The 115,343-nt window shown below is 47.8% G+C and carries 104 protein-coding genes and 2 tRNA genes (2 of these 106 cut by a window edge); 69 read left to right on the plus strand and 37 right to left on the minus strand.

From position 1 onward, the window contains the following. The 8 genes from ccoP to ttcA all read left to right on the plus strand — a co-directional run. Positions 1-456, plus strand: the 3' end of a protein-coding gene (ccoP, locus tag VPR01S_RS00225; RefSeq protein WP_021703266.1) for a cytochrome-c oxidase, cbb3-type subunit III. It extends 522 nt beyond the left edge of the window; the window shows 456 of its 978 coding nt (coding positions 523-978); the start codon falls outside the window, past its left edge; its stop codon occupies positions 454-456. A gap of 86 nt (positions 457-542) precedes the next feature. Then, a complete protein-coding gene (locus tag VPR01S_RS00230) occupies positions 543-1,019 on the plus strand; it encodes a FixH family protein (protein WP_021703267.1) in 477 nt (158 codons plus the stop codon). 4 nt (positions 1,020-1,023) lie between these two features. Then, entirely contained in the window at positions 1,024-3,396 is a 2,373-nt protein-coding gene (locus tag VPR01S_RS00235; protein WP_021703268.1) for a heavy metal translocating P-type ATPase, read from the plus strand. A gap of 1 nt (position 3,397) precedes the next feature. Then, on the plus strand, positions 3,398-3,565 hold the full coding sequence (gene ccoS, locus VPR01S_RS00240; protein ID WP_021703269.1) for a cbb3-type cytochrome oxidase assembly protein CcoS: 168 nt from the start codon (positions 3,398-3,400) through the stop codon (positions 3,563-3,565). Next, complete coding sequence (locus VPR01S_RS00245; RefSeq protein WP_021703270.1) at positions 3,562-4,242, plus strand: sulfite exporter TauE/SafE family protein; 681 nt, start codon at positions 3,562-3,564, stop codon at positions 4,240-4,242. The genes ccoS and VPR01S_RS00245 overlap by 4 nt, the downstream gene beginning before the upstream one ends. An 88-nt stretch (positions 4,243-4,330) precedes the next feature. Beyond that, positions 4,331-5,077: a fumarate/nitrate reduction transcriptional regulator Fnr gene (gene fnr, locus VPR01S_RS00250; protein ID WP_021703271.1), complete on the plus strand. Its 747-nt coding sequence runs from the start codon at positions 4,331-4,333 to the stop codon at positions 5,075-5,077. 134 nt (positions 5,078-5,211) lie between these two features. Continuing rightward, a complete protein-coding gene (gene uspE / locus VPR01S_RS00255; RefSeq protein ID WP_021703272.1) occupies positions 5,212-6,159 on the plus strand; it encodes a universal stress protein UspE in 948 nt (315 codons plus the stop codon). A 143-nt stretch (positions 6,160-6,302) separates the two neighbouring features. After that, positions 6,303-7,238: a tRNA 2-thiocytidine(32) synthetase TtcA gene (ttcA, locus tag VPR01S_RS00260; protein ID WP_021703273.1), complete on the plus strand. Its 936-nt coding sequence runs from the start codon at positions 6,303-6,305 to the stop codon at positions 7,236-7,238. A gap of 36 nt (positions 7,239-7,274) precedes the next feature. On the opposite strand, the gene VPR01S_RS00265 is transcribed toward ttcA, so the two are convergent. From VPR01S_RS00265 to VPR01S_RS00275, 3 genes are read right to left on the minus strand one after another with little or no spacing between them, the layout of a single operon-like run. Beyond that, the gene (locus VPR01S_RS00265; protein ID WP_021703274.1) at positions 7,275-7,931 is read right to left on the minus strand and encodes a DUF2987 domain-containing protein; all 657 of its coding nucleotides are present in this window, start codon (positions 7,929-7,931) and stop codon (positions 7,275-7,277) included. Positions 7,932-7,940: 9 nt separating this feature from the next. Then, the gene (locus VPR01S_RS00270; RefSeq protein WP_021703275.1) at positions 7,941-8,729 is read right to left on the minus strand and encodes a glucosaminidase domain-containing protein; all 789 of its coding nucleotides are present in this window, start codon (positions 8,727-8,729) and stop codon (positions 7,941-7,943) included. Next, on the minus strand, positions 8,722-9,522 hold the full coding sequence (locus tag VPR01S_RS00275; protein WP_021703276.1) for a DUF2189 domain-containing protein: 801 nt from the start codon (positions 9,520-9,522) through the stop codon (positions 8,722-8,724). Before VPR01S_RS00275 ends, VPR01S_RS00270 begins: the two co-directional genes overlap by 8 nt. Positions 9,523-9,817: 295 nt before the next feature. Here VPR01S_RS00275 and potA point away from each other — a divergent pair, with 295 nt between their 5' ends. The 6 genes from potA to VPR01S_RS00305 all read left to right on the plus strand — a co-directional run bounded on the left by potA (position 9,818) and on the right by VPR01S_RS00305 (position 15,895). Next, a complete protein-coding gene (gene potA, locus VPR01S_RS00280) occupies positions 9,818-10,978 on the plus strand; it encodes a spermidine/putrescine ABC transporter ATP-binding protein PotA (RefSeq protein WP_052035716.1) in 1,161 nt (386 codons plus the stop codon). After that, positions 10,962-11,819, plus strand: a complete 858-nt coding sequence (potB, locus tag VPR01S_RS00285) for a spermidine/putrescine ABC transporter permease PotB (RefSeq protein ID WP_021703278.1) — start codon at positions 10,962-10,964, stop codon at positions 11,817-11,819. The genes potA and potB overlap by 17 nt, the downstream gene beginning before the upstream one ends. Continuing rightward, the gene (potC, locus tag VPR01S_RS00290) at positions 11,819-12,589 is read left to right on the plus strand and encodes a spermidine/putrescine ABC transporter permease PotC (RefSeq protein ID WP_021703279.1); all 771 of its coding nucleotides are present in this window, start codon (positions 11,819-11,821) and stop codon (positions 12,587-12,589) included. Before potB ends, potC begins: the two co-directional genes overlap by 1 nt. 119 nt (positions 12,590-12,708) lie before the next feature. Further along, a complete protein-coding gene (locus tag VPR01S_RS00295) occupies positions 12,709-13,743 on the plus strand; it encodes an extracellular solute-binding protein (RefSeq protein ID WP_021703280.1) in 1,035 nt (344 codons plus the stop codon). Positions 13,744-13,960: 217 nt separating this feature from the next. Then, positions 13,961-14,998: an extracellular solute-binding protein gene (locus VPR01S_RS00300; RefSeq protein ID WP_021703281.1), complete on the plus strand. Its 1,038-nt coding sequence runs from the start codon at positions 13,961-13,963 to the stop codon at positions 14,996-14,998. 111 nt (positions 14,999-15,109) lie between these two features. Beyond that, a complete protein-coding gene (locus VPR01S_RS00305; RefSeq protein ID WP_021703282.1) occupies positions 15,110-15,895 on the plus strand; it encodes a GGDEF domain-containing protein in 786 nt (261 codons plus the stop codon). Here VPR01S_RS00305 and cobB read toward each other — a convergent pair. The 11 genes from cobB to VPR01S_RS00360 all read right to left on the minus strand — a co-directional run bounded on the left by cobB (position 15,892) and on the right by VPR01S_RS00360 (position 27,027). Continuing rightward, on the minus strand, positions 15,892-16,629 hold the full coding sequence (cobB, locus tag VPR01S_RS00310) for a Sir2 family NAD+-dependent deacetylase (protein ID WP_021703283.1): 738 nt from the start codon (positions 16,627-16,629) through the stop codon (positions 15,892-15,894). The two genes, VPR01S_RS00305 and cobB, sit on opposite strands and share 4 nt — an antisense overlap. Positions 16,630-16,787: 158 nt before the next feature. Continuing rightward, positions 16,788-18,005 carry an ammonium transporter gene (locus tag VPR01S_RS00315; RefSeq protein ID WP_021703284.1) on the minus strand — a complete coding sequence of 406 codons (1,218 nt, stop codon included), beginning with the start codon at positions 18,003-18,005 and terminating at the stop codon, positions 16,788-16,790. 330 nt (positions 18,006-18,335) lie between these two features. Then, complete coding sequence (locus VPR01S_RS00320) at positions 18,336-18,752, minus strand: hypothetical protein (protein ID WP_021703285.1); 417 nt, start codon at positions 18,750-18,752, stop codon at positions 18,336-18,338. Further along, positions 18,736-19,794, minus strand: a complete 1,059-nt coding sequence (locus VPR01S_RS00325; protein WP_021703286.1) for a formate dehydrogenase subunit gamma — start codon at positions 19,792-19,794, stop codon at positions 18,736-18,738. Before VPR01S_RS00325 ends, VPR01S_RS00320 begins: the two co-directional genes overlap by 17 nt. Before the next feature lie 14 nt (positions 19,795-19,808). After that, positions 19,809-20,417 (minus strand): formate dehydrogenase FDH3 subunit beta, encoded by a 609-nt coding sequence (gene fdh3B / locus VPR01S_RS00330; RefSeq protein ID WP_021703287.1) that lies wholly within the window; start codon positions 20,415-20,417, stop codon positions 19,809-19,811. Between the two features lie 11 nt (positions 20,418-20,428). Next, positions 20,429-23,284: a formate dehydrogenase subunit alpha gene (locus VPR01S_RS00335; protein ID WP_021703288.1), complete on the minus strand. Its 2,856-nt coding sequence runs from the start codon at positions 23,282-23,284 to the stop codon at positions 20,429-20,431. A gap of 11 nt (positions 23,285-23,295) precedes the next feature. Then, positions 23,296-23,493: a twin-arginine translocation signal domain-containing protein gene (locus tag VPR01S_RS00340; RefSeq protein WP_021703289.1), complete on the minus strand. Its 198-nt coding sequence runs from the start codon at positions 23,491-23,493 to the stop codon at positions 23,296-23,298. A 57-nt stretch (positions 23,494-23,550) separates the two neighbouring features. Continuing rightward, entirely contained in the window at positions 23,551-24,186 is a 636-nt protein-coding gene (locus VPR01S_RS00345; RefSeq protein WP_021703290.1) for a TorD/DmsD family molecular chaperone, read from the minus strand. 10 nt (positions 24,187-24,196) lie between these two features. Beyond that, positions 24,197-25,858, minus strand: a complete 1,662-nt coding sequence (locus tag VPR01S_RS00350) for a 4Fe-4S binding protein (RefSeq protein WP_021703291.1) — start codon at positions 25,856-25,858, stop codon at positions 24,197-24,199. Positions 25,859-26,039: 181 nt separating this feature from the next. Continuing rightward, the gene (locus tag VPR01S_RS00355) at positions 26,040-26,573 is read right to left on the minus strand and encodes a DUF3306 domain-containing protein (RefSeq protein WP_021703292.1); all 534 of its coding nucleotides are present in this window, start codon (positions 26,571-26,573) and stop codon (positions 26,040-26,042) included. After that, positions 26,563-27,027: a DUF3305 domain-containing protein gene (locus VPR01S_RS00360; RefSeq protein ID WP_021703293.1), complete on the minus strand. Its 465-nt coding sequence runs from the start codon at positions 27,025-27,027 to the stop codon at positions 26,563-26,565. Before VPR01S_RS00360 ends, VPR01S_RS00355 begins: the two co-directional genes overlap by 11 nt. A gap of 196 nt (positions 27,028-27,223) precedes the next feature. Here VPR01S_RS00360 and fdhD point away from each other — a divergent pair, with 196 nt between their 5' ends. Then, a complete protein-coding gene (gene fdhD, locus VPR01S_RS00365; protein ID WP_021703294.1) occupies positions 27,224-28,054 on the plus strand; it encodes a formate dehydrogenase accessory sulfurtransferase FdhD in 831 nt (276 codons plus the stop codon). Positions 28,055-28,105: 51 nt separating this feature from the next. On the opposite strand, the gene VPR01S_RS00370 is transcribed toward fdhD, so the two are convergent. Next, a complete protein-coding gene (locus VPR01S_RS00370; protein WP_021703295.1) occupies positions 28,106-29,698 on the minus strand; it encodes an ABC-F family ATPase in 1,593 nt (530 codons plus the stop codon). A 309-nt stretch (positions 29,699-30,007) separates the two neighbouring features. Here VPR01S_RS00370 and VPR01S_RS00375 point away from each other — a divergent pair, with 309 nt between their 5' ends. The 4 genes from VPR01S_RS00375 to VPR01S_RS00390 all read left to right on the plus strand — a co-directional run bounded on the left by VPR01S_RS00375 (position 30,008) and on the right by VPR01S_RS00390 (position 34,270). Next, positions 30,008-32,353 carry an ATP-binding protein gene (locus VPR01S_RS00375; RefSeq protein ID WP_021703296.1) on the plus strand — a complete coding sequence of 782 codons (2,346 nt, stop codon included), beginning with the start codon at positions 30,008-30,010 and terminating at the stop codon, positions 32,351-32,353. 2 nt (positions 32,354-32,355) lie between these two features. Next, complete coding sequence (locus VPR01S_RS00380; RefSeq protein ID WP_021703297.1) at positions 32,356-33,234, plus strand: mechanosensitive ion channel family protein; 879 nt, start codon at positions 32,356-32,358, stop codon at positions 33,232-33,234. A gap of 113 nt (positions 33,235-33,347) precedes the next feature. After that, positions 33,348-33,800: an Xre family toxin-antitoxin system antitoxin gene (locus tag VPR01S_RS00385; RefSeq protein ID WP_021703298.1), complete on the plus strand. Its 453-nt coding sequence runs from the start codon at positions 33,348-33,350 to the stop codon at positions 33,798-33,800. Further along, positions 33,800-34,270, plus strand: coding sequence for an RES family NAD+ phosphorylase (locus tag VPR01S_RS00390; protein WP_021703299.1), 471 nt, complete (start codon positions 33,800-33,802; stop codon positions 34,268-34,270). Before VPR01S_RS00385 ends, VPR01S_RS00390 begins: the two co-directional genes overlap by 1 nt. Before the next feature lie 4 nt (positions 34,271-34,274). Here the strand turns inward: VPR01S_RS00390 and yegS are convergent, their stop codons facing one another. Beyond that, positions 34,275-35,171, minus strand: a complete 897-nt coding sequence (gene yegS / locus VPR01S_RS00395; protein WP_021703300.1) for a lipid kinase YegS — start codon at positions 35,169-35,171, stop codon at positions 34,275-34,277. Between the two features lie 226 nt (positions 35,172-35,397). Here yegS and VPR01S_RS00400 point away from each other — a divergent pair, with 226 nt between their 5' ends. Continuing rightward, positions 35,398-35,592 carry a hypothetical protein gene (locus VPR01S_RS00400; RefSeq protein ID WP_021703301.1) on the plus strand — a complete coding sequence of 65 codons (195 nt, stop codon included), beginning with the start codon at positions 35,398-35,400 and terminating at the stop codon, positions 35,590-35,592. A gap of 55 nt (positions 35,593-35,647) precedes the next feature. Here the strand turns inward: VPR01S_RS00400 and VPR01S_RS00405 are convergent, their stop codons facing one another. From VPR01S_RS00405 to VPR01S_RS00415, 3 genes are all read right to left on the minus strand, one after another. Further along, positions 35,648-36,127 carry a GNAT family N-acetyltransferase gene (locus tag VPR01S_RS00405; protein WP_021703302.1) on the minus strand — a complete coding sequence of 160 codons (480 nt, stop codon included), beginning with the start codon at positions 36,125-36,127 and terminating at the stop codon, positions 35,648-35,650. A 76-nt stretch (positions 36,128-36,203) separates the two neighbouring features. Further along, entirely contained in the window at positions 36,204-38,231 is a 2,028-nt protein-coding gene (locus tag VPR01S_RS00410; protein WP_021703303.1) for a sensor histidine kinase, read from the minus strand. Beyond that, positions 38,221-39,657 carry a sigma-54-dependent transcriptional regulator gene (locus VPR01S_RS00415; protein ID WP_156008604.1) on the minus strand — a complete coding sequence of 479 codons (1,437 nt, stop codon included), beginning with the start codon at positions 39,655-39,657 and terminating at the stop codon, positions 38,221-38,223. The genes VPR01S_RS00410 and VPR01S_RS00415 overlap by 11 nt, the downstream gene beginning before the upstream one ends. Before the next feature lie 223 nt (positions 39,658-39,880). Here VPR01S_RS00415 and VPR01S_RS00420 point away from each other — a divergent pair, with 223 nt between their 5' ends. From VPR01S_RS00420 to VPR01S_RS00445, 6 genes are read left to right on the plus strand one after another with little or no spacing between them, the layout of a single operon-like run. Then, positions 39,881-40,696, plus strand: a complete 816-nt coding sequence (locus VPR01S_RS00420; protein WP_021703305.1) for an ABC transporter substrate-binding protein — start codon at positions 39,881-39,883, stop codon at positions 40,694-40,696. A gap of 6 nt (positions 40,697-40,702) precedes the next feature. Beyond that, entirely contained in the window at positions 40,703-41,401 is a 699-nt protein-coding gene (locus tag VPR01S_RS00425; protein ID WP_021703306.1) for an ABC transporter permease, read from the plus strand. An 8-nt stretch (positions 41,402-41,409) separates the two neighbouring features. After that, positions 41,410-42,126: an energy-coupling factor ABC transporter ATP-binding protein gene (locus tag VPR01S_RS00430; protein WP_021703307.1), complete on the plus strand. Its 717-nt coding sequence runs from the start codon at positions 41,410-41,412 to the stop codon at positions 42,124-42,126. After that, positions 42,104-42,691, plus strand: a complete 588-nt coding sequence (gene mobA / locus VPR01S_RS00435) for a molybdenum cofactor guanylyltransferase MobA (protein WP_021703308.1) — start codon at positions 42,104-42,106, stop codon at positions 42,689-42,691. Before VPR01S_RS00430 ends, mobA begins: the two co-directional genes overlap by 23 nt. Then, entirely contained in the window at positions 42,688-44,460 is a 1,773-nt protein-coding gene (locus tag VPR01S_RS00440) for a bifunctional molybdopterin-guanine dinucleotide biosynthesis adaptor protein MobB/molybdopterin molybdotransferase MoeA (RefSeq protein ID WP_021703309.1), read from the plus strand. Before mobA ends, VPR01S_RS00440 begins: the two co-directional genes overlap by 4 nt. Before the next feature lie 55 nt (positions 44,461-44,515). After that, on the plus strand, positions 44,516-44,785 hold the full coding sequence (locus VPR01S_RS00445; protein ID WP_021703310.1) for a DUF2960 family protein: 270 nt from the start codon (positions 44,516-44,518) through the stop codon (positions 44,783-44,785). A 62-nt stretch (positions 44,786-44,847) separates the two neighbouring features. Here VPR01S_RS00445 and nagK read toward each other — a convergent pair whose 3' ends face one another. Together nagK and VPR01S_RS00455 are read right to left on the minus strand one after the other, a co-directional pair. Next, positions 44,848-45,756, minus strand: coding sequence for an N-acetylglucosamine kinase (nagK, locus tag VPR01S_RS00450; protein ID WP_021703311.1), 909 nt, complete (start codon positions 45,754-45,756; stop codon positions 44,848-44,850). A 178-nt stretch (positions 45,757-45,934) separates the two neighbouring features. Then, positions 45,935-46,657 carry a tRNA-uridine aminocarboxypropyltransferase gene (locus tag VPR01S_RS00455; protein ID WP_021703312.1) on the minus strand — a complete coding sequence of 241 codons (723 nt, stop codon included), beginning with the start codon at positions 46,655-46,657 and terminating at the stop codon, positions 45,935-45,937. A 73-nt stretch (positions 46,658-46,730) separates the two neighbouring features. Between VPR01S_RS00455 and VPR01S_RS00460 the strand changes: the two genes are divergently transcribed. Then, positions 46,731-47,522, plus strand: a complete 792-nt coding sequence (locus tag VPR01S_RS00460) for a sterol desaturase family protein (RefSeq protein ID WP_021703313.1) — start codon at positions 46,731-46,733, stop codon at positions 47,520-47,522. 10 nt (positions 47,523-47,532) lie between these two features. On the opposite strand, the gene VPR01S_RS00465 is transcribed toward VPR01S_RS00460, so the two are convergent. Further along, the gene (locus tag VPR01S_RS00465) at positions 47,533-49,563 is read right to left on the minus strand and encodes a methyl-accepting chemotaxis protein (protein WP_021703314.1); all 2,031 of its coding nucleotides are present in this window, start codon (positions 49,561-49,563) and stop codon (positions 47,533-47,535) included. A 111-nt stretch (positions 49,564-49,674) separates the two neighbouring features. On the opposite strand from VPR01S_RS00465, the gene VPR01S_RS00470 reads away from it, so the two are divergent. After that, positions 49,675-50,211 carry an NlpC/P60 family protein gene (locus VPR01S_RS00470; protein ID WP_021703315.1) on the plus strand — a complete coding sequence of 179 codons (537 nt, stop codon included), beginning with the start codon at positions 49,675-49,677 and terminating at the stop codon, positions 50,209-50,211. Here VPR01S_RS00470 and VPR01S_RS00475 read toward each other — a convergent pair. Then, positions 50,208-50,552 carry a DUF3802 family protein gene (locus VPR01S_RS00475; RefSeq protein WP_021703316.1) on the minus strand — a complete coding sequence of 115 codons (345 nt, stop codon included), beginning with the start codon at positions 50,550-50,552 and terminating at the stop codon, positions 50,208-50,210. The two genes, VPR01S_RS00470 and VPR01S_RS00475, sit on opposite strands and share 4 nt — an antisense overlap. A 317-nt stretch (positions 50,553-50,869) precedes the next feature. On the opposite strand from VPR01S_RS00475, the gene VPR01S_RS00480 reads away from it, so the two are divergent. Continuing rightward, a complete protein-coding gene (locus VPR01S_RS00480) occupies positions 50,870-51,739 on the plus strand; it encodes a fructosamine kinase family protein (protein ID WP_021703317.1) in 870 nt (289 codons plus the stop codon). 160 nt (positions 51,740-51,899) lie between these two features. After that, positions 51,900-52,103 carry a CPXCG motif-containing cysteine-rich protein gene (locus VPR01S_RS00485; protein ID WP_021703318.1) on the plus strand — a complete coding sequence of 68 codons (204 nt, stop codon included), beginning with the start codon at positions 51,900-51,902 and terminating at the stop codon, positions 52,101-52,103. A gap of 56 nt (positions 52,104-52,159) precedes the next feature. Here VPR01S_RS00485 and VPR01S_RS00490 read toward each other — a convergent pair whose 3' ends face one another. Next, entirely contained in the window at positions 52,160-52,771 is a 612-nt protein-coding gene (locus VPR01S_RS00490; protein WP_021703319.1) for a riboflavin synthase, read from the minus strand. 180 nt (positions 52,772-52,951) lie between these two features. On the opposite strand from VPR01S_RS00490, the gene VPR01S_RS00495 reads away from it, so the two are divergent. After that, on the plus strand, positions 52,952-54,322 hold the full coding sequence (locus VPR01S_RS00495; protein ID WP_021703320.1) for an MATE family efflux transporter: 1,371 nt from the start codon (positions 52,952-52,954) through the stop codon (positions 54,320-54,322). 81 nt (positions 54,323-54,403) lie between these two features. Continuing rightward, entirely contained in the window at positions 54,404-55,396 is a 993-nt protein-coding gene (locus VPR01S_RS00500) for a DUF3080 domain-containing protein (protein ID WP_021703321.1), read from the plus strand. On the opposite strand, the gene VPR01S_RS00505 is transcribed toward VPR01S_RS00500, so the two are convergent. Then, positions 55,390-56,241, minus strand: coding sequence for a DNA ligase (locus tag VPR01S_RS00505; protein ID WP_021703322.1), 852 nt, complete (start codon positions 56,239-56,241; stop codon positions 55,390-55,392). The two genes, VPR01S_RS00500 and VPR01S_RS00505, sit on opposite strands and share 7 nt — an antisense overlap. 295 nt (positions 56,242-56,536) lie before the next feature. On the opposite strand from VPR01S_RS00505, the gene VPR01S_RS00510 reads away from it, so the two are divergent. The 19 genes from VPR01S_RS00510 to VPR01S_RS23130 all read left to right on the plus strand — a co-directional run bounded on the left by VPR01S_RS00510 (position 56,537) and on the right by VPR01S_RS23130 (position 79,508). Beyond that, entirely contained in the window at positions 56,537-56,860 is a 324-nt protein-coding gene (locus VPR01S_RS00510; RefSeq protein WP_021703323.1) for an STAS domain-containing protein, read from the plus strand. 19 nt (positions 56,861-56,879) lie between these two features. Beyond that, the gene (locus VPR01S_RS00515; RefSeq protein ID WP_021703324.1) at positions 56,880-57,719 is read left to right on the plus strand and encodes an OmpA family protein; all 840 of its coding nucleotides are present in this window, start codon (positions 56,880-56,882) and stop codon (positions 57,717-57,719) included. Further along, a complete protein-coding gene (locus VPR01S_RS00520; RefSeq protein WP_021703325.1) occupies positions 57,706-59,796 on the plus strand; it encodes an SLBB domain-containing protein in 2,091 nt (696 codons plus the stop codon). Before VPR01S_RS00515 ends, VPR01S_RS00520 begins: the two co-directional genes overlap by 14 nt. Continuing rightward, on the plus strand, positions 59,796-60,479 hold the full coding sequence (locus VPR01S_RS00525; RefSeq protein ID WP_021703326.1) for a P-loop NTPase family protein: 684 nt from the start codon (positions 59,796-59,798) through the stop codon (positions 60,477-60,479). The genes VPR01S_RS00520 and VPR01S_RS00525 overlap by 1 nt, the downstream gene beginning before the upstream one ends. Before the next feature lie 11 nt (positions 60,480-60,490). Further along, positions 60,491-61,300, plus strand: coding sequence for a phosphate/phosphite/phosphonate ABC transporter substrate-binding protein (locus VPR01S_RS00530; protein WP_021703327.1), 810 nt, complete (start codon positions 60,491-60,493; stop codon positions 61,298-61,300). A gap of 5 nt (positions 61,301-61,305) precedes the next feature. Beyond that, the gene (locus VPR01S_RS00535; protein WP_021703328.1) at positions 61,306-63,597 is read left to right on the plus strand and encodes a response regulator; all 2,292 of its coding nucleotides are present in this window, start codon (positions 61,306-61,308) and stop codon (positions 63,595-63,597) included. A gap of 46 nt (positions 63,598-63,643) precedes the next feature. Next, positions 63,644-65,107, plus strand: a complete 1,464-nt coding sequence (locus VPR01S_RS00540; protein WP_021703329.1) for a sigma-54-dependent transcriptional regulator — start codon at positions 63,644-63,646, stop codon at positions 65,105-65,107. After that, positions 65,088-66,122 carry a glycosyltransferase family 4 protein gene (locus tag VPR01S_RS00545; RefSeq protein ID WP_021703330.1) on the plus strand — a complete coding sequence of 345 codons (1,035 nt, stop codon included), beginning with the start codon at positions 65,088-65,090 and terminating at the stop codon, positions 66,120-66,122. The genes VPR01S_RS00540 and VPR01S_RS00545 overlap by 20 nt, the downstream gene beginning before the upstream one ends. A 157-nt stretch (positions 66,123-66,279) precedes the next feature. Continuing rightward, on the plus strand, positions 66,280-67,470 hold the full coding sequence (locus tag VPR01S_RS00550) for a glycosyltransferase (protein WP_021703331.1): 1,191 nt from the start codon (positions 66,280-66,282) through the stop codon (positions 67,468-67,470). 8 nt (positions 67,471-67,478) lie between these two features. Then, the gene (locus VPR01S_RS00555) at positions 67,479-68,642 is read left to right on the plus strand and encodes a glycosyltransferase family 4 protein (RefSeq protein WP_021703332.1); all 1,164 of its coding nucleotides are present in this window, start codon (positions 67,479-67,481) and stop codon (positions 68,640-68,642) included. Beyond that, complete coding sequence (locus tag VPR01S_RS00560) at positions 68,636-70,069, plus strand: lipopolysaccharide biosynthesis protein (RefSeq protein ID WP_021703333.1); 1,434 nt, start codon at positions 68,636-68,638, stop codon at positions 70,067-70,069. Before VPR01S_RS00555 ends, VPR01S_RS00560 begins: the two co-directional genes overlap by 7 nt. A 39-nt stretch (positions 70,070-70,108) precedes the next feature. Beyond that, positions 70,109-71,476: an O-antigen ligase family protein gene (locus VPR01S_RS00565; protein ID WP_021703334.1), complete on the plus strand. Its 1,368-nt coding sequence runs from the start codon at positions 70,109-70,111 to the stop codon at positions 71,474-71,476. A 71-nt stretch (positions 71,477-71,547) separates the two neighbouring features. Further along, on the plus strand, positions 71,548-72,285 hold the full coding sequence (locus VPR01S_RS00570) for an acyltransferase (RefSeq protein ID WP_021703335.1): 738 nt from the start codon (positions 71,548-71,550) through the stop codon (positions 72,283-72,285). Further along, complete coding sequence (locus VPR01S_RS00575; protein ID WP_021703336.1) at positions 72,278-73,393, plus strand: glycosyltransferase family protein; 1,116 nt, start codon at positions 72,278-72,280, stop codon at positions 73,391-73,393. The genes VPR01S_RS00570 and VPR01S_RS00575 overlap by 8 nt, the downstream gene beginning before the upstream one ends. Then, entirely contained in the window at positions 73,390-74,829 is a 1,440-nt protein-coding gene (locus VPR01S_RS00580) for a GumC family protein (RefSeq protein ID WP_021703337.1), read from the plus strand. The genes VPR01S_RS00575 and VPR01S_RS00580 overlap by 4 nt, the downstream gene beginning before the upstream one ends. A gap of 115 nt (positions 74,830-74,944) precedes the next feature. Beyond that, positions 74,945-76,039 carry a glycosyltransferase gene (locus VPR01S_RS00585; protein ID WP_021703338.1) on the plus strand — a complete coding sequence of 365 codons (1,095 nt, stop codon included), beginning with the start codon at positions 74,945-74,947 and terminating at the stop codon, positions 76,037-76,039. Next, positions 76,036-77,223, plus strand: coding sequence for a glycosyltransferase family 2 protein (locus VPR01S_RS00590; RefSeq protein ID WP_021703339.1), 1,188 nt, complete (start codon positions 76,036-76,038; stop codon positions 77,221-77,223). The genes VPR01S_RS00585 and VPR01S_RS00590 overlap by 4 nt, the downstream gene beginning before the upstream one ends. Positions 77,224-77,233: 10 nt before the next feature. Next, complete coding sequence (locus tag VPR01S_RS00595) at positions 77,234-77,875, plus strand: sugar transferase (protein WP_021703340.1); 642 nt, start codon at positions 77,234-77,236, stop codon at positions 77,873-77,875. Between the two features lie 307 nt (positions 77,876-78,182). Beyond that, positions 78,183-79,508: a methyl-accepting chemotaxis protein gene (locus tag VPR01S_RS23130; RefSeq protein WP_021703341.1), complete on the plus strand. Its 1,326-nt coding sequence runs from the start codon at positions 78,183-78,185 to the stop codon at positions 79,506-79,508. A 187-nt stretch (positions 79,509-79,695) separates the two neighbouring features. On the opposite strand, the gene VPR01S_RS00605 is transcribed toward VPR01S_RS23130, so the two are convergent. Then, positions 79,696-80,697: a phosphotransferase gene (locus VPR01S_RS00605; protein WP_052035710.1), complete on the minus strand. Its 1,002-nt coding sequence runs from the start codon at positions 80,695-80,697 to the stop codon at positions 79,696-79,698. Between the two features lie 185 nt (positions 80,698-80,882). Between VPR01S_RS00605 and VPR01S_RS00610 the strand changes: the two genes are divergently transcribed. Together VPR01S_RS00610 and VPR01S_RS00615 are read left to right on the plus strand one after the other, a co-directional pair. Then, complete coding sequence (locus tag VPR01S_RS00610; protein WP_021703343.1) at positions 80,883-83,615, plus strand: hybrid sensor histidine kinase/response regulator; 2,733 nt, start codon at positions 80,883-80,885, stop codon at positions 83,613-83,615. Positions 83,616-84,174: 559 nt separating this feature from the next. Next, positions 84,175-84,552, plus strand: a complete 378-nt coding sequence (locus VPR01S_RS00615) for a hypothetical protein (RefSeq protein ID WP_021703344.1) — start codon at positions 84,175-84,177, stop codon at positions 84,550-84,552. Positions 84,553-84,591: 39 nt separating this feature from the next. Here the strand turns inward: VPR01S_RS00615 and VPR01S_RS00620 are convergent, their stop codons facing one another. Further along, on the minus strand, positions 84,592-85,488 hold the full coding sequence (locus tag VPR01S_RS00620) for a sigma-70 family RNA polymerase sigma factor (protein WP_021703345.1): 897 nt from the start codon (positions 85,486-85,488) through the stop codon (positions 84,592-84,594). Between the two features lie 357 nt (positions 85,489-85,845). After that, the gene (locus VPR01S_RS00625) at positions 85,846-87,834 is read right to left on the minus strand and encodes a sensor domain-containing phosphodiesterase (protein ID WP_021703346.1); all 1,989 of its coding nucleotides are present in this window, start codon (positions 87,832-87,834) and stop codon (positions 85,846-85,848) included. Between the two features lie 293 nt (positions 87,835-88,127). Here VPR01S_RS00625 and VPR01S_RS00630 point away from each other — a divergent pair, with 293 nt between their 5' ends. The 12 genes from VPR01S_RS00630 to VPR01S_RS00685 are packed head-to-tail and all read left to right on the plus strand — an operon-like array spanning position 88,128 to position 99,470. Beyond that, on the plus strand, positions 88,128-88,391 hold the full coding sequence (locus VPR01S_RS00630) for an STAS domain-containing protein (protein ID WP_021703348.1): 264 nt from the start codon (positions 88,128-88,130) through the stop codon (positions 88,389-88,391). 35 nt (positions 88,392-88,426) lie between these two features. Beyond that, positions 88,427-88,783 (plus strand): response regulator, encoded by a 357-nt coding sequence (locus tag VPR01S_RS00635; protein ID WP_021703349.1) that lies wholly within the window; start codon positions 88,427-88,429, stop codon positions 88,781-88,783. A 13-nt stretch (positions 88,784-88,796) separates the two neighbouring features. Beyond that, positions 88,797-90,845 (plus strand): chemotaxis protein CheA, encoded by a 2,049-nt coding sequence (locus tag VPR01S_RS00640; RefSeq protein WP_021703350.1) that lies wholly within the window; start codon positions 88,797-88,799, stop codon positions 90,843-90,845. Continuing rightward, positions 90,833-91,357, plus strand: coding sequence for a chemotaxis protein CheW (locus tag VPR01S_RS00645; RefSeq protein ID WP_021703351.1), 525 nt, complete (start codon positions 90,833-90,835; stop codon positions 91,355-91,357). Before VPR01S_RS00640 ends, VPR01S_RS00645 begins: the two co-directional genes overlap by 13 nt. Continuing rightward, the gene (locus VPR01S_RS00650; RefSeq protein WP_021703352.1) at positions 91,347-91,811 is read left to right on the plus strand and encodes a chemotaxis protein CheW; all 465 of its coding nucleotides are present in this window, start codon (positions 91,347-91,349) and stop codon (positions 91,809-91,811) included. The genes VPR01S_RS00645 and VPR01S_RS00650 overlap by 11 nt, the downstream gene beginning before the upstream one ends. Positions 91,812-91,822: 11 nt before the next feature. After that, entirely contained in the window at positions 91,823-94,192 is a 2,370-nt protein-coding gene (gene aer2, locus VPR01S_RS00655; RefSeq protein WP_021703353.1) for an aerotaxis transducer Aer2, read from the plus strand. After that, entirely contained in the window at positions 94,192-95,100 is a 909-nt protein-coding gene (locus VPR01S_RS00660) for a CheR family methyltransferase (RefSeq protein ID WP_021703354.1), read from the plus strand. The genes aer2 and VPR01S_RS00660 overlap by 1 nt, the downstream gene beginning before the upstream one ends. Beyond that, positions 95,100-95,756, plus strand: a complete 657-nt coding sequence (locus VPR01S_RS00665; protein WP_021703355.1) for a chemoreceptor glutamine deamidase CheD — start codon at positions 95,100-95,102, stop codon at positions 95,754-95,756. The genes VPR01S_RS00660 and VPR01S_RS00665 overlap by 1 nt, the downstream gene beginning before the upstream one ends. Further along, positions 95,756-96,790 carry a protein-glutamate methylesterase/protein-glutamine glutaminase gene (locus VPR01S_RS00670; protein WP_021703356.1) on the plus strand — a complete coding sequence of 345 codons (1,035 nt, stop codon included), beginning with the start codon at positions 95,756-95,758 and terminating at the stop codon, positions 96,788-96,790. Before VPR01S_RS00665 ends, VPR01S_RS00670 begins: the two co-directional genes overlap by 1 nt. Then, positions 96,783-97,934, plus strand: coding sequence for a methyl-accepting chemotaxis protein (locus tag VPR01S_RS00675; RefSeq protein WP_021703357.1), 1,152 nt, complete (start codon positions 96,783-96,785; stop codon positions 97,932-97,934). Before VPR01S_RS00670 ends, VPR01S_RS00675 begins: the two co-directional genes overlap by 8 nt. A gap of 23 nt (positions 97,935-97,957) precedes the next feature. Next, entirely contained in the window at positions 97,958-98,401 is a 444-nt protein-coding gene (locus VPR01S_RS22765) for a hypothetical protein (RefSeq protein WP_162147554.1), read from the plus strand. A gap of 4 nt (positions 98,402-98,405) precedes the next feature. Continuing rightward, positions 98,406-99,470, plus strand: coding sequence for a putative outer membrane beta-barrel protein (locus tag VPR01S_RS00685; protein WP_021703359.1), 1,065 nt, complete (start codon positions 98,406-98,408; stop codon positions 99,468-99,470). On the opposite strand, the gene VPR01S_RS00690 is transcribed toward VPR01S_RS00685, so the two are convergent. From VPR01S_RS00690 to VPR01S_RS00705, 4 genes are all read right to left on the minus strand, one after another. Next, entirely contained in the window at positions 99,467-99,835 is a 369-nt protein-coding gene (locus tag VPR01S_RS00690; RefSeq protein ID WP_021703360.1) for a hypothetical protein, read from the minus strand. The two genes, VPR01S_RS00685 and VPR01S_RS00690, sit on opposite strands and share 4 nt — an antisense overlap. Positions 99,836-100,385: 550 nt before the next feature. Next, the gene (locus VPR01S_RS00695; protein WP_021703361.1) at positions 100,386-100,748 is read right to left on the minus strand and encodes a DUF1304 domain-containing protein; all 363 of its coding nucleotides are present in this window, start codon (positions 100,746-100,748) and stop codon (positions 100,386-100,388) included. 17 nt (positions 100,749-100,765) lie between these two features. After that, entirely contained in the window at positions 100,766-101,281 is a 516-nt protein-coding gene (locus tag VPR01S_RS00700) for a GNAT family N-acetyltransferase (RefSeq protein WP_081693103.1), read from the minus strand. Positions 101,282-101,292: 11 nt separating this feature from the next. Continuing rightward, positions 101,293-102,372, minus strand: coding sequence for a threonine aldolase family protein (locus VPR01S_RS00705; protein WP_021703363.1), 1,080 nt, complete (start codon positions 102,370-102,372; stop codon positions 101,293-101,295). Between the two features lie 280 nt (positions 102,373-102,652). On the opposite strand from VPR01S_RS00705, the gene VPR01S_RS00710 reads away from it, so the two are divergent. Together VPR01S_RS00710 and VPR01S_RS00715 are read left to right on the plus strand one after the other, a co-directional pair. Continuing rightward, on the plus strand, positions 102,653-103,129 hold the full coding sequence (locus tag VPR01S_RS00710) for a hypothetical protein (RefSeq protein WP_040902079.1): 477 nt from the start codon (positions 102,653-102,655) through the stop codon (positions 103,127-103,129). Positions 103,130-103,287: 158 nt separating this feature from the next. After that, positions 103,288-104,379, plus strand: a complete 1,092-nt coding sequence (locus tag VPR01S_RS00715; RefSeq protein ID WP_021703364.1) for a calcium:cation antiporter — start codon at positions 103,288-103,290, stop codon at positions 104,377-104,379. Between the two features lie 30 nt (positions 104,380-104,409). Here VPR01S_RS00715 and VPR01S_RS00720 read toward each other — a convergent pair whose 3' ends face one another. Beyond that, the gene (locus VPR01S_RS00720; protein WP_021703365.1) at positions 104,410-105,267 is read right to left on the minus strand and encodes a LysR family transcriptional regulator; all 858 of its coding nucleotides are present in this window, start codon (positions 105,265-105,267) and stop codon (positions 104,410-104,412) included. A gap of 111 nt (positions 105,268-105,378) precedes the next feature. On the opposite strand from VPR01S_RS00720, the gene VPR01S_RS00725 reads away from it, so the two are divergent. Beyond that, entirely contained in the window at positions 105,379-106,635 is a 1,257-nt protein-coding gene (locus VPR01S_RS00725) for an adenylosuccinate synthase (RefSeq protein ID WP_021703366.1), read from the plus strand. Positions 106,636-106,806: 171 nt separating this feature from the next. Here the strand turns inward: VPR01S_RS00725 and VPR01S_RS00730 are convergent. Together VPR01S_RS00730 and VPR01S_RS00735 are read right to left on the minus strand one after the other, a co-directional pair. After that, a tRNA-Val gene (locus VPR01S_RS00730) sits at positions 106,807-106,883 on the minus strand. Positions 106,884-106,908: 25 nt separating this feature from the next. Further along, positions 106,909-106,985: transfer RNA gene (locus VPR01S_RS00735), tRNA-Val, on the minus strand. Between the two features lie 299 nt (positions 106,986-107,284). On the opposite strand from VPR01S_RS00735, the gene VPR01S_RS00740 reads away from it, so the two are divergent. After that, entirely contained in the window at positions 107,285-108,340 is a 1,056-nt protein-coding gene (locus VPR01S_RS00740; RefSeq protein ID WP_021703367.1) for a GGDEF domain-containing protein, read from the plus strand. Between the two features lie 57 nt (positions 108,341-108,397). Here VPR01S_RS00740 and pulA read toward each other — a convergent pair whose 3' ends face one another. Together pulA and VPR01S_RS00750 are read right to left on the minus strand one after the other, a co-directional pair. After that, complete coding sequence (gene pulA, locus VPR01S_RS00745; RefSeq protein ID WP_021703368.1) at positions 108,398-114,439, minus strand: pullulanase-type alpha-1,6-glucosidase; 6,042 nt, start codon at positions 114,437-114,439, stop codon at positions 108,398-108,400. A gap of 385 nt (positions 114,440-114,824) precedes the next feature. Further along, positions 114,825-115,343, minus strand: partial view of a DUF2726 domain-containing protein gene (locus VPR01S_RS00750; RefSeq protein ID WP_021703369.1) — the 3' portion only. The gene runs 147 nt beyond the window's last position; only the last 519 of its 666 coding nucleotides appear in the window; its start codon lies beyond the right edge, outside the window — the gene reads right to left on this strand; the stop codon is at positions 114,825-114,827.

Consider the following 115,343-nt stretch of genomic DNA (forward strand, 5'->3'; position numbering starts at 1 on the left):
GCACGCGGTCAGAAAGGGTTTCCTAACCTAACAGATAATGCGTGGCTGTACGGCGGTGAACCAGAAGCGATTGTAACCACCATTATGCATGGTCGTATCGGCCAGATGCCTTCTTGGATCGATGCTCTCGGTGAGCAGGGTGTTCAGGAAGTGGTTAGCTACACCTTGAGCCTGTCTGGACGTTCGGTAAATGCACGTGAAGCGGAAGCGGGTAAATCGCGTTTTGTTGTCTGTGCTGCGTGTCATGGTACTGACGGCAAAGGTAACCCGGCTGTTGGTGCGCCGGATCTTACCGATCAAGATTGGTTATTCGGCGGTACTCGCGCTGACGTAACTGAAACCGTTACACATGGACGTTCTGGCGTGATGCCTGCCTGGAAGGACATTCTTGGCGAAGATAAAGTTCAATTGGTTGCTTCCTATGTCTGGAGTTTGAGTAACTCTGACAATAAGTAACATTTCAATAACAGCCCCTTTCTAAGGGGCTGTCTTTCCTATAAATTTGTGGCCCTTTCTTTCATTTTGTCGTTGAGAACTTTTTTATGGTAAAGCCTTGGTATAAACAATTCTGGCCGTGGTTTCTAATTATTCTTCCTCTTACCGTGGTCGTTTGGACAATTCTTACAGTGATCGTTTTTTCACAAAATTCAGTGTCTCTGGTGACCGAGGATTACTATAAAAAAGGCAAGGGAATCAATATTGATCTATCGAAAATCAATGTTGCCAAAGAGCTGGGTTTGAGTGCTCAGGTCGAGTCTGATGGTCACGATATCGTGATCCGTTTTAATAAAGGCGAGCTGGACCACTATCCTGCCATTTCTGCACTGTTTGCCCATCGAACCCTGGCGGACCGAGATTTTACCCAGTTGGTCACTGCGGATGCCAAAGGTCAGTACCGCATCAAGCTGTCGGAAGAGCTTCAAGGCCCTTGGTTTATCGAACTCACCCCACATGATGACTCATGGCTAATACAAGGTCGTGTCACCTTCCCTACCACTGAAATCCTACTGATGAACTGACGCTATGTGCAAAACGTGTTATCACTGCGGTGAAGAGGTACCAGTCAACACGGACTTCAATGTTGAGATTCTTGGTGAAGTTAGAGGCATGTGTTGTCCGGGTTGCCAAACCGTCGCTCAGACTATTGTTGATAGTGGTTTGGTCTCCTACTACCAATATCGCACCGCGCCAGCGGATAAAGTGGATCTGGTTCCGGAGCAGCTTCAGACCCTGATTCACTATGACAATGATGACGTACAGGCTGAATTTGTTCGTCATAATGACGATCTCTCAGAGGTGACCTTGTCACTTGAGGGGGTCTCATGTGCTGCATGTGCCTGGTTGATAGAAAAACAGGTCTCCTCTCATACCGGTGTGGTCGCGATCCGAGTCAATACAACGACCAACCGAGCGTTGCTCAAATGGAACAAAACTCAGACTCGTTTAAGTGAACTGCTTTCCGTTATTCATCAACTGGGTTACAAAGCCGCGCCATTCGAAGCCGATAAGCAGGAAGCCTCTTACCATCGATCGATGAAGCAATACCTGTATCGGTTGGGGATTGCGGGTTTGGCGACCATGCAGGTAATGATGCTGGCTGTCGCGCTGTATCTGGAAGTGTTTGGTGATTTAGATACGGAGTTTAAGAACTACTTCCGTTGGGTCAGTTTGATTTTTGCTACACCTGTGCTGCTCTACTCCGCGCTGCCGTTCTATCTCAATGCGTGGCGCAGTATTCGAGGCAGAACGCTCGGAATGGATGTTCCGGTTTCCATTGCACTCATTTTTGCCTACGTAGCCAGTTTGGTGGCGACAGTAACAGAAAAAGGCGAAGTGTTCTTCGAGTCTATCTCGATGTTCACGTTCTTCTTGTTGGTCGGACGTTTTCTCGAAATGCGTGCCCGGCGTAAAGCCGCAGCCGCAAGTGGGAATTTACTGAAACTGATACCAGCGATTGCGACCAAGCTGGACGGGACACAAATACCGGTCAAAACACTAAAGCCGGGTGACCACATTCGGGTGCTGCCGGGTGAGCACGTTCCGGCGGACGGAGTTGTGTTGTCCGGACGTGTGCACATCGACGAATCCATGCTGACGGGGGAATCCGTACCAGTGGTGAAAAACACGGGCGATGCGGTATATGCCGGTACACTTAATGGCGAGGAAGCGTTTGACCTCAATGTCGCGGCTACCAAGGCTGAGTCTGTGATTTCAAACATCGTTCGTCTTCAGGACGAAGCTCAGATGTCTAAGCCGAAAATCGCCGAGATAGCGGATGTAGTTGCACGCTATTTTGTGGCCGTGATTCTGATCATTGCGGCTTTTACCTGGTGGTATTGGCATGAAACCAAACCGGAAGACGCATTTTGGATCATGTTGTCTGTGCTGGTCGCAACCTGTCCGTGTGCCCTTTCGTTGGCGACGCCGACGGCTCTGACTTGTGCGACATCGCGCATGAGCAACTTTGGTATATTGTTGCGTAAGAGTCACGTGTTTGAGACGTTGTGTAAGGTCAACCATCTGGTCGTTGATAAAACCGGCACACTCACCCACGGTGACATTGTTTTGAAAGACACCCTGGTGCATGGTAAATACAGTGCTGAGCAAGTGCTGGCCATAGCGGCGGCGTTGGAAGCCCACGCTAACCATCCGATCGCTCGTGCTTTTAAGCCCTACTTTGATCATGCCATTGAAGTGACACAGGTCGAGAACATTATCGGCTCGGGTATCGAAGGCCATTATCTTGGAAGTACGGTCCGAATTGGCAGTCCAGATTTTGTATTGCGCGATACTACGCAGTCTGTCTCGAATGGTATTTATCTCTCTTTGGATGGTGAACTTATCGCGACCTTCACCTATCAAGATCCTATTCGCAAAGAAAGTGCTCTGCTGATCGAGAAGTTTCAGCAAGCAGGTATTCAAACCACCTTGCTGACTGGCGACACTCAGCAAAACGCTGATGTGGTCGCGAATCAGATCGGTATAGACACCGTCGTGGCCGGAGCGAAACCAGAAGATAAACTGGCGTACCTGAAGTCGCAGGATAGTGGCCACATTTCGATGATGATCGGCGACGGAATCAATGATGCGCCAACTCTGGCTGGGGCCCATCTATCCGTCGCGATGGGTGGCGGTACCGATGTCGCCAAAGCGTCTGCAGACATGGTATTACTCGGTGATAAGTTGGATAAGCTACTTGAAGCGCGTAACCTGGCGCTAAAAACCCGCCGCATTATCCGCGAAAACCTTGCGTGGTCTCTGGGATACAATCTATTGATTTTGCCGTTAGCTGTGGCCGGCTTAGTTGCGCCTTATGTGGCTGTGGTCGGTATGTCTGCAAGCTCAATTATAGTAGTATCGAACTCTCTGCGTTTGCTTAAAGAAAAGGGGCGATAAAATGGAAAGCCTGTATATTCTGATTCCGATTGCGATTGTACTGGTCGCAGTCGCGGCCGCTATCTTCCTATGGGCAGTGAAGAGCGAGCAGTTTGAAGATCTAGAGCGTCAGGGACACAACATTTTGTTTGACGAAGATGAGCACCCTCAGGAGAAAGATCGGCAATGAGCCCGGATTTTCTTGGGGCCTTTGTGATTGGTGTTGTCGGCGCTGGCCATTGTATGGGTATGTGTGGTGGCTTAGCTTCCCTGCTCTCCCTTGGTCAGCAATCCCATAGTAAACAACGAGTTATTCCCCTGCTTTATAATACTGGCCGCCTCATCAGTTATGCTCTGGTTGGCGCGCTTGTCGGCGGTTCTGTGTCCACATTGGCTGAAGTCAGCGAACTTAATTCCGCCTTGATTTGGCTCCGTTTAATAGCCGCTATTTTTATGATTTTGCTGGCGTGCTATTTAGGCCGATGGTGGAATGGCTTGCTGCAAGTAGAGAAATTGGGTCAATCTGTCTGGCGCTATATCTCTCCTGTGGGCAAATCACTTCTGCCATTAAAATCTTCATTGCATGCCTTGCCATTCGGTGTGATCTGGGGCTGGTTGCCTTGCGGTTTAGTTTATTCGACACTGACCTGGTCTGCGGTTTCCGGTAGTGCGGTTAACGGCGCGCTAATCATGCTGGCATTCGGAGCAGGTACCCTTCCCGCCATGCTGTTCGTAGGCTATGGCGCCAACTATTTTCAGAAAATCCAACAGTCCGGCCTGTTTCGCAATATCAGCGCATTTTTAATCTTGGGTTATGGTGTGTATACTGCCTTCGGCGCATTAACCATTTTGTCATCTGCGGCTTAGCCAGCTGTTTTTAAGACGCTTTTTTAACTATCCTTTGTGGTTAATGGGTGCTAAAATATTGATGTAAATCAAATAGTGAAAGGTTGTTATGATTTCTGAAAAACCTGCTACAAAACGCATTCAATCTGGTGGTTGTGCCATTCACTGTCAAGATTGTAGTATCAGTCAACTCTGCATTCCGTTTACGCTCAACGAAGCTGAGCTGGATCAGCTTGATCAAATTATCGAGCGCAAAAAGCCGATTCAAAAAGGTCAGGAACTGTTTAAAGCAGGTGACGATCTGAAATCGCTTTACGCCATCCGCTCAGGTACGATCAAAAGCTATACCATCACAGAACAGGGTGACGAGCAGATCACTGCGTTCCACTTAGCCGGTGACTTGGTTGGTTTTGATGCGATTACTGGAGACAGCCACCCAAGCTTTGCTCAGGCTCTTGAAACATCGATGGTGTGTGAGATTCCGTACGAAATTCTGGATGACCTGTCAGGCAAAATGCCAAAGCTTCGTCAGCAAATCATGCGCCTGATGAGTAACGAAATTAAAGGCGACCAGGAAATGATCCTGTTGCTTTCAAAGAAAAACGCAGAAGAGCGTCTGGCGGCTTTCCTTTACAACCTCTCTACTCGCTTCTCCCAACGTGGCTTTAGTCCTCGTGAGTTCCGTTTAACCATGACACGTGGTGATATCGGCAACTATCTGGGTTTAACCGTAGAAACGATTTCTCGCCTTCTGGGCCGTTTCCAGAAATCAGAAATTTTGAGTGTGAAAGGCAAATACATCACTATTTTGAATCATGATGCCCTGATGGAATTAGCTGGCGTAACGTCAGAATAGTCAGTAATCTCAATGATGTAGCTCAAAGCTGAGCTACATCATAAATCTCCTCGCTTCTTCCCTTTTTTTCTAAACGTTCTCAACGATTTGCGCTACAGTAATCTTATGGTTCTCCTCCACGTTAAGGAGCTGGTATGAGTATCTATAGCAAAATTCTTGTTGTTGCTGACATCAATCATGATGAACAACCGGCGTTAGCCCGCGCAGTGCAACTGGCCGAGAAAAGCCGGTCTCGCAGCAGTGTGACTTTTTTCCTTTCCATTTATGATTTCTCCTACGACATGACCTCCATGCTTTCTGCAGAAGAGCGTGATGCAATGCGACGTGGTGTGATTCATCAGCGTGAGCAGTGGATGAGAAAAGTCGCAGAGCCATACATCAACAATTCGTTTGACTTCAATGTTGTCGTGGTCTGGCATAATCGCCCTTACGAGGCCATTATTGCCGAGGTCTTTTCAAACAGTCATGACATTCTGATCAAAGGCACCCGCAAACACGACGTGCTTGAATCGGTTATTTTCACCCCGACAGACTGGCATTTGTTGCGTAAATGCCCTTGCCCGGTCTTGCTGGTTAAAAATGCATATTGGCCTGAAGATGCCAATGTGATTGCGTCTGTTCATGTGGGATCTGAAAACGACACCCACCTGGACCTCAACGATCGTATGGTGGAACAGTTGCAAAACATAGCAGATCGGTTTGGCGCGACGCCTTATTTGGTCAATGCTTATCCGGTTACGCCAGCCAATATTACGATTGAGCTCCCCGAGTTTGATCCGGCAACCTATACGGATGCCGTACGTGGCCATCATTTAACGTCCATGAAAGCACTACGCCAAAAACACGGTATTGCAGAAGAGCAAACCATCGTGGAGCAAGGCTTGCCTGAAGACGTGATACCAGAAGCGGCGGAGAAACTCAGTGCCGCCATGGTGATTCTCGGCACCACAGGACGTACAGGGCTGTCCGCTGTCTTTATTGGTAACACTGCTGAGCATGTTATCGATAAAATTAATTGTGATGTTCTGGCACTGAAACCCGCAGGTTACATCAGCCCGCTCGACCCGAACGAAGCCATCTGATGTGAATCCGAATCCGACAGTGAAAATCCCCGTTTGATACCGGGGATTTTTTTGTTCTAAGTACCGATTAGATCTGGTATCTCGCCTATATATCCGTATCATACGCACTTCATTTTTAATCACTGAATCAAGACTGCAAGCTGATGACTGAGCAAACTCAAGAGCGCACCAAAGCTCAACAATACAACTTCAATAAACTTCAGAAGCGTCTGCGCCGCAATACTGGCCAGGCTATCGCTGATTTTAATATGATTGAAGATGGCGACCGCATTATGGTGTGTCTGTCCGGTGGTAAAGACAGCTTTACCATGCTGGAGATCTTGATGAGTCTGCAAAAGAGCGCGCCAGTCTCGTTTGAACTGATAGCGGTAAACCTGGATCAGAAACAACCAGGGTTTCCTGAGCACATTCTACCTGAGTATCTCGATAGCTTAGGTGTAGAGTACAAGATCGTTGAAGAAGATACTTACTCCATCGTTCAGGATAAAATCCCGGAAGGTAAAACCACCTGCTCTCTTTGTTCACGTTTGCGCCGCGGTATTTTATACCGCACGGCGAAAGAACTGGGCGCTACAAAAATCGCATTGGGCCACCATCGTGACGACATCATTGAAACGCTGTTCCTGAACATGTTCTACGGCGGTAAAATGAAAGGCATGCCACCAAAACTGGTATCAGACAATGGTGAACACGTGGTGATTCGTCCACTGGCATATTGCCGTGAAAAAGACATTATTAAGTACTCTGAAATGCGTGCGTATCCGATCATCCCATGTAACCTGTGTGGCTCTCAACCAAACATGCAACGTCAGAACATCAAACAGATGTTGAATACCTGGGACAAGCAATTTCCAGGGCGTATTGAAACGATGTTCCGCGCGATGCAGAATGTGGTACCGAGCCATCTGGCGGATTTCGAGCTGTTTGACTTTAAATCGATCAATCGTGACTCTGGTGTAATCAACGGTGGCGATATCGGCTTTGATAAAGAAGAGATGCCGGCTCAGGTGATGGACGATGAAGAGCGCGTTCAGGAGTTCGATCCGAGCCTGAAGTTAGATGTGACAACGATTTCTTGATGCTAAAAAAGGTGACCCAAGAGGTCACCTTTTTTATTACTTCTTTGCCTTGGGTAAATACGGAAGCACCCTGACGGTGTTTTCCGGTAAGATCATGTACCCGCCTTCGCCAATATCCGCCAACGCCACCTGAGCTTTGCCATTTTCAATGGCAATCGTGCGACCATCAGAAAGCTGGATCTCGCTGGTTAACTTGCTCGCAAACTCCAGTGTGACTCCCTCAACATCGGGCGTAAACCAGCTGGCAAACATGCCTCCCAAATCTTCTAGAATGGTCTGCATTTGCGGCAACAGCTTTTTGACCTCTTCGTAAGTCACTTTACCGTTCAGTGGTTCTTTGGTCATAACCACCATAGAAAAATCACACCGCTGATCCATTGGAGTGTGTACGAAGACCAAAGGATTGGCTTTACGCAAATTGTTGTCCAGCGGCACGATTAACTCTTTGTGAGGAGAGATGGTTAACTCTTCGTAATGTTCTTCTTTTTCCATCCAGGCTTTTTCAATGTTGCACAGCTGCTTGGAGTCGGCGTTGACAAAGAAGAAGCCCACTTTGACGTCATCGTGCCCTTCTTTGCTGTTGGCTTTCATCTGAGAAAACAACTTGGAGTACGTGAACATGTATTCTTGAGCCTGACTTGGGAAGCCCATCAGCATGGTTGTTGCCAGTAAAGCGAGAGGTAGTTTTTTCATATCCTGTTCTTATTCTTCTATCCAGTATGGTTCATTGTGTCGCATCATAGCCCGCAGATCGTTCACGTACTGCTGACCACGCTCTGAGTATTTCGTCAGCCCTTCACTCATCGCCATTGCGGCGTCCAGGCTCAACAAGTCATCACCTCGTTTATGCAGTTGATAGCGTATTTCCCGCAGATCATGATACGCCTGATTACGGTTCACATTCATGAAGTAGCCATGAATGGACTGTTGGGCGGAGCGGAATTTCTTTACTTCGTGGGTCATACCGTCCGGACGTTGGGACGGAACCAGCCCACAGCCTGCGGTATAGCACCACTGACCAAAATAATTGTTGGCTTCCCGGGCAAAACGAGAGGTTCCCCACGCCGATTCATTGGCAGCCTGAGTTAAGACTAACGCTTCTGGAATCACATCAACCCGGTGCAACATGTCAGCCAGCCAGTTTTCATCCACTCCTTGGGCCGGAAGCTCGGTGTCGTACAACTTACCCAGGCGTTTAGCATATTCGGTATCTTCGTCGGTCAGTTGAGACGACCGATACTTCTTGTCAATTGACTCAAGTCTTATACGCTCTTTGAGGATGCGCTGATTCTCAAGCGCAATCCCGGGTTTGAGGTAGCTGAAAAACTGGTGCTTTCGTGTTGTGACATCTTGAATCGAGGCAAAGTCAGGTGCTTCGCCGACTTTGTGTCCTTCGAGACTAACCGATTCTTGCGGCGCTTGCGCGTAATACAAACTGCAGCTGGCGATAAGGCCAGCTGCTGTAAGACTAATGAGGAGTTTTTTATGCATCAAAGAATGGAGAGCCTTTGTTCTGGTCGTTATTGCTTGAGTTATCCGTCGCGACAATTTTCAGGCGAATGCCGAACATGTTACGGTAAATAATACCTTTAACATGGAAAAAGAACGGAAGCACGAAAATCAGTCCAATTCCGTAAAACATTGCTGCTGCGATGAACATCAGCATTAATAGCAGGTAAATGCCCGCCAAGACAAAAATCTTTTTGTTAACGGCACGCAGTGACAACAGCAATGCCTGCATTGGCGGAATACGTTTTTCACAGATTAACAAAATCGTATTGCTGAAAGCCAGTGACAGATACATCGATAAAAACGGCAGAATCATTCCGGCTAGCCACTGCAACAATAAACTGAACAATGTAGCGAGAATGACCGGAACGGTAAACTGAAGTCCTTTCGTTATGTGGCGTGATTTGGTGTTGAGACCGGCTGCATGGCTCATAGCCATCATACAAATGCCTGCGTAGATAGGCGCACTGATGACTTCGTAACTGAAGTTGGCGATGAAAATTGCCTGAAATACACCGGGATCCATGTTTTCCGGATCCACCACGATATTGAAAATTACCGACGGATCACCCAGTTGCAATTTCAATGCGACGTAGAAAATCGCGATCTGCACGACCAGTAGCATCACAATCGCCGGGGAGAAGGAAAGAAAATGCTTAATCGTATGGTTCCAGGCTTCTTTGAATACATCCGCTGCTTTCAAGTCATACTGGCCTGAAATCGCCGTTTCGATGTTACCGCCTAAGTTAATGTCTTTCTCGAAGTCACTGTTCATATAAATTCCAAGGTGCTCGCCACGATCGCATTCACCTGATGTGTTGGTAATAGATTGATGTAATTATACTGAAATGTTCGCGACTCTAAAATTGAGATCACGGACCTGTGCTTGCTTTCTCATCCGGATGGTCGATAATTAAACACTTGTTTATCTTGTATAAAGCATAAAGTCAGTATGGTAAAAAAAGTTTACTTTCACCTGCAAAATATTTTGTGTTTCAAGATGAGAAAAGACTATGAATTCACACTTATGGTGATTATGATGCGCGCCTCAAGTGTATAACGACAGGTCAATTACCCCCGGAAAAGCCGGAGACCAAGGTGGAGAAAAACAGACGTTGAAAGCTAAACAACCAGCAGGACAACCAGTTATCCGCTTAACTGGAATCAGCAAGAGCTTCGATGGCAAGGAAATCATCGGCAACTTAAATCTAGACGTAAACCATGGCGAATTTCTAACCATTCTCGGGCCTTCAGGCTGTGGTAAAACGACAGTATTAAGGATGATTGCGGGGTTTGAAACCGCAGACAATGGCAACATTATCCTTGATAATCAAGATGTGACTGACTTACCTGCTGAGCAGCGACACGTAAATACTGTTTTTCAAAGTTATGCCCTATTCCCGCACATGACGGTGTTTGAGAACGTCGCGTTTGGCCTGCGCATGCAGAAAGTCGCTTCCTCAGACATCGAACCACGCGTGATGGAAGCTCTGCGTATGGTGCGTCTGGAAAAGATGGCCCAGCGCAAACCTCATCAACTTTCTGGTGGTCAGCAGCAACGTATTGCGATCGCTCGCGCGGTGGTGAATAAGCCCAAAGTTCTGCTACTCGATGAATCCCTCTCGGCTCTGGATTACAAATTACGTAAACAGATGCAAATTGAGCTTAAACAACTTCAGCGTCAACTGGGTATCACGTTTATTTTCGTCACGCACGATCAGGAAGAAGCCCTGTCGATGTCTGACCGTATCATTGTGATGCGTGAGGGCGTGATTGAACAGGACGGCTCTCCGCGCGAGATCTACGAAGAGCCGAAAAATCTGTTTGTGGCTCGCTTTATCGGCGAGATCAACGTATTTCATGCCGACATGGTAGAACGCCTGGACGAACAACGTATCCGCGCAGACATTGAAGGTGTCGAATCAGTCGTCTACTACGATAAACCGGCACAAGCGGGTGACAAACTTCAGGTGTTGTTGCGCCCGGAAGATTTACGTATTGAAGAAATCAAAGAGTCTGAAGAGCGCGGTATCGTTGGACACGTCACTGAGCGTACCTACAAAGGTATGACGCTGGATTCTGTGATTGAGCTTGAATCTGGTATGCGCGTTATGGTCAGCGAGTTCTTTAATGAAGACGATCCCGATGTGGATCACTCTTTGGGGCAGAAAGTCGCCATCACTTGGGTTGAAAGCTGGGAAGTGGTATTGAACGATGAGCATAAAGCTTAATTTGCAAAATGCGATTATCGCATTGATTGTAGGTTGGTTGGGTCTGTTCGTTCTGATCCCCAACCTCATGATTATCGGCACGAGTTTTCTGACGCGTGATGAGGCAAATCTGATCGAGATTACCTTCACGCTGGACAACTACGTGCGTTTGGCGGATCCCTTGTACGCAAAAGTGCTGATGCACTCATTCTACATGGCGATCATCGCAACCTTGATCTGTTTAGTGATTGGTTATCCATTTGCCTACATCGTCGCAAAAATGCCGCCAAAGTGGCGCCCTTTCATGTTGTTTCTGGTGATTGTGCCGTTTTGGACGAACTCTCTTATCCGTACCTACGGCCTTAAAATCGTACTTGGAACTCAAGGGATCCTGAATAAAAGCCTGATGTACCTGGATATCATCGATAAACCACTGCGTTTGATGTATACCGAAACAGCGGTCATGATCGGTCTTGTTTATATCCTGCTGCCATTTATGATTCTGCCGCTCTACTCTGCTATCGAAAAGTTGGACGGCACTTACATTGAAGCGGCTCGCGATCTGGGTGCCAACAAGATACAGACTCTGACAAAAGTGATTCTGCCGTTAACCATGCCTGGCATCATCGGTGGGTGTTTGTTAGTTCTGCTGCCAGCTCTGGGGATGTTCTACATCTCTGACCTGTTGGGCGGCGCTAAGAACCTGCTCATTGGTAATGTGATTAAAAGTCAGGTGCTTAACGCGCGTGATTGGCCGTTTGGTGCGGCAACCAGTATTGCACTTACCGTGGCGATGGCCATCATGCTTTACGCTTACTATCGCGCCGGGAAACTGTTGAATAAGAAAGTGGAGCTGGACTAATGGGACGTACAGTTAGATTTAGCTTTATGACTCTGGTATATGCATTTTTGTATCTGCCAATCATCGTGTTGATTGTAAACTCGTTTAATGCCAATAAGTTCGGTATGAAATGGGGCGGATTTACCACTAAATGGTATGAGACCCTGGTCAACAACGACAGCCTGATGCAAGCGGCTTGGCACTCTCTTAATGTTGCTGTCTTTTCTGCAACGGCTGCAACCATTATTGGTAGCCTTACTGCTGTTGCCCTATTCCGCTACCAGTTTAAGGGAAAAGCAGCGGTCAACGGTATGCTGTTTGTGGTTATGATGTCCCCGGATATTGTGATGGCAATTTCATTGTTGGCACTGTTCTTGGTTATAGGGGCGCAACTGGGCTTCTTCACCCTGTTAGTTGCACACATCACATTCTGTCTGCCTTTTGTGGTTGTTACCGTCTACAGTCGTTTGAACGGTTTTGATGTCAAAATGCTGGAAGCGGCAAAAGATTTGGGAGCCAGTGAATGGACCATTCTGAATAAGATCATCCTTCCACTGGCAAAACCGGCTGTTGCTGCCGGTTGGTTATTGAGCTTTACCCTGTCTCTGGATGACGTGATCATCAGTTCATTCGTGACCGGACCAACTTATGAAATTCTGCCGCTTAAAATTTATTCAATGGTGAAAGTGGGGATCTCTCCAGAGGTGAATGCCCTTGCTACCATTATGTTGGTTGTTTCTTTAGCTTTGGTGATCATTTCTCAGTTGTTAGCCAGAGAAAAAGTGAAGTAAAATTCACGAGTGATTGAAAGAATCAACACTACGAACAGAATGGCATTTTTGTCATTCTGTTTTTCTATCTAACGCCTATAGTTATGCAATGGGCAACGTTTGGTTTGGAGCTAACGTAAATGAAAAAATGGGCTACTTTATTAGCTGGTAGTGCATGTGCGCTGTCTTTGTTCTCAGGAACAGTTCAGGCGGACGAAAACAAGGAACTGGTATTTATGAACTGGGGGCCGTACATCAACAGCAGCCTTCTGGAACAATTTACCAAAGAAACAGGTATCAAAGTCATCTACTCGACTTACGAGTCGAACGAGACTTTGTATGCCAAGCTAAAGACGCATAATCAGGGTTACGATTTGGTTGTGCCGTCCACCTACTTCGTATCGAAGATGCGTGATGAAGGCATGCTACAGAAGATCGACAAATCGAAGCTGTCGAACTTCAAAAACCTGGATCCTAACTATCTGGATAAACCTTACGATCCAAACAACGACTACTCTATTCCACACGTCGTCGCTATTACGGGATTGGCGGTCAATACTGATATGTACGATCCAGAAGATTTCCAAAGCTGGGCGGACTTGTGGAAGCCGGAACTTGAAGGCCAACTGATGCTGATGGATGACACGCGTGAAGTGTTCCATATTGCACTGCGTAAACTGGGTTACTCTGGTAATACCACAGACGACAAGCAGATCGACGAAGCCTATGAAGAACTCAAGAAGCTGATGCCTAACGTTCTGGTGTTTAACTCTGACAACCCTGCTGCGCCATACCTGTCTGGTGAAGTCGGTTTAGGTATGCTGTGGAACGGCAGCGCGGCAGCGGCTCAAAAAGAAGGCTTGCCACTGAAGTTAGTTTTCCCGAAAGAAGGCGGTATCGGCTGGGTTGATAACTTTGCGATTACATCAACAGCGAAGAACGTTGAGGCGGCGCACAAGATGATCGATTTTTTGTTGCGTCCTGAAATTGCGGAACAGATCTCTCGTGACACGGGCTACCTGACCGCGGTGAAGGCGTCAAACGACAAATTCAGTGACATTCCGGCACTGTTCCCTTCCCAGGAAGACCTGGATCGCGTGGAATGGCAAGCGGCTGTGGGGGATAAGACAGTTAAGTATGAAGACTACTTCATGAAACTCAAAGCCGGCCAGTAATGCGTGTTTGCGTTATTGAGTCAGTTTGACGAAATTTAACGCTAACTCATTAAAAATAGGCAGCATTTGCTGCCTATTTTCGTTTGTGACTGATATACTTATGCGTTGCGGCATTTATCTGAATACAGGTAAATGGGTTTCTTGCCTACGGCCAGACTCAAAGAGTTCCAAATTGGATGAGTGTGCTCGGGCTTTGCAAAGCAAAAACGGAAAAGTAATGAAAAGTAAACTGTATGCAAGCGCACTTTGCGCGGCGACAATGTTCGCTTCACCTGCAATGGCGGCTGACCAAGAGTTGTACTTCTATAACTGGTCTGAATACATCCCGAATGAAGTGCTGGAAGACTTCACAAAGGAAACCGGTATTAAGGTGATCTATTCGACGTATGAGTCCAACGAAAGCATGTACGCTAAGTTGAAGACTCAAGGGTCTGGTTACGATCTGGTTGTCCCTTCTACCTACTTCGTATCTAAGATGCGTAAAGAAGGCATGCTACAGAAAATCGACAAGAGCAAGCTTTCTCACTTTGCTGATTTGGATACCAATTTCCTGAATAAACCATTTGATCCAAACAACAACTTCTCGATTCCCTACATTTGGGGCGCGACGGGCATCGGCATCAACTCTGACATGCTGGACAAATCGTCTGTCTCTAAATGGGATGATCTGTGGGACCCTAAATGGGAAGGTCAGTTGATGCTAATGGATGACTCACGTGAAGTCTTCCACATTGCGTTGACAAAGCTTGGCTATTCTCCGAACACCACGAACCCAGATGAAATCAAAGCAGCTTATGAAGAGTTGAAGAAACTGATGCCAAACGTGTTGGTTTTCAACTCAGACTTCCCTGCTAACCCATACCTGGCTGGTGAAGTATCACTGGGTATGCTGTGGAATGGCTCGGCTTACATGGCCCGTCAGGAAGGAGCGTCTATCGACATTATCTGGCCGGAAAAAGGCACGATTTTCTGGATGGATAGCCTGTCTATTCCTGCTGGTGCGAAGAACATCGATGCAGCGCATAAGATGATCGACTTCCTGCTACGTCCAGAAAACGCAGCCAAAATTGCACTGGAAATCGGCTACCCTACACCAGTGAAAACAGCACATGCTCTGCTGCCAAAAGAATTTGCGAATGATCCAATGATCTTCCCTCCGCAATCAGTAATGGACAGCGGTGAATGGCAGGATGAAGTTGGTGAAGCAAGCGTCATCTACGACGAATACTTCCAGAAACTTAAAGTAGATAACTAGTTTTTATCCAAACTATCATTAAAAATGATATAAAGCGGCCTCGGCCGCTTTATTTTTTACCTCAAAATGGCTTAACTTATGTTGAGTTAATTAATAATAAGCGTAACCATTTTGAGATTTCACTCTGCCGCTTTCAACATTATTGTTATTCTCCTCTTCTCTGCAGCCGTTTCGCTGTTGGTTTCTCAGGCTATTGAAGTGGACTCCATCTACGACTTGTTCTTTGAGAGCGGGTCTTTACTGCTGATCGTATACATCTACTTTATTTCGCGAAAAATCATCGGTAGCAACCTGATGTTCGAATCGGGATTCATGCTATTGATTTTCAATAAATGCTACGACCTGGTAACGGAAATTCGCGTCATTGACCGAATTGTCGATCAGCATGAGTTACTCGACTCGCTGCTGGAAGACGGATTATTGCAATTGTCGGTGATCCTGATTGCCGCAGGTGCGACAGAAATCTTCCGCAAAGCGCGCATTGATGCAACGTCAGATGAGCTTACCGGGCTGAAAAATCGCAAGTTACTGACGTCGATACCACTTCGCCAATATGATCTGGTTTATATGGACTTAGACAGCCTCAAGCTCATTAACGACACCTCTGGGCATGCTGAAGGTGATCGGGCTTTGATTCATTTCTCACAAACACTTAAAGAAAACCTAGGCTCTGATGAACAAGCTTTTCGTTTGGGGGGTGATGAATTTATTGTGGTGGTGGCTCGCGGCCGTGGGCAGGCATTCGTCGGCCAGATTGAACAAACGCTCAGGTGCGGGCATCTGGCGTTCAGCTATGGCATTGCAGCCGGAGAAAAACATAACCTGCATCAGGCGATCAAACGCGCTGATGAGGCCATGTATCAAATGAAGCATGCTCGCCGTATGACATCGGTTTAGGCATGTTGTTGTATTGGGTCTTGCAGTGACAGGATTTCCTCAACCAGTTTAGGAACTTCGATGCTGGCCTTGCCATAACGCTTTTCTTCGAACTCACTTTCTACAGCACTCGGCTCAAGGTTGATTTCTATCGTGTGGGCGCCATGCATTCGCGCGTCATGAACAAATCCAGCCGCGGGATACACTACGCCGGACGTGCCTATAGAAATAAACAAATCCGCTTCTTCCAACGATGAGTATATCTCCCCCATTCTAAGCGGCATTTCACCAAACCAAACAACATGAGGTCTCATCTGTGCTGGCATCTGACAACAATGGCATAAATCTCCGGTATGAATGTCATCGTTGTGCTCGACCACTTGATTGGATTCACTGCAACGGGCTTTAAGTAATTCACCATGCATGTGAATCACGTGTGTGCTGCCGCCTCGCTCGTGTAGATTGTCGATGTTCTGGGTGATGACGGTGACTTTACCCTGTAACTCTTTTTCCAGTTTACCCAGAGCAATATGCGCCGCGTTTGGGTGGATGGTGTCACTTTGTAAGTTACGTCGGCGCTGATTATAAAAATCCTGAACCAAATCGGGGTTCCGTTCAAACCCCTCGGGTGTCGCGACGTCTTCGATTCGGTGGTTTTCCCACAGACCATCCTGAGCGCGGAAAGTTTGTATCCCCGACTCTGCTGAAATGCCGGCGCCAGTCAACACGACAATGTTTCGATATGGGAATTTCATGCTACTTCCTTCAACCGTAATAATACATCTAGACTAACACTGTTCGAATAACATCAGAAGTGATACGGATTAGACCATGGTCTAACGCACGGCATGTTTTAAACACCATCCCAGATGGTGGAAATGTTAGGAGCAGCGAGCGCTGCTCCTAATTAATGTTAGTCTTCGTTGACTGAGGAGATTTTATGGATTGCCAGATCGGCGCCATTAAATTCGTCCTCTTCTGAAAGCCTCAGTCCGCACAACTTGTTGAGTAATCCGTACACTAAATAAGCGCCTGATACAGCGATCACAATGCCTGCCACTGTACCCAGCACTTGTACCGTGAGACTTACGCCTCCGAGACCGCCTAAAGCTTGCTGACCGAAGACTCCAGCCGCAATTCCTCCCCACGCTCCGCAAACACCGTGCAGAGGCCACACACCGAGTACGTCATCGATTTTTGTTTTTTGCAAATAAGTGAACAGGTAAACAAACAGCGCGCCCGCCATGGATCCGGTGAGCAATGCGCCGAGCGGATGCATCAGGTCCGATCCAGCACAGACCGCGACCAGTCCAGCCAAAGGACCATTATGAATAAAGCCCGGGTCGTTCTTGCCAGCGATCAATGAAGCGATGATGCCGCCCACCATAGCCATCAAGGAGTTCATTGCCACCAAGCCACTGATCCCATTCAGTGTTTGTGCGGACATAACGTTAAAACCAAACCAACCCACACATAGAATCCAGGCACCAAGTGCCAGAAACGGAATATTCGACGGGGCGAAGTTGGTGTGTTTACCTGCCCGAATGCGTCCTTTACGCATACCGAGGAAACTGACCGCAACGAGGGCAATCCAGCCTCCGACTCCGTGCACTACTACTGAGCCGGCGAAATCGTGAAACCCAGCGCCAAACGTTGATTCGAACCATGTCTGTAGGCCAAAGTTACCGTTCCAGATGATGCCTTCAAACAATGGATAAACCAATCCGACCGTAAAAAACGTAGCAATCACAATGGGATAGAATCGCGCTCGCTCAGCGATACCTCCCGAGACAATCGCCGGGATCGCTGCGGCAAATGTGAGTAGGAAGAAGAACTTCACCAACTGATAGCCGTTATCCTGAGATAAGGTCTGTGCATCAGCAAAAAAATCTGCCCCATAAGCCACCCAATAACCGATAAAAAAATAAGCGATTGCAGAGACGCCAAAATCCGCCAGAATTTTTACCAGCGCGTTTACCTGATTTTTTCGTCGGACGGTCCCTACTTCCAAAAAAGCAAAACCAGCGTGCATCAGAAACACCATAATGGCTCCAAGCAGCAAAAATAAGGTATCTGAACTTTGGGTCAGGGTTTGAACGGCGCCCTGTACCGGACTGACAGTCTCGTTCATTGATTCAATTCTCCATGTCGTGTAGCGCACTTTACCTGTGCGACATTGTTTTTATTTTCACCAAATTGGTGAGTTTATTTATAAAAGTGCCAACACAGCAAAATGCGTTCCAGTTTATTTTAAATAAGGAAAACAAGAAGATCTTGAAAATAAAACTATAAAAATCATGAAGATAAAAATAAGTTCGCATGCGCATGTTTCAAGTTGATAGTGACTTCAACAAGCGAAATGCGCACTATTTAGGTGAGGCTGCACCATATCGATGCGCATAATCATGGTTCAAAAAAGCCCCGAATCGTGCCGGGGCTAAGTGTCATGCGCCGATTTGGTTCAAAGATTCGGGCCGGTTGAGGGGGTGTGAGCAATGTTGGCTCTGAGTTGTTGCATCCCCTGCACCATGCGGACGATCCACAACAATATGGCTCCTGCAGCGATCACCATGCCAACATAAGGAATAAAACGCGCGACGGAATCGATCAGTGAGTTTCTGTACCAGTAATCGTGAACGCCAACCAGCAATCCGTTCGATGTCGCCACCGTGACCAGAAGGACAACGAAAAAGGTCAAGTTAAGAAAAAAACTGCGAATCAGACCGTAATAGTGCGAGTTCACTACTTCGGAGTCTTCCCCTTTATCCAGTCGGTAGCCAGCGTACACGATGGCGATCACGCCGGAAATAAGACAAGTAAATGGCGTCAGAAGACTCAAGATGTACGCAACCCAGATACCGCTATGATGTTTGTTCATTGCCGCGAACCCCTCCCTTAGCGTTTTTGCTGGCCACGTCGGAATTGGCCGTAGGCTCCCCGTTTTTGACCTCTTCATACCACAAATCGTGATGCTCTTTAGCCCAGGTTTCGTCAACGTCACCAGTGACCATCCCTTCTAAAGCGCCTTCCATACCAAACAAACCAATGTAAATGTGGAAGATAAAACCACAGATCAGAATCAATGCCGAGACCATATGGACCAGATTAGAAAACTCCATATCTCGCCGGGTTTGGCCAAAAATTGGGAAATCGAGGATCAGTCCACTGGCTGCAGCGACCGCTCCAAAGATGATCAATAGCCAGTAAATGGCTTTTTCACCACCATTCGAGAAGCCCGCAGATGGGTGGGTACCTTTATGCTTGCCAGCCATTCCGCCCAACTTCTTAAACCACTGTACATCGGTTTTGTTGAACAGTGACTTTCGCCACCATTTAAGCAGAACGCACATTAACAAGATAAAAAACAGCGGGCCAATGTAGTTATGGTATTGCTTGGCTGAATATACGATATAGCCCCAGAGCTCAGTGGGAATGTAAGGTTTCAAGAAATGTTTTCCGTAAACCAGCATGAGGCCACTGAAGGCTAATGTCAGGAAGGTAAAGGCCATACTCCAGTGCAGCGCCCTGTCGAGGCGTGACCAGCGTGTAATCTTTTTCCCGGTACGCGGTTTGCTCAGCATCAATGGGCCGACAACAACGTACGCCAGCACCACCAGAGCAATGCTGCCAAAAATGGCAACAGCGCCCGCCGGAGACATCCATTTTTCCTTGAGAATGTACCAAGTCTCACTTGGCTTGCTGATCAAAACGCCATGCTCAGGAGAGGTTGAGGTTGTGTATCCCTCTTGCCCTTCACGCACCTGCCGCCAATAATCGGCTCCCGCAAGTTGAGTTATCTCGCGTTGAGCGACGTCCGAAGAAGCAGGTTCTTCGGCAGAGGCTGGCGTGACAAAGGCGAGCAACAGCGCTGTCATTATCGACAGCACTGTCAGAGATACGCGTTTGAAACGTTGCAACATATCTCTTTCCACCATTAGCTCTTGGTTGCGTCATAAGACAGATCTTCACCGTCGGTCCATCCGGCATTTTTCGCTCCACGTTCAACAACGCGCTGACGGAAAATATCGGATACTTTTTCGGCATCGCCGGCGAGCAGTGCTTTGGTCGAACACAGCGAAGCGCACATAGGCAGTTTTCCCTCTGCAATCCGGTTAGCACCGTACTTCAGGCGCTCTTCTTCAGAACCAGGTTCAGTTTCAGGGCCGCCTGCACAGAAGGTACATTTGTCCATTTTGCCCCGTTCACCGAATGCGGTTTGTTTCGGGAACTGCGGTGCACCAAATGGACAGGCAAACAGACAATAACCGCAACCAATACACAAATCCTTGTTGTGCAACACAATGCCGTCTTCTGTGTGCTCGAAACAATCGGCCGGACACACCGCCATGCATGGCGCATCGGTGCAATGCATACACGCGACCGAGATAGAGTTTTCTCCCGGTTCACCGTCGTTTAAGGTGACAACGCGGCGACGCTGAATGCCCCATTCAAGTGCATCGTCGTTTTCATTTTTACATGCCGTGACACAGCCATTACATTCGATACAGCGTTTGGTGTCACATAGAAATTTCATTCGTGCCATGTGGAGGCTCCTTACGCTTTACGAATGTTACACAGGGTGACTTTGGTTTCCTGCATCTGCGTTGTTGGGTCATAACCATAAGTGGTCGCAATGTTAGCTGAGTCACCAATCACATAGGGATCGCTGCCCTCCGGGTATTTATGACGCAGATCTTCGCCTTCAAACTTACCGCCAAAGTGGAATGGGATGAACGCCATCCCCGGTTTGACGCGGCGGGTGACCATAGCTTTCACATGAATTCGGCCTTTCTCTGCCCCTTCAACCCACACCATCTCACCATCTTTAAAGCCGAGATCGTTGGCATCCTTTGGATTCACTTCAACAAACATCTCTTGTTGAAGTTCTGCCAGCCAAGGGTTGGAGCGCGTTTCATCACCACCACCTTCGTATTCCACCAAACGACCAGAAGTCAGAATAATCGGATACTCTTTTGATTTGTCCTGATCCTGAATCGACTTATAAAGCGTTGGCAGACGATAGATCGATTCCGCATCATCCCAGGTTGGGTAATCCGCGACCAAGTCACGTCGGGGCGTATACAAAGGCTCTCTGTGCAGTGGCACTCGATCTGGGAAGGTCCAGACAATTGCCCGTGCTTTGGCGTTACCAAATGGAATGCAGCCATGCTTGATCGCAACACGTTGGATACCACCGGACAGATCCGTTTTCCAGTTTTTGCCTTCTGCCGCTTGCTTCTCTTCTGCAGTCAGATCATCCCACCATCCCAAGTGTTTTAGCATCTTGTCGCTAAATTCAGGATAGCCGTCCTGGATTTCACAACCGTCCGAGTAACTGTCTTCCGCCAGTAGGTTTTTGCCTTCAAACTCGACCCCGAAGCGGGCCCGGAAGTTGCCGCCACCCTGAGCTACCGTTTTCGATGTGTCGTACAAGATATGCGTGCCCGGGTGCTTCATTTCGGGTGTGCCCCAACAAGGCCATGGCAGACCGTAGGTGTCTCCGTTGACAGGCCCACCTTCAGCTTCCAGAGAAGTTTTATGGAAGGTATGCCAGTTTTGTTGGTGTGCTTTGAGACGCTCCGGGCTTTGACCAGTGTAGCCAATGGTCCACATGCCACGGTTGAATTCACGGGTGATGTCTTCGATGACTGGCTGGTTGTTCTTCACTTCAATGTGCTTGAACAATTGTTCGGCAAAACCCAGTTTTTTACTCAGCAGATACATGATTTCGTGGTCCGGCTTAGAATCAAACAGAGGTTCGATGACCTGATCACGCCACTGCAGCGAGCGGTTGGATGCTGTAACACTGCCGTAGGTTTCAAACTGAGTCGTTGCAGGTAACAAGTAGACCCCATCGGTGCGGTCGTTCATGACCGCCGCAACCGTAGGATAAGGGTCGACAATCACCATCATATCCAGCTTCTGCATCGCTTTTTTCATCTCAACGCCACGGGTCTGCGAGTTAACCGCATGGCCCCAGTAGAACATGGCGCGGATATTGTCGTTCTGCTCGATATTGCCTTTGTCTTCAAGAACACCATCAATCCAGCGTGAGACCGGAATACCCATATTGTTCATTGGCTTAGTGCCACGGTACTCTTTTTGATCAAAACGGTCTTTGATCCAATCGAAGTCGATATCCCACACGCCTGCCCAGTGTTTCCAGGAGCCGTCAGCCAGCCCGTAATAACCCGGTAAGGTATGTGACAGTACGCCAAGATCTGTTGCCCCTTGTACGTTGTCGTGCCCGCGGAAGATGTTGGCACCACCGCCGGATTTGCCAAGGTTCCCCAGGGCCAGCTCTAGTACGCAGTATGCCCGGGTATTGTTGTTCCCTGTGGTATGCTGAGTTCCGCCCATACACCAGACCACACAACCTGGACGATTCTCTGACAGGATTTTCGCGGTTTGGTAAACATCCTGCTCACTGATGCCGGTAACACGCTCGACTTCTGCGGGTGTCCATTTCGCGACTTCAGCACGAATTTCATCCATACCAAATACACGCTGGCGGATGAACTCTTTGTCCTCCCACTGATTTTTAAAGACGTGCCACAAAATGCCCCAGATAAAAGCGACATCTGTACCAGGGCGCAGAGACACATAAAAGTCTGATTTTGCAGCCGTACGGGTTCGGCGAGGATCTGCCACCACGATCTTACAACGACTTTTCTCTTTGGCGATCAGAATATGCTGCATCGCCACTGGGTGCGCTTCCGCCGGATTTGAACCGATAAAAAGAATCGATTTACAGTTATGCATATCATTGAACGAGTTGGTCATCGCACCGTATCCCCAGGTATTGGCAACCCCGGCTACAGTGGTCGAGTGACAAATACGTGCTTGATGGTCAACGTTATTGGTGCCCCACAGCGAAGCCATTTTACGAAACAGATAAGCTTGCTCATTACTGTGTTTGGCGCTGCCTAGCCAATACACGGAATCCGGTCCGGACTCTTTGCGGATATCCAGCACTTTATCGCCGATTTCGTTGATTGCCTCTTCCCACGACAACTGTTTCCATTTGCCGTTTTCAAGCTTCATCGGGTACTTGAGGCGACGTTCACCATGACCATGTTCACGCAAAGCCGCCCCTTTGGCGCAGTGGCCACCAGCATTAAACGGATGATCAAATGCCGGCTCTTGCCCTGTCCAAACACCGTTCTGCACTTCGGCGTATATGCCGCACCCTACCGAACAGTGTGAGCAGATTGTGCGCTTCACTTCCGTTTTGGCATCAGGATCCACCGTTTTCGCCTGGGCTTTTTTGATCATGCCCGGGGTAAATAAACTGGCGCCAACCACAGCTCCGCCAGCCGCAATCGACGAGTTTCTCATAAATGTGCGGCGGCTGATCCCGAGTTGATTTTGCTCTTTCGACACATTGTCGGAGCGTTTAATCAGTTTCATCTGTTCACTCCTTACAACGAGTCGTAGTAGTCACGAATGTGTTGAGTTTCGTGATAACCGGTTTTTTTTACTTCCGTTTTCGGCGCTTCAACTTCTGACGCTGTAGCTACTTTGGCTGTTCCAGCGACAACTGCACCAGCGACCACGGCAGTCGTGAAGCCCTTGAGAAGATCTCGGCGGCTTTCGTTGATTTCACTTTTCTTTTTCATGGATTGCTTCCTTACCCAAAGGTAGTTCCGGATGCTGGTGCATCTCTTATCGACGTCCTATTGCAGTGAGTCAGTCACATTTTTTACGTCAATTTTTGATTTGTTTCTTGAGCTGGCGATGTTTTCACTAAAACGCACGGCGTCCAGGTTAAAAAACGCGTCAGCCAACTCAGCGACGGCCCGATAAAAATCAGCGCTTTGCGCCTCTTTCATCTGTCCGGTCAGTTTGTGAGTCCAAGGCGAAAGATGCTTATTAAAAAACGCCTGTTGCAGAGTCGCATCGTGGTCATCGGTCATCAAAGCCATGACTTCACACAATGCGGCGATATGATCTTCGGGCTCTTTCACATCAGCTTCACGCTCAAAGCCTAGCTGCACCAAATCATGTCGTATTTCTGCCAGCGGCTTCTCCATCAGTGAGCCCGTCAGATGCCATGAGGCAAAAGGCACAACCTCTCCACGGCCTATACCGATAAACAATGACTGGTACTCATCTTCTAATGCTTGTTGAGAGGTGTTACTCGCGGCGTGTTTCAGTGTTAACCAGGCTTTTTGCATGTTGCTTTGCTCGGCTTCGATATCAAGAGTGGCCAGAAAATCAATCACGGCCTCGTTTGGAGCCTGGCGGAAAAGCGAAGCCAGCATCAGATAAATTTCCCGATGTAGCGTCTGGTTATCTGTTGGTATATCCACGAAACGCTCCTTAGTATTTCAATTGCTTGGCAGGGTCTTCTGCCATGGCTTCAAACACATCGATAACACGGCAGTCTTCGCACATCGCGATACGATTCAAAGACGCTTCATCAGCGAAATGAGAGTGACCGCGTAACTTGTCCTGAAGCATGGCAATCATCGACTGCGGCGCAAATGGTTTTTGGCAACGCAGGCACAGTGCGGGCTTCTCTTCGTGTAATGTACGCACCTGTTGTCGCGAGCTTTGATCCCAGTTCATTTGTGGTTCCAGAGTCAGCGCATTCTCCGGACAGGCCTGACTGCATAATCCACACTGAACACAATCCTGTTCAACAAACTTGAGGCCTGGGATGTCACCGTCATGATGCAGCGCTCGAGTCGGGCACACCGCAACACAGCCCATACACAAAGTGCAGTCATCAGTGCGGCACGTCACTTTACCGTAAGGCGCACTCGAAGGCAGTGTGACAACAGACGCTTGAGGAGGATACTGACTGGCGAGTGCGTCCAGAGCCGCGAATAGCCGCTGACGTTTATTGCCGTGCAACTCACCGACAGACAGGCACAACGGCTCTTCACACAGAGACGGCCTGGTTTCGCAAAGCGATTCGAGATATAGAATGTCAACGCGCTCTTTTTCCAGCCCGATTTGAGTTAACAAAGCCTGAGCTGTCCCTACTTCACTATTGAGGACTCGGAGGATGGTTTCTGGCATAAAACGACTGGCGGCAAACAGCACTTGTGTTGCACCATTGACCAGAGCCGAAAACCAGGAATCGATACCCACAGATGGCAACTCTTCAACGACAACCGGAATGACGTTATCGGGAAGCGCATTGAGCGCCATGACGTTATAACTCTCATGGCGAGAGCTGCAGATAAGAACAATCGGACTTTCGCCGCCGGCTTGATGGTAATTGGCCAAAGTGCGCTCAATGAATTTCTGGGTATCTTGCGGATTCGGTAAGGCGTAACTGATCGCTTCTGTCGGACATGAAGTGGCACAAGTCCCCACGCCTTGGCAAAGATAAGGGTTGATGGCGATGCGATGTCCGATTTTATCGTTGCCTTCACTACTTAGCGCGCCAGCTGGGCATGCATCCACACAACGTTCACAGCCTTTTACACCACGTGAACTGTGCGCACACAGGTCGGTATCGAGACGAAAGAATTTAGGCTTATCAAATGTCCCCATCAATGTGGGGATCTCTTCTAATGCTTCCGCCAGTTTCGGATACCCTCGCCCCACCGGATAATAGCCCGGTACGGGAACTTCTTCGCTCATACACCCGCTGAGTGTCATATCCAAAACAATATCGAAACAATCGTGATCCAGTGCGACTTTGGCCAGGTTGTACGTCTGTCCCTGATTTTCTATCAGAACTTCAAAGGTGCCCAAAAATCCTGAGATCTGAACGGAACTGGCAAAATAGAGGTTTGGATGTGAGGCCCTTTCACCATCGGTCGACAGCAAGGTCAGGGAATGCATTTGTGTGAGTTGGTGCGCGGCGCTTTCAATGATCGCGGTCGGACCAACAATCAGCGTATTCCCACCGCTCTCGTAGCTTACGGTGGGAGGAATAAGATTGGTCAACTCAACCGTGTTCTCAAAAGCAAATAAGCGTGCTTTTCCGTTGGCAGATCTGGTGCGTTTTAGTTGTTGTTTCAGCATTGCTCTGTTCCATCTTTAGAACGTTTGCGTTCGGTTTCAGATGCTACAGCAAATACCATTCCAACTTTTATTAGCTTTAATATCAGCTAATTACTACCAAAATCGTGAGATTAAGTTTCAGGTTTTTGTTATTGAGACAATTTGTCTCTATTGAGATAACCATTTATTGGTCAAAATGTACCTAACTTTTATGTGGTATATTTTGTCCCACTTCTTCATCTGACACATCCTGGTTGTGCTGAGTTTGAATGGACGACAAATCACTGTGCAACTCGGCAGCCTCTTCCTTCTCAACTTTAGTTGAGATTCGCTCTTCTGCCACTTTGTGCGGCGGTTCCTCCTCGTGTTCATTCAACCACTCTCTGAGTTTTTCCGCGACGTCAGTGGACAACGGTTTCACCGCGGAATAGTCATGATCGTAGTCATTGAGCCGGTCGACTTCACTGAATTCCCCACTTAAAAATAGCTTTCTTAGTGCTGCCTTTTTGGTGGTAGCCGTCGCACCACTGACAAGCAGCTCAGCGACACTAAGGTCACGAGTTTCTTGTGGGTCTTTATCTGGTGAATCGTCAGGTGTTTGTTCCATAATCGGAACGTCTGACGCGTTCTCAGTGACCTCAGTTTGGTTCACACCATGTTCGTCGGCCGCTTGAGATTGAGGATCAAGCTTACGCCTGGACCAGCGTGAGAAGAATGGATTGTTGTCAGTTGCCACTAGAACGCCCCGCGCCTTTTCGTTTCTTACGACGAGCTTCGAGTAACTCGCCATGACGACCAATAAACGCTTCCATCCAGGCCTGAACCGGTAGCGGCATATTGGTCGAAAGCACCAGATAATCGCCATCCATGAATTGACCAGCGACGCTTTGGGAAGCCGTCAGCTTCACTATGACCGGATTGTGCTCATCGTCCATCGTGTCGAGGACGAGAAACAGTTTGGGCTGGGTTGAACTGAGGTTAAATCGATAGTCCGTTCGTTCATCCCGAAAAAGTTCCAAGCTTGCGGTAAAGCGGCTTTGTGGATCTGGGTGAAGCCCAAAACCTGTCAGTTGCCATTGCGTGCTGACCCACAAGCCCGTGCTGATTTCATGTGCAGTCAACTGGCAGTCAAGGGGCCAGTGACTTTCATCTTTTTCGCTGCTCATCGGGGCAGACTCTAACTGTGACATTGTGTTTAATCCGATCAAACGTTTACTAATTAAAGACTCAAAGCAAGTATTACGCCACATAACCATAGACATCAAACCAATGCTCAGGTGTCTTATTTATAGGAACAACCTCGATTCACCGAACAAAGAAAAATGCGCCTTTTGGAACAGGAATTGCTTTAATGGTATTAACATGAGTCGCAGACAGGATTAGATTGTGGGGAAACCAACTATCATAAAAACCAGTGAAAACCCGTTACAGACCATTGAGGTTGAAGTGTTAGATGAATACGGCGAGAGTCTGGTGAAACAGATTGCTTGTGAGCGACCATTGACGGTGATGCTTAACTGGAAAGAAGTGGTGACGTTAATGACGCTTGGCTCAAGGCCTGAGGCGCTGGTGCTGGGATATCTTAAAAATCAAAGCTTCATTTCTGATCCCAATGCCATCGAATCGGTCATAATTGACTGGCAGACCCATTCTGCCGCGGTGGTGACACAAGAAAACACTGACCACTTAGAAGGAGCATTGAAGAAAAAGACCGTCACCTCTGGCTGTGGTCAGGGAACCATGTACGGCAATGTCATGAAGCAACTGGAAAATTATCAGGTGCCTCAAATTACGATCAAGCAATCTGAAATCTACGCTGCACTGGAAGCGCTGACGCACTTTAATGACACCTACAAAAAGGCCGGCGCAGTGCATGGCTGTGCGGTCTGTCAGGGGAATCAGGTGCTATCGTTTGTGGAAGATGTGGGTCGTCACAATGCCGTGGATACCCTGGCGGGTGAGATGTGGCTCAATGAGCAAAATGGCGCGGATAAGATTTTTTATACCACCGGGCGCCTGACATCAGAGATGGTCATTAAGGTCGCACAAATGGGGATTCCTCTGCTGCTCTCCCGCTCCGGAGTTACCCAGATGGGGCTCGATCTGGCCAGACAGTTCGGTATCACCACCATTGCCCGAGCTAAAGGTCTTCGCTTTCAGGTATTTACTGGTGCAGATAAGATTGAGTTTGATGTAAAAGGCGCGCCAGCAGAGTAATTCGTGGATTTCGACATAAAGAAAAAGGCCTCCGATGGAGGCCTTTTCTGATTATCCGTCTACCCCTTTAAACTTCAGGAATTCTGAGTAAGTCCCGCGGAAGTCGGTGATCTTACCGTCGCGAATTTCCAGAATACGGGTAGCCAGAGAGTCTACAAACACGCGGTCGTGGGACACGAAGAACAGCGTACCTTTGTACTGCTCTAACGCCGTGTTCAGTGATTCGATCGATTCCATATCCATGTGGTTGGTCGGCTCGTCCATCAGCAGCATGTTCGGTTTGTGCATCATCAGTTTGCCCAGCAGCATACGCCCCTGCTCTCCACCGGATAGCACTTTAACTGACTTTTTGATGTCATCCTGAGAGAACAGCATACGACCAAGGAAGCTACGCACAACCTGCTCGTCGTCGCCTTCCTGGCGCCATTGCCCCATCCAGTCCATCAGATTCATGTCGGTTTCAAACTCATGCGCATGATCTTGTGCGTAGTAGCCGATGTTCGAATTCTCAGACCATTTGAAACTGCCGGTTGTTGGTGCCTTCACTCCCGCCAGTGTATTGAGTAAGGTCGTTTTACCTACGCCGTTCTCACCGATGATCGCCACACGTTCACCAACTTCAAAAATGGCGTTGAAATTTGTGAACAGATCGTTTTCATAACCCTGCGCCAGGTTCTCAATTTCCAGTGCATTACGGAACAACTCTTTCGACTGTTCGAAACGAATGAATGGGTTCTGACGGCTAGAGGCTTTCACTTCGTCCAGCTTGATTTTATCAATCTGCTTCGCACGCGATGTCGCCTGTTTGGCTTTTGATGCGTTGGCAGAGAAACGAGCGACGAACGTTTGCAGTTCTGCAATTTGCGCTTTCTTCTTCGCATTGTCTGCCAACAGGCGTTCACGTGCCTGAGACGCTGCGGTCATGTATTCATCATAGTTGCCCGGGTAAATACGCAGTTCACCGTAATCCAGGTCCGCCATGTGTGTGCATACACTGTTCAGGAAGTGGCGGTCGTGGGAAATGATGATCATGGTGCAGTTACGTTGGTTCAGCGTTTCTTCCAGCCAACGAATCGTATCGATGTCCAGGTTGTTGGTTGGTTCGTCAAGTAGCATGATATGCGGGTCTGCAAACAGAATCTGTGCCAAAAGCACACGCAGTTTCCAACCAGGGGCAACTTCGCTCATCAGACCGTAATGTTGCTCTTCCGGAATACCAACCGCAAGCAACAGTTCACCCGCTTTGGCGTCGGCCATGTAACCGTCCATTTCCGCAAACTGAACTTCAAGATCAGCAACGCGCATACCTTCGTCTTCGCTCATTTCTGGCAGAGAGTAGATGCGGTCACGTTCTTTTTTCACTTCCCAAAGTTCTTTGTAACCCATGATGACCGTATCAATAACGGTGTACTCTTCGTAGGCAAATTGATCCTGGTTCAGCTTGGCGATCCGTTCGTTGGGATCATAGCTGACGTTACCACTGGTTTGCTCGAGCTCACCACTTAGGATCTTCATAAAGGTCGATTTACCACAACCGTTAGCGCCGATAAGGCCGTAGCGATTCCCTTCGCCAAACTTCACGGAGATGTTTTCAAAAAGCGGCTTCGCGCCGAACTGCTGAGTTATATTCGCTGTGGAGATCAAAACCTTTACCTTAAATGTGTAAAAAACCGCGCCACACTACTGGTTCATAGCGGCAACTTCAAGTAATGATTTAGATTATCTACCCGTTGTGACAACGTGATGGCACGCCTGCACGTCATCCCTGTCTCACATCTTAGACGCAGTTGTGTTTAGAATCTGGTTCGATTGTCCTTGGTTTTCTGACTCTGAACCGTGACTCAACGAAAGAGTTTCTTTTCGAATCCCCTCTTTCGCTTCATTCTGAGTGCGCGTTCGGTCGGTTTTCCGTCTACACTAATTCAAAAAATCAACAACTTATAAGTGAGTTCTATGCGTCAGGTCTTACGCTTAATGCTCTTGTTATCTTTGTGTTTGGCCCAGCCAGCTTTGGCGCAGTGGGAATACACATTTAAAAAAGAGCCCACCGTCAGTTCCGTTGCCTACAATATCAGTCAGGAAATTCGTACGCTTCCCGAACCTTTGTTCATGACAGACAAAGACATGGCGAAAGTCGAACAACTGCTCTCAGCCTCCTTGCGTGAGCAAAATGCCCAGATTGAACTATTCCGCCAGGATTTGTTGGCGTATCAGCATTCAGGCAGTGAAGAAGACTGGTTTAAAACCGAGTCAACCTACAAAACATTACGCAGTATTGCCCAGAGTAAAGAAGCGCTACTGCAACTCACCTCTTCTGTGACTCGTGACCGCTTGACCGGTTTCGGCCCGTACGGCGTGCTTCAGTTTAAAAAAGAGTGGGAAAACACCCGGCTGAATATGAAGTATCTGGTGTTTTTTCAAATTCGCAGTGTGAAAGCTCTCATTGGAGAAGTGCTGATTTCCCCTGTTCCGGTGATCTGGGTCGGAGTCAAAGTATTCTTTATTTATCTGGTGCTCGCCTGGTGGCTTAAAAACAGCAAGCGCCTTATTAATCTGTTTTACCAGTACCATCTGGAGTCCAAAACGAATCCACCACTATGGGTGCGCTTAGTGTGGTATATCAGCCGTGCTCACCGTGCTATTGCGGTCTTAATTGCCATCACGCTTTCATTGCGGATTTTGGCCAATATCGACAGCCTGCAACATCTGATTTTTCTTGAGATTTTTACCTGGTGGATATTGGGCGGTTCTATTGCGGTCAGTTTCATTCTTGAGTTTGTTTACCGCAACAGTCGTTCGTCCAGTAAAGCGCTGATCGCGCTCCGTTTATCGACCATTCGCCGATACATCTGGAGCATTATTGTTGCTGGCGTGATCTTGCAAATATCGATGCGTACTGTTGGTAAAGGCACGATCTATTACTGGATCTACAATGTGCTGTTTTTCTGGTTTGTGATGGTGACCATGAATGTTCTGCTACTGTGGCGAAAAAAAGTATTTGAAGTGGCAGAGCGCATCTCCGACCGTCCTGTTTGGGTCAACTGGGCAATTGATCACAAAGAGACGTTTTTGGTGAGTATTGCGGCGACGGCGGTAGCCGCGTTCTGGATTACCGTACACAGTTTTAAACATCGTCTCATTAGTGCCTTATCTGGCTATACGCTGTTTAGTCAGGCGCTTGCCTACCTGTTTCGGATAGAAGTTGCTAAGCAAACAGGCAATGTGCAAACGAACCCTAATTTCGTGCGCATCAAAGGTAATCAGGCCTTTGAATATGTTCTTCCCGGATCGGCCGACAGCCGTTTGTTTGACTATGGCTCGGATGAAATCAAGCAACTGTCGCATTACTTGATGAGCGACAGTCCTGCGATTTGTGTGATATCCGGCGAACGCGGTATTGGTACAACCACGCTGTTACGCCAGCTACTCGATAAAGTGAAAAATGCCGAACCCGTTTATCTCAATTGCCCTTACGCCGGTTACAGCGCCTTACTGAAACATTTAGCGGTGAGTCTCGGGATGGAAGAAGAAAGCAGCGAGATTCAGATCCTGTCCCAGCTGCGAAAAAGTGACACCAGTTATCTCATCGCGGTCGACAACGCTCAGCGTCTGGTTAAACCCATGGTTGGCGGTCTGTCGGATTTGATTCGCCTGACTAACTTGCTACGTCGTTCCAAGAAAAACCACCGGGTGGTTATGGCGGTTGAAAAAGCGAGTTGGCGTTTTGTCGACCGAGCGCGCGGCGAGCGTCTGCTGTTTGATTTAGTCACCTTTTTGCCTCGCTGGTCAGAAAAACAGATTGGTGAATTGCTCGACAGTCGTATCAACCGAGACGTCGAGCATCCGGTTTGTTTTGATGGCTTGGTTGTACCTAAACAGTGGGATCAGGAAGACATCACTGAAGAAGACCGCGCTAAACAAGGGTTCTACCGCATTCTCTGGCACTACTCTGATGGCAACCCCACGGTGGCACTGCGTTTTTTCCGTCTGTCACTTAATCGAAACAAAGAAACACAACAAGTGGTGGTTCGTTTGTTTACCGCGCCGGAGTCCCAAGAGCTGGAAAAAATGCCCAAACCCATGCTCGCAGTACTGCGCTCAATTGTTCAGTTGGAAGTTGCTTCCACAGAAGAGCTGTCGGAGTGTACCCAGTTAAGTGTCGCTGAAGTACTCGGCACGCTGCGCTATTTCCAAAGTCGCGGTTACATCGAGTGGAACGAAGACAAAGCACGGGTTTCGGATCACTGGTTCCGTCATATTACCAACGTATTAGACCGTCAGCATTTATTGGTGAAATAGTTATGTACAGAGTCCTTTTTCTGGTTCTTTCTTTGCTGGTTACGACACCGACTTTGGCGTCAGAGGAACTGGCGCAAGTAGAAAATATCACCCAGATTGCCACGTTAATTCGTTGGAGTGGCGTGTTCTTCTCCGTATTGGTGATTGCCGCAACCTGGGTCCTGATCAAGTTCATGAACTCAATGGTTGAGAGCATTGGTTCACAGTTCGCCCAGTACCGGATGCTGCTACAAAAGTTGCAGTCTTTCCTGCAGTTTTTCATTTATATGACCGCGGGTTTGATTGTGTTCATGATGAGTTTTCGTATTAACGATCAGATCCTGACATTGATTGGCGGTACGCTGGCAGTGTCGGTGGGTTTTGCGCTCAAAGATTTGGCGGCGTCGTTCATTGCCGGAATGACGGTCATGATTGATCGTCCGTTTCAGGTTGGTGACCGCGTCACGTTTGAGGGAAACTATGGCGACATTATTGCCATCGGTCTTCGCTCTGTCAGAATGCGTACATTGAGCGATGACATCATTACGATTCCGAACAACAAATTCCTAAATGAAGTGACCACCAGTGGCAACTATGGCGCATTAGACATGCAGGTCGTCATTCCATTTTATGTTGGTATGGATGAAGACATTGTGTTAGCGCGAGACTTGATTCAGGAGGCAGCTTCTTCCAGTCGCTATATTCATTTGCCCAAACCGGTGACCGTGTTGGTTAAACAAACCATCGCAGACAACTACCTGGCGATACAGCTAACCTGTAAAGCGTATGTGGTGGATACGGCCTACGAAAAGTTGTTTGAGACAGACATTACCTTAAGGGTAATGAAAGAGTTTAAGAAACACGGCATCAAGCCACCGAAAATTGCAGTTAACGCCGGATGATCCCCAATCCCTGAATACTCATGGGCTGTTTGTTTTCATAAATCAAGCGCATTGCGAACTCGGCTCATTTGGTCCATAATTACTAGACCAAATGAGCCAAGAGGTACTGAGATATGACAGCAACAGCGATGAAAAGCTTCAAACCGAAGTCGTCATATAAGAACAACTTCTGGTTTAGCATGGGGATTGAAAACGAATCGACCGCGAAGAATGAAGCCGTGCACCAAGGCTTCGAGCCTCAGGTGTACATCAACATTCTGGAAAAGGCCAACTTATCGCAAAGTGAGTTCCATCATGTTACTCATATTCCCATCAGCACCATCAAACGCCGTTTAGCGAAAGGTGAACGTTTCAGTATGCAGGAAAGCGATGTGATGTACCGCCTTGCCCTGCTGGTCAAACTGGCAACGGATCTGTTTGATGATGAAGAGCGTGCGTTGGAGTGGCTCAAAGAGAGTGTCTACGGCCTGGCCGGAAAACGTCCTCTGGATATGATTTCCACTACGGCGGATTTTGAAGTGGTGCGTGATCTCATCGGCCGTATTGAGCACGGGGTCTTTTCCTGATGCTCATGTATCGGCTGACTCAGAAAAAATACGCCGATTCTCCTTTCAGCCCCAATGGCGCCAAGTGGTTTGGAGGGCGATGGAACTCTAAAGGTACCGAAGCCCTCTACTTTTCCGAATCTGAATCATTGTGCTCTCTGGAAGTGTTTGTTCATCTCAACAATACGCCAGACATGATCGATAGGTACGATTTGTACCGGATAGATGTACCGGACAAGCTGATCGTAAAACTCAGCCGTTCAGACCTCCCACCTAACTGGCGTTCGATTCCACCCAGTGAATCAACCCAGTTGATCGGTGATGAATTTCTCAATATTGCTGCATCCGATTTTGCTGTCTTGCAGGTGCCATCCGTTATTTCTCCGCGAGACAAAAATTATCTGATCAACCCCAACCATCCTGCTTTGAAAAAGGTATTCGCCAAAGCGGAGAAACTGCAATTTGAGTTTGATCCCCGCATCTTTAAATAATCGCTTATCTCAGGCAAGGGCTGTCATCCGGTAAGACCATCGCCAGCGCCTGGTGCTGGACTTCAAAACGAATTTTCTGAGAATGATAAGGTTCACCATCCAGGTTGAGTGGCAGCTTTTTCGGAAAATCGATTTCCAGCCAGTTGGTTTTCAAGTGGACCACAAACTCACCGTTTTCCTTAGGATTTTTGATCTCTTCGATCACCTGAGGTAAATCGTGTGGCAAGAATGGCCGAACTACGGTGACGTCCATATCGCCATCGTTTATTAGCGCGGAAGGAGCCATCTCTTGTCCACCGCCAGCCAGACGGCTGTTGCAAAACGCCCCGACCAGAATGTCACCAGTCCAGCTTCCCTTGCTTACGGATAAAGTGCCTTCATATGGACGAAACCCCAGAGCTTTTACTATACCAGTCAGCGTATAGGCGCCACCGCCGAGGAAGTTTTTTAATTCAATCGGAGTTTCCGCGGTTATCTCGGCCCCAAACCCAGCTGCCGCGACATTGATAAAACAGCGATCATTGGCTTTCACGTAATCTATCTGATGGGTTTGCCCATGGATCGCCAGTTCAAGCGCAGCGGCTATGGTGGTGGGAATGCGATTCGCAGTAGCAAAGTCATTGGCTGTCCCCATAGGGATCACCGCCAGCTCTGGTCGTTGCTCTTGAGCAAGCGTGTCTAACGCATTCACCGCTTCGTTTAGCGACCCATCCCCGCCCGCGACCAATATTCGTTCAATTCCGTCCTGACTGGCTTCTTCAACCAAACGGAGCATATCGGCCGATTCCCAGGTAACACGAACCTCTAAGGGCGTCCCCTGTTCGCGAATCGCGAAAATAGCCTCTCTTAGCGCCGGTTCGCCAGCTTTCTTGCCATTTAGAATAGCTCTGAAACGTTTCATCATGACTCCTGTCTACTTGCCTATCGGTTCATATTACACCAAATATTCTGTCATTAAGGTTAGTAAGTCGTCAGGTTTCCTCTGGCACTTCTTTTGGCCAATTGTCAGTGCGCTGTAAAAACGTGAGCCCGGACGAAACCTGATGACATGACGAAACCTAAACATGGATAGTCGCGCCAAATGAACTAGGGTTACATTACGTGTTCGTAAAAACAAGGAGACCCAAATGGCGGCAATCAGACAGGAAATCCCACATCGAGTGACGGTTTACCATGATAGCGATGAGCAGGAAAAAGAGCTGAAAAATGCGATGCTTCCTGAAAAGCCACGTTACTTTAATGGTCACCCGACTTATCGGGGAGAGAACTTAGAGGAGTTCAAAGACCGGCTGGATGCGTTAGGTATGTCTGTAGATATGTGATTCACGGCAGAGAGTTGTAACGGAGTGCCAAGGCACTCCGTTTTTGTTTGGGAGGTTAACTCAGCGTTTTACTCATTAGCAACAGATCCCACCAACGGCCATTTAAGTAACGCGTCCCACGTTCAAGAGCGTAAGTTTCAAACCCAAGTGAGCGATAACAATGTAGTGCGGTTTCATTGTGTGTAAAGACCGCCAAAGATGCATTCAAACAGTTATACTGCTCTCGGGCTTTATCCATGACCAGAGTCAGCATGCTCGAACTGTACCCTTGCCCACGTTTGTCTGGTGAAACGAATACCCGGCAAATCCGGCAACTTTGTGCTTGTAAAATAAACAGTTCGACAAATCCAACGGGTTCACCTTTATCCATCAGCACATAGGGTTGCACGTTCTTCTGGGCGCAATGTTGCCGAATCTGTTTGTGAGTCAACGGAAAACGGTAACATGGCCCGCCCCATAAGAAATTCAGCTCAGCATTATCTATCCAATTTATGAGCAACGGATAGTGCTGCTCCTCAAATGCGATAAGCTCCATTCAACCTCTCCCGTACAAACACCTCTCATAACTATATGAAAGTCAATGTTATAGCAAGACCTCCGAGAGGATCTGCTTATAGGTTGGTTACGTTGAGATAGGTTTCGGCTTTCTTTGGCAGATAAATACTGAAACACGCCCCTTGGGCAGGTTCAGACGTGACTCTGATTTCTCCGCCTGTTTGGCTTAACAGACTTTGAGAGACAGACAGGCCCAGCCCTGTTCCGTCGCGTTTGGTGGTGTAAAATGGATCAAACACTCGCTTGAGGTGCTGTGGCCTGATACCACATCCTTCATCTTTTACATGAATGATCGCGCCGCACACCTCTTCGTTTTCAATCCAGTCTTCACTAATAATTGTCAGACACCCTTCGCCTTTCATGGCGTGAATGGCGTTCATTTGCAAATTGACCATCACTTGCAATAGGTGATGACGGTTCACTTCAACCGGGGAATGGGCGTCCAGATGAGTTTCAAACTGAATATCGCGTTTCTTCGCACCAGTTTTTACCAACGTAATGCTCTCATCAATGATCGGATTCACGTGTTGCCAGGTGACTTCGTCCTGCACGCCGCCCTGACGGCTATACTGTAACAAGCTGCGTGTAATGTTACGAATACGGTCAATTTGAACCATGATGGCTCCAATTTCTTCGTCAACCCTTGCCGCTTCGGGGCCCAGTTCAAATTTTATCAGTTCCACGTTACCCAGGATTACGGCTGTCGGGTTGTTGATCTCATGAGCAATGCCTGCGGTCAGTTCCCCCAGTGCTGCCAACTTTTCGCTGACCACTAGTTTATCTCGGGTTTGATGGAGCAACTTGATGTGCAGCTCCAACTGTTCGGTTTTCTCCGACAAGCTGGCTGTCCGTTCCGCCACCTTATGCTCCAACTGCTTCGCGGCACTTTTGACTTCTTCTCTACGAGCATTGAGAGAGTCCAGCATGTGGTCAAACTGGCGTGCGAGCTGGGCAAGTTCATGTTCTTTATCCAATCCCAGCTCACCAATACGTTGATGCTTGCCCATCTGAACCAGCTTCACCACTCGGTGAATACGTTCAATCGGTGCGAACAAATCTCGTGATCCCCGATAAACAGCGAACCCCGAAACAAGCAATAACACCAGTGTCACAGTGCCAATCTCAAAGATGTTCGTGACGTAGGCCTCTAAGAAAGGCCACATCAGATAGCCGGTATACAACATGCCGATGACATTATTGTACTGATCCCTGATTGGTTGATAGGCCGTGATGTACCAGGCATCGTATACATACGCCAGATTGACCCACTCTTTCCCGTGCGTGAGGACGACGCGTCGGACTTCTTTTGAGACTCGGGTACCAATCGCGCGGCCAATACGATCATCGCTGTCGAGCGGCACATTAGTACTGACTCGCAAATCATCTAAAAACAGTGTTAACGTGCCGACCGGACGTAGTGAGTTTTCTTTGTCGGGGTAGATCAGATCACGAATCTGGTCGACCAACACGGTGCTGTTGTTCAGCAACAGCCCTCCGTCCAGAAAGCCGATAAGATCATTATGCAGGTTATAAACAGGTATCACCGTCCGACTGATCAGACCGCGGCCTTCGATACGCTGAGTCTTAAGGATCGCGATTTGCGCCCGGCTGGCTAAGTTGGGGTCAAGCTCACTGAGCTCTTTTTGCGTCAGGACATCAAAGAATGACGCTTTGCGCGTCAAATCCAGGAAGCGGAATTTTTTATCTATGGTGTCCACAGTATGAAAACGCAGAAAATCCAACCCATAACGATTTTTCTGTTGTTGCACCCATGCGGTAAGCTCAGCGGGATCGGAGAGCTGATTAACGTGATTACGAAACGAATATGACTCAGCAAAAGCCCTCACAAAATTGGCCTGTTTTTGCTGCAACAGTGTGATGCTGTTGCTGGCAACGCCAAGGCGTTCGGATACGTCAATCAACGCACTTTTCCAGGTGTAGTGAATTGACCAATAAACACTGATGGCAATTAAAGCGATCAGCGTAAAGACGATGGGCGCTGAGGTAAGGATCAGCAGGCGGTAGCGCACCATGGTTTTGAACCGGTAACGCCACTTGGCCAGCCACCCATGCTCAGCCGACATAGGAACTTCCTTCCGCTTCCCACTCTTTGAACTTACGCTCCAGCGTTTTACGAGCTACGCCTAATCGTCTGGCGGCAGCAGACTTATTGCCATCATGGGCATCGACAACTTGCTGAATATGGGCTTTTTCTACCTCTTTGAGAGACCAGTCGTCAGGGTACCCTTCTCCCTGATGCACTTGCTCTTCTTGCAGGTTGAGTAACTCTGCACCACTCGACACTGTCATGGAAACGTGTTTCGCGGCCTGTACGTCACGCCATTGGTGCGCTGGCGGTTTGCCCAGCAGAATACAGCGTTCAATCTGGTTTTTCAGTTCACGGATGTTACCCGGCCAGTCGTATTCGTTCAGCGCCAGAATATCTTCATGAGCCCATTTTGGTTTAGGTATGCCCAACTCCGTCGCCAGCATGTGGGTAAAGTATGGCACCAGTTCCGCCAGATCGGTCTTGCGCTTTCTCAGTGGTGCCACTTCTATGCGCAGCACATTTAAACGGTAATAGAGGTCGGATCGAAAATGCCCGTTCTTTACTTCCTCCTGCAGATTACGGTTGGTCGCTGCCACGACTCTCACATCCACGGCCAGCTCTTTTTCTGTACCAATCGGCCGAATGGTGCGTTGCTCCAGTACACGCAGCAAAGCCGATTGCATTGACAATGGCATTTCACCAATCTCATCAAGAAATAACGTTCCTCCATTTGCGACGCGAAACAGGCCCTCACGGCTTTTCTTGGCCCCCGTAAACGCGCCTGAGGCGTGGCCAAACAGCTCACTTTCCAGCAGATCGGGGGCAATTGCCCCACAGTTGACAGGCACAAACGGCCCTTTTCGGCCGCTGGCTTCATGGACACCACGCGCGACCAGTTCTTTCCCGGTGCCGGATTCTCCTTCAATCAATACGCTGGCTCTGGAAGGGGCAAATTGTGTAATCAACTGTTTGAGCAGACGGGTTTTTTCCGATTGACCAACGATCTCCGTTCTGATGTGGCGCTGCATGTCTTGGTTGAGCGCGTATTGCATTCGCTGTTGAACACGTTTGTCCATGCAGCGCTTAACCGCGGAAAGCATTTGATCCAGGTTAAACGGTTTCAGGATGAAGTCCGACGCACCGAGCTTGAGCGCCGAAATTGTGGTTTCCAGATCTGCGTAGCCGGTCATAAAGATAACGTCGGCGGGTTTGTCTTTGTCATGAAACGCTTCTTCCCACTCAATACCTGACCGCCCCGGTAAATTGATGTCCAGAACAATCAAATCGTAATGATTGGCTTGTCTGAGTTGCTCAGCTGCTTCCACACATCCGGCGCAATCCACGCTGGCAAACCATTTTCCCAACGCTTTTTTCAAAATAGCCTGCATTCCCGGTTCATCATCAACAACCAGAACGGAAAAGGCGCTGTACAGTGAAGAGTGGTTAGATTCCAGTGACATAGACAAAAGATCTCAGTTCATTTGAATGGGACAGAGTGTACCAACTTTTCTTAATGTCAAAATAGTAAACATGCGACATTTTGTCCCAGCTCAACATTTATGTTCATTAAATCACTGAAATTGGTGACCTAATGGGCCAAACTAAGTGTTGAGAAGTTGGCACCCTACTTGCTGTATCGACGCTGACAACCCGTTAATACTCACGTTGAGGGAACACACAACAATGAAAAACATTACGCTTTTGGCGACCACTCTTCTGGCCGTTACCAGTTATTCTGTGTCTGCCGCGCAAGATACGTCACACATTCGCCTCGCTACGACCACCAGTACCTATCATTCAGGTTTGCTTGATTACTTGCTGCCTCAATTTGAAAAAGACACAGGTTACAAAGTCGATGTCATCGCAGCCGGCACGGGCAAATCGCTCAAAATGGGTGAAAACGGTGATGTGGATTTGGTGATGACCCACGCGCCGAAAGCGGAGGCCAACTTTGTTGAAAAAGGCTACGGCGTGATGCCTCGCAAACTGATGTACAACGATTTCGTGATCGTCGGACCAAAAAACGACCCCGCGCATATTGCGGAGCAAAACAATGTTTTGGACGTTTTCAAGAACATTGCGACGTCTGACGTAACCTTCATTTCTCGCGGCGATGACTCGGGCACAGACAAAAAAGAGAAAAATCTCTGGTCACAAACCCGAATGGAACCTAACTTTGGTGGCTATAAAGCCGTTGGACAAGGTATGGGTCCTACGCTGAACATGGCGTCGGAACTGCAGGGATACACCATGTCGGATCGCGGTACCTGGCTGGCCTATCAGAACAAACTGGATTTGAAGATCCTGTTCCAGGGCGACAAAAAACTGTTCAACCCATATCAAGTTATTCTGGTTAACCCTGAGCGCTATCCAAGCATCAATTATCAAGGTGCGAAAGTGTTCAGTGACTGGCTGGTTAACCCAAAAGGTCAGCAGTTGATCAACGAATTCCGCCTCAATGGAAAACAGCTGTTTGTCGCTAACGCTAACGAGAAGTAACTCTTGATGAGTTTGTGGCAAACGACACAGGAAGCCGTCGGGCTTTTACTGAGTCTGGATAAGGCATTGTGGGAGATTGTTGCGGTCTCTTTTTCGGTGTCTTTGTCCGCTATATCGCTGGTGCTGCTGCCAGCGATTCTGCTTTCCTTTGTCCTTGCATATACAGAGTTCAAAGGAAAGTGGTTTTTGTTGTCGATAATCAACACCATGCAGGCCATTCCCACCGTCGTAATTGGCTTATTGTTGTATATGATGCTCTCCCGCTCTGGGCCGCTGGGCAATTGGGAAATGCTATTCACTCAAAAAGCGATGATTTTCGGCCAAATGCTGGTTTGTTTCCCAGTGTTGGTTTCTATGATGCATGGCGCACTTCAATCCAGTGACCGACGGGCCATAGAAACAGCCATCACGCTGGGTGTTTCGACGAGTCGCATAGCAGCAACTATGATTTGGGAAACACGTTTTCCTCTGATGGCAGCAACGATTGCGGGTTTTTCTCGCATTGTCACTGAAGTGGGCTGCTCCATGATGGTCGGTGGCAATATTATGAGCGTGACCCGAAATATCCCGACCGCCATTGCACTGGAAAGCAGTAAAGGCGCTTTTGCTCAGGGCGTGGCACTTGGAATTGTGCTGCTCACCCTCGCTTTGGTGCTTAACTTTTTGCTCAGTAGTATGCGTGGCAAAGGTTATTTGAGAACGTAAGGGGTCGTATGACGATAAAAATAACTGCAACTCAGCTCTCGATGCGATTTAAAGAGCGAGTGTTGTTCCACATACCTGAACTGTCGATCGGTCCCAATGATGCCATTTATCTCAAAGGCGATAATGGGGTGGGTAAAACTACCCTATTGAAGATTTTGTCTGGCTTGCTAAAGCCGACGACAGGCGCTATTCATGCCCCGGCTGACAGCTGGTTAGCCAAATTGACCCGCCGCGCTGGTCGAAAAGATGTCACGTACCTGCACCAGTCCCCTTATCTTTTTGATGGCAGCGTATATCAAAATGTCGTTTATGGTATTCGCTTTCAAAAAGAATCCGAAAAAGATAAGCGAGCTCAAGTCATCACTGCATTGCGCATGGTAGGGTTGGAAACACTCGCCGACGAACATATTTCGGTATTGTCCGGAGGAGAAAAGCAACGTGTGGCGATGGCCAGAGCCTGGATTCTCAAGCCGTCTATCCTATTGATGGACGAACCAAGTGCATCGCTGGATCAAGAGTCGATTGAGCGTCTCGTGATCATGGCGAAAGACATGCTGTCGCGCGGAGCAAGTTTGGTGATCACCAGTCATCAGGCGAATGCCCTGACCGAGATCTGCAAAAAGCAGTGGTGGATCAAGGACAATACTCTGGTAGAGTCACCGTTGTTACACATTATTCAAGATTCAGTACAAGAGAATTCTTATGCTAATTCCAACGCAAACTAGTTGGGTGATTTTGGCTGGCGGACAGGCCAGTCGTATGGGTGGTAAAGACAAAGGACTGATTGAACTTAATGGAGTACCGCTGGTTCAGCATGTGCTGAACAAACTCGTATCGCAAACATCTCGTATCATCATCAATGCGAACCGCAATATTAGCAGTTACGCAGAGCTCGCCCCCGTTGTCAGTGACACGTTTCCGGACTACCCCGGGCCATTAGGCGGCATCCATGCCGGGCTGCAATTCGCGAATACAGACTGGGTTGGTTTTGTCCCCTGTGACAGTCCTTTTGTTTGCGATGATCTCGTCGAACGCTTCTGCCGTGCAGTGAAAACCGATACCGATATCGTTGTGGCACATGATGGTGAACATCAGCAACCCGTATTCACTCTATTTCATAATCGCGTACTGCCAAAACTGACCGCTTTCCTGCAACGCGGCGATCGCAAAATCATTCTTCTTTATCAGGAGTGTCATACTGAATATGCAGATTTCAGCGATGCTCAGGATTGCTTTATCAATCTCAATACACCGGAAGAACTGGCTCAATTTGGAACTTTGCAATCATGACTATGACACTCCCTTCGATTCCACTACTTGGTTTTGCCGCCTACTCCGGCACTGGCAAAACGACCCTATTGGAAGCGCTGTTACCCAAGTTGACTGATGCCGGACTTCGTCTCGGTGTTTTAAAGCATGCCCATCATAACTTCGACGTCGATAAACCGGGAAAAGACAGCTACCGGCTGCGTAAGGCCGGTGCTTCTCAAATGCTGATTGCATCGCGACATCGTTATGCACTGATGACCGAAACCCCGGACGCTGAAGCTGAGTTCAGTTATTTGCTCAGTCGTTTTGATGTTAACAGCCTGGATCTCATTCTGGTCGAAGGGTGCAAGAACATCGCGTTTCCAAAAATCGAACTGCACCGTGACGCGGTAGGCAAACCCTGGCTTTATCCCAATGATGACAACATTATTGCTATCGCAACTGACTCAAGCGTAGATTCCGCCCTGCCTCAATTGGCCATTAATGATTTGGATGGCATTGCCGCGTTTGTACTCAACTATGCCAACGGGTCAGTCCGGCAATCAAAGTCACAAGTCGCAACCTGTGATACCCTTTCGTCCGCATTTCTTTCGGTCGCACAAGGTCAGGAGCAGATCCTAACTCAGGTCATAGCTATTGATTTGGTCGAAAAGGTCGCACTTGAACACGCCTATAGCCGCGTATTGGCTGAGGACATTCATTCGCCAATCAATGTGCCGCGATACACCAACTCGGCTATGGATGGATTTGCGATTCGATCTCAAGACATTGGTCTCGACCGCTATCAGGTAGTGGCTGAAGTGATGGCTGGCTATGCCTACGACAAGCCATTGTTAGCTGGCCAGGCGGTAAAAATCATGACAGGTGCTCCGACACCAGAAATGGCGGATACCGTGGTCATGCGTGAAGCTGCCACCATTAATGGTGACACTGTCACGCTATCGACTTATCAAATCAAGCCTGGACAGAACGTTCGTCTGGCTGGCGAAGATCTGTCTTATGGACAAACGGTCTTTTCCGCTGGCACACGAATCAGTTCACCTGAAATGGGGATGTTGGCTTCGCTTGGGTTAAGCCACTGTCCTGTTAAGCGCCGTTTACGAGTGGGTGTTTTTTCTACCGGTGACGAAGTTCAGGCTCCCGGCGAGACGCTGGATGAAAATACCATTTACGATTCCAACCGTTATACCTTAATCGGACTTCTGACCAACCTGAACTGTGACACCGTCGACTATGGCATTTTACCAGATGATCAGCAGGCGATGACCGACGCGCTTCAACGCGCATCACAAGAAACCGACCTGGTGCTCACATCGGGTGGTGTTTCGGTCGGTGACGCCGACTATATTAAGCTGGCGCTGAAAACATTGGGCCACATCGACTTCTGGCGCATTAACATGCGCCCGGGCCGGCCTCTGGCGTTCGGGCATCTGTCTCAAGTACCATTTTTCGGCCTGCCAGGTAATCCGGTTGCTGTTATGGTGTCATTCATTAACTTTGTTGAACCGGCGATTCGTAAAATGCAGGGCGAAGTGGACTGGCAACCTTTGAAAATGCCAGCCATCGCCATAGAGTCGCTGCGTTCACGACAAGGACGAACAGAATTTACGCGCGGAGTTTACGAACTGAGTGCGCAGGGCCAGTTACAGGTTCGAACCACAGGTAAGCAAGGGTCCGGAATTTTGCGTTCAATGAGCGAAGCCAATTGCCTGATTGAGATTGATCCGGCCATTGATACAGTAAAACCTGGAGAAAGCGTGACAATCATTCCGCTTCAAGGCAGAATCTAGCGCAAATGACATTCTAAGGTCGGCTCCGCTGGCCTTTTCTTTTTAAGTGAACACTATGGCACGTACAATTATTTATACTTACCAGGACGAAGAGAAAACCCTGACTTTCTCTTATCAGCAACACCGTAATATCCACGAAGCGGTGGCTGAAGCCGAAGGGATCGATCTGACTGACTTTCTAAAAATGGAGCTGCAGGTTGAAGCGGTTTCCGATACCAAAGCCGTTCGCAACTATCGTGACAACCATTTCCGCAAGCTTGGCTTCGGAAAAATTGCATTGCTGCCAAAAGAAAACTTCGGTGTGGGTAAAAAACCAAAAACGTAGCCGCGCCTCTGGAGAAACAGAAAGGGCTTGCATCACGCAAGCCCTTTTCGTAACTGGCAAAGTTACTTAATATTGAGGAATGCCGCTCCGCGCACACCACCGGAATCTCCGTGTTTGGCTTTGATGATTTTTGGACACTTGGCAACCGACAATAAGTACTTCGGTACACGCTTAGGCATCTCTTCGTAAATCAGTTCGAAATTAGATAACCCGCCGCCCAAAACCACCACATGCGGATCGTTGGCGGTAAAGATATTGGCAAAGCAAATCGCCAGTAACTCCATAAAGCGTTCTACATGCTCGACGGCATTAGCTTCACCTTGTTGATAAGAGTGAATAATATCGATGGCTTTTTTGGGTTGAGCAAAATAGTGCTCATAGATCAATTCAAAGCCGCGACCAGACAAATAGCTGTCTAGGCATCCTTTTTTTCCACAGCCACACCCTAACAAAGGCGCGTTGTCTCCCAGATGAAACCACGCATCAATTGGCAGGCGCATGTGGCCCAACTCACCGGCGACGTGATTGCGACCCGAAAATACTTTTCCTTCATACACCAGACCACCACCAAACCCAGTGCCCAGGATCAAACCCATTACGGATGGTTCGTCCTTCAACTCTTCGTCCCAGGCTTCAGATAAAGCAAAACAGTTGGCGTCATTCTCAATTTTGACGCTGCGGCCGATTCTGGCTTCCAGATCAGCACGCAAAGGTTTACCTTTGGCCGCTGGCACATTGACGGTCAGTACGGTGGCGTCATCCGCGTCTTCCATACCGGGTAATCCGAGGCCAATTTTCCCTTCACAACCAAACTGCTGATCGTATTTTTCGACCAGACCCGCAATCGTTTCGACCAATAAGTCGTAGTCTGCTGTCGGCGTCGCAACACGTTCCGTTGCCACACGCTCGAGTTTTTCATTAAACGCACCAAATTCAATTTTGGTACCACCGACGTCAAAGCCGTAATACATGCAGGTTCTCTCCGTAAATATATCAAGCCCAAATCCGGGGCAAAAAACAAATAATTAGTGCATTATCCATATAGCTACGCCTACAATCCGTGACCAGAGGCAGATTTACGTCCGCCCCGGAGCTGATTGCACAAGGAGCCATCAACAAAACTGTCACTTTTAGAGTGACTTCGCGCTTTTATTTATGCTCAAGAAAACGTTTCAGCGCTGGCTTCGATAGATCATGCTTGAATCGTGTCTTACTCAGTAGGTAACTTTCGCGAAATGCTTCGAACCACAAACTGAGCGTTTTGGCAGTAGCCTGCTCCCCTATCTGCTCAAGGACCATGGACGCGACCTCCACTGTTGAGAGGTGCGTGTCATTGTCAGAACGCCGCATCATGTATTGAGACACAACGTCCGGTGTGACCGACAACACTGGCAGACCATTCAGGTAAGGTGACTTGCGGAACATTCTTCTGGCCTCCCGCCAGCTGCCATCCAGCAGAATGAGTAGCGGTGTTTTGCTCGGTACAAGGTACGCTTCAGCGTCAATGAGCAGACGCGACTGATCTTCTACGTAGCTGTCAGGAAAAATCACCACCGGTTGATAGCGTTCATTTTGCAGTAACTGAATGATTTCTGAGTCCGGCTCGGTCCTATTCCATTGATAGACGTATGTTTCTTTAACCGTATCCGCAATCAAACGACCGGTATTGCTTGGTTTAAACACCTCGTTATCAGAAACGAGCAACAGTACCGCAACTCCTGATTCAACATCGGGTTGGTGGGCACATAAACAGTGCTGGAGCGACACCTGACAATACTGGCATCGTTCTACTTTGGCCCCCCTAGCATTGAACGGTTTCGTGGAGAGCGACAGACGATGTTGAAAGAGGCGGTGGAAAGCGTGAATTCTCATTAATGTTAAGTTTATGCTGTTTTATGGGCGGCATTGTACTTAGAGTAAATACAGATTCAAACAGGAACCTATTATGAATAACCCGGAATGGATTCGACTGAGCTTTTTTCTGTCCGTGCTGGTGATATGTGCCCTTTGGGAATGGGCAGCACCGCGAAAAGTACTCACGCAGCGTAAAAGCACTCGCTGGCTGAACAATCTAGGCATTGTCGGACTGAACAGTTTGTGCCTTGCCCTGCTCATGCCTGTGTTGGCTGTTGAAACCGCGATCCTCGCTCAGGGTTCTGAAATCGGCTTATTCAACCATGTTGCATTACCAATCGGAGTAGAACTGGTTTTATCGGTTCTGTTGCTTGATCTGGCTATCTATGCTCAGCACATATTATTCCACCGCGTTCCTTTGTTGTGGCGTTTACACCGTATGCACCACGCGGATCAGGATATTGACGTCACCACGGGATCGCGCTTTCATCCAATAGAAATTCTGTTGTCGATGGGCATCAAAATCGCACTGGTTATTTTATTAGGACTTGACCCTCTCAGCGTGGTGGTTTTTGAAATCATCCTCAATGCCAGCGCGATGTTTAATCACAGCAATGGCTGGATGCCACTGAAATGGGATACTGGATTACGCAAACTCGTAGTCACACCAGACATGCACCGCGTTCATCATTCTGTGATTGAGCGAGAAACGCATTCTAATTTCGGTTTTTTTCTGTCAGTTTGGGATCGTCTGTTCGGTACGTACCGCAGTCAGCCCGAACAAGGCCATCAAGGTGTGACAATCGGTTTGCCGCTGTTTCGTTCCGAGCGTGAACAATGGCTGGATAAAATGCTCACCCAGCCGTTTCGTAACCACGAATAATAACAGGCCGCTACAGTTCATATTTGTGCAGCATGGCTTGTTGGTGCCCTGCAATATCGGCCACCTGTTCCGAGCTTTCGACCATGGCTTCAAGTTGTCGCTTGGTCTCCTGGCCTTGATCCGACACGCGAGTGATTGACTGGCTGACATCAGCGGTTGCCCGCTCCTGCTCTTCGGTCGCCACGGTAATCTGCTCCACACGTTGGCGGATGTGATCAACGGCTTGTTGAATGTCTTCAAAGGCCGTTTTGACCGCTTCACTTGATTCAAGTGCGTGGGCCATTTCTTGCCTTGATTCCGTCACGGCGTCTCGAGACTGTTGCGCCGCTGCAACCAGCTCACCCATGCGTTCGCGAATATTGGCCGTTTGCATCGAGGTATCACTGGCCAATTTTCTCACTTCATCGGCAACAACGGCGAACCCTCTTCCCTGCTCCCCTGCGCGAGCGGCTTCAATCGCAGCATTCAAAGCGAGTAAATTGGTATTTTCTGCAATCCCCGAAATCATATCGACCATCTCGCGGATCTGTTTGACCCGGTTATCCAGCTCAACCATAGATGTTTCATTCTGATTCATGGATGTTTCGAGCGACTGCAGACGCTGGCGGTTCTGCTCAACCACTTTTACACCGCGCGCGGAATGTTGGGCTGCCGTTTGCGACTCAGCGTAAGATTCGCTGGTCACTGACGCAATTTCTCTGATTGAGGCTTCGAGCTGAGTAATGGTGGTCACCATACTGGATAACGATTCGTTCTGTTGTGTCAGGCTCTGATTGGACTGTTCTGCGGCGTTGTGGCTCAGTTCTGCAGTCTGGTATAAGGTCTCACAGTTGCTGGTTACGGTGATCAGTGATTCACGAGTCGACGAAATCACCTTATTGAGTTTCATCGCGACATCTTTTAGCTCTTTGGGGCCTTGCGCGGCAACTTCTCCCATAAAATCGTGATCAACTAAATGCCCTAAATGGCGGACAATGTGACGTAGCCCTCGGTTAATCCAGTTTCGTAGCGTAAACCAGGAGCCCAGAATCAGCATAACCAGTGCAACGCCACTTATCACGACAGTATTCAACACGCTGTTCATCGTACTGTGAACCACATTTTCACTCTCGGCGATCAACGTTTGCGCGGTGGCGGAAATGGCGTTTAACAAATCCACTGTTTTGCTGGCCACCTCTGCCGCTTCTTTAATTTCCTGTTGTTGGATTTCGGCTTGTTGGAGCTTAGACAGGATTTGTTTCAACACACCGTTTTCTTCAAACCCTGACTTCACCATGTCATAAGGTGCTGTCAGACTGGCAAACTCAGTGACATCGGGGTGCCACTCATTGAAGTCGTCATAAGCGAGATTAATACCGGCGATGCGGTTACGCATCTCTTTGTATTCTTGCTCAGCATTGTGCAACTTGGTCTGCACCATCATCATTAAGAAGGTGCTCTCCATTGAGCTGGCGCTGGCAATAAAACGATTAGCTGCATCGGCGGACTCAGGGTTGTCCACCGCCAGGAACGAACTAATGCGGTTCATCTCTGGGCCAATAGAACTCAGGCCATAACGAAATGATACTGTCTGTTCGTCAATGATCTGTTGTTTGTCCAGCAAAGCACGTTGTGTGGAGAGAATAGACGACGATAAGGATTGCAATCGAGAGATATAACTCTGCAGCGATTGCTTTTGCTCATCGGTAATGGCGTCACTGAAATTGTCGGCAATAGTAAAGACATTGCTTACCAATTGTTGAGTCTCAGAGGCCAATGTATTGATGTTATTGGTCATTGATGTGAGTTCATCAGCACTCTGAGCCCTGGAGCCGTAGCTTAATTGCTTGACCTGCTCTAAGATGTTTTGAGTCAGGCGGGCGTTATTCATCGCAAGCGGTAAGGCTTGCTCTGATAAATTTTCAAACTGCTGACCAAGGCGTTCAACGCCTCTGGAGCTCATTACTGACATAGTGATCACCAGCAATGCAGTCGAGACGAAGATGGCGCTGATCGCTTGGATCAACGACACAGACCATCTCTCGGAATGTAAAGTAGTCATGGGCGCACTTAAAAGTTAAGGTTTTTTAATACAAAAGTTTAGGCACGCCAAATGGTAAAATTTAAATATGACAAATAGATTTCATTCAAGGACTAGATGCTAATACTATCAATGTATAAACGTACGATTTTCTTCATTTTATTCTCTGCGGCAGGGATACTTTCAGGCTGTTCTTCGAGCGACTCGGTGGATCGAGCCAGCGCACTTCCTCAGGATCAAGTTAATACGGTGACGCCTTATCGTCAGCAGATTCAGGCCAATCAGGCTCTGCGTCAGTCTTTTATGAAGGTATTTCAACGTTGGAAAGGGGCGCCCTACCGTTTGGGGGGAGAAACTAAAAGCGGTGTAGATTGTTCGGCTTTTGTGCAAATTGCCTACCGGGATGCTAATAATCTCAGCTTACCGCGCACCACCTGGTCTCAAGCAAAATACGGTAAAGAGATTGAGTATGATAATGCCCGAACTGGCGATTTGGTTTTTTTCAGAACATCACGAACAACGCGTCATGTCGGTGTTTATCTGGGCAACAAGCAATTCATGCATGCATCGACGTCAAAAGGAGTGATTATATCCAGATTGGACAACCCGTATTGGGCCTCTAAGTTTTGGCATTTCAGGCGGGTAAATACCCCGCCCCTTAGCAATTAATCGTACGTCGCAACAGCGGTATCGAACAGGTTTTTTACCAGTGCAATGTACTCATCCAGAAACTCTATTTGGCGGTTCGTTGCCGGACGAGACCATACTCCCGCCAATACCTCACCGAGATCCTCGACCACAGAATCCGCCTCTTTCAGTAATTTGAAGCGCACGCTAGAGTGCAACTCTGGGTTTTGCTCGAAAATGGCCATAATATTGCTGGCAACCATATCGGTTACGACATCTTCGACGCTCTCTTGACCGGTATCACTATTGTCGTTGGTAAAGATATCCAGATTCATTGCTAAATGCTCAATCAGAGCCAAGTAGCCATCGGTTTCTACAACCACGTATTCTCTCCGTGTAACTTCAGCCCACAGGCGTTGATTTTCCTAATCTTAAGACATATCAAAGACCTTTAACAACCGTAAGCCGTATGTTTAATAAATAATTTTGCCCTGTATTAAATAATGAGTGATTAACCGGACATTTTCACATCAATTTCTCAGTGAATTTACTCACCCTTCGTGTATCTGACTTGCAACAACTCAGAAAAATTGTCTCATTCCAAAGAATTTTTACGCCAATCTTTGGCTCCGTATTCAGTTTTATCGGCTAAGTTGTTCTAGACTAAAGCTTAATATGGGCAACTGTTTTCGGAGTTTGTATGTGGCAAGCCATTTCCCAACAGCTTTCTGACACTCTGATGTTCGACTTTCAGATATCAGAAAGAGAGAAGTTAGACGGCGGAGACATCAATCAGTGCTACATGATCAGTGACGGACAAGAACGCTATTTCGTCAAAGTGAATGCAAAAGAAGCCCTGGCGAAATTCGAAGCCGAAGCCGAAAACATCCGCATCATGAGAGAAAGCAATACGGTTTTTCTCCCAGAGCTAGTGCTTTATGGCGCTTGCAAAGACAGCTCATTCATCATCCTCAATTTCCTCGCCACCAAACCTCTCGAAGACAGCACCCTTAGCTATGAATTTGGCCAGCAACTGGCCAGGTTACACCAATGGGGTGAGCAAAAAGAGTATGGTTTTGATTGTGATAACTACATCGGTTCAACGCTCCAGCCCAATAAGTGGGATAAAAAATGGTGTCGTTTTTTTGCAGAGCAGCGTATCGGCTGGCAACTGCAACTCGTTAAAGAAAAAGGCGTTGTGTTGGTTGACGACATCGAAGAATTCACCCAACTGGTTCAAAATCGATTAGCCAGTCACTCGCCCCGCCCCAGCTTGCTCCACGGTGACTTGTGGAATGGCAACGTCGCCAACTCGGCTTTCGGCCCAATATGCTACGATCCCGCCACATATTGGGGGGATCGGGAATGCGACATCGCCATGACAGAGCTGTTTAACGGCTTCCAGCCCGAGTTTTACCAGGGATACGAAAGCGTCTGGCCACTCGAAATTGGTTATGAGGCACGTAAAAACATCTACAACCTGTACCACATCCTTAACCACTACAATCAGTTCGGTGGCCATTACCTGGACGAAGCAGAAAAGATGATCAACGACATCCTCAGCTATTAAAGGGCGACTGAATATTCACAAAGTTTATTGATATTTAAAGAAATTAAGAATAGGCAACGAGATTTTCCGGCGCGAATCAAACTTTGTACTTAATTCATGACCATAACTAACTATCGACATTATGATTTAAATATCTCATCAAGGAAGTAAGGAGAGAGATATGCGGAATTATACAGAGCGCACGGTTCGTTGCCCCCACTGTGGTCACTCGATTGGCATTACTCTGGATGCCTCAAATGGCAGTCAGGATTTTTACGACGACTGTCCTGCATGCTGCAATGCTATTCATCTGAGTATGACGGTTAATGAAGTAACAGACAGTGTCGATTTATATGTCGATGCCGATGACGAACAAATTTTCTGATATCTCATAAGAGAATTAAAAAAAGCGCCTTTAGGCGCTTTTTTCACATACGACGATCAGTCGAGCCGACTTGCTAGCACTCGTTCCACCGTATCGACTATCGCCTGAGTCTGTGGATCGACTTCAACGTTGATGCAGTCCCCAGCCTGACGTCGGCCAAACAGTGTTCGTTCCATAGTTTCCGGGATCAAATGAACGTTAAAGCGATTTTCGACAACGTCCCCGATGGTGAGTGAGCAACCATCTAAGCCGATAAAGCCTTTCGGCAGAACATACTTGATGAACTCTGGCGCAATTTCAAACCACACCGTACGATTGTTCTCGGAATCAATCACCTCGGTGATGGTGGCGGTCAGTGCAATATGGCCTGACATGTGATGTCCGCCTATTTCATCACCAAAACGCGCCGCACGTTCGATATTAACAACATCACCTTCACGTAAGCTGCCCAAGTTGGTCAGTTTCAATGTTTCCTGCATTAGATCAAACGAGACCAAATCACCTTCGATTTTGGTGACGGTCAAACAACAACCGTTGTGTGCAACCGACGCACCGATGGTTAACTCACTATTCAACGCCGATTCCAGACGTACAATGTGAGTTTGGAACAACTCTTTCTTTTCGATGGCGACAACTTCCGCCATCCCCTGAACGATTCCAGTAAACATAACCTGTTTCCCGTTGTTTTTTTCGTGGTGTTCAACGTAACATTTCATTATCATCAGATGACAAATCCAGTCACAGTTCTTTGTAGTAAACGGCGTGTCAATTTTCGTCTACCTTTTGATGCTTCACGCCTTACTTAAGAACCCCATTTCTGATACGCGTCCTTTGCATTGGAGTTCTTTGTGCATCGTTATAAAAAAGAATCAATAAACCTGATTAAGTTGGCTACCCCTGTGCTTATCGCGTCTGTCGCGCAAACCGGTATGGGTTTTGTCGATACCATAATGGCCGGTGGTGTTAGTGCGACAGATATGGCCGCAGTTTCGATCGCGGCCAGTATCTGGTTACCATCGATCTTGTTTGGTGTCGGCCTGCTTATGGCCTTGGTCCCTGTCGTCGCTCAGCTCAACGGCTCTGGTCGCCAGGTAAAAATCCCCTATGAGATTCAGCAAGGTATCGCACTTGCCCTGCTGATTTCAATCCCTATTATTGCGGCGCTTTTCCAGACCCAGTACATCCTCCACTTGATGGATGTGGAAGATCTCATGGCAGCAAAAACCAATGGCTACATGTATGCAGTGATGTACGCCGTGCCACCGTTTTTATTGTTTCAGACGCTACGTAGCTTTACCGACGGCATGTCACTGACTAAACCTGCGATGGTCATCGGTTTTATTGGGTTACTGTTTAACATTCCACTCAACTGGATATTTGTCTACGGCGAATTTGGCGCGCCAGCGTTAGGTGGCGTTGGTTGTGGTGTGGCCACAGCAATTGTCTACTGGCTGATGTTCTTCATGCTGTTGTTTTACGTACTGACGTCCAAACGCGTTGCCCACATTGAACTGTTTAAAGAGTTTCACCGACCTCAACTGAAACCGTTGTTGCGTCTGTTTAAATTGGGCTTTCCGGTTGCCGCCGCCCTATTCTTTGAAGTCACACTGTTTGCTGTGGTTGCCTTACTGGTCGCCCCTCTGGGTCCATTGGTGGTGGCCGCGCACCAGGTGGCGATTAACTTCTCTTCCTTGATCTTTATGTTGCCAATGAGTATCGGAGCTGCGGTCAGCATCCGTGTTGGCCATAAACTGGGTGAAGAAGACGTTGAAGGCGCTGCAATTGCTTCACGTGTCAGCTTGATGGTGGCCTTGTCGACAGCACTGATCACCGCCACTTTGACGATCTTGTTCCGCGAAAACGTTGCCCTGCTTTACACCGACAACACGGCGGTGGTTGCGATGGCGGTGCAGTTGCTGTGGTTTGCTGCTGTATACCAGTGTACAGACGCCATTCAGGTTGTTGCGGCCGGAGCATTACGCGGCTATAAAGACATGGCGGCGATCTTTAACCGTACATTTATCGCTTACTGGGTACTGGGGTTGCCGTCAGGTTATATTTTGGCATTGACCGATTGGGTCACTCAGCCGATGGGCGCAAAAGGCTTCTGGATTGGTTTTATCATCGGTTTGTCGGCTGCCGCTCTAATGCTCAGCGTGCGGTTGTTATGGATGCATAAGCAACCCGACGATACCCAACTGACGTTCGCGTCACGATAATGAAATAAGGTCAGCCTAGCTGACCTTATTTCTAGGAGTTACGTAAACTATGAAAGAATGATAACGATCAGGAGCACCTGCTTGCGCTGGACAATATGGATCATCAGCTTGGTATTACTAGGGTGTGATTACAATCAGCCCCCGATAGAGGCTGATTTACGAGAATACCTCTCGCGTATAGCCAGAGTTCAGGATGAAGACGCTTTTAAGGCGCCTGACCTAAGCTCAACCACCTTGCCCGACAAGCGAGAACTGTTTGTTGAGATTGCGCCGATAAGCATGGGGTTGCTTGACAGTTACGAGCTGAGAAAATGCAATCTTTTTAACCTCATCGCACAACGCAACTCGTTACTCGGTAAGGTTCAAGATCAGTTTCGTAACTATCAGTATCAAGTCGAGTTACTAGATGGTCTTAATCGCTGTTTGAATAATGCTGACATTCCTGCCAGCCTAAAGCAGCAACTGACCACCATTCAACAACAGAAATATCAAGATCTTCCACACCATTTTTTCAACCTGCTATACAGCAGCGACGCCATGCGAAAGCAGCTTAGTGGTAACACTTGGCTCAGCGACGAAATGAGCTGGAATACCGATGTGGTTCGCAATGCCTTACTTACGCTTAATCACATGGGGCAAGTGACCAAATGGCAAGCTGGAGAAGCGCGTAACAACATCATTGACGTTCAAGAATCACTGGAAAAGCTGCCATTGCTCGGCCAGTTGGATTATTCATTGAAAAACGCCACCTTACTTCTTCAAACCGTCACCAATCAGTTACAGCGTCACGATAGCAAAATAATTTGTGGTCAGAATCGTGATACGACCCGATTTCGTTACTTGAGTAACGTGTTCCAAAACTACTATGTCGAAAGAATTCAACCGTATCTGGCTGAATTAGACAGCACATACGGACAGCTTGAACCAAGTTTCACTATGTTTCATCTTGCAACTGATCGCTATGTGTACCCTATAGAAAAGGATCACCAGGCGTTTCGCCGTGTGACATTAGCGCATGTTCAGTACTGGCAGAACCTGTTCAAACGTTGCGGTGTGCGTGTGGGAAATCAGTAGTGCTCCCGCTCACGCAAGAAACGAGCAAATCTCGGCACACCAAGATGAGTGTAACCGTTGTGCCTGAATGTAATGGTGGAGCCTATCTGAGGTGGATGCTTTCTCAATTGGTCACTCAGTCCACTGCCGATGTAGAACTCCGTCCCATCTTGCAACTTGACTCGCAATGAACCAAGCATCCCCTGATATTTACCAGAGCCCGCTTTATAGCCTACGATGACTGCTTCTGTATCCTGGTATTTCTTCAGTTTAAGCAGATCCGAACTGCGCCCGGCCTGATAGTCACCCGTGATTTTACGTAACATCACACCCTCTCCGTCAGAGTCACTGACCTCGTCGAGGTAGTCAAATAAAGACTGCTCTGATGTTATCGGCGAGTGCTCGACGTACTTCACGTGCTCACTATCTATCTGGGTCACCAATGTTTTGAGTGCCGCGTAACGCTTTGGGTAGTTGCCCGATGCCATAGGAAGATCAAATAACATGTAGGTAATTTGTTTCCAGGCAACGTCATTAGGCTCTTTATCCAAAACGGTGTGCTGGACAAGCGCAAACTGACCCCGTCCCGCCCACAACTCTCCTTCAACCGGGTAACCCGGCAAGGAAGACACAAACCATTTTGGCGCATGAATCAGGTTACCCTGTCGTGTTGTCAGGTGTGTGCCATTCCAAATCACACGAATGCCGTCCAGCTTTTCACTTTGCCAATACTGATTGATATCGATATCCGGTTGATACATCTCTGCGTTCACAACTGGAATAGAATACAGTGCTTCCTGAGCGAACGCCTCTGGCGAATGAGTCATCAATAACGCAATTGCGATTGAGGTGAGCTTCAACTCCATGAAAATGCCCTTTTGTTAGAAACTTCAGTTATTTCTGACTATATTCCCTGAGTAACTCAATATGCATCAAGACACATCTCGAGCCAGTTTGAGCTACGCTTAATCCGAGAACATTATCAATTTCATTTAGTTACGAGCTAAATCTAGGTTTACATTTCGATTCTCATTTTGAGAAGTTCCGGATTTTTATTATGAGAACTGTTGAACAGCCATTAGTAACCATTTGATTGTTAAAGAAATAATTTTTGGCATGAATCGTGATGAGCTCCAAGTATCAACGACAAGGAGAAACGTCATGGAACTACGCAAAATTGAAATGAACGACACAGTATTGACACTGATGATCAACGGCAATCTGGATGCAGACGGCAGCCGAACCGTCCAGCCCCACATTGATGAAGTGATCACCAAGCACGCTCATGGTGAAGTCGAGATTGATTTCTCTCACGTACAATTTCTTGACTCATCAGGCGTTGGGGCGTTGGTTTATCTCTACAAACGTTTGATCGAGCGAGAGCGTGTGATGCGCCTGGAAAACGTCTCAGGGCAACCGCTTGAAATTATCAACTTGCTTCGTATCGAGAGAGCCATTCCGGTGAACTCACGCCATTACTCATAAACAAAAATAAGGATGTGACATGGTAAATACGGTAAGAAGTACGACTTTGGCTTGGTTGCTAGCGTTTACCGTGGGCTGTACCAGTTTTCCTGAACCAGGTAGTGGCGGTCTGGCAGAAAACTACGCAGGGGAGAGCTTTTCGCCAGTAATGCCGGATGAACCTTTAGGCCCGGAGCACGGCCTAAGATTCGATTGGCAATTGACCAAGTTGCATCTTGAGTCATTGATTCGCGAAGGTGCGAAATGGTGCTTTCCCGCTGCTGTTCAACAAGCCATTGAAAAACAAAATCGTATTGCCCGGGAATTGGACGGCGGTTTGATGTTGGACGCTGCTAATGACCTGATCATTCAACGTAAACGGCTTAATGAACTCGAGCTCAGGCTTGGTTACGTCACGGCTCAGACGCGCTGCCAGCCGCCCTCAGATCAAAATGCATTATTTGCACAGTTATCCATAATCGAACAGTTGTATCGCATGCTAAATGTCGACAATCAGTTCGCCCTGAATTCGGCTGAAATAAACCCCAAATACATGGGCAATCTGGCGGAAGCGACTCAAGTCTTAAAACAATACCCGGGTTTGACGTTGTCTGTTACCGGGCATGCAGATGCCACAGGAAGTGATGAATACAATCAGAAACTGGCTTTAGACAGGGCACGTCAGGTTAAGCGTTATCTGACGATCTTTGGTCTCCAGCCACAGCGCATTACGACTCAGTCACTGGGTGACACTTTGCCCTTGTACGAAGGAAAGTCTGATGGCGTGCGACTCACCAACCGCCGTGTGAGTATCGAAATTATGTCTCAGGATGAACACTTAGAATCAAATAATCGCGGAGGTGCTTATGGCTTGGATTAAAACTCTGTTGCTTTGCATCGCGCTGATGATGTGCAGTGTCTCCTCAGCAGATGTCCTCAAAGTCCAGGTTGGTGATCAGATACAAATAGATCTGCCCGGAGAAAGTTCACTCAATCGAGGGTTTCAGGTTGATAAACGCGGGCGCATCACTCTGCCAGAAATCGGGCCAGTTTACGTTGCCGGGTACGACGAAGAACAGCTTCAGAATACCGTGCTAAAGGCCATGTCATCTGTCTACAGGGATCTTTCTAACGCCAGTGTGTTTGTTGCTGAACAACAAATTCTGATTTCCGTGCAAGGATATGTCAACTCTCCGGGCGAGTATACTTTGTCTCAAAACGCCGATGTTCAGATGGTATTGCATGCTGCGGGCGGGCTTCGGTCCGGCGCACAACTGGATCACATGCTGCTTAAACGCGGGAATGGCAAAACTGCATTTAATTACAAGCGATTCCTCGATACTGGTGACGAATCAGAGCTACCCGAATTGCGTTCTCTGGACATCATTTTTGTGCCAGCCTCCCCTCTGGTTGGTAACATTGAACAACAATTTGATGCGGCCAAACAAGCCAACGCCGGTGACAGCGCAGATAGCCGGACCGCAATAAAAGTGTTTGGGGAAGTGAATGCTCCCGGTTCCTTTACCTACAAACCCAATACCGATTTAGTGGACGTTCTGATGCGTTCCGGTGGAGTGACCCGTTATGCGTCCGTTGAACAAATTCGAGTGATCAGCAACAACAATCCTCGCCTGTTCAACCTTAAACGTTACCTGGACTCGGGCGACGCATCTCTGCTACCCGAACTAACGCCTGGCACCACTATTTTTGTTCCGAAGCAAGAGGAAGAGATCAAATCTGGCGCCAATACGGTTTACGTGATGGGAGAAGTGGCAACCCCCGGGGCCTTTGACGGCAAGCAAGGCGCCACTTTTATGGATATTTTGGCCAATGCCGGCGGACCGACCCGCTACGCGGAATCGCGCCAGATCCGCATCATCAAAGCTGATGGCAAAGTGGTTCGGTTCGATCTGGCAGCATACACCGAAGGGTTGACCCGCTCAACGCCCGCTATCAGTGGCGGTGACGCGATTTTCGTCCCGGAAAAAACGGACATGAATGAGAAGTCCTGGCTCAAAGTATCACCTGACCGTGCCATCAGTGTGCTGGGAGAAGTCGTTCGCCCTGGACGCGTTGAGTGGTCAGATGAAATGAATTTCATGGATCTGCTGGCGCATGTTGGAGGACCGACACTAAGAGCAGATACCAGTCAAATTGAAGTAGTGACAACGGGTGGAAAACTACATATTTTTGATTTAGATAAATTTATTCGTGAAGGCGCCCCAGGCACTGCACTGCCTCACGTCACTGCTGGTGCCATAGTTAGGGTGCATGATCTACCTCAGGACCCATCTGACAATAAATCTCAATGGGTTCGGCAAAGCTCCGATGCATCCATCTATGTGTTCGGGCAAGTCAATGCGCCAGGGCGCTACCGTTTTACCGACGAGATGCATTTTCTCGACATCCTTTCTGCAGCCGACGGCCCAACAAAAGATGCTGACCTGCACAACATACGAGTAACGCATCGTGATATGCCCTATGCCAAAGTAAGCAAGTTGAACTTGTCCCTTTACTTTGAAACGGGCGACGAATCGTTACTGCCCCAAGTGAGAACCGGTGACACCATCTACATTCCGGAAAAAAACAAAAACTGGCTGGAGCGCAGTAAAGAGTCCACCGTGCGTGTGTTGGGTGCCGTGAATAGGCCCGGTCGTTATGTGTTCAACGACACAATGACGATTCTGGATATTCTGGCTGAGGCTGGAGGCCCCCGTGACAGTGCTTATCTGGGAAAAATTTCCGTGGTCAACATGTCTTGTTGCCAGGGGCAAGCGCGCACTTTTGACCTGCTTGAATTCAGTAAAACCGCCAACATCTATCAGTTGCCAGTATTACGTGCTGGTGACACCATTTATGTCCCTGATAAAAGTGAAAGCTTCGCGGAAAAGGCACGACTGACATTAGAAGACATTCTTCGTCTGACCACGACCATAGTATTGATTGGAGCCTTGTGATGACGATACCAGCCACTCATAGCGAAATCGAACAAATCTACCTTGCTGCAGAGCTGAGTCAATGTCGTTCGCTGTGCCTGACTGCTTGTCACTCTGGTGACGGCGTCACCTCTGTAGCGACGGCACTCACCGAACGCTTTCTGCTTGCCGGGCATAAAACTCTGTTGGTGGATCTTAATTTATTTCGACCCGGGTTAGATAAGTTCGACTTACCGATACAAGATGAAAACTGGATTGAGTACAAACCCACTGGCAAAGTGTTTACCGGCCTGCCCGTCCCGCGAGAACAAACTCAGCTACTTGCGTATAAAGACCCTGAACAGCTGAGAAAATCGGTGAACAACTGGCTTAGTCAATATGACCGCGTGATCGTTGATACGTCACCAATCTTGCAGGTAAACCGACATAATATTCCGGTTCAGAGTGTCGCCAGTGCCTGCGATAAAACCTTACTGGTTGTGAAAGCGGGCACGACAACCTCAGCCGCTTTGACACAAGCCAAAGAATTACTGACCTCAGAGCAAATCTCGATTTTGGGTTGTGTTCTGAATACCGTCGAGCAACCGACATTGGCCGAAGAGCTTGTTCGAGAGCTCAACCGTTGCGTTTTTATTCCCAAATCGTGCCGTCAACGTCTGGCTGGCAAAATTGCAGATATCACGTTGCTGTCTAAATCACTGTGAGGAGAAGACATATGAAACGCTTTCTGATTTTGCTTATTGCAGCGACAAGTTCACCGTTTAGCTTAGCTGACTCGTTGACGTTTGGCATTGTGCCCCAACAGTCGGCCAGTCGCCTGGCTGAACAATGGACTCCTTTGCTCAACCAGTTAAGTGAAGAACTAGGACAAAAAGTGGTTTTTACCACAGCAGTAGATATACCCACTTTTGAACAAAGGCTGGCCAACGGTGACTACGATTTTGCGTACATGAACCCTTACCATTATACGGTGTTCAGCCAATCACCAGGGTATCAGGCAATTGCAAAAGCAAAGAATAAAAAGATTCGGGGCATCATCGTTGTTCGTAAAGACAGTGGCATCGATTCCCCCAACCAGTTGCAGGGAACAACTCTTGCTTTCCCCTCTCCGGCGGCGTTTGCTGCCTCAGTGTTAACCAGAGACTATCTGGCCCAGCAGCACATCGATTTTACCCCTGCGTATGTTCGTTCGCATGATTCAGTGTATTTGTCTGTGGCTAACGGTTTCTACCCAGCTGGCGGCGGTGTGATGAGAACATTTAACTCCATACCAGCGGAGCTGCGTGCGCAACTGACTCCCATTTGGACCACTGAGGCGTATACGCCACATGCCATCGCCGCTCACCCGGATCTACCTCAAAGTACTGTCGATGCATTTCAACGCCTGTTGGTCAAACTGGACCAAACTACAGACGGAAAAGTGCAGTTGAAACCGCTGAACATTGAAGGCTTTGAAGCCGCCTCCGACAGTGATTGGAATGACGTACGCTCCCTGAGAATTGATGTGCTAGAAAACGAGGAGTGACTCTTATGAGTTTTCGGAGCAAAACCATCATAGGTATCGCACTGATTGAAACAGTGCTGTTGGTTTATCTTGTGTTTAACGCCATGTCTTTTCTGTCTGAGTCCAACGAGAAGCAGTTGCTGCAACGTGCACACTCAACAGCCACCATGTTTGCCCGCGCAGCAAAAGATGCCCTGCTCTCCACCGATCTGGCCACCTTGAATGATTTGACTCATGACATCATCAATCTTGAAGATGTCCTGTACGTTCGTATTCTACGTGATGGGAAAGAGATGGCGTTTGACGGAGAGAGACATTATCTGAAAGATGAGTTCACAAGCGATTTGTCACTTGACACCATCCATGATGGTGTATTTGACACACGTGTTGATATTGTCAGTGATGGCGTGGTGTACGGTCAGGTGGAAATGGGGTTTGACGTCAATACCATCACTCAGATGCTGGATTCTGCCAGCCAGCAAATCATAGGTATTGCGCTTATTGAAGTGTTCTTGGTGGCACTCTTTTCCTTTGTACTCGGGACGTATCTCACTAAGAGTCTGGTCAGATTGACCCATGCAGCGAAAACATTAACCGAGTCCGGTCCAGGCTATCAAATTAACGATGACACGAAAGATGAGATCGGTGAAGTAACGCGAGCATTTAATGAAATGTCATCCAAACTGGCCAAAAGCTACACCGACCTGACGGAAGCCCGTCATCAGGCAGAAAGTGCCAATGAATCTAAAAGCCGCTTCTTAGCACTGATGTCTCATGAAATTCGTACCCCAATGAACGGCGTATTGGGCATTCTGGGATTATTGGAAGATACCCAACTCGATAAAAAACAGCGCCAGTTGCTGAACACGGCGATTGAATCAGGCCATTTTCTGTTGTCTATCATCAATGACATCCTCGATTTTACCCGCATGGAAGCCAATACGCTGGCCTTGGATCATCGTTCCTTCGACTTTAGACATTGTGTAGAAAGCGTAGTTGACAGTTTTATACCGTTAGCAAAACAAAAAGATCTGATGTTGCATTCGTATATTGCGCCAGATGTTCCCAACTTTGTCATTGGTGATGAAAACCGAGTCAAACAAATACTGCATAATCTGATTGGTAATGCTCTCAAGTTTACCGAAAGCGGTAGCGTCGACGTGCAGATCAGTGCAGACACAGTCAATCAGCGCAGCCGGATCGAATGTAAAGTGCGAGACTCCGGGATTGGAATTTCTGAAAGTGCGATCGAGTATTTGTTTGAAGAGTTCACGATGGCCGACGAAACATTCGCTCGTTCTCGGGAAGGTTCTGGACTAGGGTTGGCGATCTGTAAACGCCTGAGCGCTCTGATGGATGGGAACATAAATGTGGTTAGCCAACTGGGCCTCGGCAGTACCTTTACATTTGATATCCATCTTGATGTCGCCGCTGACGTTTTACCTCTGAGTCCCCCCGCCCCCTGCCCCTTCGATGAACTGGAACAACGTCATATCCTGATTGCAGAGGACAACAAAGCCAATCAGCTGGTGATCCGTAATATGTTTCAGAAGTTGGGAATTGAGATTGACATTGCGGAAGATGGCCAACAAGTGCTCAATCTCCTCAAGGTATCGCATTACGACCTTATTTTCATGGACATCTCTATGCCTCAAATGGACGGAATGGAAACCTGCCGACGCATTCGATCCCACACCGATCGTCGTGTGTCGTCAATACCCATCATCGCTTTGACGGCGCACGCATTGGCTGGAGATAAAGATAAGTTCCTTGCCTGCGGTATGAATGATTACTTATCAAAGCCTGTAAAACCATCTCAACTTGTTGAAAAAATTAAACTATTCTTAAAAAGAAACGACCACGCGTCATCTGATAATGAAAAACCAAACGCAACGGCGAGGGACACAAGTCAGACATTGAATTGCGATACCCATAGTGTTGAACAATATTCCAACGAAACTCTGGTGGATGAAAGCATCATCAGTCAAGTTATCGCCGACACAAGCGCAGAAGTTCTTCCGGTTCTGATTGATCATTACCTTGAAGAGTCTGAACAGCGACTCAAAACCATTTTTTCTGCAATTGAACAGAAAGATTCACTGACACTGGAATTTGAAAGCCACACACTCGGCAGTTCGTCACTGGCTCTTGGCAACCGTGCACTCTCCAATGTTGCTCGCCATATCGAACGGTTGTGTCTGGAGGGTCAGGCAGCACAAGCTTATAAGTTGAAAAACCAACTGGCCAACATTGCAAAACACTCACTCCAGGCACTAGAGATAAGAAAAGCCCAAGGATTTAAGCAATCGGTATTATAAAATCAACTATATTGCTTTTATCCGGCAAAATAAGGAGTCCAGATTTATGCGACCAAAAGTATTACTTATTGAAGACTCAACATCGTTAGCCGTGCTGTATAAGCAATATGTCAAAGATGAACCTTTTGATCTGTTTCACGTTGAAACTGGTAAAGAGGCCATTGCTTTCATCCAGAGAAACACACCTCAGGTTGTCATTCTCGATCTGAAACTACCTGATATGTCCGGTGAGGAAATTCTCGACTGGATTACTGAGAATCACATCCCGACCGCTGTCATTGTGGCAACCGCGCACGGCTCGGTTGATGTCGCCGTCAGTCTGCTGCAAAACGGGGCGAAAGATTTTCTTGAAAAACCGATTAAAGCAGACCGGTTGAAAACGTCGGTGAACCTTCATTTAAAACACGCCAAACTCGAACATCTGGTGGAAGATATTGAAGCTAAATTTGATCGAGAACGCTTTCATGGATTCATTGGCAGCTCTCTTCCAATGCAAGGGGTGTACAAAATCATTGATTCGGTCGCACCAACCTCGGCAAGCGTGTTTATCATCGGCGAAAGTGGTACAGGTAAAGAAGTTTGCGCAGAAGCCATACATGCCGAGAGCAAACGCAACGAGAAACCGTTCATTGCAATTAACTGTGGAGCCATCCCCAAAGATCTCATGGAGAGTGAGATCTTTGGACACGTAAAAGGTGCCTTTACCGGCGCCGCATCGGACAGAAAAGGTGCGGCATCATTGGCTGACGGTGGCACCTTGTTCCTTGATGAACTGTGTGAAATGGAACTTGAAATGCAGAAAAAACTGCTGCGTTTTCTTCAAACCAGTACCTTCACTCCGCTTGGTGCCAGCAAGGAGCAGAAAGTTGATGTGCGTATTATTTGCGCCACAAACCGTGATCCTCTCACAGAAGTCGAGGAAGGTCGCTTTCGGGAAGACCTATATTATCGGGTTCATGTGGTCCCACTAGACATGCCACCGCTGCGCGATCGTGGCCAGGACATAGCAACGCTAGCAAATCATTTTCTGAAAATCTACGCCAAAGAAGACGGAAAGAAATTCCTAGCCATCAGCAAAGATGCCGAGTCAGCCCTTATGCGTTATACGTGGCCGGGGAATGTTCGTCAGTTACAAAACGTCATTCGCAATATAGTGGTACTCAACGACGAAACCAAACTATCCATCGCCCACCTACCCGACCCAATTACCCGTGTCGAAAAGAAAATGCCTCGTAACGTCACACAAGTAACTCCCCCTCCTGCTCACCCAAACCCTGTCGAGCACGAGTTCGCACAAACACTTTATCAATCGCATATTCATAATGAAGAAAATCTGAAACCAAACTCAATTCGTCCTATGTGGCAGATTGAGCGTGAAACGATTCAGAACGCGATTGATTACTGTGATGGAAATGTACTCAACGCAGCGGTGTTGTTAGAGCTCAGCCCTTCGACTGTCTACCGAAAGAAACAAGCTTGGGAGTCAGAAGATGAACAAAATACAGCCTGATGAAATCTGGCTCGTCATCGACAGTCGTTTGTTCGGTGGTATAGAGACTCATATATTCGAACTCGCCAACGGTCTGAATCGGTGTGGTCACCCGTCACGGGTGGTCTTAATCGAACAGTACCAGCCGTTACAACCGTTGGCAGAGCGGTTGACACAACACCAGTTACCATGGAGTTTTTTGTCTCAACTTTCAGAGCGCCATGATGGACCAATCGGTTTGTATCAGGCCACACTGCACCATCACCCCAAGTTGTTACACGCGCACGGATACAAAGCCAGTCTCTACAGTAAACTGGTCAAGCTGATGACGTTTGGCCGTATCAAGCAACTATCCAGTTATCATGCCGGAGAAACCAGTGTAGGAAAAATGGCCCTTTACGATGCTGCAGATCGCTACAGCGCTTTCGTGTCTGATTGTGCCATTGCGGTCAGTGAAAAAATCCAGCTCAAACTACACAGCACCTCGCAGCGACTCAATAATTTTATCGCTACCGATAATCTTGTGTCTGAACATGGCGACGGTGTGGCTTTTGTGGGTCGGCTTAGTCATGAAAAAGGACCGGATCGATTCATTCAGCTGGCACGATTGTTTCGTCATAAAACCTTTGACTATTATGGGCAAGGCCCAATGGAACAAGCGCTTAAAAACGTTGCGCCTGACAATGTCTGTTTCCATGGCTTCCAGACTAACATGGCACAAGTGTGGCCAAAGATAGATGTTCTGGTGATCTGTTCACGCTATGAGGGCTTACCGCTGGTCGCACTCGAAGCTATGGCAAGAGGTATCATTCCAATTAGCCTCAATGTAGGGGATATGGCGAAGGTGATCGAGCATCAGCGGAATGGCTACCTAGTGGACTCCGAAAGCGATTTGGCGCGCTGCCTCAGGCACTGGGAAACACAACCGGAATGCGACAAAATTGTCATGCGCCAGTATGCAAAAACCACCATTGAGAACCATTACTCAGCACGTTCGCTCATTCCACAATTCTTACAACTCTACGGTTGCGAATAGGTAACACCAGTTGCATATTCGTTCTCAATTTGAGAACGCGATGTTCATTCCACTCCCCCGCAGTAAATGCCCCGTCAAATCAACGTATTAGAAATTACACATCATGGCACCAGTATTGCAACCTGTTCAGTATCGTAACTGACTGAGCGATACCATTATGCAAACAACAAAACGAATTCTGTACGTACACTTCGGCGAGAACTGGATTCGTGGCAGTGAACGTTGCCTGATAGACCTGCTCTCTCATCTCGATCGCTCTCGCTTTGAACCTCTGGTGTGGACCAATAGCCGTGCCCTGAATGATGCTGTTACACAATTGAAGATCGAAAGTCGCTGCTCAGAGTTTTCGGTTTTGATGGGCTGGCAACCTCCAAAAGCAGATGTTCCCGCCTGGCTGGCTCTGGTGCAAACCGCGCGAGGCATCATTCGCTCTGAAGCGATCGATCTGGTTCATGTCAACAGTGCAGCGCCTTGTCAATGGATGATTCTGGCCGCGAGTCTGGAACAAACGCCGTTAGTCACGCAAATTCACTCGGATTATCAAGCCCGTGACCGCTTTACTCTTGCTCTGAATCTGTCTCCGCACATTATCGCGGTGAGCCGTGCTATCACGAAAAACCTGCTCCAGGATGGGTTTCCTGATTACCGAATCTCTGTGATTCCAAACGGTATTGATACGGACGCCCTGCAACAGCAACAAATGGTCGACGTCCGACAGAAGCTGGCGCTGCGCCCGAACGATGTCATCTATGTCAGCGTGGGATCGTTAATTAAACGCAAAGGCATGGATAGATTAATAGCCCAATTTGCAAACCTTAAACGTGACGACAAACGAGCCAAGTTAGTCATTGTGGGCGGCGGTGAAGAACACATAACCCTGACGCAGCAAGTTCATTCGATGCAATTAGAAACCGATGTATTTCTGGTTGGAGAGCAACCCAATTCCTTTGGATGGATGAAAGGTTGCGACGTATTTGTCAGTGCGGCCCGTCAGGAAGCATTCGGTCTGGTGCTTATCGAAGCGGCTTTGGCTGGCTTACCCGTAATAGCACCGGATATCGATGGTATACCGGAAGTCGTCGAGCACCAGCAAAACGGCTTATTGTATGACACAACCTGTGAAGCCGAGTTGTACGCGGCCATGTTATGTGTTTTACAACAACCGACTTACGGACAACAGTTAGCAGCACGTGGCCGCGAGAAAGTGCTGACGCAATTTACTATTCAATATAACGCACAACGTATTCAGCAAATTTACCAGCGCTTCATTGCACAGCCAGTGTCGTCACCAGCACTTCATGCGCTGTTTACGCCGTTTAAAAGCTACCTGCAAAACAAAATTGCATAGGAGGCAACATGAAACAAGGACGTTTACGCCATTGCCTGATTTTCGACCCTATTCCATTCAACGGAGGTTCTAAAAAGGCCACCTGTGAGATGATGTCTGTCTGCAATCCAGATCGTGTGCGATTTACAATCGTGACAGCGGATCCTGAGTCTTGGCAAAGTCACTCTTTCTACCAGAGCCATCAGGTCAAACTGGTCACTTTAATCTCGTTAGGAGCTCTAGCTCGTGCCACTCATGGCTGGCGCTTTTGGCTAAAACAAGCACTGTTTACAACGAACCTAGTTTGGGTCCTGTTGTGGCACAGAGGCATAACACGGCTTCTGGCACCTGCGCATCCGGGGACTGACATGCCAGCTTACCTGGCCAGCATGATATTTGGCCTTCCTGTCATTCAGTTTATTCATGGTAATGTGCCGCAATCCCGCAGTGTCAGATTCTGTCTGATCCGAGCTCATAAAGTGTTTTATTTGCGTTCTTCGCATGACAGTCTCTGCTCTGCGATCGACGCTAATTCGCTCTCCAAGTTGCATGACAAAAGGTTTACCGCTTTCGATAATGGTATCCGATTTAACGACTGGCCATCACAAGCTCAGATTGGAGAGCCTAAGTTGCTTTGGTGCGCATCGCTACTGCAGTGGAAACGGCTTGATGTACTCGCTGCGGCGCTGCGCAAACTCGGTTACGATGAAATGATTCCCACCGAAATTTGCTACATCAAGCCGAAACAATCTTTGATGCCGGTCTGCCATTTACCTAATGACCTTATTCTGACCACTTTCCACGAGCAGCCGGATAATCTTGATGCTATCCGCCGCAGTTGCAGTATTTTTGTCTCGACCAGTGAAAATGAACCTTTTGGTCTTTCGATTCTTGAAGCGCTCGCGGCTGGACTTTGTGTGCTTATCCCAAGTGACGGCGCTTACTGGGACAAAGTCTTGCATCACGACCAAAACTGTATCAAATATCAACCCACAGACTCGGATTCATTGCTGCGGGCACTCCTCCTGGTCGCACGAGATGATGAGCGTCGGGCCCGCATTGCGAGGCAAGGAATGATGGTGGCGAAGCATTATCGAGCGGAGCACTGTTATTGGCCCATCGCCGACTATGTTCAGTTTAGCAACCCACAGAAAGTTGTGGCTTCCGGCACTCAAGAGCACGGATCATGTTAAGTTCATCACCCCATAGGGGCGTAAAAGAGATGGCCATGTATGCCGTCAGTATTGTGCTGGCACGGGGCATCTCACTGTTGGCACTCCCTTTGTATGCGCACTACCTGACGCCGGCAGACATCGGCCAACTGGAAATTCTGGCTACCACGGTGGTGTTCATTGATATTGTGGCAGCATGCTCTCTGAATGAGAGTTTATACCGATTTGTTGGCACAGAACGCAACCCCAAACGACAGCACAAATCAGCCAGTACGATCTTCACACTGACATTGTTGATCTCCTTTTTGATTTCCCTACTCGCTACTGCTTTGATGGCATCAGTGACACCATTAGCCATTCATCAGAATAGTGCCCAATTGGTAATGTTGTTTATTGCTGTGTTTATCGGTCCGGCTCTGCTGGTCTCAATGTCTTGGTTACGGATGCAAAATAGAGCCACAACATTTCTCAAAATCAGTGTCGGTTGTACCGCAATTCAGTTTGTCTTGATCGTGCTGGTCTTATTCAATGCACCGGATATTACCGCATTGTTTGCGGTCGGTGTATTGACCACCGTACTACAAGCCCTGTCGCTGCAGTGGGTTAATCGTTTTCAATTGTGCGTACCGTCATTGCACCAGTGTCGTACTTATTTGCGCTACTCTCTGCCTCTTATGCTGGCAACCTTGGTGGCGTTTGGCCTTTCAGGCGCTGAAAAGTGGGTCATCGCCGCCAGCACATCTTTGGCGGTGCTTGGCCAATATGCGGTCGCGGTGAAGTTCGGTCTGGCCATGTGTATTTTGATGCAACCTTTTGGCATGTGGTGGATGCCTAAACGTTTCAATTTGCTTGAACACGCAGGTCCCGAGCGAGCAACACAAATCACACAATATGGCCTGATTTATCTGGCAATGGTCTGCATCGGCGTTTTTTCCTTTGCACAGCTGTTTATTCGCTATGCCCTACCCGACGTTTACTTACCCGCTACACAGCTTCTGATGATGGTGATACTGACTGCCGCGGGCAAAGAGACCTTTGAATTGCTGAATATCGGGTTACTGCACCAAAAACGCACCGATCGGATTCTTCATCTGAACATTATCAGTACCGCAATTGCATTGACGATCATGTCACTGAGCCTCTGGTTTGGGATGTGGTGTGTTCTGTGGGGGCTGTTTATTGGTCAATGGCTGAGAGCTCTGCTAGCCTGCTACTACAGCCAAAAAACGCAAGCCCTACCTTACCAGTTACGCTCGTTGGTACTGTTTGCCTTAATAACTATCGGTCTAATTTCTGTTACATCGCCGACAACGTCAACCACAGTGTGGTGGTCGTTACTAATATTTGGACCGCTCTTGGTTGCTCTGATGGCGTATACGCTAGGTCTGGTTACATCAGATACGTTCAAAAGAATACGCGAACCCATTCAGAGCCATATCCGGGGGTAAAAGATGCAACGCCACCTCTCTATTGGAGTAATTTTGTTGATGGTTGCTACCATCTTGATGATGGCTGCTGGTTGGTTCTTTTTGCAACACCCAGTCGTGCCCGTCGCGATTGGACTGTTGCCTTTAGCGATTATTTTCGCTTTTCGCTACACCTTTTGGCTGGTCATCTTATTTATTGTGTTCAGTTTCTTCCGCATTCATGAAGCGATTCCCGCGCTCTATTCTCTCAAAATCCCGTTATTGTTATCGCTAGGCTCACTCGGCTCACTGGCCTGGCATTTTGCCATCAGCCGCAAAATCAAACCTCACTGGCACCGACCGTTGACCTGGCTCTGTATTTTCTGGGCACTGTCGATTATTGGCGTACTGTTTTCAACAGAGCCGCAACTGGCTATTCAATACATAAAAAACATTTACTGGAAAATCATGGTGATGACATTAGCGATTGCGTGGTTGATCACCGATACGCGTCAGCTACGCAACGTTTCTTTAGTAGTGGTGGCTGCGGGTATGTTGGTTGCTTGTGTTGCGCTTAGCAACTACATCAATAACATCGGACTCGTGGAAGGCAGCCGGGTTACCATTGGACGAGATATTGGATCTATGCTCGGCGATCCAAACGATTTGTCACTAGTGCTGATGTTTCCGCTCGCCTTTTCCATCAGCTTACTCCTTACCAAAGAGCAACCATGCTTACTGCGCTTTCTGGCTATCATTGCCATTGTGTTGTCTTTTTCCGCGGTTTTTGCGACGCAAAGCCGCGGCGGGTTACTCGGTTCAATGGCCGTTATCGGCATTTTTGCGATGAAATATGTACGATCAAAAATTCTGCTGATTTTGGGTGGGCTCGCATTAGCGATTGTGTTATACGCCGTAGCCGGCATTTCAGGTCGCGCTTCAGGCGGCGCCGCGGAAGCTGGTATCGATGCATCGGCGATGGGACGTCTCTATGCCTGGGAAGCCGCTTTTAACATGGCATTATCTAATCCGTTCACTGGAGTGGGCCTGGATAATTTTTTTGCCAACTATTACTTTTACAGCACTCACTGGGACGGTTTGCCGCATGCGGTTCACAGCACCTGGTTCGGTATTCTAGCCGAGACGGGTTTTCTGGGGTTATTTGTGTTCATTGGATTGCTGGTTTCCCTCTTTCGTCTCATGCGCCAAGTGTTAAGAGAGATGGACAATCGCCCACAGTATTATCCGGTCAATCTGCGCACCGCTGCCAACGCGGTGTATGCTGGCCTGATAGGGACCATCGTATCCGGCACCTTTCTTACTCAAGGTTTTAACTGGCCAATTTACATTCTTTCTGGCTTAGCCATTGCCGTTGTTCACATCACGCATATCTATTCTCAAAATGAGAACCCAGCATCCACCAACTCAAATTCAACTGTAAACATTTGATAAGTAGTAAATAATAACTTGGCATGCTCTGTGATTAAATCTGGTAACAAGGTTTAATTCTGGAGACACGTATGAACGCACTCACCCTCAGTCATGTTAAGGTCTGGCTTAAACATCACCCGAATCCCGGTATTCGCAATGTGTTTTTCATATTGAAAAAACTCAGATCGGAAAACCTACCCACCCCAACTTTTTACAATAACCTTCTGGCTAGCTTGCAAACCTTATTCCTTTCAATCTGGTCGGCATTCACACACACCTTTCTTCACCTGCCCGCTTTTAAAGGGAAAGCAGACAAAGTCGGCAAACGATTATTCCTTTATGGGGGAACGCCACAGGTTCTCGGGCCACTTAAGATTTGTATAGGCGATGACTGTCGAATTTCAGGCCAAACGACTTTTTCTGGTCGTGTTTCTGCCGCTCAGCCACTGCTGGAGATCGGAAACAACGTAGGTATTGCTTGGCGCACCACAATCTCAGTCGGCACACGAGTACGCATAGAAGACAATGTTCGTGTTTCTGCCGGGTGTTTCCTGTTCGGGTATTCAGGCCACCCGCTTGATGCCGCTCGAAGGGCTCGCGGAGAGGCTGACGATCCGCATCAAATCGGTGAGATCGTACTGAGAAAAAACGTATGGATTTGTACCAATGTGATCATTCAATGTGGCATCGAAATTGGCGAAGGCACAGTGGTCGCTGCAGGCAGTGTCGTGACCCATGACCTGCCAGCCAATGTCCTAGCAGCAGGCAATCCGGCAAAAGTCATTCGTCATCTTACAACGTCTGCGGAGGAGGCACATCATGCGTGACCTCATTGTCTTTGGGGAAGATTTTGGCGGGCTGCCATCGAGTACTCAGCATCTGATCACTCGTCTCGCAGACGTGCGCAAGATATTGTGGGTAAACTCCATTGGCCTAAGACAGCCCAAGCTCAACCGCCAAGATGTATACCGTGCTTGGAACAAGCTGTTCGGCGGCGCTGCAGAACAGTATTTACTTCCTGAGAATCACCTACACCCAAACATCACGGTCATCAACCTTCACACAATTCCTGCACCATCGTCTGACGCTGCTCGCTGGTGTGCGAAAACCCTGATGCGGTATCAATTAAACCGGGCCCTACGCACTCTCAAGCTTCATCAACCGATTCTATGGACGTCACTGCCGACGGCTGCTGATTTATGCGGCGAGCTGGGTGAGTCTGCCGTGGTTTATTACTGTGGCGACGATTTTTCTGCGCTAAGTGGTGTGGATCACCAGGTGGTCGCTGAGCATGAAAGGCGTTTAGTCCACAAAGCGAATCTGGTCATCGCCGCCAGTGACACACTTCAAGCACAATTTCCCGCGGAAAAGTCCCGGGTATTGACTCACGGCGTTGATTTGGAGCTTTTTACCCGTCCGGCGCCAAAGGCTCAGGATATGCCCTCAACAGGGAAACCGTCGGCAGGATTTTATGGCAGCCTTGAACACTGGCTCGATTACTCACTTTTGAGTGAGCTATGCGAAAAGCGCGCCGATTGGGATTTTGTGTTTGTCGGCCCTATTCGCACGCCGCATTATCCTCTGCCACAACTTTCCAATGTGCATTACCTGGGGCCCAAACCTTTTCATCTGTTGCCTCAATACAGTCAGCATTGGGACGTGGCTCTGTTGCCATTCCTGCCTAACCAGCAAATTCAGGCATGTAACCCTCTTAAACTGCGTGAGTATCTCGCCACAGGTACTCGGGTGATCAGCACCCCATTTCCTGCATTAGACCCCTATCGTCACTACGTCAACGTTGCCCGAAATGCTGACGAGTTTTCAAACTGTATGGATCTCGAAACGACGACAAAGCCCATACCGAAAAAACTACTACAAGGTGAGAGTTGGAATCAGCGCAGTGAACAACTGAACAATTGGCTGGAGGCGTTATGAATGAGCTGAAATACCGCATTATCATCATATTATCGGCCGCCTGGCGACGCCGCTACGTTATTTGTCTCCCCGCTCTCATCATGCCGATACTAGGCGGACTGATTGGCGCGATGATTCCGGATACATATCGCTCTCACACCAGTATGCTGATTCAGGAAACCGCCAAAATGAATCCGTTTTTGGAAGACTTAGCGGTATCCACTCAACTGACAGACCGAATCAACGCACTCAGTACCTTGCTCAAAAGCCGTCATGTGCTTAAATCCGTCGCTTTGGAGCTGAATCTGGCGGACGAAGCAACACCGCACGCCGAGATAGAACGCATCATTGCTAAAATTTCTACCAGTTTGTCAGTACGCCAGCTAGGTAAAGACTTCATTCAAATTCAGCTCGTCGGTCGTCATCCTGAGGGCATGAAAGCCTTGTTGGAGTCCGTCAGTGAACATTTCATTGATCAGCTACTGGCACCGGAACGTTCGTCAATTCAGGATTCCAGCGAGTTTCTGACCATCCATATTGAAAAACGTCTCAAAGAACTCAATCAAGCCGAGCAAGCATTGGCTGAGTTTAAAAATCGTTATTCCGATTCAACTCCGGAAATGCAGAATCAAAATCTTGCCCGTCTCGCGGCTTTAAAGCAAAGTTTGGCAGAAAAAGAAGCCGAACTCGCCGGGGTGGAAAAAAGCCTCGGTAGTTTGAATCAGCAATTATCCAAAACCAACCCGGTCATCGGGCGAATCGAAGACAAAATCATCGAAATCCGCAGCGAACTGACGCTGCTGCGTGCGAAGTACACAGACAATCACAGCGCTGTTCAGGCCAAAAAACGAGAACTGGCTAGACTGGAAGATGAACGAGCGACCTTGATCTCCGCTGAGCAGCATTACCTCAATAGTGATCAGCTCTGGGACATAGCCAGCAGCAGTGTGCTCACAAAGAAAGACGATTATCAGCCGCTGTTGGTCGCGCAACTGGGCAGCTTACAAATCAAACGTGGACGCTACGAATCTTTAAAAGAAGAAACACGCAGTCTGGCAGGCATGATCAGCGATTTGGAAAAACGAGTGAATAACTTCGGTGATGTTGCACGCGATCTGTCGTATCTCCAAAGGGACACGCAGATAAAACGGGAACTGTACGATCAGTTGTTAGAGCGTTATGAAATGGCGCAGTTAACGGGCTCACTGGGGATGTTCGAAGAGAACAAACGAGTAAAGATCATCGATCTACCCTACACGCCTTCTGGCTCATCAAATTTTCCTCTTATCGTCTATTTGGTTGCTGGATTGTTTGCGGGCATTGCACTGGGCATCAGCCTTGCGACGGTCACGGAACTGTTTGATACCAGCGTTCGCCGAAAGGAAGAGATCGTGTCACTGACCGGATACCCGGTGATCACTACAATTCCTAAAGTGTCACCGATACAATCACATTGAGATGCAAATTAAAAAAAGCACACAGAACACACATAAACCATTGAATCTTATTAAAATAAAAGCTGGCACTTTACCTGCAATACGTAATAAAACAACAACGTAAGGGAAGCAGATAATGCTAACTCCACTCAAGAAAACGGTTATTCATGTTGTTCAGTATTTAGCGCCCGGTGGCATTGAAGCCATGGCTCTGGACTTTCTGAGTTTCGCCGCGCCGTCGGAACATGTGTTGATTGTCAGTCTGGAAGGCGACAAGAATACAGCTCTTCGCAACTGGCCTAAACTCGCCCCTTTTGCCGACCAGCTGATTTTTCTCGGTAAACCGCCAGGTGTTCACTTTGCGCTCATTCGCCGCATTGCAAAGTTATTGAAGTTGTTGCGTGCTAATGTTGTTCATACTCATCATATTGGTCCATTGCTGTATGCAGGTATCGCTGCCCGGTTAGCTAGAGTACCACACCGCATTCATACTGAGCACGACGCCTGGCATCTTGAGAGTCCGCGACGGTTTTTATTACAAAAATGGATTTTGGAGATGGTGAAACCTTGCATGGTGGCCGATGCTGATCTCATTGACGCCGACCTGAGGCAACGCTTTCCGAGAAGTGACATTGTCACCATAAAGAATGGTGTCGACTGCAACAAATTCAAACCCGGTAGCCAGTCTCTCGCCCGTGAATACATGAAACTCCCTAAAGAGGTTTGCCTGATCGGTTGTGCAGGCAGATTAGAAGCGGTGAAAGGTCAAGATATCCTGATCAAAGCTCTGACTTACCTACCTCCTGAAATCCACCTTGTCTTTGCTGGAAGTGGCAGCGAGTTGGCGAGATTGCAACGACTCGCCCGCCACTGTCAAGTTCACGATCAAGTGATTTTTCTGGGCTTGGTTAACTCAATGCCTCGCTTTTATCAATCTTTGGATCTCTATTGCATGCCCTCTCGACAAGAAGGACTTCCTCTCGCCCCTCTTGAGGCTCAGGCATGCAATATCCCTGTTATCGCGAGCGATGTGGGAGCCACCAGAGAAACGCTTTGTCCCGATTCTGGAACCCTGATTCACAGTGAATCGCCTTTAGAGCTGGCCGCAGCCATCCTCTATCGCATCATGTTGGCAGAACGCGCTACTCCTAGAGCTTTTGTTGTCAAACATCACGACGTACGCCAGATGATTTCTGCTTATGCTCAGCTTAGCAAAGAGGACATCGCATGAACGACTTACTTTTAATGCTCATTTGCGTGTGTAGCGGTGTCCTGATTGTCTATCATCACGTCGGTTATCCCATTTTGCTGTCCTGGTATTTTGCGCGTCACCCACAGCAACAGCCTGTCGATGTAATACGGGGTTATCGTTGCAGCAAGAAAGATCGCAAACGCGCATCTGTGACCATCTTGGTTCCAGCGTATAATGAAGAGCGTTGGATCGCTGACAAAATTCGTAATCTTGCCACCTTGGATTATCCGCGTGACAAACTCACTGTCTACATCGCCTGTGACGGATGTACAGACCGCACCGTCGCGATTGCTCAGGACACCATTCAAGAAGGGATCTGCGACGAAACCCATTTCGAAATACTTGATTTCAATAAAAATCGCGGCAAAGTCGCAGTGATCAATGATGTCATGTCGCGTATTCAGTCCGACATTACCGCACTCAGTGATGTATCGGCACTGATTTCGGTAGATGCGTTGCTGGTCGCAGAGCAACACTTTAAAAAACCGGCTGTCGGCGTAGTAGACAGCTACTATCGATTGTTGCAAAGCGAGTCAACCGCTGAAGAAGCCTACTGGTATTACCAACATCACGTGCGTAAAAAAGAAGCATCTCTGGGCTCTGCGCTGGGTGCGCACGGCGCTTTTTATCTGTTTCGGACGCATCTTTTTGAGCCATTACAAGCAAGCACTATCAACGATGATTTTATTCTCCCAATGAACATCGTACGCAAAGGTTATCGTACTCACTATGCAGACGATGTTATGTCATTAGAAATGGAAACGACCGATCAAAGCGCGGACTTTCGTCGACGCCTGAGAATTTCAGCAGGGAATATGCAACAGCTCATTCAGCTCAGAAGCCTGTTTTTACCTCGTTACAAAGGTGTTGCATTCGCGTTTCTGTCTGGCAAGGGCCTGCGACTTTTAACACCCTACTTGATGCTGCTGTGCATCGCGACATCTGCATTGCTTCACGATTACACGCTATTCCGAACTCTGTTTTTTACTCAATTGCTGCTGTTTGCTATTGCGGCAGCAGGCAGTCTTATACCCCGATTAAAAAATTGGAAGCCCATTAATCTCATTACTTACCTGATCGCCGGTCATCTGGCCAACCTGTTGGGAGGTCTGAAATACCTGGTTGGCCTTGAATCCGGCCGCTGGACTCGGGTTAATCGTTAAGGAGAACATCATGATCATTCGCAAATCCAATCTCTTGTGCGTGCATTGCGCAAAAAGAAGCTTCGATCTTCTCGCATCGCTCACAGCATTAATCTTGTTAATGCCAGTGATGTTGGTGGTCGCCGCCGCGATCAAGCTCGACTCTCCAGGTCCGGTGTTCTACCGCCAAACTCGTGTCGGAAAATCGATGCCAGACAAAATGGTACTATTCGACATCATTAAATTCCGCACCATGTATCAGGACGCAGAGCAACGCTCTGGCGCTGTCTGGGCCTCCGAGAATGACCCACGCATTACCAGTAGTGGTCGATTCCTGCGCAAAACCCGTTTGGACGAAATTCCGCAACTACTCAATGTGTTGGGAGGAAAAATGTCGTTAATTGGACCGCGTCCAGAACGCCCTTGCTTTTACGGAAAACTGGAACATTCCATTCCCTACTTTACCGACCGAACTTATGGCGTGATGCCAGGGATTACCGGACTCGCTCAGATTAACCAAGGATATGATACCTGCATCGATGATGTACGTAGAAAGGTAGGTTATGACCACAGCTACGCATTGTCTCTCACTTCCCTAAAAAGCTGGCTTGCAATGGATGGAATGATCATCGCACAAACGTTGAAGGTGATGTTTGATGGGCGCGGACGCTGACATTTTCCATTCGGCCGTGTCGTCCCTCGTCAGCACTCCTTTACGACGATACGGCCGCTTTTTCCTCTTGGGTGATCCCGGTGAGACGAAAACACGTAGACATCGAGTTTACATCTTGAAACACATCTATCGCTATGAATTTGTCTGTTAATACACCTATTGAGTCTATTCTCAAAAATAAATCTGGTGTAGCACATTTTAAACCCCGACAATGCGGAACAAAGATTATAAATACACACAGTTAGGCCAATAATTACAAATTTTCGTCAGTTTTTTTGTACTGTCTATCCTGATTTAGGAACTTGTCATGCCAATACTTCAGTCTCTGAGCCGTTTATTCACCAAAGATACCCAAGCGACAGAACAGCAGGCGCAAACAGCGCTTGCTGTGAACACTTTGAATGCACTTCAGCACAACATGGCGACCATCGAGTTCACACCTGATGGCGATATTATTACCGCCAGTGATCTCTTTCTCACCACGGTCGGTTACACGCTCGACGAGATACGAGGGCAAAATCACCGGATTTTCTGTCCGGAGGCACTCCTTCGCTCAGCCGAGTATCAAAGCTTCTGGCGTGAACTGGCTAGCGGTGGCAGCTATACCGGCACTGTGGAACGCGTGACGAAAACGGGTCAGGAGCTTTGGTTGGAAGCGAGCTACTTCCCTGTAGTTGATGAATCAGGAAAAGTTTGCCGAGTCATGAAAGTCGCCTCCGACGTGACTTCAAGTAAGCATGAATCCGATCGTCAAACGGCCATTATGAACGCGCTGAATCAATCTTTGGCGATGATTGAATTTGAACCTGATGGCACTATCGTCAGCGCCAACGATAACTTCCTCGCTACAGTGAACTACACCCAGTATGAGATTGCGGGCAAGCACCACCACATTTTTTGTGAAGAATCTTTTTACCAGGAGCAACCTCAGTTCTGGCAGGATCTTGGGCGAGGAGTCTTCAAGTCAGGCCTGTTTGGCCGTATCAACAAGTACGGTGAAAAAATTTGGTTGGAAGCCAGTTATAACCCAATCAAGAACCACCATGGACAAGTTGAACGCGTGATTAAATTTGCCAGCAATATCACTGAACGCGTCAATCATCAGATTGCTGTGCGAGAAGCAGCAGAAGTGGCGTATTCGACGTCGCAACAAACGGTATCCAGCTCTGAGCGTGGAGCCAATGTCTTGGCCGATATAACGTCAGCGTCACACAACATGGGGCAACAGATCGACGAAGCAAACGACATCATGAGCGGCTTAGATCAACAGTCTCAGGAAATTGATCAGATAGTATCAACCATCAGCCAGATCGCTGAACGCACGAATTTGCTGGCCTTAAATGCCGCGATTGAAGCCGCTCGAGCTGGTGAACAAGGACGCGGGTTTGCTGTCGTGGCCGATGAAGTCCGTAAGCTTGCCTCCAGCACAACTGCATCAACGGAAGAGATTGAAACCATTGTGAAGAAAAATACCCAACTGACAGGTTCAGCGCTGGCAACCATGAAGGCACTTCAGCACATGGTCGAGACCTGTAATCAACAGATTTCGGAAGCCGAACGAGTTATCAGTGAAATCAACCAAGGCGCGAGCAACGTTTCGGAAACGGTTGGCGTACTGGTCAATACCCGATAATGAAAGTGTGGGACACGGACGTCTCCATTTTAATTCGTACGGTCTGTGAGTAGCATTCTTAAAGATTCTTTGAAAGGAGAACGCTGCTCCAGCAGTATCTGGTCGTTTTTGATCAGCAAGAACGAAACATACTCAAAAATCTTGTCCATACTGACTCCTTTCATCTCGACACTTATTCCTCTTCAAGTTAAACATGATTCGCAACATCATTCCTTAAACCTGTATGCTCCAACATCGCTCGCCAGCGTTGCATGAAAGGGACGAACTCTCGATGAGGGATAAATTTTTTTGCCGCTGTATTGCCGTGAAGATAGACGGCTTCCAAAGCCCACACATGATGATCGGCATAGATGCCCCACGCTTTCGCCCCATCATCCAGCGTCTCGTTCGTTAGCGGAGACCACTTGATGTAACCACGGACGAACTCCGCACAATGTCCGGCGTCTAACTGGAACATGTACATACACGCACGAGCGATCTCATAGCCTACTGGCATGCAACACACCAGATCCCAGTCAATCACGGCGCTGACTTCTCGGTTTGCATCAAAAAATATATTGTATTGATGATAATCGCCATGAATAAGCTGCGGTTTGGACACAGGTTGATAGTGGTGGATGCTGCAATCACTGGCCAAAAACTGTTGCTGCTGTTTAGCGCGAATCAAAGCCCAACGTTCTGTATCGGTAGGATTTGCCTGTGACTGCAGTCTGTCGATAATAACTTGCAGTCGAGCGACCCAGCTTGACTGACTCCAACGCAATGGAATGGCAGGGAAACCGTCTTGCCGGTAACCGACCAGCCCCAGATGCAGCCGGGCTAATGCTTCGCCAGCCGCCCTCGCGTGAGACAAACTTAATTGGCTTACAATCTCACCTCGTGCCTCAGGATACAGTGCAAAAAAACTGCCTATCTCCTCAACCCAGGTCCGATTATCCGTTGTACATAGTGGTAAAACGACAGGTAACGCCTGCTCACTCAGATTCGCCACCAGAGCATGTTCACGAATGATCTTTTGCGGTTCGCCGGTTTTAAATCGCCTCAGATAGAACGTTTCTGGCTCAGAGAGCCGATAGATCTGATTGGTTGCACCAGTCGTAACGGGCTCAATGCGTTGGCAACTTTCAGAACTCGGCCAATATCGTGTTATGCGTTTCAATGTGTCAAAGGGCAAAACAACATCGCTCACAGTAAATGCCATCCTTTGCATACTATTTCGCCAATATTATCACTCACCACTTAGCCCGTCAGTCGCCGCTTGGTAATCTCTACACAAAAACTTACCAATAATCTTTATCTTACCCACTAGGTTTTCTTGTATGTGCATTCAAATTTACTAAGTTACCAATAAGCCTTGATAAAAAACGAGACGTTATGCTTTCCCTCAACCACTTTAAAATGAAAAATAAAGTGATGATTCTGGCTGTAGTCCCGCTGGTTACCATCGTCTATCTGGCATATCTAAAAATTGGCGAGCTCTCTTTTCAACTGAAGAATATTGATATTCTTTCGCACGATATCCAGTTTATCCAACTGCTTTCCACTAACCACCGCGAGTCTCACATCGCGCGCATTCACCCAGACAAAATCGCGGATCAGGCCGCCAAACAGCAACAGCGGTTCAATCGTATGCATGAGCTTGTTCCTCTTGCGTTTCCTCAACAGGACGCAGGTTTTATCAATAACCTGTTGTTAGACATGTCAGAAACTCAATCCGATTTGTTTCAGACCAAGAGCATGAAAGAGAGCGACGAGTTATCCACTTGGTTGGCAGAACTCCACTCGCAAATGTTGTTGCACCTGGAAAAAGTCGATATTCACACAGGGATTCCGACGATTGAAGGACATTTAAAAGCGCTGTATCAACTTGAATGGTTAATGCTTTGGGCTGCTGAAGAAAACTGGTTTTTCCATCGCGAATCTCGTCAAAACGACAGTTGGGCCACAGAGCAGGTTCACCATGACAACCATGAGAGAATTCAGAACTACTTCGATTTTCAGAAACTTTATATTGAGCGCTTTTTGGTGATTAACGCTGATAAAAGCCATGTTCAGATGCTGTTGAACACGTTTTCGCATCCGGCATTCTCATCCAGTGCCCGGTTTCGTGATCAACTGCTGAACAACGATGAGGCGCCTCATATGTCGGAGCAAGCGATCAGAGATGGGCTTAAAAGTCTGGATCAGCGCTTATCATTGCTTAATAGCGTCGCAAGACAAATTGAAATCGGCCTGACTCGGGAACTCAACAGCAAAGTGGCGGATTTCAAAACCAAACGTCTCGCTTTTATCACGCTGGTTTCTTTACTGGCCGTATTCATCTTTACCATCAGTCTCAACCTAGCCCACCGCGTTGCGGGTTATCTGCCAGAAATTCTTAATTTTCTCAAAGACGCCGACACCAATACGTCGCAATCAACTGTGATGGTAAAAGGCAATGATGAACTTGCAGAATTTGCTAAAAAGATTAACACACTGACTAAAGAACGACGGGAAAATCAGCGTCATCTGATTGAATCGCGCGACTTTGCCCGCCAACAGGCAGAGAAAGCAGAACGAGCGAATCGGGCAAAAAGCAGCTTTCTTGCCAATATGTCGCATGAGATTCGTACACCACTAAATGGCATCATAGGTATCTCCGAGATACTGTCCGAAACCAAGCTGTATGCCAGCCAACGGGAATACCTAAGCACCATTGAGACCTCTTCTCAGCATTTATTGAGGCTCATCAACGATATTTTGGATCTCTCTAAAATTGAATCCGGTGAACTGCGCTTGTCGCTCCACTCAACCAACATTCGCGAACTCATTTTTGATACAGCAGACATGATCACCAGCCGCATCTCCGATAAAGGATTGGTACTGGACATCAGTATCGACCGCGATGTTCCCGTTTCATTGCTCGTGGACGAGTATCGTCTGGGGCAAGTGTTGCTCAATCTGCTATCAAATGCCGTCAAATTTACTGAAAAAGGTACCATTAAAATTAAAGTCACGTGTCTCTCTAAAGAAAACCAACGTGCGATGCTACGTTTTGAAGTTATCGACACAGGGATCGGGATCGCGAAAGACAAACAAAAGGTTATTTTTCGCCCCTTTGCTCAGGAAGATGCTTCCACCACCCGACAATTTGGCGGTACAGGGTTGGGGTTAGCGATTAGCAACAAAATTGTAAACCTAATGAACAGCGAGATTCGCCTCGATTCAGACAAAGGATTGGGCTGTCGCTTCTTTTTTGACGCCAAACTCGAATTTGAAACGGACACCGTTAATGTCGTTGATGATATCCCGCCTTTTTACCTGATTCACAATAACCTCAGTTGGCATCAACACATATTGGATGAGATCGCCTATTTCGGGCTCAACGTCCAAGCCATGTACAACGATGTCTCGGCGTTTATACAAGATGAACATCGCTTAAACTTGACCGTGGTGTATTTGGAATCGGAACCCAAACAGTCACTTGAGCACATCAACACCATCAGTGACGTGACACAGTCCAACATTACGGTAATTCGCCTTGGTTATAGCGGCAATCGTGACTACGGCGGTAAGGTTCATGGGCTGGTGACTTACCCTCTACTCGGAAGAAGGCTATTAAAAGCACTTCGTCCGTCAATCAACGTCGAAAATGGGGCGCTCGGTCAAGTCACGCCTATCTGGGAGGCGAAAAAAGAACGGCTAGCTGAACCGTCTACAACGCCTCCTTTGGTAAACGTCAGTAACTTAAGCACTCAGCCGCAAGTGTTGGTAGTTGAGGATAATCGAGTTAACCAACTGGTTGCCACCACGTTATTGCAGAAGTCGCATTTAACTTACGACGTTGCCAACAACGGCCAGGAAGCCGTAGATCTCATAAATCAGGGTAAACGGTACAAAGCCATTCTTATGGACTGCATGATGCCGGTGAAGGACGGTTTTGAAGCGACCAGAGACATCCGTGATTATGAGAGCAAAAACAACCTGAGTCACACCCCCATCATTGCGCTGACCGCGTCGGTTATTGATGATGACATTCGTAGATGTTTTGATGTTGGCATGAACGACTATGTGCCTAAACCATTCCACAAAGACACCTTGTTAGAAAAAATAAAGTCATTCGTCTAAACAACTGACTTGGCGTCTATCAGGCTTTTCGTATCTTATTTCCTCAGAAACGGAAAGCATGAAGCAAAAACTCGCCGTTTAATTTAGTAAGTGTTCTCTGTTATTGACGCTGGTGACTAACCAATATTTACTTACAAAAACCTCGGTATCAAACATCGCAAGCTTAATAAGCAATGGGTTGGCTATCACATCTTTCCTGTTTTGCCTGCCAAACCACACGTAATCTTCAATATCGCATGTGACTCATTAGCGCGCCTCAACAGTCGGCTATTAGTATACAAGTCACTGAAACTATTTCTATTAATAACATTAAGTTAGTATTAAACTAGCGTTCGAAGAAACACAAAAAAGGCTTATCGTTCCGATTAAAAAAACCTATGGATATTTAAAAAATTTAAACCAGCTTAAAAATAGGCTCGTAAGCCTATATAAACGAACTGATTACGTGTTTAAAAGTTTCAGTCTCACATTTAATACAGTTTATTTATATTCCAGAATTTATACTGATATTAAGAATTATAAATCTAGTACTTAAGTTGAGTGACTGGTGGAGGTAAAAGTGTATAAATTCGTCAATGATAAGTTAGATGAAACGTACTGTACGCCAGTACCATCCGGTCACAATTTTCGCGTGTTTGACGTCCCGGACGAAGAGTTAGAAATGCGCGATATTCTAAACTGTTGGTATGAAGAAGGATTCTATCCCCTTCAACAGCTTCAAAAAATCGATATTGAAGCAAAAGATGAGTATCTTGACATTCAAAAACAACTGCTCGACCACCATGACAACACGATAATGCTGGTGTTGAGAAGCCAGGTCTACCAAGCCGCTTTGAAACGTATCTTGTCTAACTGGCCTGCCAGAAGCCCTGCGAAAAACCATCTGGAATTCTTACTGGATCAAGCCTTAGCATTGCAGGCTTATGGGCGACATTGATGCACCAAAGCCCCATAAGGGGCTTTGATTAGTCACAAATCAATCCATCCAACCATCAAAACTGAGTTTGTTGCGCAGCTTTCTTATTGCTTCAGCCTGGAGTTGTCGCACCCGCTCTTTTGACAGACCGAACTCATTACCCAGCCAGTCCAAAGTTTTGACTTCCTGACCAAACAAACCGTAACGATGGATCACGATAGTACGGTGTTTATCGGGTAAGCTGTCGACGTGCTTTTCTAAGCCAGACATCAGTGCCGTTTGTTGGCACGTATTATGTGGTTCTGCCGTCACTTCATCTTGATATTGTTCGAGGGTAAATGCGGGAGAATCAAAGGTTGAAACACTCGCGCTCGATTCAATAAAACCACTCAGGTCGATCAGTTCGCTCACTTGCTCGACTGAGCGATTGGTTTTCTGTGCCAGTTCGGTGACCGAGGGATCACGGCGAAGCTCGAGTCCCACTTCTTTTGCATCACGAGAGAGTTTAAATATCTCTTTTTGCACGTGAATAGGCAGACGGACCGTTCTTGAGTTGTTCATCAGAGATGATTCAATACTTTCTCGAATCCACCAAACTGCGTAAGTCGAAAAGCGGTAACCCAGTTCAGGATCAAACTTGTCGATAGCTTTCATCAAGCCAATGTTGCCTTCTTCAATCAGATCCAGCAATCCATGGCTGTGGTTTCCTCGGCGGGTATATTTACGAGCAATTTTGACAACCAGTCGCAAGTTCGACTCGATGAGAACATCTCTGGCTGAGCGCTCACCTTGTCTGGCCAGTCTTGCGTAGTGCACCTCTTGCTCTGGGGAAAGCAGATCGACACCAACGATATCGTTGATGTATTTAGCGTAAGGATCTTGTGGAGATTCAACTTCATGAGCAACCCCAGTGAGCGTCTCCGCCCCTGGTTTGTTCAAAGCACGTCCATTGTACATAATCAACTCCAGTCCAACTAAACATTGTTGTCGCAAATCCCTCTTCCTTTCAGGCTTTGCAATCTAATCGTAATTAGTACTTTCGTTGAGTGAATATGAAATAATCATCACTTCAACTCAATGTGTAGTTTAGAACCAAGGAATTAACTGTGCAAACCCATAAAATTATATTTTTGGTCTAATAGCTCTTCTAATTATAAGTACTTACATCAGTATTTTTATCAACACAAACCAATTTCCCTTATTTTACGGGCAGTTATACTGCCATGGAGTTAATTAGTCGAATAAAATTAAATCTACCTCACTCAGGAGCAGACAAAAATTTCGTTAAAAAAAATTTAAAATACAACGAAAGTCCTAGTCAGCACGATGAATCAAGAGTTCATTGACATCGTTAACAGCGATTAGCGATTCCTTTCCGACTGGACGACAAAAGTAGAACCCCTGTACATAATCAACATCAATCGTGCGCAACAGGTCTAATTCTTCTTTACTCTCAACACCTTCTGCGACAACTTTAATACCCAACGCATGCGATAATTCAGTCAGCATTTTTACGGCATAGAATTTCTGCTTGATCAGATGCAGCTCAGAAATAAACTTACGATCAATTTTCAATACATCAAAAGAAAAGTCATTAAAGTAGGCAAAGGAGGAACTGCCAGTACCAAAATCGTCCACCGCTATATGAATGCCTGATCGGCGGATCGTATTAATCAATTCCGAATTCCCCAAAGAACCGTCAAAATAAGCACTCTCGGTAATCTCGATCGTAACTGGCATGCCCTTTTCTCGTTTTAGCTCGATGAGCCGATGTAAATCTGCCAGATAATTTAGGCCATGTTCCTGATCTGCCAGAGAACAATTCACGCTTAATTCAATCGGTTCTGTGCTTTTTAAGTAGAACTCCGAGAACTCCTTGACTGCTTTTTCAGTAATGATCTTGTCCAGTGTATGAACCAAACCTAACTCTTCCGCAGTTCGAATCAGCTCCTGAATGCTGTAGTCCCCTTTCATCTCTTCGAATCGACACAGCGCTTCTACTTTATCAATCCGGCCCGTTTTCAGGTTCACAATGGGTTGATAATGCACTTTCAAACTACGAGCCCGAATCGCTTCAATAACCGTTTGTTCCAGGTTCCTGACATATATTGCTCGCCGGTAAAGTTGCTCATCGTAAAAATTTACGTTAGTCACACGCCGATCATGTGTCACCATTGCTTTTTCAGCATGCGAAATGATTTTCTCTATTGGCGTTTCATCCAGGCCAAAAATATCCACACCAAAATGACCATTGCGCACATCACGATAAACACTGTCGTCAATACATCGCTTTAGCGCTCGTTTGAAAGTGCGTATTGAACGTGATAACCCACTCGCTTCCTTCAAATTATTGAGATGAACGTCGAATAAAAGATAAAACACCCCACCTGGCGCATATCCCAACAGCAAATCTTGTGGGATGTTTTTTAAGCCAATCGCCAAACGACTCGACATCATTTCTCGCGACATTTGACTGAAATCGGGTCGGATACATAAACAGACATAGTATTGATTGTCTAATACATACTCACTTGCTAGACGTCTGAATTCGTGTTCATCCGGGATGGCGATATCTTGCATGGTAAAGTCTGGTTCAACATTGCCAAGCTCATTGTGTATACCTTCCAAGTTAAAGAAACGCACAATTAATACCGAATGGATACTGCTCATAGAAACGCGCTTAACATCAAGTTCCTGCATCATAAACTCGCCTTGGCGAGTCTGATTCTCGATGCGCCCCACCCATCGATCCGAGTGTTTGAGGGCGGCTTTCAGACGTTGCAAAAATACCTCGTTTGCCATCCCTGAGCTGCTGTCCGTCAGAGGTTTACCGATACATTGAGAAGCACTCAGTCCAAAACAGTTCAAAAAGGTTTGGTTAACAAACAACACATCGAAATCTTCATCAACAATGACCACCGACTTTCGGTCATCATCCAGAATGCTGTCTATTGATCGGTAGGTGTGCATCATTTTGGGCAGTTCGGAGATGACTTCTAAATTGCCAGAAATAACGTCGTCAGCGACTTTCGACCCCGAAACTCGTATCACCTTTGATAGCAGACCTTTGGTGCTGTAAAGAATACTTGTGACATACATTTTGTCCTGAGCGATACAGATTTTAAGAAAGTCATAAAAACTACGCCGCGTACGTTTTGACATAGGTTTTAAAACGTCACGCAACGCACCGCTTTTGATCAGCGTCCGTTCGTGCAAAGCATCGTGAACGAGGACCTGTTTACTCTCTAAATCGACGGACCACAATGCTTGTGTTGAATTCGGGTACTGACCCATCTGCGCCATGCTGTACCTACCCTAGCCTTATTCTTCGGTATGCAACAAGCAAGTTAGGAAAACACGGTGTATTTTCAACGATTAATTTTATCGATAGGCAAAAGATGCGAGGTATATGGACACGTTTTATACCAAAGTATTGGTTTCTGTTCTGTAAACATCCAAATAAAGCGTGAGGTTGTGTTTTTTGCAAATACAACACATCAAATTGACGCTATCTATCTCAGTTATCAAGAAAAACATTAATAAAAAAGTTGAAACAAAAAATCGCATCCTATACTGCTAAAAAACAGAGGTGGCCTATGCACTATACCCTTCAAAGCGAAGTAAACATCGCCAATATTGAACAAGTTAAAGCGCAACTCACCACATCGCTGACTCAAGGGGAAGCGGTGGAGTTAGACGCCAGTGAAGTGTGCAAAGTGGATACAGCGGGTATGCAGTTACTGCTCTCGTATGTACTTGGTTTGAAACAACAAGGAACAGAAGTTCATTGGAAAAGCCCATCAGACGAGTTAAGCACAGTCGCTAAATTGCTGGGGTTGGATTCAACTCTCTTCCAGTAAACAGAATTGTTTTTGATTATCAAAAGGAACTCGATATGAAAATTCTTGCTGTGGACGATTCACAATCTATTCGTCAGATGGTCAGCCATACTCTGCAGGATGCAGGTCACGAAGTCACAACAGCGGTTGATGGTGTGGATGCGCTAAGCAAATCAAAACAGGCTAAGTACGACATCATCATTTCAGATATCAATATGCCCAACATGGACGGCTTGGAATTTGTCAAACAAGTCAGAAGCCAGGCTATTCACAAATTTATCCCGATTCTGATGCTAACTACAGAGACCAGTGCAGAGAAAAAGTCTAAGGGCAAACAGGCAGGCGCAACCGGTTGGATCGTCAAACCTTTCAACCCCGAGACGTTGATTAAAACCATTCAACGCGTGGTTTGAGTAAGGTGGTGGTATGGCATTGGACATGGACCAATTACGCGGCATTTTCCAAGAAGAGTGTCGCGACAATCTCCAGCTTATTGAACAAGAGCTACTGGCTTTCGACTGTGAAAGCCCGGATGCAGAAACAATCAACACTATATTTCGCGCCGCCCATTCGATAAAAGGCGGTGCGGGGACTTTTGATTACCACTACATCAGTGACTTCACACATTTGGTAGAAACACTGTTAGATGAAGCTCGCAACGAAAAGCGGCAGCTTGATCGCGGCAGTATTGATCTGCTGCTAAAAGCAAATGATTTCACTGAACAAATGCTTTCGAATTACGAATCAGACACCGAAATTGATCTCTCAAACATGGCCCAGCTGACTCTAGAGCTTCAATCACTGCTGAAAAGTGAGTCGCTGGGCACGCTTGACGGCGACGAAAACCGTGAACTTCAAAAGCAGAACACTGAACTGCAAGAGCACGGTGAATGGGAAATACACTTCGCCCCTCATGAAGATCTGTTTTTTTCCGGTAACGATCCGGCCCGAATTATAAAGGAGCTCACCAGCCTCGCGAGTGAAAGCAACGTCATCTGTCAGATAAATGAAGTCCCTGATTTCGCACAGCTCGAACCTCAGTCTTGTTTCCTTTCCTGGATAATTAAGCTTGACGAGAGCGTAAGCGAATCCGATATAAAAGAAGTGTTCGAGTGGGTCGAAGATGAATGTGATCTCAGTATCAAACGCATTTTGCACGGCCACACACAAGACGAAGAACATATTGAAGTCACCACTACCGAAACACAACAAGTCTCCAAACCTTCTGCTCCGCAGAGCCCGCGCAGTGGTTTTTCGATTCGTGTGGATATCGAAAAAGTCGACCACCTTATTAACCTGGTCGGAGAGCTGGTCATCACCCAGTCAATGATCAACGAACTCTCTCATGACTTTGACATGAGTAAGCTTGAGCCGTTGCAAAGCGGTATCGAACAGCTACTGCAAAATACGCGTGAAATTCAAGACAGCGTACTCAACATACGAATGCTTCCGGTCAGCTTTGCCTTTAACCGCTTCCCGCGTTTGATTCGCGATCTGGCGCCCAAACTCGGCAAAGAGATCCAACTGGATATTGAAGGTGAAAACACCGAGCTGGATAAAACTGTGCTGGAAAAAATTACCGACCCATTGGTGCATCTGATCCGTAATGCCGTCGACCATGGCGTTGAAACGCCCGACGCAAGAAAGCAGAAAGGCAAAAGTCCGCAAGGTCGTGTGGCATTAAAAGCCAGTCATCAGGGCGGCAATGTCGTGATCGAAATTCAGGATGATGGCGCAGGCATTAACCCCTCGGTAATTTTCGACAAAGCAATTAACAAAGGCTTATTACCCCCGCATACCCAACGACACGAAATGAGCGACGACCAGATTTTCCAGCTTATTTTTATGCCCGGTTTTTCCACTGCTGATGTCGTTTCAGATTTGTCTGGTCGCGGGGTTGGTATGGATGTAGTGAAAAAGAACATCGAGTCTCTCGGCGGTGCTATCGCTGTAGAATCTTACATCGATGCCGGAAGCCGTTTCACGATAACACTTCCACTCACACTCTCCATTCTTGATGGTCAGTTGGTCAACGTCTGCGGGCAAATTTACGTGATTCCTTTGATTTCAATTGTGGAATCCATTCAAGTGGAACAAGGAAAAATTAATATCGCAGCCGGCGGCCAGGAACTGTATCAGCTACGGGATCAAAATTTGCCTATTGTCCGGTTACACCATGAATTTGGCCTGAGTTCCAACAAGCGAATCGAAGACGGCTTATTGTGCTTTGTTGAAGCTAATGGACAAAAAGTCGGCCTGTTACTCGATGATTTGCTTGGCCAGCAGCAAGTTGTCATTAAATCTCTCGAATCCAACTTTCGCAAAGTGCATGGCATTTCTGGTGCAACCATACTCGGTGACGGTTCCGTGTCCCTGATTCTGGACATTCAAAGTTTGATTTCAACCAGCATGAAGTCGTCAGTGACAGAGCATGAAGCACCACATGTGATTGAGGGGGTGTCATGCGAGAGCTAACCGATACTCAACAAATAAGCCACAACAGTTCAGACGATACACAGAGCACAACCTATCGCGAATTTCTCGGCTTCTTAATTGGCGAAGAGTTGTATGGCATTAATATTTGCGACATTGAAGAGATTCGAGTCTGGCAGACTCCGACTTTGATTCCGAACAGTGCAGATTTCGTGATGGGCGTTATCAATTTGCGCGGGATGATCGTGCCGATTTTCGATTTGCGAATTCGCTTCCATCGTATCCGGCCTGACTACCAGCCAACCACCGTCATTATCGTCCTCAAAGGCACCAATTCACAGGGTGATACAAAGCATGTGGGCGTCGTGGTGGATGGTGTTGCCGATGTTATTACGTGTATGGCGCACGAGATCACCCCTTTGCAGCGTGTTACATCGCTATCACGGTTTATCGAAGGGATAACTCGTCAGAAAAACGGGCTTGCAACCATACTCAGCACACGTCCACTAATGGACCTGACTGAAGAAAGCGAGGAGGGATTCTGTGATCAATGACAGTAAAGAGTACCTCTCTTTTGTGATTGAGGAGGAAGAGTATGCGATTGATATCTTGGATGTTAGAGAAGTGCGAGGCTGGACTCACATTAGAGCATTGCCTAACTCACCCAGCTACATACTGGGAGTCTTAGAGCTCCGCGGGGAGTACATCCCTATCATCGACCTGCGGCAGAAATTCGGCTTCGAACCCAGTCAAATCTCCGATTTAACGGTGGTGATTTTACTCAAATTCAACAGCAGCAGTTTAGGCATTATCGTCGATGCCGTCGCAGACGTTTATCCACTGACTCAGGAACAAGTGCAACCGCCACCGTTGGGCGGTGAGCACCCCAGATATCGTTACATTAAGGGCATCGCGAATATCAATAACAAACACATCATCTTAGTAAAACTAGAAAAATTTTTTGATCTGCAGGAATTAGATCAAGTCTTGAGCGACAAAATCAGCTAGAGGATACAGCAATGGGTTTCTTTAACAGCCGTGAATTAGAACAAGTCAAAAAAGACTACGCACAGCTCCAACAGCAACTGGAGCAACAATCTCAGGAACTGAACCGAGTCTCCTCTGCCCTGAACAGCGCGCAGACCGCGTTGATGATGGTCGATCGTGACCTCGTGATTAACTATGTTAATGAAACCTCCGTCGAATTGCTCAAACAATGTGAAGCCGAATTCCGTTCCGTCTGGCCAGGTTTTGAAGCGAGCTATGACTTTCTGATCGGTCGTTGTATTGATGAGTTCCACAAAGACCCCTCTCATCAACGCGCAATTTTGTCGAATCCCAATAACCTCCCCTTTCGTACAGACATACGCATCGGTAAGTTGATCATTGAACTCAATGTTGGTGCGGTGCTTGACGAAAGCCGCCAACACATAGGATCGACGCTTGAGTGGCGTGATGTTACCGAAGAACGCCGGAAAGAAAACGAAATCGCGACGCTCCAAGCTTCTGTCGATCAGGCTCAGACAGCGATGGTAATGGTGGACCGTGATCTCATCATTACTTACGTAAACCGCCAGACACTGGAACTGTTTAAAGAGTGTCAGCCCGAATTCCGCAAATTCTGGCCCGATTTCACTGCCGAAGAAAACTGGTTGCTCGGTCGTTGTATCGACCAGTTCCACAAACAGCCTGAGCATCAACGTCGTTTATTGGCCGATCCCTCCAATCTGCCATTTTCAACCGATATTACCGTTGGCGAGATCAAAATAGAGCTTAACGTTGCGGCAATCGTAAACGGCAGCGGCGAATACATAGGCTCGACGCTCGAATGGCGTAATGTAACAGAAGAGCGCAAAAAAGAACTGGAAATCGGCCGTCTGGCTTCCGCGGTAGATGGTATGACAACCAATCTAATGATGTCTGACCTGGATGGAAACATCACCTACCTTAATCCGTCACTGCACAAACTGCTTAAGAGCCGGGAAAGTCAGTTAGCTGAGATCTTTCCGGGATTCGCGGTGGATAAATTGGTGGGACAGAGCATTGATATATTCCACAAACGTCCCGAGCATCAACGTTCAATTATCTCAAATCCGGATCGGTTGCCATTTACTTCCAACATCACTGTTGGAGATCTGAAATTCACTCTGACTTGCATTGCCATGCGCGATCCTGCCGGTAACTTTATCGGCCCTGCGCTGCAGTGGGTTGATATCACCGAACAAGTTGATGGTCAGCAGCAAATCGAAAAACTGATTGCCAATGCTTCTTGCGGTGAGCTGGCGTCTCGGATCGACAGCAGCCAATACTCAGGCTTCATGGCTCAGTTAAGCGAAGGCGTCAACGGGCTATTAGACGCCGTCGTGAACCCTATCCGCCAGTGTATTGATGTGATGTCCAAAGTCGCCGACGGCGACCTCAAGCAAACCATGTCCGATGACATGCAAGGTGAATTTGCAGAGCTCGCAAACTCAGTGAATGCATCAATTCAGAACTTGCGAAACATGGTTGAGAAAATCACCGCCTCTTCCGCCCGAGTCGCAACGGCATCCACAGAAATTGCTGATGGTAACAACGATTTGAGTCAACGAACTGAGGCACAGGCCTCCAGCCTCGAAGAGACGGCAGCCAGTATGGAACAGATGACGGCCACCGTTCGCCAGAACGCAGAAAGCGCAGAGGGAGCGAATCATCTCGCTATCGATGCCACCAGCAAGGCCACCAAGGGGGGGCAAGTTGTCGGTCAGGCAGTGTCTGCTATGGCTGAGATTAACGATGCCAGCAAGAAGATCTCTGACATTATCGGTGTGATTGATGAAATCGCATTCCAAACCAACCTGCTGGCGCTCAACGCGGCAGTCGAAGCTGCACGCGCCGGAGAGCAAGGTAAAGGGTTTGCGGTTGTGGCTGGTGAAGTTCGCAATTTGGCCCAACGCTCAGCTGGTGCCGCCAAAGAGATCAAAGCGCTCATCAAAGACAGCGTAGACAAAGTATCAGAAGGTACTCGACTGGTAGACGAATCGGGTGAAACGTTAAACGAGATTGTCGCGTCAGTGACTGAAGTCACCGATTTGATCAGCAAAATCAATCAGGCAAGCCAAGAGCAATCGACCGGCATCGAAGAGATCAGTAAAGCCATTGTTACGATGGACGAAATGACGCAGCAAAACGCCGCACTAGTGGAAGAGGCATCCGCAGCAAGCCAGTCGCTCAAAGACGAAGCCGGCGAACTTTTGAAACTGATGAATTTCTTTGCCACCGATAATAATCTCAGTTCAGTGCCCATGACGGCCGAAACCATCAGCCTCTCGTCGGTACCGGCTGCACAAAAGCAGAGTTTACAAGCCAAAAGCCGTGTGTCTAACGGTGACGAGTGGGAAGAGTTCTAATGGCGCAGATTGATCTGGCTCCGATTGGAGAGCAAAAGCGCTCTCCAAATAAACCAACTACGACGGAGCCGCAAACCGAGTTTTCCTTTACAAATCAGGATTTCGACTATATTCGTCAATTCCTATATCAGGAGACGGGGATCTCTTTATCACCGATTAAACGGCAAATGGTGTATGGCCGTGTGGTTAAACGCCTCCGTTACTGTGGCTGCCAATCGGTTGCTGCGTACCTGCGCAAAATGCGCCAATCTGAGGATGAAAAAGAAAAACTCATCAATGCCCTGACCACCAACAAAACCCACTTTTTCCGTGAGCAACATCATTTTGATTTTATCAAGCAGCACTTGTTGGCAAAGTGGGCACAACAACCCAAGACACGGATTTGGTCAGCAGGCTGCTCTACTGGTGAAGAGCCCTATTCCCTGGCCTGCCTGATTCACCTATTCATTGTGTACTTGCGCTCAAAAGGCTCGTCGGCGTCATTTCAGGATGCTCGGATATTGGCGACTGACCTTGATACCAACGTGTTAGAGAGAGCAAAACGTGGTGTGTATTGCGAGTCAGCGCTGGACTCTATCCCTGAGAGTTATCTGAAAAGCTGCTTTCGTAAAGGTCGGGGCGAGAATCTCGGTCATATCCAGGTCAAACCGGAAGTCGCACAGCAAGTGGTTTTCAATCAGCTCAATCTGCAACGCCCTTGGCCTATCCAGGCAGAGCTTGACCTCATCATGTGCCGGAATGTCATGATCTACTTTGACAAACAAACGCAGAAGAGTCTGATTCAGCGCTTCTATGACCAACTGAAACCAGGCGGATACCTCATTATCGGTCACTCCGAAGGTTTAGGCGAATTGAGTCATCTATTCGAACACAAGGGCATGACCATTTTCAGAAAACGTGAGGATTGATGGATTCAGTTATTGGCTATCACTCTGGTCATTTCAGCCAGTCCACTGGCAGCGATGGGTTCACCCGCTTTTACAGTCCGGAGTTTGGCAAAGAAGTGGTCAAGATCGCACCAGGCGAAATTTATTGCAGTAAGCAAAACGAACTGATCCTCACCGGGCTGGGCTCTTGTGTCAGCGTTTGTGTCTGGGACAGCCGGTTGCGTTTTGGTGGGTTGAATCATTTTCTATTGCCAAACTGCGCCCATGTCGATCATTGGCAACGCTCTGAGCAACTCTCTGTGGAATCACGTTATGGCTTGCACGCGATGGAGTTGTTAATAAACAGCATGCTCAAGATGGGCTCTTTGAAGTCTGATTTGGTTTTTAAATTGTTTGGAGGCGGCACGTTCAGTAGCAACGGGTATTGTGTAGGAGAGCGCAATAAAGCCTTCATCAGCGAGTTTGTCGACACTGAGCAATTAACCGTCATTAATCGCGACCTTGGGGGACGCGTTGCCCGGCGACTGGTGTTTGATCCTCAAACAGGTCGCGCACTGATCAAGAAAATCGATATGGAACTGCTGCAACAAACGGTTGCACTTGAACGTTATTATCAACAGCAACTTGATACTGAACTGGTGACAGAAGCTGCTCAACAACGTGTGGAGTTATTCTGATGAAAGTGTTTAAAGTTATTGTCGTTGATGATTCTGCCCTATTTCGTTCACTGCTAAGTGAAATCATTAATTCCGATAAACGCCTCGAAGTCGTAGCAACGGCGGAAGATCCGTATCAGGCTCGTGAGCAGATAAAAAAACACAAACCCGATGTGATAACACTGGACATAGAAATGCCTCGCATGAATGGCCTGCAGTTTCTGAAAAATCTGATGCGTCTCCATCCGCTTCCGGTGGTGATGATTTCGTCGCTGACCCAACATGGTCAGCAAGTTACGTTAGAAGCTCTTGAGTTAGGGGCTGTGGACTACTTCCCTAAACCGACCCAAGAAATTCTCAGTGAATTAATGAATTATCGCCAATTGGTGATTGAAAAGGTGATTACAGCGGCCCGGGCAAACATCAGCGGTAACCTGCATGACGCCGCTCAGTCACCGATGAAAAAATCCAGTCACGCAAGCCAAGTGCAATTAATCGCCATTGGCGCGTCAACCGGTGGCACAGAAGCCATACGCTATATCCTGTCTCAACTGCCCAATAACTTGCCACCAATCGTCATTACCCAGCACATCAATCCAGCCTTCAGTGCTGCGTTTGCCAAACGTCTCAAACAAGTAACGAGTCTGAACTCTATTGAAGTCACAGATTCCGGCTTGATGCTAAAACCTGGCCATATCTATGTTGCCCCTGGTAATCAGCATTTGGGCGTTGAATTTCGCGGTGGCCAGTTATTTTCACAACTGGATGACGGCGAAAAAGTGAATCGGCACAAGCCATCCGTTGACGTCATGTTTGATTCCATCGCACGTTTCCCTCGCTTGAAAACATTAGCTATTTTGCTGACTGGCATGGGCAACGACGGAGCCCAGGGCATGCTGAACTTAAAACAGCGAAACAGTTATAACCTGGTTCAGGATGAACGTAGCTCGACTGTCTGGGGAATGCCAAAAGTCGCTTATGAACTCAACGCGCATCATGAAGTTCTTCCTTTACAACAAATACCGAAAACAATTATGGAGAAGTGCTATGGATAGAGCTTCCTATCTTCGGCCTGTACTGATATTGAACCTGGCAGTGATCGTTTTGCTGGTTCTAAACGCAGGGTTGACTCAATATTCAGCGTATTTCATTCCCGTTATCATCACTGGAATCATGGCGTCCAGTTGGTTAGTCATACGCGTCGAACGCAGTAACGAGCCAGTGATGACCGTAGACGATGCTTCAACAAAACAGGTACTTCAAGCCGTGTATGACGCCACAAACGACGACCTGACTCAGGCGTCCACTTCCCTGACCAATCAGTTAAGTGTCATCCAGGATTCTTCGTTAAATCTCAATCAAAGCTTTATTGATATGCAGCAAGCATGTGAACAGCAAACCGCATGCGCCACCGAACTGACGCGAAAATTGCTGAATGACAACAATCAAGAGTTCAGTCTGAGCAATGTCGCCCCCCAGACAGAAAAAGTGATTGCCAGCTATGTTCATAGCCTGGAAGAAATTCGCTCTCAGAGTAAGATGGCCTGCCAATCCATGGAGACCATGTCAGTACAGTTATCAGGGATGTTCCGGCTCATTGAGCAAGTCAGGGATCTTTCCGATCAAACTAACCTACTGGCACTAAATGCCGCAATAGAAGCGGCTCGAGCGGGAGAAGCAGGCCGCGGATTTGATGTGGTGGCGCAGGAGGTACGAAACCTCTCTAATCAGGCGGGCTCTTTGAACAATCAGATACAGAGCCAAGTCACCACTGCGCAGAAAACCATTAGTGATGTGAGCGAAATCATCCAGGAAATGGCAGCGATTGACATCTCAGCCGCTGAAGAATCAAAAACACAAGTCGACACCATGCTCAAAGGTGTTGAATCCGTCTATGCCCAGGTCGATGAACAAGTCGAGCAATTGCAACATAACGCGAAACGCGTCAATGAACTGGTTAACGTCGGCGTGCGTTCCCTGCAGTTTTCCGACATCGTATCGCAGCAAAACGAACACATAGCGTTGAGTCTGGCGCAGTTAAACCATTCTCGAACTTTCGTCGAACAGTACCTGCAAGGCCAATCCGATACCGACACATTGATCCATCAACTAAGTGAATTAAAGCAACGCTCGTCAGTAGACAAACATGGTTCCACATTGCAGTCAGACATGCACGAAGGCGAAGTCGAACTGTTTTGATCCGTCCAGTGATGTATAAGTTGATGATCAACCAGATGTTGTGGTTAAAAATACTGCTTCTTTCACTCGGAATACTTTGCTCCATGGCGACCGAGGCAAAGCCAATCTACGTAGTGTCTGCTAATACACAGTGGCCAGAGCTGACTAAACATCAAACGAAGATGCTTTATCGTGGCAAAGTCACCCGAGTACAGAACCAAAAAGTGGTTCTTTGCGATCTCCCGGTGGACTCCCCGACACGAATACATTTTTACCGACAACTATTGAGGAAATCACCTACTCAAATGTACACCCAGTGGGCCAGCCTGGCCTTTTCAGGCAAAGTACAGCCTCCGATTCAGCTATCTGAGTACAGCGAACAGGCGGTTCTCAGCTGGTTGTTCAACCATCCCAATGGCATTGCCTATTTTGATTTTGCTGTTGTCCCAGAATCCCTTAATGTGCTGTACACATTAGAATTGGAGTGACGCTATGAAAAACATCTCCAGCCTCGTGGCACTGCTGTTCTCTCCCTGCGTTTTAGCGGCTCACCCACTCAGCGACACTGTGATACTCGGCGGATTTGGCAGTGTTTCTGCCGCTAAATCAGACAACACCACGCCTTTGTTTCGTAATCGCGAAATTACGGATGACTGGTGCTATGACTGTGATTCAACCCTAGGGCTACAGCTTGACTGGCGGATATCTCCGGCGCTCAGAACGTCATTCCAACTCGCGAAACGTCCCCAGGATCATTATTCTGATCCTGAATGGGAGTGGGTTTATGCAGCCTATGAAGTCAATGCATTGACCATAAAGGCTGGTCGTCTGAGGTTACCTTTGTTTTTGATGTCGGAATACTACTACGTTTCCTACGCATATCCTTGGTTCCGGCCACCACAGGATGTATATGACGCCACATTAGGTATTACCTCTTACGATGGCATTAGCTTTACTTGGAACGGTTGGTTAAGCGATCAAGTCACCACCTCTGTTACTGCGCATTATGGGCTGCCAGATCAGGGGACCTTTGGGGTCGTGGGTGGTCAACTTAAGTTGGATTCTGATTACACAGCGGGATTGTCGCTTCAATTTTATTTTGATGACAGCACGGTCAACGCGTCCTACCTCAGATCTGAAGCGAAGCAAACGGCCATAATGACAATCCCCTCAAGCGATCAGACGGTAACAGAACAATCCAAAGAGACCTTTGACATTTTCTCCGTCGGGATTGAACAGTTTTGGGGGCCAGTACGGCTTCTCTCAGAAGGCTTGTTAAGTCGAGATTTATATGCGAATTGGTACGTGAGCCTCGATTATCACTGGCAGAGCCTGACACCCTATGTAACCTACTCACAACAACGCCGGGACCGCGACAGCGAATCTTATTTACTCGGGTTACGCTATACGTTGAATCAGCATTTGGCGGTGAACGCCGAATGGCAATATATCGATGCAAAGCGGGTAAACAGAAATGGGTCGTTTACTGCGCCACCGACAAGTTCGTCTCAAGAAGATGTGAACTTGTTTACGTTGGGGCTGTCATTTCAGTTTTAGTGGCGGGTGTAATAAGCGGGGATATTGACTTCGCTTTGTTCGATTAAATAACGAATATAGCGGGTACTTAAACTTTCTTCAGGCCATTGCGACACGATCCGTTTCGCGGCCGAGCCGTAGAAGTCATTTTTTAACAATAGCATCACTATGCGGTTGAATTTCTTTAGCCGACGGTGTAATCGCAGCTCACTTGCCTGGTTGTGGTTGTTGAGTACCGGGAGAAGACCTTCGAAGTACCACTGTTCAAGGATTTCACGCATCTCAAGCTCTTCAGCAGGCACATCCTGATGGCCCAATGATGTATCGAGCGGCGGTATGATTTTGTACACAACATCGTAAGGAGAGTTGACGTATTTGTATGTCATCGGAATGCACCTGAATCTATAGCGATAGCACTAAATAAGCTAGGATCAACCTATCGACTATCAAGTGAATTGACAGTAAAAAAATGGAAACAAGCGCACTAAAATAAAGTTGATTTTTTCGCCTGGGATCCATTATCTGTACAGAGAGCTGTTTACCGCCTTGTCCAGAACGATGTCAGTCATTTCCTTACTCATACTTAGGATGGGAGTTTGTCAGCATTAGCCAAGCCGCTTTGTCCGCAACGTAAGACACGGGTAAACGCCATGATTAGGTACACTCCATGTATACAAAGCGTTTTGCTTCGGTGTGATGTTATTCAGGCAACTCGTATAAAAGAAGCAGAAGGAATGCCCTCAAGTGGGCTTTCAATCCTTAACACATCCTTGTGCAGGAAAGAAACACAGCGCTGCGTGACTAAGGCAAGCGCTGTGTTAGGGGGAATTGAAAGAGTGAGCAGACTAACGAAATTATGCAACAGCTACAATGTTGTTTGAAAATTATTGTTATTCGCACCTCGGAAATATGAGTTGAGTCACCATTATCACGTGATTAACTAAACATAATTGCCAATACGGCCAGGACAGCAGGCCCTCCTTGAACGAATAATATTCTAGTATTTGCGCTCAAACCTCCAAATATGGCAGCGCAAATAACGCAAGATAGGAAAAACATCTGAATGCTGGTGCCGACTTCGGTATCCGGATACGTAAGTCCCCAAATCAAACCCGCACAGAGAAAGCCGTTGTACAGCCCCTGATTGGCGGCCAGCACTTTGGTGGATGCTGCAAATTCTTCACTGGTCGCAAACACTTTACGTGTTTTGGGTGACTGCCAGAGAAACATCTCCAAAATCAGAATGTAGGCGTGTTCCAGCGCGACGAATAACACTAAAGCTGTTGCGATATAACTCATCGTTTCCACCTCTTCACTTATCTCTCCGGTTGCTCTAGTACCAAGGTGATCAAACTTCGATCGCCATAAAGGTCGACGTTCCGGGCAGGTTTCATGGCCAATTTTCGTAACACGGCTAAGGAAGGCTGGTTGTCGACCAGCGAGACACCGTAGATTCGCTTAAGTTTGTTATGAGAAAAAATAAACTGTACAACCGACTGAGCGGCCTCCAGGGCTAACCCCAGCCCTAACGCATCACGAACCAAAGCATAACGAATATCAAAACAACCAGGTTGAGGACTTTCTTCAACCCCGACATAACCAAGTTTACGCTGCGCGTCCGTATTATCCAAAATCACAAAACTTCCAAACTCATGGCGTCGCCAATGATCAACCCGGTTCACGACATGCTGACTGATTTCTGATTCCGTATAGGGCTTTCCTTTGGGCAGAAACCGCGTCAATTGGGGGCACGACAGGATCTGGCGGTATACGTCCATGTCTTCTCGCTGCACAGGTCGTAACAACAAACGATCGGTTTGTAGCATCAACATCTCCGACTCTCCTACGGAGTTAATTTCGCTGCTATCGCGCTATGTATCGTCCGCAATGTTTGATGCAACAACTCATCTTCCATATTGAGCAGCAAGTCTCCGACATACCATTCCAGAAAACTCTGCTCTGGCAACGCTGCTTGTTGTGGATTCCCTATCCAGATACTGTGCTCCTCAGCCAGTTCATCTCTTAATACTTTGGCTTGCGACTCACTCAAAGGCAAATAGATGTGAAGCATATTGGACTGTGGCGCTGTCGGATTGAGCGTAAACAGCGGAAACTCTCCAAATTGTGTGTACAACTGCTTCGTGCGCTCAAACAGAGCGGGCATCGCAGCAATCCGCTCATCAAACTGCATCATCGCTGCCACGACGTAAGGCGTCCGATGCCAAACATTCCCACCTTGTCGCTTCATCCAAGTATCAGCCTGACGGATAAAGGATTTGTCACCCAAAAGCATTGCACCGCCTAATCCGTTCACACCTTTGTACATAGACACGTACGCAGAGTGGAAACCTTGCGCAACTTCCTGATAACTTTTTTGATACCACGCCGCCGCTTCCCACACTCTGGCCCCATCCATATGCAGATGGAAGTTATGGTTTGCGCAGTAGTCTTTTACAGCTTGTAAGTGTTCAAATTCAGGTAATTGACCACCGATTTCGCGCATTGGTAACTCATACAGTACGGCAGCCAACGGATCGGTAATGGCTTCCAGATGCTCGACAGTCCATGGCTGGTAAGGTTCTCCGACCGGCAATACGTTGAAACGTTGTTGCAGTTGATAGCCCTGACGTTCGTGCAAATAAACATGACTGGTCGGGTGCATCGCAACATTGGCACATTGCTTCTCCTGACAAGCAATCTGTAACGCTGTCGGCTGAGTCATGGTTCCCGTGATCACGAACAACCCTGCTTCAAACCCAAGTAAATCAGCCACCTTTTGTTCAAACGCCTGGATCAACTCCCCTTGCCCGTAGATGTCGTGTTCAACATTATTTTCGCGGCACCACTCAGCCATTCTTTCGAACATCTCAGCCGGTGAAATGCGCTTATTGCCATGTAACACCGTCTTGCATTTATTCTGCATATTCCATTCCCTGTCGTACGGAGGTTTTGTCGATAACACTCTAGTTTGTTTGTAACATCTTGTACAAAAATGAGTTTTCATTTGTTATACGCTCGACACTTCTGCCGAACAAAACGATAAAAAGACAAAAAATATCCGTGTCTCCTCGCTTATGGAGAGAAACTTTCTCACCTCGTGAGACCAAGTAATAGTTTGTAACAGAACGACGACAATTATCCATTTCCCCGTCGACATTCGCCGATATAATAGGCCCAACAAAATACGACACAGATCACACAAATTGCGCCATCACATCCTTCGACTGAGTCTCTTACTGCTGATCTCACTGTTTGCCCAACTGGCAAGCGCGTCGTCCTTTTTGGCCGATGATTTGTCGCGTGTTCAAGCCTTCGATACAGGCTTGTGTGCTACTGCACAAGAGCCTGATGCACTCTTTTTTGACGCTCACGCTGAGCAACCTGACGAAGAAAGCACACTGACACGATCATCCGTGCCGCCACTGTTTCGATGGCTGGGTCACTACTCGCTGAGCTCGGCAGATGGCACTGCCACTTGCGGCAGTGTTCCTGCTTATCAACTCGTGAACGAATTTCAGTCGGCCTCCATCTACCGATTGGCCAGACAAACGATCCCATTGTGCGAGTTTCGCCATCACTGGCTTGGTAAAGTATCGTCGTCACGAATCCGTATAGCCGGTTGGAAAGATGGCAATCTGTTTTACGCACACGAATACCCTATGAGCAAAACCTTCAGCTAAACACGTAATTTCTTATATTTACGAAAAAAATATTGCTGAAAGTTATGAATGACGCTTTTTCTGTCTCACCAGAAACGTCATACTTAACCTTATGCACATAGTGGCCGCCTTTTATGTCGGTTGGCTCGCGTAAAACTCATAACCAGAGGATTCCCTCAATGATCAAATTCCTTACCGACGAATTTATTCTGTTTCTCGGTATCATCGCTGTTGCATTCTTTAAATTAGGCGGTGAATCTCTACTCAGCAGTGGGCTCAGCACAGCCACGGGTATTTTGACAACCATCATTCTGTTCGCGATCGTATTAACCGCCATCTTTGCTGTAGTACGCCATTCGGATGCACTGGCGATCAAGCTCGGTGACCCATATGGCACCTTGATCCTGACACTTTCGGTGATTTCGCTCGAAGTGGTGATGATTTCTTCGGTCATGCTCACGGGCGATGCGAACCCCGTTATGGCACGGGATACGATGTTCGCCGTAATCATGGCGGTTCTGAACGGCTTGGTGGGTCTGACGCTGCTGATCGGTGGTTTGAAATACCATACTCAGTCATACAATATTGACGGGTTAAAAGCTTACCTGGTTGCGATCATCCCATTGGCTTTGCTGTGTCTTGTCATGCCGAGTTTTACCTCCTCAGATGATCAGGGCTCTTTGACCACCAACATGACAGCCGTGCTGGTTTTTGCTTCCGTGGCATTATATGCCGTATTTTTGTTTATTCAGACTCGCAGCCATACACATTTTTTCATTGATGGCGACCACCAGGATGAACACGAGTTCCACGGCCCGATGGGCTCCAACCTTTATCATTCAATTCTTCTGATTGCGTATCTGTTGGTGGTGATCTTACTGGCAAAAAGCCTGGCTGTGCCTATCGACGACACCATCAGCCGTTTTGGTGCCCCTCCTGCGCTCGGTGGCCTGGTGATTGCCCTGTTGATTCTGGCTCCTGAAGGCGTGGGGGCTGTTAAGGCAGCCTTGAGTAACCAATTGCAGCGTGCTATGAATCTGTTCTTCGGTTCGGTGCTGGCCACGATTTCTCTCACCGTACCCGCGGTGCTGTTGATTTCTTCGGTGATGAATGAGCCTATCCACCTAGGGTTGGCTCCGGCTGAAATGGTTTTATTGGCCATTACGCTACTGATGGCCAGCGTCAGCTTCAGCAGCGGTCGGACCAACTCACTCAATGGTGCCACACACCTGATCCTATTCTTTGTCTATATCATCCTGATGTTTGAATAACGAAAAAGCCGGGCTCATTGCCCGGCCTTTTTATTCGCACTCTCTGGCGACCCACGTCAATAACTGTTTTACCGCTTTCGATAACACCTGATTCTGCCGCACGATATACCCAAAGTTGGTGGCAGGAAAACCCGGCAACGGCGTAACCGAACGGGACAAGCTGAGCTTAGAGTACAACGAAAAGTCCGGCACAATCGCTGTACCAAACCCAGCTTCCGCCCAGTCGATTTGCGCCTCGACACTGCCTACCTCCATCACTCTGTGACGCGGTAACCTCAGCGCAGGTAACGAAGCATCAATCAACTCTCGGGTTCGGGTATCGTGCCCTAATAAAATGAGAGTCGGCAGCTCATCCCCCTCCCCGTGCCACTCGAGGATATTGTCTCCAAATGCACACCACTGAATCTGCATTAGCGGCGTGAAATGCAGTGGCTGGCTTTCCTTCTGAGCGATAACAAAGCCGACATCGGCCCGTGCACTCTTAACTAAATCAACCGCTTGCGATGACGTTGTGTTAAACAGAGTCAGATCAATCCCCGGATACTGCTGTTTAAATTTCTGGAATGGGTGAATCAGCAGCAACCGGGAAACAATGTCACTGGCTGCAATCGACAGTGTTCCCTGAGTCAGTTCGTTGATGGCATTGAGGTCCGACTGACATATTTGCAACGCTTTCAACATATTCTGAGCTGTGTCCAATAACCGAATACCCGCTTGCGTCAATTGCACCGGATTTCGCTCTATTAGTTTTGCCCGGGTTGCTCCTTCCAATTGTTTGATATGGAGGCTGACATTAGGCTGCGTCATGTGCAGTATCGTGGCCGTTTTGCCAAAGTGTTTCACTTCAGCCAATGTGACAAAGGTTCTGAGCCAATTCAGGTCCAACATGATCCGCCCTCTGTTGATATGAAATTCTTATTGGGTTAATCAGTATAATTAATTTCTCTTATCACATCGAGAGGCATAAGATTTGACCGTCTAATTTTTGGAGGATTACTTATGTCGTCTATCGTTGTTGTTGGTGCTAACTGGGGTGATGAAGGCAAAGGCCGCATCGTGGATTTTCTGGCTGAACAGGCTTCGGCAAGCATTCGCTTCCAAGGAGGCAACAATGCTGGTCACACCGTGGTGAACGACCTTGGTACGTTCAAACTACACCAACTGCCAAGCGGCGTATTTAATCCCGATTGTCTGGCCGTACTCGGTCCTGGTATGGTCATCAGCCCTGAATCACTGTCGAAAGAGCTGGAAGAAGTTGAGTCTGCAGGCGTAAAAATCAATCTGAGCATTTCAGACCGCGCTACCTTGTGTCTCCCGCTGCATGCTATGGAAGACACGCTGGAAGAACAGCGTCTGGCGGATCGTGCCTATGGCTCAACCCGCCAGGGTATTGCTCCGGCGTACGGCGATCGCGTTATGAAGAAAGGCATTCTGGTGGGCTGGCTAAAACAGCCCGAAGTCCTGACCGAACGTTTGCAATTTATGCTCGACTGGAAACTGCCGCAAATGCGCGCCCTGTACCCAGACTTTCAATTTGAACAAACAGCAGAAGAGATGGCTCAGTGGTTACTGGACGTATCCGCACCTTGGCGCGATGCTATCTGTAATGTCAGCATACCGTTGAAAGCACTGCAACAAGACAACCAAAATCTGCTATTTGAAGCTCAGTTGGGTGCTGGACGTGACCTGACGTATGGCGAATACCCTTGGACGACATCATCTAACGTGGTTTCCATGTACGCAGGGATCGGCAGTGGCCTACCGGCTCTGCGTCCGGAGCGAGTGATTGCAGTTGCGAAAGCATTCAGCTCTTCCGTTGGTACTGGTACTCTGATCACGGCGATGGAAGAACAAGACGCGTTCCGCGAAGCGGCGAATGAGTTTGGAGCAACGACCGGTCGACCTCGTGACATGGGGTATTTTGATGCTGTTGCGACCAAGAACGGTGTTGAACTTCAAGCCGCCACAGAAATTGCGCTGACTAAGGTCGATTGCCTGACCGGGCTGAAAGATCTGAAAATCTGTGTGGCTTATGGTGGCGAACACAGCGAAAACCCAATCTGGCCTCAAACGGCAGCCCTGTCTCCGGTTTACGAACAGATGGAAAGCTGGAGCGAAGACATCACTGCTTGTCGTAAATTTGAAGACCTACCAGTTGCGGCACAAAAATACGTACTGCGCATTGAAGAACTGATGGGTGTGCCAGTGAAAATGGTGTCTGTTGGCCCTGGCCGTGAACAGATGATCATGCGTTAAGCAGCAAATAAAAATAACAACATCATTTGGCTAATTCAAATCCGGGCATCTGCCCGGATTTTTTTCGTATCGACAATTCGAAGCAAACCGTTACTTAGGCCTGATTTACCCTGTAATGAAAAGTCCAAATACAACAAAGCCCGCTGTATAAGCGGGCTTTGTTTTGGAATTTGGTGCGTCTGAGTGGACTCGAACCACCGACCCCCACCATGTCAAGGTGGTGCTCTAACCAACTGAGCTACAGACGCAAAATATATTGATCGTTATCAGGAATGGTGCGTCCGAGTAGACTCGAACTACCGACCCCCACCATGTCAAGGTGGTGCTCTAACCAACTGAGCTACGGACGCATTCCCTGAGAACGAGGAGGATATTAACGACTGTTATTTAAAGGTGCAAGCGTAATTTCCAGTAATTTGAACTGTTTGGCCGACATATCACCACTTTGTTGAAAGTTTATCCATTTTAATCTCAGGCGCTTAACCGATGTCACTATTTAATGACAGGTTTAACAGCATTTACATGGATACTTAAAAGCGATATCAAGATCACTTATTCAAACATCAAAATTGATAATGAATTCGGTTTCATTAGTATGGAGGAATATTCATACCATCCCACAATCACCAGGCGCTAAGGATAATTCGTCATGGAATCAGACGTTTTTAACCCTTCTCACGAGCTACGAGCCGCCGTGCTGTCGTGCCTGAGCGCATTTCTTGCATCGGTCTCTCTCTTTTTCGCGTTGTTTAATGCGTACTTTAATCAGTCTTACTTACTGAGTGGGCTTGAATTCGCTTATTTTCTGGTTTCTGTTTATGTCTATTGGCGTGCCAGACAAGGTAAGGTGCGTATTGCAGTGTCGGTGGCCTACATTTACTTTCTGGTACTGATTGTTGCCGTCGGTACATACATTAGCGTGTTTTCATCCGCTCTGGTCGTATGGACCTGTTTATTCCCGGTAATCAATTATCTTTTATTAGGTCGACGTTATGGGTTACTGAGTACCGGCTGCGTGTTGCTGATTCAAACCTTGGTGATTTCACTCAAAATCCATCAGGTCAATCACGTAATAGACTATCGCATGCTCATGAACCTGAGCGGGGTGTATCTCAGCTTATGGATTTTGTCCCACATCTACGAAGTGCGTCGTAAATTCTCAGAGCAGTCTTTAGAACGTATGGCAGCACGCGATGCATTGACAGGCATTTTTAATCGTCATGCCCTACTCCACCATTTTGAGAATCAGCGTAAGGTTTTAAGCAACACGTCCTTATCTGTTCTTATTCTCGATCTGGATTACTTCAAAAAAGTGAACGACCAGTACGGTCATAACACAGGCGACAAAGTGTTAATTCAGGCGGCCAACCTGCTACGGGATTTACTGCCCAACCATAACGCCTACCGCATCGGTGGCGAGGAATTCTGTATCACCCTGAACAACGTTGACGTGGACAAAGCCGTGCATATAGCCGAGTACCTGCGCAAGAAGTTTGCCAACCATACATTTCATGTTTCTGGCTACAGTATTCAGTTAACGGCCAGCATCGGCGTATGCGAATGTGCAGCCGAATTAACATTAGAAGATGTGCTGATTGCGGCAGATGTCGAACTATACCGCGCGAAACAAAACGGTCGTAATCAGGTCATGGTATGTGGCTCCTACGAAAACGAGCCTGAACAGGAAGCGTTATCTACCGCGTAACGTAAAACGAGTCTTGATAAACAAAGCCCGCGTCAATCGCGGGCTTTGTGATTCAGATTATCTCACGCTCAGTAAGCGTCCGGTTAATGCCGGAACCGTGACTGAGGTTATCCCGGGTTGCAGGTTGATTTGCTCTCCAGAGATAAGATCTACCAAATGCGAGGCGGCTTTTAATTGTGTGTTGTCTAACGACATCACTCGTTCAGCCGTACCCGTGTTCAGCGCATAAACAATCTGTTCGTCATCGTAAACTTTCAGATCCACATACAATTGATCGTCAATCCATAAGTTTCGACGCTCTCCCTTATACAACGCAGGATGCTCACTGCGAACCTGCATCAGTTGAGCCAGATAGTTTTTCAGCGTCAGTTGCTCAGGTGTTAAAGCTGCGGTCACTCCTTCAATTTTTGCGCTTGAGCGTGCGACATGGTCATCACATACGCCTAGCGCTGCGCAATCTGAGGTCACTTTCGCCGCGAAATCCGCAACCTCGTCACCAATTTCCTCACCATAATAGAATGTGATAGGGCCAGAATACGCCGCCAAGAAACTGAACGCCGCCTGATGACGCAGTTGATCGTCTCCCAACCCACCTCGTTGAATCAAATCCCCGAAACGCACCAGATCGTGATTGCCCAACATCAGATTCGGCATCGCGTGATACGGAGACTTCGCGCGCTTATTCCAATCGGCATCCAGTGCACGTGCGTTGCCGCGGGCCCCCGACTCTTCCACCGCTAAAGCCTGGACCAGACCATAACGCAGTGGGAAGTTAAATGCCGATGATAACCCCGGCTCCTCATCGGTGCCGTACGTCGTACGAGCAATTTCGTCCGCACCTTTCCACACTTCACCGACCATGTAACCTAACGTTCCCCAATCAAGTCCAGCCTGTTGATTCTCTGCCGAGGCTTGTTCAACTGCAACGCGAATTCGGGCCCAGGTCTGTAAAGGTACTTGATACGCCTGATCAAGACGCCATCCATCAATACCAAACTCCTTCACCCAATAGGTCGCGACTTCGGTAAAGAACGCTTCGCTGGTTTCATTCGAGTAATTGACGTACATCCCGGGATATCCGGCTTCACTGCGTAAAGAAGGTAACTTGCCACTTGGTGAGGGTTTAACGCCATTCACGTGGGTGTGACCAAATACGCCATCCAGGAAGACATACAGTCCCTTTTGGTGCGCCTTATCAATCAACTCTTTCAGTTTGGCATTGCTGCCAAAGTTCGGATCAACATTAAAATAGTCACACGCAAAATAGCCCGTAGCGTCGAGTTTGTTGTCCACGCCCTCTCCCGCGCAGGAGTCAAATACCGGGGTCAGCCAGATTGCATTGACGTTCAGGCTGGCAATGTAATCCAGGCTATCGATGACGCCCTGCAAATCACCTTTGTGATGAGACGTCCCATACCCCACACCGTAATCTGCGCTGGCATCTCCATCGACAAACGACTCCATCATGACCTGATAGATTCTCAGATCACACGCCGGATTGTCGTACTGATAACAGGCGTAATCCAAATCTTGGTTGAGCACTGCGAGTTTGAGTTGGTCTTGTTGCGACGCATCCAACGTAAACTGGTAGACTCCCTGATCCGTCACGGTGACTTTGATGTTGCCGTTACCTGCATCTTCCAGAGTGATCGAACCTGAACCCGTAACGACAGAACCGTATCCGAGATTCACATTGCTCCAATCATCAGAGGCAACTTTAAACTCATACGAACCTGGGGTCAGGTAACCGTCAAAAGCATAAAGTCCGTCGCCCTGATAAGTCATCTCATTTTCGGTGTTCCAGTCATTCATCGAGCCTCGCACGTACACTTTGGTGTTGCCATACGGCGCAACATCGACCGGAGTCGCCTCTGTCACTAACCCTTCACCTTGCTCACCAATCTGGGGCAGAACAAATACCGCCGCCGTTAGTGGTGGGATCGAGAACGTCTGATCTGTAAACGTTGATTGTTTAACGCGTGGATCGGCCGATGAAGTGAGTGCCGGATGCAACACAAAGCTATTTGCCCCATCGATACGAAGGCTTTGCGCAGACGTGTTGGCATTGATGGCTACCACGATTGCATCGTAACTCGGATCGAGATCCGCCCCGGCGTTAATACCATCGTTGACTGACATCACGATCATACCTGGTTGCGCATCAGGACCTGTATTATGGAAACGTACCCTTTCCAATACTTCCTGCTCGGAAACCAGTCTCAGCAAAGGCGTCGATGAACGCACTTTGAGCAGTGCTTTAAATGCATCGTCTGTCCAGCGAATATCGTCTGATGTGGCCACGGTATTCGGATTGCTGATGATGGATTGAATCGCACTCCAGTTCGCCTGATCTTTATCGGCTCTTGGCAGACCAACGTTCCAGTTGTTCGTTTGCATACTGAAATCGACTTTGTTGTACCAGTCACCGCTGTCGTAGCTGTCCCTTTCCATCGATTTAGAACGCAATAGCTCGGAGCCCATATGCAGGAATGGTACACCTTGCCCTAACATAACCGTCGACAGACCAACGATTTGCATTCGCGCTCTGTCCGCCGGAGAAATATCAGCTTGCGCTTTGTACTGATTGAAGTCCCATAAGGTTTGGTTGTCATGTTTAGACACGTAGTTGATCGACTCTTGAGGGTCGAGTGTGTACGCCGCGCCTTGATCGCCATATAAGTAATCGCGGCCATAGACTGTTGCCCCGCTATGAGTTTGCAGCGGATAGTTCTGCAAATTCCCCGTCATACCATAGCGAATCAGATCCATACGTGATTGCAACTCTTCTGAGAAACGGTCTCCGGCATTAGCAAAACCTGGGTTTTGCAATAACGCGTCACCACTATCAAACGGTCCGCCACCACGCACACCGTCACGCAGGCGATCGTTATACGTCCCGATTCCCGTCCCTGCCATCGGCCATTGAGTCGCGTTTTCACCGCGCTGGCCATTGGCCACTTCACCAAAGTTCCATCCTTCACCATAGAACCAAGTATCCTGATCGACTTTTTGAGTCTGCTCATAGATGTGCAGCATGCTGGACTTCATCAGATGTCCCATCAGATCGAAGCGGAACCCGTCAATTTTGTAGTCCTGGGCCCACATCATAACGCTGTCTGCCACCAGCTTTTCAAACATCCGGTTTTCGGACGCCGTATTGTCACAGCACGTGGAGTTTTCGACGGCTCCCGTAACAGGGTTCAGGCGATGGTAGTAACCGGGAACAGTCTTATCCAGTACAGACTTATCGTACAAACCGGATGAATAGGTATGGTTGTACACCACATCCTGTACGACACGGAATCCCATGGTGTGCAGTTTTTGCACCATCTGCCGGTACTCACGAATCCGAGATATGCCGTCGCTTTCAACTGCATAACTACCTTCTGGTGCGCTGTAATGGAATGGGTCGTAACCCCAGTTAAAACTGTCTAGCGAGCGAATGTCCGCCAACAAGGCCTGAGCCTCTCCCGAATTGGGATCGGTCTGTTCTAACAACGACAGAATCGTCGCACTGCGCGGAGTGTTATCCTGACACAAACTGGCACCCGGACTCACGTCACACAATTTGGCAACGGTGTCGTTGAGGTCAACCCGCTTGTCTTCGTTCTCGTTGATTGAAGCCAAGTCATAACTTGGCAGCAGGTGAATGGTGGTCAATCCGGCTTGTTTCAGCGCATCTAGATGAGTGACACTGTCACGATCATCTTCCAGAAATGCCAGATATTTACCATTTCGCTCTTCGGTTCCTTTAGTATCACTGACGCTGAAGTCACGAATATGCAGTTCATAAATGATGTTGTCTTCTGGGTTATCCAACACCGGAATGGTCTGGCTATCCCAACCTGCGGGCTTAGAAAGGGGCGAGTTCAAATCGACAAGTTGTGAATGAAGACTGGATGTGCTCAGTGACAGCGAGTATGGATCCGTCGTCATCATCCATTCAACCTGACTGGTTTTCGGATGGTAAGCTTTCACTCGATAGCGGTAGAACACATTGTCCAACTCTGCACCGCCCTGATAACGCCAGATACCTGTTTTTGGATCGAGCTTCATGGACAATGGTGACGAAGGGATCAGCGCTTTATCCTGATCATACAGATACAATTCGACGTCTTGTGCTGTTGGAGCCCACAAGGCAAATTGCGCCGAGTCACCCTCGATCCAACTGCCCAGTCGAGCCTCATCTGCATCACTTGGTCCGGCGGTATACAGTGTATCCGTGATACCAGGAATCTGAACCTGCGTCGCCACTAAGAGTTGACCTTCATTATCCAGTGCCACGGCGATCAATTGTGTCTTCAGCAAGGCTTTGGCTGTACTTTCATCCACGTCAAGCATGAACTCAGTGCGTCCACGCAAGTGGGGAAATTCCGGGTTGTCTGTTGTACCAGCCAAAGACAGATCATATTTTTCAAATTGTTGTGGCTGAGCAATATCACCGTTGCCAGCCTCTCGGCTCCATATCTGGTAACGAGCCGCTTCACTGTGATCGAACCAGGCAATGGAAGTGACATCCAGCCAATGCGCCTCAGCCCCAGACAAGGCAACGGTGTTCTGTTCATCCGGCGAGTACTTTAATGTGGTACTGCCATGAGATGTGTACAGCGTGTTGCCTTTGGCAAACTCTATTTGTAGATCATCGCCTCCGAGCGCTTTATCGTCGCCTTTATGCACAATGAAATTCATGCACGCGCCGTGTTCACCTTTCAGTGGCACGGTGAATTTGGCGCCAAATTCAGGATCAATCTCGCTCCACGTGTAAGGACTGCCCCACTCGACACCACTCAGGGCATCTTCGCTGATCGCATCACAGGTCGCGTTATTCCACAAATGCAGACCCCAGCCTTCATAGTTGCCGTCGTCGCGCTTGTAGTAGATCACCGCCTGTTGATACACAGGTGTCGGTTCAGTGGTGCTGTTGTCTGGGCTTTTTGGGTTAGGATCAACGCTGTCTGGAATACCGTCGCCATCGTCATCACTGGAGGCAAAATCGCTCAACCCATCACCATTGGTATCAAGGCTTTCGAAACGGTTTTTCGGAAATGCATCTGCGCTGTTTGCCACGCCATCACCGTCGATATCGCTGTCTTCGACATCTGCAACCTTGTCGCCATCGTAGTCCGCAGGTTGGCTAACGCTATCGTACGGGTTGCTGTCTAAGCGTATTTCGTCCTCATTCGACCATCCGTCCCCATCTATGTCCGCATCCAGCGAGTCCGGAATTTTATCGCCATCGAGATCAGCGGGTTGACTGATCGCATCATACGGATCAGTCCCCACCTGACGTTCAACTTCATCATTGAAACCATCGTTGTCGTCATCCTGATCCGCATGGTCACCAATTCCGTCTAGATCCGCATCTGCAGACTCGAGTTTGTCATTCGGAAACAGATCCAGGGTATCTGCCACACCATCCTCATCACTGTCGCTCACCACAACTGGCTTACCACGTGAATCCAACATCAAGGTTTTATAGCGTAAATCACTGTCGCCTTTTCTCAGTTCTTTACCCAGCACTTTGGCCGCTTGTTCCAACGTTTTACTCAGCGGCTTTACCTCTGTATCGCTCAGGGTTTCCGGCATTAACTGCGCGAGTGCCTTTGCCGCTCTTGCTGCCAATAGATTTTCGTTAGCGACATAGTCGCTGTCCGGGATTAAATCCGGCTGTCGCAGTTGCCTGCGCAGCATAGCGATCGCACGTTTTTCGCTGACGCCCTGAGACATCTTTAGGCTGATGTAGGTTGTCAGAGGGCTGACGTGCGCATAGTCAGCCGGCGCCAGTAGCAGATAATCACGTGTTGCTGCCACGCCCGGGATATCCTGGTCGACGGTTTGTCCACGCTCAACTTGCGCGGCAATCAAGCTGCTGCGCTGCTGGCGACTGACACCAGAGGCATCCAAACTCGCCCATCCCTGATCGTCCGTGCGAGCTTGCGGCTCCGAACCATTGGGTTGAAAGTTGCCGTCAACATCCAGCCAGACAGCGGCGTCACTCAAATAGCCATCCATCACCCGGAGATCCAGCTGGTCGTTGCACCCTGCCAGCATTCCAAGCGATGCAAAAGCCAAAGTCATTCTCGTTAACTTGATGTTCATTGTTATATCCATGTTTGTTCACGTAATTGGGGGACCCCTTACCTGGGTCCTTCCCGATGTGGAAGCAATAAGCAAACATCACCACAAGTTAACCTTATCTATTTCAGCTATTTTATTACCTCACCCCATCAGTAGAGGATTCAGGGCGTAGAGTGGTGGGAGGAGAAAACTAAGATAGAAGAGAAGTCACAAAATGAAGCGCTGGACTCGTAGGAATTTTTCTCACTGCCTGATAAACAGTGAGTTACTAGGCAATTTGTAGATTGAAAGAGGGCTTAAACTGTAGAAAAACTACATTTTACTCAATGCGCATAAATTTGATCTTCAGCCCATTGAACATTAGAAAAGACAAATACATAAACGCCCTCAACAGAGGGCGTTCGGGTTATTCAGGTAACTCATCGTCTTCAAAGACCACATTATAGTTTTCGGTATAACTGCACTGTGGCTGCCGACTGCAGGTAAAAAACCGGCGACCTCGAAACTCTCCCTGGCTGGCGGTTTTTATCACCATAGGACTGCCGCATTTCTTACAAAATCGTATCTCTTTGTCTGGCTCAATTAAATCAATATGTGCAGCCAGCAAACGCCGCAGACGTCCGACCTGATAGCTGTGCTTGATGGACGTACCAATTAATGGAATACCTGCCGATTTGCACACGTGCATCAGCAGTTTCTGCCGCTCGGCTTTTCCTTTATCGAGCGGTTTTCCGTTATCCAGCTCAATCACGACGCGCACTTCCAGCGTTCTTGGATCACAGACAATGTAGTCAAAATAACTTTTCGCGATCCGACCGTTCGCGATAAACCACTGTTTTTTGTTGGTTGCGACAGGGGCGAGCACATTGGCCATATTCACTTTTGTCATAACCACACCATGCTCACCAACGGCGGTTTTCAGCGC

It is taken from the genome of Vibrio proteolyticus NBRC 13287 (genome assembly GCF_000467125.1).
Classification (GTDB): Bacteria; Pseudomonadota; Gammaproteobacteria; order Enterobacterales; family Vibrionaceae; genus Vibrio; species Vibrio proteolyticus.

Bases quoted from the DNA above. Each gene is read 5' to 3' on its own strand.
- VPR01S_RS00230 (WP_021703267.1), top strand. From the start codon at position 543: ATGGTAAAGCCTTGGTATAAACAATTCTGGCCGTGGTTTCTAATTATT.
- VPR01S_RS00235 (WP_021703268.1), top strand. From the start codon at position 1,024: ATGTGCAAAACGTGTTATCACTGCGGTGAAGAGGTACCAGTCAACACG.
- ccoS (WP_021703269.1), top strand. From the start codon at position 3,398: ATGGAAAGCCTGTATATTCTGATTCCGATTGCGATTGTACTGGTCGCA.
- VPR01S_RS00245 (WP_021703270.1), top strand. From the start codon at position 3,562: ATGAGCCCGGATTTTCTTGGGGCCTTTGTGATTGGTGTTGTCGGCGCT.
- fnr (WP_021703271.1), top strand. From the start codon at position 4,331: ATGATTTCTGAAAAACCTGCTACAAAACGCATTCAATCTGGTGGTTGT.
- uspE (WP_021703272.1), top strand. From the start codon at position 5,212: ATGAGTATCTATAGCAAAATTCTTGTTGTTGCTGACATCAATCATGAT.
- ttcA (WP_021703273.1), top strand. From the start codon at position 6,303: ATGACTGAGCAAACTCAAGAGCGCACCAAAGCTCAACAATACAACTTC.
- VPR01S_RS00265 (WP_021703274.1), bottom strand. From the start codon at position 7,931: ATGAAAAAACTACCTCTCGCTTTACTGGCAACAACCATGCTGATGGGC.
- VPR01S_RS00270 (WP_021703275.1), bottom strand. From the start codon at position 8,729: ATGCATAAAAAACTCCTCATTAGTCTTACAGCAGCTGGCCTTATCGCC.
- VPR01S_RS00275 (WP_021703276.1), bottom strand. From the start codon at position 9,522: ATGAACAGTGACTTCGAGAAAGACATTAACTTAGGCGGTAACATCGAA.
- potB (WP_021703278.1), top strand. From the start codon at position 10,962: ATGAGCATAAAGCTTAATTTGCAAAATGCGATTATCGCATTGATTGTA.
- potC (WP_021703279.1), top strand. From the start codon at position 11,819: ATGGGACGTACAGTTAGATTTAGCTTTATGACTCTGGTATATGCATTT.
- VPR01S_RS00295 (WP_021703280.1), top strand. From the start codon at position 12,709: ATGAAAAAATGGGCTACTTTATTAGCTGGTAGTGCATGTGCGCTGTCT.
- VPR01S_RS00300 (WP_021703281.1), top strand. From the start codon at position 13,961: ATGAAAAGTAAACTGTATGCAAGCGCACTTTGCGCGGCGACAATGTTC.
- cobB (WP_021703283.1), bottom strand. From the start codon at position 16,629: ATGAAATTCCCATATCGAAACATTGTCGTGTTGACTGGCGCCGGCATT.
- VPR01S_RS00315 (WP_021703284.1), bottom strand. From the start codon at position 18,005: ATGAACGAGACTGTCAGTCCGGTACAGGGCGCCGTTCAAACCCTGACC.
- VPR01S_RS00320 (WP_021703285.1), bottom strand. From the start codon at position 18,752: ATGAACAAACATCATAGCGGTATCTGGGTTGCGTACATCTTGAGTCTT.
- VPR01S_RS00325 (WP_021703286.1), bottom strand. From the start codon at position 19,794: ATGTTGCAACGTTTCAAACGCGTATCTCTGACAGTGCTGTCGATAATG.
- fdh3B (WP_021703287.1), bottom strand. From the start codon at position 20,417: ATGGCACGAATGAAATTTCTATGTGACACCAAACGCTGTATCGAATGT.
- VPR01S_RS00335 (WP_021703288.1), bottom strand. From the start codon at position 23,284: ATGAAACTGATTAAACGCTCCGACAATGTGTCGAAAGAGCAAAATCAA.
- VPR01S_RS00340 (WP_021703289.1), bottom strand. From the start codon at position 23,493: ATGAAAAAGAAAAGTGAAATCAACGAAAGCCGCCGAGATCTTCTCAAG.
- VPR01S_RS00350 (WP_021703291.1), bottom strand. From the start codon at position 25,858: ATGCTGAAACAACAACTAAAACGCACCAGATCTGCCAACGGAAAAGCA.
- VPR01S_RS00360 (WP_021703293.1), bottom strand. From the start codon at position 27,027: ATGTCACAGTTAGAGTCTGCCCCGATGAGCAGCGAAAAAGATGAAAGT.
- VPR01S_RS00375 (WP_021703296.1), top strand. From the start codon at position 30,008: ATGCGTCAGGTCTTACGCTTAATGCTCTTGTTATCTTTGTGTTTGGCC.
- VPR01S_RS00380 (WP_021703297.1), top strand. From the start codon at position 32,356: ATGTACAGAGTCCTTTTTCTGGTTCTTTCTTTGCTGGTTACGACACCG.
- VPR01S_RS00385 (WP_021703298.1), top strand. From the start codon at position 33,348: ATGACAGCAACAGCGATGAAAAGCTTCAAACCGAAGTCGTCATATAAG.
- VPR01S_RS00390 (WP_021703299.1), top strand. From the start codon at position 33,800: ATGCTCATGTATCGGCTGACTCAGAAAAAATACGCCGATTCTCCTTTC.
- yegS (WP_021703300.1), bottom strand. From the start codon at position 35,171: ATGAAACGTTTCAGAGCTATTCTAAATGGCAAGAAAGCTGGCGAACCG.
- VPR01S_RS00400 (WP_021703301.1), top strand. From the start codon at position 35,398: ATGGCGGCAATCAGACAGGAAATCCCACATCGAGTGACGGTTTACCAT.
- VPR01S_RS00405 (WP_021703302.1), bottom strand. From the start codon at position 36,127: ATGGAGCTTATCGCATTTGAGGAGCAGCACTATCCGTTGCTCATAAAT.
- VPR01S_RS00410 (WP_021703303.1), bottom strand. From the start codon at position 38,231: ATGTCGGCTGAGCATGGGTGGCTGGCCAAGTGGCGTTACCGGTTCAAA.
- VPR01S_RS00415 (WP_156008604.1), bottom strand. From the start codon at position 39,657: ATGTCACTGGAATCTAACCACTCTTCACTGTACAGCGCCTTTTCCGTT.
- VPR01S_RS00420 (WP_021703305.1), top strand. From the start codon at position 39,881: ATGAAAAACATTACGCTTTTGGCGACCACTCTTCTGGCCGTTACCAGT.
- VPR01S_RS00425 (WP_021703306.1), top strand. From the start codon at position 40,703: ATGAGTTTGTGGCAAACGACACAGGAAGCCGTCGGGCTTTTACTGAGT.
- VPR01S_RS00430 (WP_021703307.1), top strand. From the start codon at position 41,410: ATGACGATAAAAATAACTGCAACTCAGCTCTCGATGCGATTTAAAGAG.
- mobA (WP_021703308.1), top strand. From the start codon at position 42,104: ATGCTAATTCCAACGCAAACTAGTTGGGTGATTTTGGCTGGCGGACAG.
- VPR01S_RS00440 (WP_021703309.1), top strand. From the start codon at position 42,688: ATGACTATGACACTCCCTTCGATTCCACTACTTGGTTTTGCCGCCTAC.
- VPR01S_RS00445 (WP_021703310.1), top strand. From the start codon at position 44,516: ATGGCACGTACAATTATTTATACTTACCAGGACGAAGAGAAAACCCTG.
- nagK (WP_021703311.1), bottom strand. From the start codon at position 45,756: ATGTATTACGGCTTTGACGTCGGTGGTACCAAAATTGAATTTGGTGCG.
- VPR01S_RS00455 (WP_021703312.1), bottom strand. From the start codon at position 46,657: ATGAGAATTCACGCTTTCCACCGCCTCTTTCAACATCGTCTGTCGCTC.
- VPR01S_RS00460 (WP_021703313.1), top strand. From the start codon at position 46,731: ATGAATAACCCGGAATGGATTCGACTGAGCTTTTTTCTGTCCGTGCTG.
- VPR01S_RS00465 (WP_021703314.1), bottom strand. From the start codon at position 49,563: ATGACTACTTTACATTCCGAGAGATGGTCTGTGTCGTTGATCCAAGCG.
- VPR01S_RS00470 (WP_021703315.1), top strand. From the start codon at position 49,675: ATGTATAAACGTACGATTTTCTTCATTTTATTCTCTGCGGCAGGGATA.
- VPR01S_RS00480 (WP_021703317.1), top strand. From the start codon at position 50,870: ATGTGGCAAGCCATTTCCCAACAGCTTTCTGACACTCTGATGTTCGAC.
- VPR01S_RS00485 (WP_021703318.1), top strand. From the start codon at position 51,900: ATGCGGAATTATACAGAGCGCACGGTTCGTTGCCCCCACTGTGGTCAC.
- VPR01S_RS00490 (WP_021703319.1), bottom strand. From the start codon at position 52,771: ATGTTTACTGGAATCGTTCAGGGGATGGCGGAAGTTGTCGCCATCGAA.
- VPR01S_RS00505 (WP_021703322.1), bottom strand. From the start codon at position 56,241: ATGGAGTTGAAGCTCACCTCAATCGCAATTGCGTTATTGATGACTCAT.
- VPR01S_RS00510 (WP_021703323.1), top strand. From the start codon at position 56,537: ATGGAACTACGCAAAATTGAAATGAACGACACAGTATTGACACTGATG.
- VPR01S_RS00515 (WP_021703324.1), top strand. From the start codon at position 56,880: ATGGTAAATACGGTAAGAAGTACGACTTTGGCTTGGTTGCTAGCGTTT.
- VPR01S_RS00520 (WP_021703325.1), top strand. From the start codon at position 57,706: ATGGCTTGGATTAAAACTCTGTTGCTTTGCATCGCGCTGATGATGTGC.
- VPR01S_RS00525 (WP_021703326.1), top strand. From the start codon at position 59,796: ATGACGATACCAGCCACTCATAGCGAAATCGAACAAATCTACCTTGCT.
- VPR01S_RS00530 (WP_021703327.1), top strand. From the start codon at position 60,491: ATGAAACGCTTTCTGATTTTGCTTATTGCAGCGACAAGTTCACCGTTT.
- VPR01S_RS00535 (WP_021703328.1), top strand. From the start codon at position 61,306: ATGAGTTTTCGGAGCAAAACCATCATAGGTATCGCACTGATTGAAACA.
- VPR01S_RS00540 (WP_021703329.1), top strand. From the start codon at position 63,644: ATGCGACCAAAAGTATTACTTATTGAAGACTCAACATCGTTAGCCGTG.
- VPR01S_RS00545 (WP_021703330.1), top strand. From the start codon at position 65,088: ATGAACAAAATACAGCCTGATGAAATCTGGCTCGTCATCGACAGTCGT.
- VPR01S_RS00550 (WP_021703331.1), top strand. From the start codon at position 66,280: ATGCAAACAACAAAACGAATTCTGTACGTACACTTCGGCGAGAACTGG.
- VPR01S_RS00555 (WP_021703332.1), top strand. From the start codon at position 67,479: ATGAAACAAGGACGTTTACGCCATTGCCTGATTTTCGACCCTATTCCA.
- VPR01S_RS00560 (WP_021703333.1), top strand. From the start codon at position 68,636: ATGTTAAGTTCATCACCCCATAGGGGCGTAAAAGAGATGGCCATGTAT.
- VPR01S_RS00565 (WP_021703334.1), top strand. From the start codon at position 70,109: ATGGTTGCTACCATCTTGATGATGGCTGCTGGTTGGTTCTTTTTGCAA.
- VPR01S_RS00570 (WP_021703335.1), top strand. From the start codon at position 71,548: ATGAACGCACTCACCCTCAGTCATGTTAAGGTCTGGCTTAAACATCAC.
- VPR01S_RS00575 (WP_021703336.1), top strand. From the start codon at position 72,278: ATGCGTGACCTCATTGTCTTTGGGGAAGATTTTGGCGGGCTGCCATCG.
- VPR01S_RS00580 (WP_021703337.1), top strand. From the start codon at position 73,390: ATGAATGAGCTGAAATACCGCATTATCATCATATTATCGGCCGCCTGG.
- VPR01S_RS00585 (WP_021703338.1), top strand. From the start codon at position 74,945: ATGCTAACTCCACTCAAGAAAACGGTTATTCATGTTGTTCAGTATTTA.
- VPR01S_RS00590 (WP_021703339.1), top strand. From the start codon at position 76,036: ATGAACGACTTACTTTTAATGCTCATTTGCGTGTGTAGCGGTGTCCTG.
- VPR01S_RS00595 (WP_021703340.1), top strand. From the start codon at position 77,234: ATGATCATTCGCAAATCCAATCTCTTGTGCGTGCATTGCGCAAAAAGA.
- VPR01S_RS23130 (WP_021703341.1), top strand. From the start codon at position 78,183: ATGCCAATACTTCAGTCTCTGAGCCGTTTATTCACCAAAGATACCCAA.
- VPR01S_RS00610 (WP_021703343.1), top strand. From the start codon at position 80,883: ATGCTTTCCCTCAACCACTTTAAAATGAAAAATAAAGTGATGATTCTG.
- VPR01S_RS00620 (WP_021703345.1), bottom strand. From the start codon at position 85,488: ATGTACAATGGACGTGCTTTGAACAAACCAGGGGCGGAGACGCTCACT.
- VPR01S_RS00625 (WP_021703346.1), bottom strand. From the start codon at position 87,834: ATGGCGCAGATGGGTCAGTACCCGAATTCAACACAAGCATTGTGGTCC.
- VPR01S_RS00630 (WP_021703348.1), top strand. From the start codon at position 88,128: ATGCACTATACCCTTCAAAGCGAAGTAAACATCGCCAATATTGAACAA.
- VPR01S_RS00635 (WP_021703349.1), top strand. From the start codon at position 88,427: ATGAAAATTCTTGCTGTGGACGATTCACAATCTATTCGTCAGATGGTC.
- VPR01S_RS00640 (WP_021703350.1), top strand. From the start codon at position 88,797: ATGGCATTGGACATGGACCAATTACGCGGCATTTTCCAAGAAGAGTGT.
- VPR01S_RS00645 (WP_021703351.1), top strand. From the start codon at position 90,833: ATGCGAGAGCTAACCGATACTCAACAAATAAGCCACAACAGTTCAGAC.
- aer2 (WP_021703353.1), top strand. From the start codon at position 91,823: ATGGGTTTCTTTAACAGCCGTGAATTAGAACAAGTCAAAAAAGACTAC.
- VPR01S_RS00660 (WP_021703354.1), top strand. From the start codon at position 94,192: ATGGCGCAGATTGATCTGGCTCCGATTGGAGAGCAAAAGCGCTCTCCA.
- VPR01S_RS00665 (WP_021703355.1), top strand. From the start codon at position 95,100: ATGGATTCAGTTATTGGCTATCACTCTGGTCATTTCAGCCAGTCCACT.
- VPR01S_RS00670 (WP_021703356.1), top strand. From the start codon at position 95,756: ATGAAAGTGTTTAAAGTTATTGTCGTTGATGATTCTGCCCTATTTCGT.
- VPR01S_RS00675 (WP_021703357.1), top strand. From the start codon at position 96,783: ATGGATAGAGCTTCCTATCTTCGGCCTGTACTGATATTGAACCTGGCA.
- VPR01S_RS22765 (WP_162147554.1), top strand. From the start codon at position 97,958: ATGATCAACCAGATGTTGTGGTTAAAAATACTGCTTCTTTCACTCGGA.
- VPR01S_RS00685 (WP_021703359.1), top strand. From the start codon at position 98,406: ATGAAAAACATCTCCAGCCTCGTGGCACTGCTGTTCTCTCCCTGCGTT.
- VPR01S_RS00690 (WP_021703360.1), bottom strand. From the start codon at position 99,835: ATGACATACAAATACGTCAACTCTCCTTACGATGTTGTGTACAAAATC.
- VPR01S_RS00695 (WP_021703361.1), bottom strand. From the start codon at position 100,748: ATGAGTTATATCGCAACAGCTTTAGTGTTATTCGTCGCGCTGGAACAC.
- VPR01S_RS00700 (WP_081693103.1), bottom strand. From the start codon at position 101,281: ATGTTGATGCTACAAACCGATCGTTTGTTGTTACGACCTGTGCAGCGA.
- VPR01S_RS00705 (WP_021703363.1), bottom strand. From the start codon at position 102,372: ATGCAGAATAAATGCAAGACGGTGTTACATGGCAATAAGCGCATTTCA.
- VPR01S_RS00715 (WP_021703364.1), top strand. From the start codon at position 103,288: ATGATCAAATTCCTTACCGACGAATTTATTCTGTTTCTCGGTATCATC.
- VPR01S_RS00720 (WP_021703365.1), bottom strand. From the start codon at position 105,267: ATGTTGGACCTGAATTGGCTCAGAACCTTTGTCACATTGGCTGAAGTG.
- VPR01S_RS00725 (WP_021703366.1), top strand. From the start codon at position 105,379: ATGTCGTCTATCGTTGTTGTTGGTGCTAACTGGGGTGATGAAGGCAAA.
- VPR01S_RS00740 (WP_021703367.1), top strand. From the start codon at position 107,285: ATGGAATCAGACGTTTTTAACCCTTCTCACGAGCTACGAGCCGCCGTG.
- pulA (WP_021703368.1), bottom strand. From the start codon at position 114,439: ATGAACATCAAGTTAACGAGAATGACTTTGGCTTTTGCATCGCTTGGA.